Annotated in this window: 91 protein-coding genes, 1 rRNA gene, 1 pseudogene and 1 riboswitch; of the genes and pseudogenes, 67 read left to right on the top strand and 26 right to left on the bottom strand. The window is 73.3% G+C overall.

Annotated elements, in window-relative coordinates; genetic code table 11:
* The first annotated feature begins 62 nt into the window (after window positions 1–62).
* A 5S ribosomal RNA gene (rrf, locus tag A8711_RS09705) occupies window positions 63–179 on the top strand.
* Between the two features lie 349 nt (window positions 180–528).
* On the opposite strand, the gene A8711_RS09700 is transcribed toward rrf, so the two are convergent.
* On the bottom strand, window positions 529–1,206 hold the full coding sequence (locus A8711_RS09700) for a hypothetical protein (protein WP_043331013.1): 678 nt from the start codon (window positions 1,204–1,206) through the stop codon (window positions 529–531).
* 69 nt (window positions 1,207–1,275) lie between these two features.
* On the opposite strand from A8711_RS09700, the gene A8711_RS09695 reads away from it, so the two are divergent.
* From A8711_RS09695 to A8711_RS09685, 3 genes are all read left to right on the top strand, one after another.
* Entirely contained in the window at window positions 1,276–3,894 is a 2,619-nt protein-coding gene (locus tag A8711_RS09695) for a valine--tRNA ligase (RefSeq protein WP_064448732.1), read from the top strand.
* Between the two features lie 77 nt (window positions 3,895–3,971).
* Window positions 3,972–5,243 (top strand): folylpolyglutamate synthase/dihydrofolate synthase family protein, encoded by a 1,272-nt coding sequence (locus A8711_RS09690; protein WP_222949356.1) that lies wholly within the window; start codon window positions 3,972–3,974, stop codon window positions 5,241–5,243.
* Complete coding sequence (locus A8711_RS09685) at window positions 5,240–5,668, top strand: DUF4233 domain-containing protein (protein ID WP_064448730.1); 429 nt, start codon at window positions 5,240–5,242, stop codon at window positions 5,666–5,668. The genes A8711_RS09690 and A8711_RS09685 overlap by 4 nt, the downstream gene beginning before the upstream one ends.
* Window positions 5,669–5,755: 87 nt before the next feature.
* Here A8711_RS09685 and A8711_RS09680 read toward each other — a convergent pair whose 3' ends face one another.
* A complete protein-coding gene (locus tag A8711_RS09680; protein WP_069087998.1) occupies window positions 5,756–7,087 on the bottom strand; it encodes a VOC family protein in 1,332 nt (443 codons plus the stop codon).
* Between the two features lie 144 nt (window positions 7,088–7,231).
* Between A8711_RS09680 and ndk the strand changes: the two genes are divergently transcribed.
* Window positions 7,232–7,657 (top strand): nucleoside-diphosphate kinase, encoded by a 426-nt coding sequence (gene ndk, locus A8711_RS09675; RefSeq protein WP_069087997.1) that lies wholly within the window; start codon window positions 7,232–7,234, stop codon window positions 7,655–7,657.
* Between the two features lie 60 nt (window positions 7,658–7,717).
* Here the strand turns inward: ndk and A8711_RS09670 are convergent, their stop codons facing one another.
* The gene (locus A8711_RS09670; RefSeq protein WP_043328964.1) at window positions 7,718–8,158 is read right to left on the bottom strand and encodes a carboxymuconolactone decarboxylase family protein; all 441 of its coding nucleotides are present in this window, start codon (window positions 8,156–8,158) and stop codon (window positions 7,718–7,720) included.
* Window positions 8,159–8,351: 193 nt separating this feature from the next.
* Here A8711_RS09670 and A8711_RS09665 point away from each other — a divergent pair, with 193 nt between their 5' ends.
* The 3 genes from A8711_RS09665 to A8711_RS09655 all read left to right on the top strand — a co-directional run bounded on the left by A8711_RS09665 (window position 8,352) and on the right by A8711_RS09655 (window position 14,219).
* The gene (locus A8711_RS09665; protein ID WP_069087996.1) at window positions 8,352–9,911 is read left to right on the top strand and encodes an alkaline phosphatase; all 1,560 of its coding nucleotides are present in this window, start codon (window positions 8,352–8,354) and stop codon (window positions 9,909–9,911) included.
* A 301-nt stretch (window positions 9,912–10,212) separates the two neighbouring features.
* The gene (gene ileS, locus A8711_RS09660; protein WP_069087995.1) at window positions 10,213–13,383 is read left to right on the top strand and encodes an isoleucine--tRNA ligase; all 3,171 of its coding nucleotides are present in this window, start codon (window positions 10,213–10,215) and stop codon (window positions 13,381–13,383) included.
* A 143-nt stretch (window positions 13,384–13,526) separates the two neighbouring features.
* Complete coding sequence (locus A8711_RS09655; RefSeq protein ID WP_069087994.1) at window positions 13,527–14,219, top strand: 1-acyl-sn-glycerol-3-phosphate acyltransferase; 693 nt, start codon at window positions 13,527–13,529, stop codon at window positions 14,217–14,219.
* A 4-nt stretch (window positions 14,220–14,223) separates the two neighbouring features.
* On the opposite strand, the gene A8711_RS32760 is transcribed toward A8711_RS09655, so the two are convergent.
* Window positions 14,224–16,146, bottom strand: coding sequence for a hypothetical protein (locus A8711_RS32760; protein WP_069087993.1), 1,923 nt, complete (start codon window positions 16,144–16,146; stop codon window positions 14,224–14,226).
* A gap of 217 nt (window positions 16,147–16,363) precedes the next feature.
* Between A8711_RS32760 and A8711_RS09645 the strand changes: the two genes are divergently transcribed.
* The 10 genes from A8711_RS09645 to A8711_RS09600 all read left to right on the top strand — a co-directional run bounded on the left by A8711_RS09645 (window position 16,364) and on the right by A8711_RS09600 (window position 29,479).
* Entirely contained in the window at window positions 16,364–18,349 is a 1,986-nt protein-coding gene (locus tag A8711_RS09645) for a TIGR03960 family B12-binding radical SAM protein (RefSeq protein WP_043328969.1), read from the top strand.
* Between the two features lie 167 nt (window positions 18,350–18,516).
* The gene (locus A8711_RS09640; protein WP_030503083.1) at window positions 18,517–18,954 is read left to right on the top strand and encodes a hypothetical protein; all 438 of its coding nucleotides are present in this window, start codon (window positions 18,517–18,519) and stop codon (window positions 18,952–18,954) included.
* 13 nt (window positions 18,955–18,967) lie between these two features.
* Complete coding sequence (locus tag A8711_RS09635) at window positions 18,968–20,455, top strand: hypothetical protein (RefSeq protein ID WP_069087992.1); 1,488 nt, start codon at window positions 18,968–18,970, stop codon at window positions 20,453–20,455.
* 10 nt (window positions 20,456–20,465) lie between these two features.
* Window positions 20,466–21,905 (top strand): type VII secretion-associated serine protease mycosin, encoded by a 1,440-nt coding sequence (gene mycP, locus A8711_RS09630; protein ID WP_069087991.1) that lies wholly within the window; start codon window positions 20,466–20,468, stop codon window positions 21,903–21,905.
* Window positions 21,906–22,272: 367 nt separating this feature from the next.
* Complete coding sequence (locus tag A8711_RS09625; protein ID WP_083296969.1) at window positions 22,273–22,992, top strand: TIGR03936 family radical SAM-associated protein; 720 nt, start codon at window positions 22,273–22,275, stop codon at window positions 22,990–22,992.
* Window positions 22,993–23,122: 130 nt separating this feature from the next.
* The gene (locus tag A8711_RS09620) at window positions 23,123–26,554 is read left to right on the top strand and encodes a ribonuclease E/G (protein WP_069087990.1); all 3,432 of its coding nucleotides are present in this window, start codon (window positions 23,123–23,125) and stop codon (window positions 26,552–26,554) included.
* A gap of 294 nt (window positions 26,555–26,848) precedes the next feature.
* Entirely contained in the window at window positions 26,849–27,163 is a 315-nt protein-coding gene (rplU, locus tag A8711_RS09615) for a 50S ribosomal protein L21 (protein ID WP_018787289.1), read from the top strand.
* 11 nt (window positions 27,164–27,174) lie between these two features.
* Window positions 27,175–27,429 carry a 50S ribosomal protein L27 gene (gene rpmA, locus A8711_RS09610; RefSeq protein WP_013288010.1) on the top strand — a complete coding sequence of 85 codons (255 nt, stop codon included), beginning with the start codon at window positions 27,175–27,177 and terminating at the stop codon, window positions 27,427–27,429.
* An 89-nt stretch (window positions 27,430–27,518) separates the two neighbouring features.
* A complete protein-coding gene (gene obgE / locus A8711_RS09605; protein ID WP_064448721.1) occupies window positions 27,519–28,970 on the top strand; it encodes a GTPase ObgE in 1,452 nt (483 codons plus the stop codon).
* Window positions 28,971–29,029: 59 nt separating this feature from the next.
* Complete coding sequence (locus A8711_RS09600) at window positions 29,030–29,479, top strand: GNAT family N-acetyltransferase (RefSeq protein ID WP_064448720.1); 450 nt, start codon at window positions 29,030–29,032, stop codon at window positions 29,477–29,479.
* Between the two features lie 44 nt (window positions 29,480–29,523).
* Here the strand turns inward: A8711_RS09600 and A8711_RS09595 are convergent, their stop codons facing one another.
* The gene (locus tag A8711_RS09595; RefSeq protein ID WP_197494991.1) at window positions 29,524–29,988 is read right to left on the bottom strand and encodes a DUF4383 domain-containing protein; all 465 of its coding nucleotides are present in this window, start codon (window positions 29,986–29,988) and stop codon (window positions 29,524–29,526) included.
* Window positions 29,989–30,197: 209 nt separating this feature from the next.
* On the opposite strand from A8711_RS09595, the gene A8711_RS09590 reads away from it, so the two are divergent.
* Genes A8711_RS09590 through A8711_RS09580 form a run of 3 tightly spaced genes read left to right on the top strand, consistent with a single transcriptional unit; the run spans window position 30,198 to window position 32,105 of the window.
* A complete protein-coding gene (locus A8711_RS09590; RefSeq protein WP_064448719.1) occupies window positions 30,198–30,983 on the top strand; it encodes a hypothetical protein in 786 nt (261 codons plus the stop codon).
* A 31-nt stretch (window positions 30,984–31,014) separates the two neighbouring features.
* Complete coding sequence (locus tag A8711_RS09585) at window positions 31,015–31,467, top strand: phage holin family protein (RefSeq protein ID WP_064448735.1); 453 nt, start codon at window positions 31,015–31,017, stop codon at window positions 31,465–31,467.
* The gene (locus A8711_RS09580) at window positions 31,464–32,105 is read left to right on the top strand and encodes a DUF3618 domain-containing protein (RefSeq protein WP_064448718.1); all 642 of its coding nucleotides are present in this window, start codon (window positions 31,464–31,466) and stop codon (window positions 32,103–32,105) included. Before A8711_RS09585 ends, A8711_RS09580 begins: the two co-directional genes overlap by 4 nt.
* 16 nt (window positions 32,106–32,121) lie before the next feature.
* Here the strand turns inward: A8711_RS09580 and A8711_RS09575 are convergent, their stop codons facing one another.
* The gene (locus A8711_RS09575) at window positions 32,122–33,243 is read right to left on the bottom strand and encodes a glycosyltransferase family 2 protein (RefSeq protein ID WP_069087989.1); all 1,122 of its coding nucleotides are present in this window, start codon (window positions 33,241–33,243) and stop codon (window positions 32,122–32,124) included.
* Window positions 33,244–33,365: 122 nt separating this feature from the next.
* Between A8711_RS09575 and A8711_RS09570 the strand changes: the two genes are divergently transcribed.
* A complete protein-coding gene (locus tag A8711_RS09570) occupies window positions 33,366–34,004 on the top strand; it encodes a cyclase (protein ID WP_043328977.1) in 639 nt (212 codons plus the stop codon).
* Window positions 34,001–35,179, top strand: coding sequence for a zinc-dependent alcohol dehydrogenase (locus tag A8711_RS09565; protein WP_069087988.1), 1,179 nt, complete (start codon window positions 34,001–34,003; stop codon window positions 35,177–35,179). Before A8711_RS09570 ends, A8711_RS09565 begins: the two co-directional genes overlap by 4 nt.
* 21 nt (window positions 35,180–35,200) lie before the next feature.
* Here A8711_RS09565 and A8711_RS09560 read toward each other — a convergent pair whose 3' ends face one another.
* Window positions 35,201–36,484 carry a cytochrome P450 gene (locus A8711_RS09560; protein ID WP_069087987.1) on the bottom strand — a complete coding sequence of 428 codons (1,284 nt, stop codon included), beginning with the start codon at window positions 36,482–36,484 and terminating at the stop codon, window positions 35,201–35,203.
* Window positions 36,485–36,723: 239 nt separating this feature from the next.
* On the opposite strand from A8711_RS09560, the gene A8711_RS09555 reads away from it, so the two are divergent.
* Window positions 36,724–37,110: a hypothetical protein gene (locus A8711_RS09555; protein ID WP_069087986.1), complete on the top strand. Its 387-nt coding sequence runs from the start codon at window positions 36,724–36,726 to the stop codon at window positions 37,108–37,110.
* Between the two features lie 7 nt (window positions 37,111–37,117).
* On the opposite strand, the gene A8711_RS09550 is transcribed toward A8711_RS09555, so the two are convergent.
* Window positions 37,118–37,336 (bottom strand): DUF397 domain-containing protein, encoded by a 219-nt coding sequence (locus A8711_RS09550; RefSeq protein WP_013287999.1) that lies wholly within the window; start codon window positions 37,334–37,336, stop codon window positions 37,118–37,120.
* 66 nt (window positions 37,337–37,402) lie between these two features.
* On the opposite strand from A8711_RS09550, the gene pepN reads away from it, so the two are divergent.
* The 10 genes from pepN to A8711_RS09500 all read left to right on the top strand — a co-directional run bounded on the left by pepN (window position 37,403) and on the right by A8711_RS09500 (window position 48,415).
* Window positions 37,403–39,919 (top strand): aminopeptidase N, encoded by a 2,517-nt coding sequence (gene pepN / locus A8711_RS09545; protein ID WP_069087985.1) that lies wholly within the window; start codon window positions 37,403–37,405, stop codon window positions 39,917–39,919.
* 89 nt (window positions 39,920–40,008) lie between these two features.
* On the top strand, window positions 40,009–40,605 hold the full coding sequence (nadD, locus tag A8711_RS09540) for a nicotinate-nucleotide adenylyltransferase (RefSeq protein WP_030503098.1): 597 nt from the start codon (window positions 40,009–40,011) through the stop codon (window positions 40,603–40,605).
* Between the two features lie 110 nt (window positions 40,606–40,715).
* Window positions 40,716–41,120 carry a ribosome silencing factor gene (rsfS, locus tag A8711_RS09535; RefSeq protein ID WP_043328985.1) on the top strand — a complete coding sequence of 135 codons (405 nt, stop codon included), beginning with the start codon at window positions 40,716–40,718 and terminating at the stop codon, window positions 41,118–41,120.
* Window positions 41,117–41,746 (top strand): histidine phosphatase family protein, encoded by a 630-nt coding sequence (locus A8711_RS09530; RefSeq protein ID WP_069087984.1) that lies wholly within the window; start codon window positions 41,117–41,119, stop codon window positions 41,744–41,746. The genes rsfS and A8711_RS09530 overlap by 4 nt, the downstream gene beginning before the upstream one ends.
* A 48-nt stretch (window positions 41,747–41,794) precedes the next feature.
* On the top strand, window positions 41,795–42,649 hold the full coding sequence (locus A8711_RS09525) for a DegV family protein (RefSeq protein WP_069088002.1): 855 nt from the start codon (window positions 41,795–41,797) through the stop codon (window positions 42,647–42,649).
* Window positions 42,650–42,658: 9 nt separating this feature from the next.
* Window positions 42,659–43,435 carry an SDR family NAD(P)-dependent oxidoreductase gene (locus A8711_RS09520; RefSeq protein WP_069087983.1) on the top strand — a complete coding sequence of 259 codons (777 nt, stop codon included), beginning with the start codon at window positions 42,659–42,661 and terminating at the stop codon, window positions 43,433–43,435.
* A gap of 126 nt (window positions 43,436–43,561) precedes the next feature.
* Window positions 43,562–44,440: a ComEA family DNA-binding protein gene (locus A8711_RS09515; protein ID WP_069087982.1), complete on the top strand. Its 879-nt coding sequence runs from the start codon at window positions 43,562–43,564 to the stop codon at window positions 44,438–44,440.
* Window positions 44,437–46,851: a ComEC/Rec2 family competence protein gene (locus tag A8711_RS09510; protein ID WP_369830105.1), complete on the top strand. Its 2,415-nt coding sequence runs from the start codon at window positions 44,437–44,439 to the stop codon at window positions 46,849–46,851. Before A8711_RS09515 ends, A8711_RS09510 begins: the two co-directional genes overlap by 4 nt.
* 122 nt (window positions 46,852–46,973) lie before the next feature.
* A complete protein-coding gene (gene holA / locus A8711_RS09505) occupies window positions 46,974–47,954 on the top strand; it encodes a DNA polymerase III subunit delta (protein ID WP_043328991.1) in 981 nt (326 codons plus the stop codon).
* Window positions 47,951–48,415 carry a hypothetical protein gene (locus tag A8711_RS09500; RefSeq protein WP_043328992.1) on the top strand — a complete coding sequence of 155 codons (465 nt, stop codon included), beginning with the start codon at window positions 47,951–47,953 and terminating at the stop codon, window positions 48,413–48,415. Before holA ends, A8711_RS09500 begins: the two co-directional genes overlap by 4 nt.
* Before the next feature lie 173 nt (window positions 48,416–48,588).
* Here A8711_RS09500 and rpsT read toward each other — a convergent pair whose 3' ends face one another.
* Window positions 48,589–48,855, bottom strand: coding sequence for a 30S ribosomal protein S20 (gene rpsT, locus A8711_RS09495; protein ID WP_030503107.1), 267 nt, complete (start codon window positions 48,853–48,855; stop codon window positions 48,589–48,591).
* A gap of 450 nt (window positions 48,856–49,305) precedes the next feature.
* The gene (locus tag A8711_RS09490) at window positions 49,306–50,286 is read right to left on the bottom strand and encodes a phosphotransferase family protein (protein WP_083296968.1); all 981 of its coding nucleotides are present in this window, start codon (window positions 50,284–50,286) and stop codon (window positions 49,306–49,308) included.
* Window positions 50,287–50,380: 94 nt separating this feature from the next.
* Here A8711_RS09490 and A8711_RS09485 point away from each other — a divergent pair, with 94 nt between their 5' ends.
* The 7 genes from A8711_RS09485 (at window position 50,381) to A8711_RS09455 (ending at window position 57,272) form a co-directional block, all read left to right on the top strand.
* Window positions 50,381–50,917: a DUF4240 domain-containing protein gene (locus A8711_RS09485; RefSeq protein ID WP_043328995.1), complete on the top strand. Its 537-nt coding sequence runs from the start codon at window positions 50,381–50,383 to the stop codon at window positions 50,915–50,917.
* 106 nt (window positions 50,918–51,023) lie between these two features.
* Window positions 51,024–52,901, top strand: a complete 1,878-nt coding sequence (gene lepA / locus A8711_RS09480) for a translation elongation factor 4 (RefSeq protein ID WP_069087980.1) — start codon at window positions 51,024–51,026, stop codon at window positions 52,899–52,901.
* A gap of 220 nt (window positions 52,902–53,121) precedes the next feature.
* Complete coding sequence (locus tag A8711_RS09475; protein ID WP_043328996.1) at window positions 53,122–53,409, top strand: GlsB/YeaQ/YmgE family stress response membrane protein; 288 nt, start codon at window positions 53,122–53,124, stop codon at window positions 53,407–53,409.
* A 250-nt stretch (window positions 53,410–53,659) separates the two neighbouring features.
* Window positions 53,660–53,944: a GlsB/YeaQ/YmgE family stress response membrane protein gene (locus A8711_RS09470; protein WP_043328998.1), complete on the top strand. Its 285-nt coding sequence runs from the start codon at window positions 53,660–53,662 to the stop codon at window positions 53,942–53,944.
* Window positions 53,945–54,166: 222 nt separating this feature from the next.
* On the top strand, window positions 54,167–55,459 hold the full coding sequence (locus tag A8711_RS09465) for a sugar ABC transporter substrate-binding protein (protein ID WP_043329000.1): 1,293 nt from the start codon (window positions 54,167–54,169) through the stop codon (window positions 55,457–55,459).
* Complete coding sequence (locus tag A8711_RS09460) at window positions 55,456–56,442, top strand: carbohydrate ABC transporter permease (protein WP_064448693.1); 987 nt, start codon at window positions 55,456–55,458, stop codon at window positions 56,440–56,442. Before A8711_RS09465 ends, A8711_RS09460 begins: the two co-directional genes overlap by 4 nt.
* Window positions 56,439–57,272 (top strand): carbohydrate ABC transporter permease, encoded by an 834-nt coding sequence (locus A8711_RS09455; protein ID WP_069087979.1) that lies wholly within the window; start codon window positions 56,439–56,441, stop codon window positions 57,270–57,272. Before A8711_RS09460 ends, A8711_RS09455 begins: the two co-directional genes overlap by 4 nt.
* A 13-nt stretch (window positions 57,273–57,285) precedes the next feature.
* Here the strand turns inward: A8711_RS09455 and A8711_RS09450 are convergent, their stop codons facing one another.
* Window positions 57,286–58,146 carry a hypothetical protein gene (locus tag A8711_RS09450; protein ID WP_176722778.1) on the bottom strand — a complete coding sequence of 287 codons (861 nt, stop codon included), beginning with the start codon at window positions 58,144–58,146 and terminating at the stop codon, window positions 57,286–57,288.
* A 149-nt stretch (window positions 58,147–58,295) separates the two neighbouring features.
* The gene (locus A8711_RS09445) at window positions 58,296–59,081 is read right to left on the bottom strand and encodes an enoyl-CoA hydratase-related protein (protein WP_043331020.1); all 786 of its coding nucleotides are present in this window, start codon (window positions 59,079–59,081) and stop codon (window positions 58,296–58,298) included.
* A gap of 19 nt (window positions 59,082–59,100) precedes the next feature.
* Between A8711_RS09445 and hemW the strand changes: the two genes are divergently transcribed.
* Window positions 59,101–60,324, top strand: coding sequence for a radical SAM family heme chaperone HemW (gene hemW / locus A8711_RS09440; RefSeq protein ID WP_176722777.1), 1,224 nt, complete (start codon window positions 59,101–59,103; stop codon window positions 60,322–60,324).
* A gap of 39 nt (window positions 60,325–60,363) precedes the next feature.
* Here the strand turns inward: hemW and A8711_RS31415 are convergent, their stop codons facing one another.
* The gene (locus tag A8711_RS31415) at window positions 60,364–61,008 is read right to left on the bottom strand and encodes a DUF4870 domain-containing protein (protein ID WP_082931180.1); all 645 of its coding nucleotides are present in this window, start codon (window positions 61,006–61,008) and stop codon (window positions 60,364–60,366) included.
* 233 nt (window positions 61,009–61,241) lie between these two features.
* Between A8711_RS31415 and hrcA the strand changes: the two genes are divergently transcribed.
* From hrcA to A8711_RS09420, 3 genes are all read left to right on the top strand, one after another.
* Window positions 61,242–62,264 carry a heat-inducible transcriptional repressor HrcA gene (hrcA, locus tag A8711_RS09430; protein ID WP_030503120.1) on the top strand — a complete coding sequence of 341 codons (1,023 nt, stop codon included), beginning with the start codon at window positions 61,242–61,244 and terminating at the stop codon, window positions 62,262–62,264.
* Window positions 62,265–62,337: 73 nt separating this feature from the next.
* Window positions 62,338–63,483: a molecular chaperone DnaJ gene (gene dnaJ / locus A8711_RS09425; RefSeq protein WP_176722776.1), complete on the top strand. Its 1,146-nt coding sequence runs from the start codon at window positions 62,338–62,340 to the stop codon at window positions 63,481–63,483.
* Window position 63,484: 1 nt separating this feature from the next.
* Window positions 63,485–64,219, top strand: a complete 735-nt coding sequence (locus tag A8711_RS09420) for a 16S rRNA (uracil(1498)-N(3))-methyltransferase (protein WP_064448691.1) — start codon at window positions 63,485–63,487, stop codon at window positions 64,217–64,219.
* 15 nt (window positions 64,220–64,234) lie between these two features.
* On the opposite strand, the gene A8711_RS09415 is transcribed toward A8711_RS09420, so the two are convergent.
* Complete coding sequence (locus A8711_RS09415) at window positions 64,235–64,996, bottom strand: SDR family NAD(P)-dependent oxidoreductase (RefSeq protein ID WP_069087978.1); 762 nt, start codon at window positions 64,994–64,996, stop codon at window positions 64,235–64,237.
* A gap of 93 nt (window positions 64,997–65,089) precedes the next feature.
* Between A8711_RS09415 and A8711_RS09410 the strand changes: the two genes are divergently transcribed.
* The 8 genes from A8711_RS09410 (at window position 65,090) to A8711_RS09375 (ending at window position 72,498) form a co-directional block, all read left to right on the top strand.
* Window positions 65,090–65,434, top strand: coding sequence for a histidine triad nucleotide-binding protein (locus A8711_RS09410; RefSeq protein WP_013475524.1), 345 nt, complete (start codon window positions 65,090–65,092; stop codon window positions 65,432–65,434).
* Entirely contained in the window at window positions 65,431–66,807 is a 1,377-nt protein-coding gene (locus tag A8711_RS09405) for a serine hydrolase (RefSeq protein ID WP_069087977.1), read from the top strand. Before A8711_RS09410 ends, A8711_RS09405 begins: the two co-directional genes overlap by 4 nt.
* A 134-nt stretch (window positions 66,808–66,941) precedes the next feature.
* On the top strand, window positions 66,942–68,000 hold the full coding sequence (locus A8711_RS09400) for a PhoH family protein (RefSeq protein ID WP_030503125.1): 1,059 nt from the start codon (window positions 66,942–66,944) through the stop codon (window positions 67,998–68,000).
* 38 nt (window positions 68,001–68,038) lie between these two features.
* Window positions 68,039–68,512: an rRNA maturation RNase YbeY gene (ybeY, locus tag A8711_RS09395; protein WP_030503126.1), complete on the top strand. Its 474-nt coding sequence runs from the start codon at window positions 68,039–68,041 to the stop codon at window positions 68,510–68,512.
* Complete coding sequence (locus A8711_RS09390) at window positions 68,488–69,897, top strand: hemolysin family protein (protein ID WP_176722779.1); 1,410 nt, start codon at window positions 68,488–68,490, stop codon at window positions 69,895–69,897. Before ybeY ends, A8711_RS09390 begins: the two co-directional genes overlap by 25 nt.
* Window positions 69,890–70,276, top strand: a complete 387-nt coding sequence (locus tag A8711_RS09385; protein WP_030503128.1) for a hypothetical protein — start codon at window positions 69,890–69,892, stop codon at window positions 70,274–70,276. Before A8711_RS09390 ends, A8711_RS09385 begins: the two co-directional genes overlap by 8 nt.
* Entirely contained in the window at window positions 70,273–71,169 is an 897-nt protein-coding gene (era, locus tag A8711_RS09380) for a GTPase Era (RefSeq protein ID WP_043329016.1), read from the top strand. Before A8711_RS09385 ends, era begins: the two co-directional genes overlap by 4 nt.
* A 150-nt stretch (window positions 71,170–71,319) precedes the next feature.
* A complete protein-coding gene (locus tag A8711_RS09375; protein ID WP_069087975.1) occupies window positions 71,320–72,498 on the top strand; it encodes an acyltransferase in 1,179 nt (392 codons plus the stop codon).
* A 6-nt stretch (window positions 72,499–72,504) separates the two neighbouring features.
* Here A8711_RS09375 and A8711_RS09370 read toward each other — a convergent pair whose 3' ends face one another.
* Complete coding sequence (locus tag A8711_RS09370; protein ID WP_043331022.1) at window positions 72,505–73,284, bottom strand: DUF4097 family beta strand repeat-containing protein; 780 nt, start codon at window positions 73,282–73,284, stop codon at window positions 72,505–72,507.
* A gap of 102 nt (window positions 73,285–73,386) precedes the next feature.
* Here A8711_RS09370 and recO point away from each other — a divergent pair, with 102 nt between their 5' ends.
* From recO to A8711_RS09350, 4 genes are all read left to right on the top strand, one after another.
* Entirely contained in the window at window positions 73,387–74,259 is an 873-nt protein-coding gene (gene recO, locus A8711_RS09365) for a DNA repair protein RecO (protein WP_043329020.1), read from the top strand.
* Window positions 74,256–75,068, top strand: coding sequence for an isoprenyl transferase (locus A8711_RS09360; RefSeq protein WP_043329022.1), 813 nt, complete (start codon window positions 74,256–74,258; stop codon window positions 75,066–75,068). Before recO ends, A8711_RS09360 begins: the two co-directional genes overlap by 4 nt.
* Before the next feature lie 70 nt (window positions 75,069–75,138).
* The gene (locus A8711_RS09355; protein ID WP_013287960.1) at window positions 75,139–75,324 is read left to right on the top strand and encodes a hypothetical protein; all 186 of its coding nucleotides are present in this window, start codon (window positions 75,139–75,141) and stop codon (window positions 75,322–75,324) included.
* Between the two features lie 121 nt (window positions 75,325–75,445).
* Window positions 75,446–75,670: a thioredoxin reductase gene (locus A8711_RS09350; protein WP_069087974.1), complete on the top strand. Its 225-nt coding sequence runs from the start codon at window positions 75,446–75,448 to the stop codon at window positions 75,668–75,670.
* A 15-nt stretch (window positions 75,671–75,685) separates the two neighbouring features.
* Here A8711_RS09350 and gndA read toward each other — a convergent pair whose 3' ends face one another.
* On the bottom strand, window positions 75,686–77,128 hold the full coding sequence (gndA, locus tag A8711_RS09345) for an NADP-dependent phosphogluconate dehydrogenase (protein ID WP_043331024.1): 1,443 nt from the start codon (window positions 77,126–77,128) through the stop codon (window positions 75,686–75,688).
* A gap of 344 nt (window positions 77,129–77,472) precedes the next feature.
* On the opposite strand from gndA, the gene A8711_RS09340 reads away from it, so the two are divergent.
* Entirely contained in the window at window positions 77,473–77,766 is a 294-nt protein-coding gene (locus tag A8711_RS09340; RefSeq protein ID WP_069087973.1) for a hypothetical protein, read from the top strand.
* 282 nt (window positions 77,767–78,048) lie between these two features.
* Here A8711_RS09340 and A8711_RS09335 read toward each other — a convergent pair whose 3' ends face one another.
* The 3 genes from A8711_RS09335 to A8711_RS09325 all read right to left on the bottom strand — a co-directional run bounded on the left by A8711_RS09335 (window position 78,049) and on the right by A8711_RS09325 (window position 80,963).
* On the bottom strand, window positions 78,049–78,849 hold the full coding sequence (locus A8711_RS09335; protein ID WP_043329026.1) for an energy-coupling factor transporter transmembrane protein EcfT: 801 nt from the start codon (window positions 78,847–78,849) through the stop codon (window positions 78,049–78,051).
* Window positions 78,846–80,264: an ABC transporter ATP-binding protein gene (locus A8711_RS09330; RefSeq protein WP_043329028.1), complete on the bottom strand. Its 1,419-nt coding sequence runs from the start codon at window positions 80,262–80,264 to the stop codon at window positions 78,846–78,848. Before A8711_RS09330 ends, A8711_RS09335 begins: the two co-directional genes overlap by 4 nt.
* Before the next feature lie 108 nt (window positions 80,265–80,372).
* Window positions 80,373–80,963 carry an ECF transporter S component gene (locus A8711_RS09325; RefSeq protein ID WP_069087972.1) on the bottom strand — a complete coding sequence of 197 codons (591 nt, stop codon included), beginning with the start codon at window positions 80,961–80,963 and terminating at the stop codon, window positions 80,373–80,375.
* 75 nt (window positions 80,964–81,038) lie between these two features.
* Window positions 81,039–81,145: riboswitch (TPP riboswitch) on the bottom strand.
* A gap of 76 nt (window positions 81,146–81,221) precedes the next feature.
* Here A8711_RS09325 and A8711_RS09320 point away from each other — a divergent pair.
* From A8711_RS09320 to A8711_RS09305, 4 genes are all read left to right on the top strand, one after another.
* A complete protein-coding gene (locus A8711_RS09320) occupies window positions 81,222–82,058 on the top strand; it encodes an alpha/beta fold hydrolase (protein ID WP_176722775.1) in 837 nt (278 codons plus the stop codon).
* Complete coding sequence (locus tag A8711_RS09315; protein ID WP_030503141.1) at window positions 82,055–82,804, top strand: sugar isomerase domain-containing protein; 750 nt, start codon at window positions 82,055–82,057, stop codon at window positions 82,802–82,804. Before A8711_RS09320 ends, A8711_RS09315 begins: the two co-directional genes overlap by 4 nt.
* A 91-nt stretch (window positions 82,805–82,895) precedes the next feature.
* Window positions 82,896–83,399: a DUF6328 family protein gene (locus A8711_RS09310; protein WP_043329032.1), complete on the top strand. Its 504-nt coding sequence runs from the start codon at window positions 82,896–82,898 to the stop codon at window positions 83,397–83,399.
* Between the two features lie 108 nt (window positions 83,400–83,507).
* Window positions 83,508–85,481 carry an acyl-CoA dehydrogenase family protein gene (locus A8711_RS09305; RefSeq protein ID WP_069087970.1) on the top strand — a complete coding sequence of 658 codons (1,974 nt, stop codon included), beginning with the start codon at window positions 83,508–83,510 and terminating at the stop codon, window positions 85,479–85,481.
* A 396-nt stretch (window positions 85,482–85,877) separates the two neighbouring features.
* On the opposite strand, the gene A8711_RS09300 is transcribed toward A8711_RS09305, so the two are convergent.
* From A8711_RS09300 to A8711_RS09275, 6 genes are all read right to left on the bottom strand, one after another.
* A complete protein-coding gene (locus tag A8711_RS09300) occupies window positions 85,878–86,483 on the bottom strand; it encodes a hypothetical protein (protein WP_069087969.1) in 606 nt (201 codons plus the stop codon).
* 52 nt (window positions 86,484–86,535) lie between these two features.
* Entirely contained in the window at window positions 86,536–86,838 is a 303-nt protein-coding gene (locus A8711_RS09295) for a metalloregulator ArsR/SmtB family transcription factor (protein WP_030503145.1), read from the bottom strand.
* Window positions 86,839–86,881: 43 nt separating this feature from the next.
* A complete protein-coding gene (locus tag A8711_RS09290) occupies window positions 86,882–87,757 on the bottom strand; it encodes a metal ABC transporter permease (RefSeq protein ID WP_043329036.1) in 876 nt (291 codons plus the stop codon).
* Between the two features lies 1 nt (window position 87,758).
* The gene (locus A8711_RS09285) at window positions 87,759–88,523 is read right to left on the bottom strand and encodes a metal ABC transporter ATP-binding protein (protein WP_030503147.1); all 765 of its coding nucleotides are present in this window, start codon (window positions 88,521–88,523) and stop codon (window positions 87,759–87,761) included.
* A complete protein-coding gene (locus A8711_RS09280) occupies window positions 88,520–89,467 on the bottom strand; it encodes a metal ABC transporter substrate-binding protein (protein ID WP_043329040.1) in 948 nt (315 codons plus the stop codon). The genes A8711_RS09285 and A8711_RS09280 overlap by 4 nt, the downstream gene beginning before the upstream one ends.
* An 88-nt stretch (window positions 89,468–89,555) precedes the next feature.
* Window positions 89,556–89,819, bottom strand: a complete 264-nt coding sequence (locus A8711_RS09275; protein ID WP_030503149.1) for a DUF6703 family protein — start codon at window positions 89,817–89,819, stop codon at window positions 89,556–89,558.
* Between the two features lie 27 nt (window positions 89,820–89,846).
* Between A8711_RS09275 and A8711_RS09270 the strand changes: the two genes are divergently transcribed.
* The 5 genes from A8711_RS09270 to dusB all read left to right on the top strand — a co-directional run bounded on the left by A8711_RS09270 (window position 89,847) and on the right by dusB (window position 95,031).
* Window positions 89,847–90,188 carry an antibiotic biosynthesis monooxygenase gene (locus A8711_RS09270; RefSeq protein ID WP_030503150.1) on the top strand — a complete coding sequence of 114 codons (342 nt, stop codon included), beginning with the start codon at window positions 89,847–89,849 and terminating at the stop codon, window positions 90,186–90,188.
* 94 nt (window positions 90,189–90,282) lie between these two features.
* On the top strand, window positions 90,283–90,756 hold the full coding sequence (locus A8711_RS09265) for a hypothetical protein (protein ID WP_069087968.1): 474 nt from the start codon (window positions 90,283–90,285) through the stop codon (window positions 90,754–90,756).
* Window positions 90,757–90,869: 113 nt separating this feature from the next.
* On the top strand, window positions 90,870–92,249 hold the full coding sequence (locus A8711_RS09260) for a glycine--tRNA ligase (RefSeq protein WP_013475540.1): 1,380 nt from the start codon (window positions 90,870–90,872) through the stop codon (window positions 92,247–92,249).
* Between the two features lie 156 nt (window positions 92,250–92,405).
* Window positions 92,406–93,830 (top strand): MFS transporter, encoded by a 1,425-nt coding sequence (locus A8711_RS09255; RefSeq protein ID WP_069087967.1) that lies wholly within the window; start codon window positions 92,406–92,408, stop codon window positions 93,828–93,830.
* Between the two features lie 37 nt (window positions 93,831–93,867).
* Window positions 93,868–95,031: a tRNA dihydrouridine synthase DusB gene (gene dusB / locus A8711_RS09250; RefSeq protein ID WP_069087966.1), complete on the top strand. Its 1,164-nt coding sequence runs from the start codon at window positions 93,868–93,870 to the stop codon at window positions 95,029–95,031.
* Window positions 95,032–95,090: 59 nt separating this feature from the next.
* Here dusB and A8711_RS09245 read toward each other — a convergent pair.
* Window positions 95,091–95,270: pseudogene (locus A8711_RS09245) on the bottom strand (C39 family peptidase); the annotation flags it as partial.

The raw sequence follows: 95,270 nt of genomic DNA, 5'->3' as shown, positions 1-95,270 counted from the left end.
CGTCCACTGTGCAACTCTGAACAAACGATCACCCACAGGGTTGGTTGACATGTTCATAGAGTTACGGCGGTCATGGCGGAGGGGAAACGCCCGGTCACATTCCGAACCCGGAAGCTAAGCCCTCCAGCGCCGATGGTACTGCACTCGGGAGGGTGTGGGAGAGTAGGACACCGCCGGACAAACATTCGATTTCAGGGCCACCCCCGTGAGGGGGTGGCCCTGAAACGCGTCCACCCCGAAAACCGGCCCCCATGCCGGCGCGCGTGAACGGTGGACCACCCACCACTTCCCCGAACCGCCGAACCGGCCACCACTACGCCGTAATGGCGATCCGGGGGGCCGTTACGCCGAGGTGGCGGCAACGGCGTGCCGGGAATGCAGCCACCTCCCCGTAATGGCGAACCGGGCGGCCGTTGCGGGGAGCGGTCACCAGGGCGGGGACAGGCACCCGTCACCACGGCGACGTGACGGGGCGGGTGCCTGTCCCTCGCCGCACTGGCGTGGACGAGTGCCCGCCGAGTTCACGGATCAGCGCGTCTGGACGGACTCTCGGATGTCCCGGAACAGGGCTGCGGCGGCGTCGACCGTCCGGCCCGGGAACATGCCCATCACCACGCTGCCGTGGTCGGCCCACCCGCAGACCGCGAAGTCACCGCCGTCGCCGCTCGTCGTACCGCACTTCATCACGCCACCCAAACGGCCGGCGTCCACCTCGCGCAGGCCCGCGACCCGGCCGGTCTCGTCGGCCATCAGCCCGAACAGGGTGTCCAGGTCGCGTTCGGGCTGCCAGAGCAGCGTGGTGCCGCCGAACAGCAGCACCGAGCGCTTGGCGTCGCCGCGGTCGGAGTAGACGGCACCGTAGCCGCGGTCCAGCTCGATGTCGGCGGCGAGCCCGTCGCGCAGGTAGTCGGCGGTGCTGCGGGCCCGCTCGCTGTCGTCGCGTACCAGCCCGGCGACCTCGGTGGGCTGACCGAGAGTGGTGTCCTTCTGCTGGAGCACCCGCCATCCACCGAGGCCGAGCACGCCGGCGCCGGCCAGGCCGGCCGCCAGCAGGGCGGCGAGGACGATCTTCCGGCGCCGGGAGACGGGCCGGCGTTCGGGCTCCTGCGCGGGGTCGCGGCGGCTCAGCTCGATCGGCTCTTCGGTCAGCTCGACCGGATCGGAACCCCCGTCGACCGGGCGCTCGGTGAGATGCGCGTCGGACATGACCGCCACCGTACGCGAATCACCGGTGGCGCACGTCAGGTCCTCGAAAGCGCTCCGTAGACTTTCAGGGTGACCGAGAGACTGGATGCCCGACGCCCCGACGCCCCGACCCTCGCCGGCCAGTACCAGCCCGGCGAGGTAGAGCAGCGACGGTACGAGCAGTGGGTAGCCGGCGGACACTTCCGGGCGTCGGCGGACAGCGAGAAGCCACCGTTCACCATCGTCATCCCGCCGCCCAACGTCACCGGCTCGCTGCACATGGGCCACGCGTTCGAGCACACGCTCATGGACGCGCTCACCCGGCGCAAGAAGATGCAGGGGTACGAGGCGCTCTGGCTGCCGGGCATGGACCACGCCGGCATCGCCACCCAGAACCTGGTCGAGCGGCAGCTCGCCGGTGAGGGGCTGTCCCGCCACGACCTCGGCCGGGAGAAGTTCGTCGAGCGGGTCTGGCAGTGGAAGGCCGAGTCCGGCGGCGCGATCCTGGGCCAGATGCGCCGGCTCGGYGACGCCGTCGACTGGGACCGCGAGCGTTTCACCATGGACGAGGGCCTGTCCCGGGCCGTGCAGACCATGTTCAAGAAGCTCTTCGACGACGGGCTCATCTACCGGGCCAACCGGATCATCAACTGGTGCCCGCGTTGCCTCACCGCGCTGTCCGACATCGAGGTGGAGCACACCGACGACGAGGGCGAGCTGGTCTCGATCCGCTACGGCGACGAGGTGGTGGTGGCGACCACCCGTGCCGAGACGATGCTCGGTGACACCGCGGTGGCGGTGCACCCGGACGACGAGCGGTACCGGCACCTGATCGGCACCGAGGTGGAGCTTCCGCTCACCGACCGGCGGATCCCGATCGTCGCCGACGAGCACGTCGACCCGAGCTTCGGCACCGGCATGGTCAAGGTGACCCCGGCGCACGACCCGAACGACTTCGAGATCGGCCAGCGGCACGACCTGCCCTCGCTGACGATCATGGACGAGCGCGGGATCATCACCGCGCCCGGCCCGTTCGAGGGCCTGGACCGGTACGAGGCCCGCCCGGCGATCGTCGCGGCGCTGCGCGAGCAGGGCCGGATCGTGGCCGAGAAGCGGCCGTACCTGCACGCGGTGGGGCACTGCTCGCGCTGCAAGACGACTGTCGAGCCGCGGCTGTCGCTGCAGTGGTTCGTCAACACCGGGCCGCTCGCGAAGGCCGCCGGCGACGCGGTGCGCGACGGCCGGGTGGCGATCGAGCCGGCCGAGCTGGCCAAGCGCTACTTCGCCTGGGTCGACAACATGCACGACTGGTGCATTTCCCGCCAGCTGTGGTGGGGTCACCGCATCCCCGTCTGGTACGGCCCGGACGGCGAGATCGTCTGCGTCGGCCCGGACGAGGAACCGCCGTCCGGCGAGGGCTGGCGGCAGGACGAGGACGTGCTGGACACCTGGTTCTCCAGCGGCCTGTGGCCGTTCTCCACGCTCGGCTGGCCCGAGCGCACCCCGGACCTGGCGAAGTTCTACCCGACCAGCGTGCTGGTCACCGGCTACGACATCCTGTTCTTCTGGGTCGCCCGGATGATGATGTTCGGCCTGTACGCGATGGACGGCGTGCAGCCGTTCGACGTGGTGGCGCTGCACGGCATGGTCCGCGACGAGCACGGCAAGAAGATGTCGAAGTCGTTCGGCAACGTGGTCGACCCGCTGGACTGGATCGACCGGTTCGGCGCCGACGCCACCCGGTTCACGCTTGCCCGGGGCGCGAACCCCGGTCAGGACGTGCCGGTCAGCGAGGAGTGGTGCCAGGGCTCCCGCAACTTCTGCAACAAGCTCTGGAACGCCACCCGGTTCGCGCTGCTCAACGGCGCGCACACCGGCGGCCCGCTGCCGGACGCCGCCGAGCTCTCCACCGTCGACAGGTGGATCCTGTCCCGGCTGGCGCACGTCACCGCCGAGGTGGACGAGCAGTTCGAGGCGTACGAGTTCGCGAAGGTCTGCGACCTGCTCTACCACTTCGCGTGGGACGACGTCTGCGACTGGTACGTGGAGCTGAGCAAGCCGGTGCTCGCCGAGGGCGGCCCCGCTGCCGACGCCACCCGGCGGGTGCTCGGGCACGTGCTGGACCAGCTCCTGCGGCTGCTGCACCCGGTCATCCCGTTCGTCACCGACGAGCTGTGGTCCGCGCTCAGCGGCGGCGAGACCGTACTGACGGCGTCCTGGCCGGTCGCCGACCGTACCCTCGTCGACGACGCCGCGGAAGGCGAAGTCGCCACCCTCCAGCGGGTGGTGACCGAGGTCCGGCGGTTCCGGTCGGACCAGGGGCTGCGGCCGACCCAGCGGGTCGCCGCGCGGCTCGACGGCCTGACCGGCGCGGGCATCGCGGCGCACGAGCCGCTGGTGCGCTCGCTGGCCCGGCTCGACGCGCCCGGCGACGACTTCCAGGCCAGCGCCACGCTGGCCATGCCCGGCGCGGTCAGCGTCGCGCTGGACACTCGCGGCTCGATCGACGTGGCCGCCGAGCGCGCCCGGCTCACCAAGGACCGGGCGGCGGCCGAGAAGGAGGCCACCCAGGCGCGGGCGAAGCTGGACAATCCGGCGTTCGTCGGCAAGGCGCCCGAGCCGGTGGTGGCGAAGATCCGCGAACGGCTGGCGGTGGCCGAGGCGGACCTGGTCCGGATCGACGCCGCCCTGGAGGCGCTGCCCTCGTGAGCGACCGCACCGACCGCACCGACCGCAGCGCGTTCGCCGAGGTGGAGGCCGCGCTCAACGCGCGCGGCTTCACCCGGATGCACTTCGAGCTGGAGAAGATCGAAACCCTGCTCGACCTGCTGGGCAGCCCGCAGCGGGCGTACCCGTCGATTCACCTGACCGGCACCAACGGCAAGACCTCGACGGCCCGGATGATCGACTCGCTGCTGCGGGCGTTCGGGCTGCACACCGGCCGCTACACCAGCCCGCACCTGGAGACCGTCCGGGAGCGGATCAGCCTGGACGGCGAGGCGGTGAGCGAGGAGCGGTTCGTGTCCACGTACCGGGAGATCGCGCCGCTGGCCGAGCTGGTCGACCAGCGGTTCGCCGAGCCGCTGACGTACTTCGACATGACCACGGCGCTGGCGTTCGCCACGTTCGCCGACGCCCCGGTCGACGTGGCCGTGGTGGAGGTCGGGCTCGGCGGCGCGGAGGACGCGACGAACGTCATCCAGGCCGGCGTCGCCGTGATCACCCCGATCGGGCTGGACCACACCGAGTGGCTCGGCGACACGATCGAGGACATCGCGCTGCACAAGGCCGGCATCATCCACCCCGGCGCCACGGTGATCGCGGCGGCGCAGGAGGAGGAGGCGGCCCGCCCGATCCTGGAACGCTGCGCCGAGGTCAACGCCACAGTCGCCCGGGAGGGCGCCGAGTTCGGCGTGCTGCGCCGCGCGGTCGCCGTCGGCGGCCAGGTGCTGACCATCCAGGGCCTGGGCGGCGTGTACGAGGAGATCTTCATCCCGCTGCACGGCGCGCACCAGGCGCAGAACGCGGCGGTGGCGCTGGCCGCGGTGGAGGCGTTCCTCGGCGCCGGTGCCCGGCGGCAGCTCGACATCGAGGCGGTCCGGGAGGGCTTCGCCGCGACCAGCTCGCCGGGCCGGCTGGAGCGGGTACGGACCGCGCCGACGGTGCTGCTCGACGGCGCGCACAATCCGCACGGCATGGCCGCCACGGTGGCCGCGCTGCAGGAGGAGTTCGCGTTCAGCAAGCTGGTCGGCGTGCTGGCGGTGCTCGGCGACAAGGACGCGGCGAGCCTGCTGGAACTGCTCGAACCGGTGCTCGACTCGATCGTGGTGGCGGAGAACAGCTCGCCCCGGGCGATGCCGGTGGACGAGCTGGCCGCGCTGGCGCGGGAGATCTTCGGGCCGGAGCGGGTGCAGGTGACCCGGGAGATGCCCGACGCGATCGAGGCGGCGGTGGCGGAGGCCGAGTCCGACGTGCCGGGTGAGCTGGCCGGGGTGGGCGTGCTGGTCACCGGATCGGTGGTGACAGTGGCCGACGCCCGCCGGCTGCTCAAGCGATGACCGGCCCGCAGCAGGGTCCGGGCCCTGAACCGGCGGCCGGCGACACGCCGGAGGACCAGGCCGGTCCGGAGCAGGCGGGCGGCGAGCGGCGGTCCGGGCTCCGGAACCCGGACAAGGCGGTACGTGGACTGGGCGCCGGCACGATGGCGCTGGAGGCGCTGGTGCTGCTGCTGGCCATCCAGCCGATCCGGGTGGTCGGCGGTGACCTGAGCGGCGCGGCGATCGGCGCGATCGTGGCGCTGGCGGTCGCCTGCGTGGTGCTGGCCGGCCTGATGCGCCGACCGTGGGCGTGGCACGCCGGCACCGTGCTTCAGGGTCTGCTGCTGCTCTCCGGGCTGCTGCACTGGTCGCTGTTCGCGCTCGGTGTGATGTTCGCGCTGGTGTGGGCGTACGCGCTGCACGTGCGGCGGGTCATCCTCGGCTGAGCGCCGTCGCGCGCGGCGCGGTGCCGCGCGGTGTTGTGTTAAGAAGGGCCCCTTCCTCTACCTGAGGCGTTAAGAAGGGGCCCTTCCTTACACCTCGGCGAGGGTGCGCCACTGGGTCAGGGCGACGCCGTGACCGTCGGGGTCGCGGAAGGCCGCCGCCCACACCTCCAGCTTGGTGCCCCGGTTGACCACGCGCGGCGCGTACGTGAACCGGACGCCCGATTCGCGCAGCCGCTCGTACGCGCCCTGGATGTCGTCCACCTCGAGGTTGACGTGCACCAGCCGGCGGCTGATCGGGGCGGCGCCGGTGACCCGGCGCAGCACCAGCCGGGTCGGCCCGGAGGCGAGCACGGCGTTGCCCTCGCCCCGGTCCAGCTCGTCGAAGCCGAGTTCGCGGTAGAAGTCGAGGGACCGGTCCAGGTCGGTGACGAGCAGGGTGATGCCGACGCCACTGATCGGGCTGCCCAGCCCGTCTGGCTCGGCCGCGTCCGCCGGGCCGGACGAGGCGGACGGGCCGAAGATGGCCTCGTCCAGTTCCTCGGCGGTGGGCGGGGTGTCGGAGCGCCGGGGCGCGTCCGCCGGGTCGTCCAGCGGCACGTCGATCGGGTCGGGCACGGTCTCGACGGGAATGGTGTCGGCCGCCTCGGCGCGCGTGCTGTCGGGTGCCGGGGCGCCGATCGGCTCCTCGGCCGGGACGCGGGGTGCCGGGGCGCGGCGGGGGAGCGGGCCGGCGGCTGCCGGTTCGACGAGCTGCCCCTCCAGCACCATCCGGCCGCTGGGGCTCTGGTGCAGCACCACCGGCTCGCGCTCCTCGGCCCGGGGCGGCACGTCGTCCAGGTACTCCTCCGGCGCGGGCGGGTAGTCGTCGCGGAAGTCGTCCTCGGGCGCGCGCCCGGCCCACGGCGGCGCCTCCTGCGCGATCAGCGGCTCGTCCAGCGGGTCCGGGGTGTCGTACTCGGGCGGCAGGTCGGCCACCGCGGCGGCGGTCTCCGCGTGGGTGGGCACCTCGTCCCAGAGGACGCGCACGTGCCGCTGGTCGTCCAGCGCCACCCGGACCGGCAGCGCCTGGCCGAGCGAGGGCCACTTGGCGACCGGCACCCGCGGCTCGATGATCTTCTTGGACCGGGGCGGCAATCCGGGCGCGTCGATCACCAGTTGCAGCTCGCAGCGGCCGAACGCGTACTGGGTGGGTGGTTCGGAGGCGCTGTGCACGTGCCCCAGCCCGATCACCCAGGTGCGACCGCCGCCGCGTACCGTGGCCAGCGCGATCGCCAGCACCAGCAGCGCGACGCCGAGCGCCACGATGGCCCAGCTGGTCATGCCCAGCCCGAACACCGTCACGAAGGTGGCGACGGTGCCCAGCACCGTGCCGATCAGTTTGCGTACCGGCGCGATCGTGCGGTTCCCGCCATTCGCCACAGTGGACCTCCCAGGGGTTCCAGGGCCAGGCTAGGCCGCCACGGCGGGCCAGGGAAGACGCAGCCGCCGCGCCGGCGCCGGGACCGGGTCGCTACGCTGACCGTACCCAGCCGACCCCGTTTGAGTGCGCAGGAGGAAACCAGCGTGTCCAGCAGCAGCCCGGACGAGCGGACGCTCGTACTGATCAAGCCCGACGCGGTGCGCCGCGGTCTGGTGGGCGAGATCCTGTCCCGTTTCGAGCGCAAGGGCCTGCGGATCGACGCGATGGTGACCCGGACCATGGACGGCGACTTCGCCGACCAGCACTACGCCGAGCACGTCGACAAGCCCTTCTACCCGCCGCTGAAGACGTTCATGACCAGCGGCCCGCTCGTGGCGCTGGTGCTCTCCGGCGACCAGGTGATCGAGGTGGTGCGCGCCATGATCGGCAGCACCGACGGCCGCAAGGCCGCCGCCGGCACGATCCGGGGCGACCTGTCGCTGTCGAACCGGGAGAACCTGGTGCACGCCTCCGACTCGGCGGACAGCGCCAAGCGCGAGATCGCGCTCTGGTTCCCCGAGCTGGCCTGACCGACGCGCCGACGGCCCCGGCCCGCTCCTGGCGGGACCGGGGCCGTCGTGTGTCAGCGATCAGACCTGCGCCGGCGGCTGCGTCCGGCAGGTCACCGCGACCCGGTTCCACACGTTGATGGTGGCGATCGCCACCACCAGGTCGGCCAGTTCCTTCTCCGACCACACCTTCGCCGCGCCGTCCCAGACGTCGTCCGGCACGCCGTGCTCGCCGAGCCGGGTCACCGCGTCGGTGAGGGCCAGCGCGGCCCGCTCCCGCTCGTCGAAGAACGGCGCCTCCCGCCACGCCGCGACCGCGAACAGCCGGCGGCTGTCCTCCCCGGCCCCCAGCGCCTCCCGGCTGTGCATGTCCACGCAGAACGCACAGCCGTTGAGCATCGACGCCCGCAGCTTCACCAGCTCCAGCACGGTGTGGTCCACGTTCGTCCGGACGTACTTCTCCAGGCCCAGCACGGCCTGGTACGCCTCCGGCGCCACCGCCGCCATGTCCATCCGGCTCATCGCCGCCTCCTCGTTGGTTGGGGTACGCGCACAGGACGGGGCACGGCGGGCGCGGCGTGACGCGCCTGCGGTGTGACGGTGGTCATGGCCGGGCCGACAACAATCGTTGACGTTCCGGTCACCTCGACCGGAGTTCCCGGCCACCTGCGGCCGGTAGACCGGGCTGGCGACACTGCCGAGACCGGGAGAACCCATGACGCACATCGATCGACGTGCCCTGCTCCGCGCCGGCCTGGTCGCCGGCGCCGGAGTCGCCGGCGGCGCGCTGCTCGGCGCGCCCGGCGCGCCCGCCGCACCCGGCCTGCGGCCCGGCGGCCGGCCGCTGCTCACCCACGGCGTGCAGAGCGGCGACGTGACCGCCGACTCGGCGCTGGTCTGGACCCGCGCGGACCGGCCCGGCCGGATGCTGGTCGAGGTGAGCCGCCGGCCGGACCTGCGCGGCGCCCGCCTGGTGCGCGGCCCGGTGGTCGACCCCACCGGAGACCTCACCGGCAAGGTCCGCCTGCGCGGCCTGCCCGCGGGCCAGCGGCTGCACTACCGGGTACGGGTGGAGAGCCTGGACCGGCACGGCCTGTGCAGCGAGCCGCTGACCGGCTCGTTCGCCACCGCCCCCGGGCGGCAGCAGCGGCGTGACGTGCGGTTCGTGTGGACCGGCGACATCGTCGGGCAGGGCTGGGGGATCAGCCCCGACTTCGACGGGCTGGCGATCTTCCGGGCCATGCGGGAGCGCCGCCCGGACTTCTTCCTGTGCAGCGGCGACACCGTGTACGCCGACGGCCCGCTGACCGAGAGCGTGGTGTTGCCGGACGGGCGCACCTGGCGCAACCTGGTGACGCCGGAGAAGAGCAAGGTGGCCGAGACACTCGCCGAGTACCGGGGGCAGTTCGCGTACAACCTGCTCGACGAGCACCTGCGGGCGTTCGCCGCCGAGGTGCCGCAGATCAACCAGTGGGACGACCACGAGGTGGTGAACAACTGGTACCCGGGGGAGATCCTGACCGACGAGCGGTACGGCGAGAAGCGGGTGGACGTGCTCGCCGCCCGGGCCCGGCAGGCGTTCCACGAGTGGCTGCCGGTGCCGGCCGGCGGGCCGATGTACCGCAAGCTGTCGTACGGGCCGCTGCTGGACGTGTTCGTGCTGGACATGCGCACCTACAAGGACCCGAACGACGGCAACACGTACGCCGACCGCAACCGGGGACTGCTCGGCAGGGCGCAGCGGGAGTGGCTGATCCGGGAGCTGCGCGCGTCCCGGGCCACCTGGAAGGTGATCGCCAACGACCTGCCGATCGGCGTGGTGGTGCCGGACGGGGCAGACGCCCAGGAGGGCGTGGCGCAGGGCGACCACGGCGCGCCGGCCGGCCGGGAGCTGGAGTTCGCCGAGGTGCTGCGCGCCTCGCACCGGGCCGGGGTGACCGGACTGGTGTTCCTCACCGCCGACGTGCACTACACCGCCGCCCACCACTACGACCCGGCCCGTGCGGCGGTGCGGGACTTCAGCCCGTTCTGGGAGTTCGTCTCCGGCCCGGCGCACGCGGGCGCATTCGGCCCGAACGCGCTGGACGGCACGTTCGGCCCGAAGGCGGTGTTCGTGCACGCCCCGCCGCGCGCCAACACCTCCCCGGCCGAGGGCTTCCAGCACTTCGGCGAGGTCACGATCGACGGCCCGTCGGCGGCCCTGACGGTCCACCTGCGGGACCGCTCCGGCGCCTCGCTCTGGACCACCACCCTCCCGGCCCCGTCGCGCCGCTGACACCTCGCCGGGCAGTGGAATACCCGGCGGCGCGGCACGGCGGGCAGGGGGTCGAGTACGCTTGAACGCACAGGCGACGACCCGGCCATCACCGGTGAGCCTCCGGAGGAACAGCCGGGTGACCGGCCCAGTAGAACCGGACGGGACGGCCCGTCACAGCCGGCCAACGAGCGGGCGGTCGCACCTCGGCCGCCAAGCGGGGTGGTACCGCGGGCCACGCCCGGGACGCCGGTCACGGCGTACCGGATCCGGCTCGTCCTCGCAGAGCACAGACGAGTGAGCTGCTGAGGAGCGACAGGCGATGGCCTATCCGTTGCACGACCCGTCCGGCGCCGGTGTCCCGGCGAGCCCGGACCTGCCCGCGGTCGAGCGCCGGGTCCTGGAGCACTGGACGGCCGACAAGACCTTCGAGGCGTCCGTCGAGGCCCGCGACGCCGGCCGCGACGGCGAGAACGAGTACGTCTTCTACGACGGCCCCCCGTTCGCCAACGGCCTGCCGCACTACGGCCACCTGTTCACCGGCTACGTCAAGGACGTGGTGCCGCGCTACCAGACCATGCGCGGCCGGCGCGTCGAGCGCCGGTTCGGCTGGGACTGCCACGGCCTGCCCGCCGAGGTGGTGGCCGAGAAGCAGCTCGGCATCACCACCAAGGCGGAGATCCTCGACCTCGGCGTGGCCCGGTTCAACGACGCCTGCCGCACCTCCGTGCTGGAGTTCACGCACGACTGGGAGCGGTACGTCACCCGGCAGGCCCGCTGGGTCGACTTCGCCAACGACTACAAGACGCTCGACCTGGACTACATGGAAAGCGTCATGTGGGCCTTCAAGACCCTGCACGACAAGGGCCTGGTCTACGAGGGCTTCCGGGTGCTGGCGTACTGCTGGCGGTGCGAGACCCCGCTGTCGAACACCGAGACCCGGATGGACGACGTCTACCGGGACCGGCACGACCCGACGCTGACGGTGTGGTTCGAGCTGGCCGCCGACGACGCCGCCCCCGAGCTGCTGCGCGGGCCGGTGAAGCTGGGCGTGTGGACCACCACGCCGTGGACGCTGCCGTCGAACCTGGCGCTCGCCGTCGGCCCCGACATCGAGTACGCGGTGCTGGAGCACCGGGGTTCCCCCGACAGCGAGCGCAGTGGTGAGCGCTACGTCGTCGGCGCCGCGCGCCTCGGCGCGTACGCCAAGGAGCTGGAGGGGTACGAGCAGGTCGGCACGGTGTACGGCCGGGACCTGGTCGGGCGTCGCTACACGCCGCTGTTCGACTTCCTGGTCGAGCCGGCCGGGGAGAACGCCTACCAGGTGCTCGCCGCGGACTTCGTCACCACCGAGGACGGCACCGGGATCGTCCACCTCGCCCCCGCGTTCGGTGAGGACGACCAGAACGTCTGCAACGCCGCCGGCATCCCCACCGTCGTGACCGTGGACGACCACACCCGGTTCACCGCGCTGGTGCCGCCATACCAGGGCGAGCAGGTCTTCGACGTGAACAAGCCGGTGATCCGGGAACTCAAGGAGCGGGGGGTGGTGCTGCGGCAGGACACCTACACCCACTCCTACCCGCACTGCTGGCGCTGCGACACCCCGCTGGTCTACAAGGCGGTGTCGTCCTGGTTCGTCGCGGTGACGAAGTTCAAGGACCGGATGGTCGAGCTGAACCAGCAGATCAACTGGACGCCCGGGCACATCAAGGACGGCTCGTTCGGCAAGTGGCTGGCCAACGCCCGCGACTGGTCGATCAGCCGGAACCGGTTCTGGGGCTCGCCGATCCCGGTGTGGCGCTCCGACGACCCGAACTACCCGCGGGTGGACGTGTACGGGTCGCTGGCCGACATCGAGCGTGACTTCGGCGTACGCCTGACCGACCTGCACCGGCCGGCGGTGGACGACCTGGTCCGTCCCAACCCGGACGACCCGACGGGCAAGTCGATGATGCGCCGGGTGCCGGAGGTGCTGGACTGCTGGTTCGAGTCCGGCTCGATGCCGTTCGCCCAGGTGCACTACCCGTTCTCCAACCGCGAGTGGTTCGAGCACCACTACCCGGGTGACTTCATCGTCGAGTACATCGGGCAGACCCGCGGCTGGTTCTACACCATGCACGTGCTGGCCACCGCGCTGTTCGACAGGCCGGCGTTCCGCAACTGCATCAGCCACGGCATCCTGCTCGGCTCGGACGGCCGCAAGATGTCCAAGAGCCTGCGCAACTACCCGGACGTCTACCACGTCTTCGACTCCTACGGGTCGGACGCGATGCGGTGGATGCTGATGTCCTCGCCGGTGCTGCGCGGCGGCGACATGGCGGTCACCGAGTCGCTGATCCGGGACGCGGTGCGCCAGGTGCTGCTGCCGCTGTGGAACGTCTGGTACTTCTTCTCGCTCTACGCCAACGCCGACGGCTACACCGCGCGTCGCCGTACCGACTCCACGCACGTGCTCGACCGGTACGTGCTGGCGAAGACGAACGAGCTGGTGGCGACCGTCGGCGCGCAGATGGACGCGTACGACATCTCCGGCGCGTGCGCCACCGTGCGGTCCTACCTGGACGCGCTGACCAACTGGTACGTGCGCCGGTCCCGGGACCGGTTCTGGGCCGGCGACGCTGACGCGTTCGACACGCTCTCGACGGTGCTGGAGACGCTGTGCCGGGTGGTCTCGCCGCTGGCGCCGCTGACCGCCGAGGAGATCTGGCGCGGGCTGACCGGCGAGCGGTCGGTGCACCTGACCGACTGGCCGCGGGCGGACGAGTTCCCGGCCGACCACGAGCTGGTCTCCGCGATGGACAACGTGCGGTCGGTCGCCTCGGCGGCGCTGTCCCTGCGCAAGGCCAAGGGCCTGCGGGTACGGCTGCCGCTGGCGAAGCTGACAGTGGCCTCGCCCGTCGCCGCCCAGCTGCGGCCCTTCGCCGACCTGGTCGCCGACGAGGTCAACGTGAAGGAGGTAGTGCTCACCGACGAGGTGTCCGCGTACTGCCAGCAGGTCCTCACCGTGGTGCCGCGGGCGCTCGGCCCGCGCGTCGGCAAGGCCGTCCAGCAGGTGATCAAGGCGGTCAAGGCGGGGGAGTGGGAGCTGCGCGACGGCGCCCCGGTCGCCGCCGGGGTCACGCTCGCCGAGGGCGAGTACGAGCTGCGCCTGGTCGCCGCCGACGCCGAGCACTCCGCGCCGCTACCAGGCGGTGAGGGCGTGGTCGTGCTGGACACCGAGGTCACGCCGGAGCTGGCCGCCGAAGGGCTGGCCCGGGACGTGGTCCGGGTCGTGCAACAGGCCCGCCGCGACGCCGACCTGGACGTCTCGGACCGGATCACGGTGGCCGTCTCCGCCTCCGAGGACGTACGCGCGGCGGTCGCCGCGTACACCGAGTTCGTGGCCCGGGAGGTGCTGGCCGACAGCATCGACTTCGCCGAGGGTCTCGACGGCTTCGCCGGCGAGGCCGGCGACGGCGAGCGGGTCACAGTGACGGTCCGGAAGGTCTGAGCCGGACCGGGTGCCCTCCCCCGCCCCCGTGGTGGGGGAGGGCCCAGCCCCAGCGAGTGGACTGCGGGCCACCCGCTCGGTGACGGACGGCCGCGTCGGCTACCGTGACAGCGCCTGTTTCACGTACGACCGCCGGAGGACCCGTGCCCCTGCTCTACACCATCGGCAAGCTCACCGTGGCGCCCGCGCTCCGGTTGGCCTTCCGTCCGCACGTGGAGGGTTTGGAGCACATCCCGGCGACCGGCGGCGCGATCTTCGCCAGCAACCACCTCTCCGTCGCCGACGAGCTGCTGCTCGGCACCGTGGTGCCCCGCCACCTGGCGTTCTGGGCCAAGTCGGAGTACTTCAAGGGCACCGGCCTCAAGGGCGGCTTCTCCAAGTTCGTGCTCACCGGGCTGGGCGCGATCCCGGTCGAGCGGGCCGGCGGGCGGGCCGCGCTCACCGCGTTCGACGCGGCGATCCCGGTGCTCAAGGCCGGTGACCTGGTCGCCGTCTACCCGGAGGGCACCCGTTCGCCGGACGGGCGGCTCTACCGCGGGCGTACCGGCACGGTCCGGCTGGCCATCGCCGCCGGCGTGCCGATCATCCCGGTCGGCGTGACCGGCACCGACAAGGCCCAGCCGATCGGTACGCGGATCCCGCGACCGGGCCGGGCCAAGATCACCATCAAGTTCGGCAAGCCGCTGGACTTCACCGGCCGTCCCGACGACCGCACGTCGCTGCGCGCGATGACCGACGAGATGATGGCCGAGATCCAGAAGCTCAGCGGCCAGGAGTACGTCCCGCGCTACGCGCCGAAGCGCGCCGACCAGGCCGCCGGTGAGCAGACCGCCTGAGCGGTCAGGACTTCGGCACCACCACGCGCTGACGCAGATCGTTCAGTAGCCGCCCGCTGTCGTCCACGGACAACCGGGTGAACACGCCTGTGGTCAGACTGCCGTGGTCGGCCGAGGCGCAGACCACCACCGAGTCGCCGTCCGCCCGGCCGACCGCGCAACGCGCGTACCGGCCCCGGACGCCGGTCTCCACGTTCACCGACTCCTTCAGGCCGTACTCCCCGGCGAGGCGGTCGATCTCCGCCTTGGCGTCCGACTCCGGGCTGAACCGCAGGCCGGTGCTGCCGAACAACGTCACCCGCTTGCCGTCGCTCGTCGTGTAGATACCGGCGAACGTGTCCTCGGCGAGCAGGTTCGACTCGCGTACCCGGCTCTTCAGCTCCTCGGCGGCGGCCTGGCTGCGCTCGTCCTGGCGCAGCCGCATCGAGTCGATCTGGTCCGGGAGGCTGGCGCGGGCCGGGTACTGGCTGGAGATCGGCTGGAACCACCACAGCGGCAGGCCGCAGCAACACGCGACGCTGAGCAGCAGCACCCAGGGCCAGCGACGCCGTCGGCGGGTCCGCTTGGGCGGCTGCTGCCAGCCCGGCGGCGGCGCGACCGGCGGCCCGGCCTTGCCCCGGCGCTGCTTCGGCGGCCGCGCCGGCTTGGCCGGGGCGGGAGCCGCCGGTGGTGGCAGGGGACGGGCGGCCGGCGCGGCGGGGTACTGCGGCGCGTGCGGCGGCGACACCGGCCGGGCCGGGTGATGCGGCGGCGGTGAGACCGGCCGGGCGGCCGGTGCGGCGGGGTGTGCCGGGTGGTGCGGCGGCGTGGAGACCCGCGCGGCGGGCGGCTGCGGGTGGGGCGGCTGCGGCGGCGCCGGGTGGGCCGGGTGGGGGTTCGGCGTCGACCAGGGCGCGGTGTACGGCAGCGTCGGCGTCAGGGGCGGCAGCTCCGGCGCGTGCAGCTCCCAGCCGGCGGTGTCCACCCCCTCCCACGGGTCGACCGGCGTGGCGTGCTCGGGCGAGTCCAACGGCGGCACCGGCGTGGGCTCGGCGGACGCGCCCCAGCGGGGCCGGCTCGGCGGCGGTGGCGGGACGGCGGCGGAGCCGCTCCAGCGGGGCGCCTCGACGCGGGTGGCGTTCGGTGCGTTCCCAGTCGGGTTCGGGGCGTTGTCCACCCGGGTGGGGTCCGGCGTGGTGGCCGAGGGTGGCTGCGGCGCGGCGTCGATCCGGGTCGGGTCCGGCGTGGTGGTGGCCGCGGGCGGCTGCGGGGCCGCGTCGATCCGGGTCGGGTCCGGCTGGCGGCCCGTGCGGGGAGTGGGGGCGGGTGTGGTCCGGCCCGGCACCGGGGCCGACCCGCGGGCCCGTGGGACCGGCACCTGCGGGACGGTGTCGGTCCCCCCGGCGGCTGTCGCGGTGTTGTCGGCCGGTGTTCCGGCGGTCTCGGCGGGTGTTTCGGCGTCGGTTGCCGGGGCGTCAGCGCTGTCGGCGGGCGTCTCGGTGCCGGCGGCGAGGGCCTCAGCGCTGTCCGTGGCCGTCTCGGTCGCGGCGGACTGGACCTTGTCGGTGGGTGTCTCGGTTCCGGTGGGCTGGACCTTGGCGGTGGGCGTCTCGGTCTCGATGGGCTGGACCTTCTCGGTGGGCTTCTCGGTTCCGGTGGGCTCGACCCTGTCCGTGGGCGTCGCGGGCGCGGTGGCGTCGACCTCGTTCGTGGGCGTCTCGGCCTCGGTGGTCCCCGGCTGCGGGGCCGCGTCGTGCGAAGGCGCGGCGGTGTCCGGCGTGGTGGACGGCCGGCCCTCGGGTGCGGCGGCTCCCGGCGCGGCGGACGGCGACGCCGGAGCGGCGGCGCCGGTGGCGTCCTCGGTGTCGACGGCGGTGGCCGGCTCGATGACGGTCGGCTCCTCGGCCCCGTCGGCCGGCCGGCCCGCCCCCGGCTGCGGCTGCGGCATCGCGGCTATCTCCTCTCGCGCCCGTTGCGAGGTTAGTACCGCCCCGCCACCCAGGACTAATCCCGCCCGCTCACCGGCCCCACTCCGGTGATCAAGGAGTTCGTGTCCGGTGGGAGCGCGGGACAGCCCGCAAACTCCTTGATCAACGCGGCGGACACGGGCGCGGGTGTGGCGGCTGGGGACGGCGGGGCGGGGGCACCGCGTACGCTTGGGCATCATGAGTGCCCCGTCCACCACCCCGCGTCCCGCCGCCGCCAACTCGGTCTGGCCTCGGCTGGAGCCGTTGCTGCCGCAGGTGACCAAGCCCATCCAGTACGTGGGTGGAGAGCTGGGCGCGGTGGTCAAGGACTGGGACGCCGCCACCGTCCGGTGGGCGCTGATGTATCCGGACGCGTACGAGGTGGGCCTGCCCAACCAGGGCGTGCAGATCCTGTACGAGGTGCTCAACGAGCTGCCCGACGTGCTGGCCGAGCGGACGTACGCGGTCTGGCCGGACCTGGAGAAGCTGATGCGCGCCCACGGCGTGCCGCAGTTCACCGTCGACGCCCACCGCCCGGTGCGTGACTTCGACGTGTTCGGCGTCTCGTTCTCCACCGAGCTGGGCTACACCAACCTGCTCACCGCGATCGACCTGGCCGGCATCCCGCTGCTCGCGGCCGACCGCACCGACGCCGACCCGGTGATCGTGGCCGGCGGGCACGCCGCGTTCAACCCGGAGCCGATCGCCGACTTCGTCGACGCCGCGGTGCTCGGCGACGGCGAGGAGGCGGTGCTGGAGATCACCGCCATCGTGCGGGAGTGGAAGGCCGAGGGCTCCCCGGGCGGCCGGGACGAGCTGCTGCTGCGGCTGGCCCGGACCGAGAGCGTCTACGTGCCGCGCTTCTACGACGTCGACTACCTGCCCGACGGCCGCATCCAGCGGGTCGTGCCGAACCGCCCGGACGTGCCGTTCCGGGTGCACAAGCGCACGACGATGGACCTGGACGCCTGGCCGTACCCGAAGAAGCCCCTGGTCCCGCTCGCCGAGACGGTCCACGAGCGGTACGCGGTGGAGATCTTCCGGGGCTGCACCCGGGGCTGCCGGTTCTGCCAGGCCGGCATGATCACCCGTCCGGTGCGGGAGCGCTCGATCACCACCGTCGGCCAGATGGTCAAGGAAGGGCTGGAGTTCTCCGGCTTCCACGAGGTCGGCCTGCTGTCGCTGTCGTCGGCCGACCACTCGGAGATCGGCGACATGTGCTCCGGCCTGGCCGAGCAGTACGCCGGCACGAACGTCTCGCTGTCGCTGCCCTCGACCCGGGTGGACGCGTTCAACATCGACCTGGCCCAGGAACTGTCCCGCAACGGGCGGCGGACCGGTCTGACGTTCGCCCCGGAGGGCGGGTCGGAGCGGATCCGCAAGGTGATCAACAAGATGGTGTCGAAGGAAGACCTCATCCGCACCGTGGTCACCGCGTACTCCAACGGCTGGCGGCAGGTGAAGCTCTACTTCATGTGCGGCCTGCCCACCGAGACCGACGAGGACGTCCTGGAGATCGCCGACATGGCGCACGAGGTGATCCGGGCCGGCCGCGCCGCGACCGGGTCCAAGGACATCCGCTGCACGGTCTCCATCGGCGGTTTCGTGCCCAAGCCGCACACCCCGTTCCAGTGGGCCTCGATGGAGCGGCCGGAGGTCATCGACGGCCGGCTCAAGCTGCTCAAGCAGGCGATCAACAGCGACCGGTCGCTGGGCCGGGCGATCGGCTTCCGCTACCACGACGGCGAGCCGTCGCTGATCGAGGGCCTGCTGTCCCGGGGCGACCGCCGGGTCGGCGCGGTGATCCGCAAGGTCTGGGAGAACGGCGGCCGGTTCGACGGCTGGAGCGAGCACTTCTCGTACCAGCGCTGGGTGGACGCCGCCGCCGAGGTGCTGCCGGCGTACGGCGTGGACCTCGACTGGTACACCACCCGCGAGCGCGAGGAGCTGGAGGTCCTGCCCTGGGACCACCTCGACTCCGGCCTGGACAAGGACTGGCTCTGGCAGGACTGGCAGGACTCGCTGTCGGAGTACGAGCAGGACGACTGCCGCTGGACGCCCTGCTTCGACTGCGGCGTGTGCCCGTCCATGGACACCGAGATCCAGATCGGCCCGACCGGCCGCAAGCTGCTGCCGCTCACCCCGGTCAATGGACTGAAGCTGCCCGCCGCCGCCCAGGGCTGAGGCACGGACCGTACCGGAGCGCGGGAACCCGACCGGGTTCCCGCGCTCCGTCGTCCTTCCGGGCGACCGCGCGCGTGCGCGGGGTGGGGCTGCCCCGACTGGTGCATCCTCGATACGCTGCGTCCGTAATGGACCGGCCAGGGCCGGTAGCGGGGAGGACAGCAGGCATGGGCATCAATCCGCCGGATACCGGCGATCTGCACGTCAGCGTCGAGGACCTGGACGCCGCGGCGGAGTACGTCGAGCGCCTCAAGCAGTACGTCGACGACACCATCGGCTACGAGATGGAACGCATCAAGGAGCGGATGAAGGGCGACAGCGGCAACGCGCAGACGGTGCCCAACGGCACCCCGTTCGGCGCGTACGAGGACGCCCGGATGCAGTGGGCGGCGCTGACCAGGTCCACGGCCAGCATGGAGGCCCACCTCAAGGCCATCTCCATGAAGCTGGCCGGCCTGAAGCAGGGCACGCAGGACATCGCCAAGGCGTTCCGCGACGCCGAGGCCCGCAACGCCGCGAACGGCAAGGACATCGAGCGGCTGCTGGAGACCGCGGCCCCGCCGCCGGACGCCGGGCAGCAGCCCACCTACCCGTACACGGCCTGAGGGGGAGACGGTCATGGCAGGAGGCACCTGGGAGCGCTGCGTCCGTGAGGTGACGCTCTCGGCGGATCCGGAGACCGTGGGTTCGGTCGGCGCGGGCTGGCGCAACCTGTCCACCGCGCTCGGCCATCTGCGTGACTCGCTGGTCGGCCGCTCGTTCGTCGGCCCGATCGCGCCCGGCCAGGAGCGCCCGCACACCGGCGGTCTCCCCGGGCTGCTCGCCGGCTGGCAGGGCAGCGGCGGCGACGCGTACCGCGAGCACCTGGGCGAGATCGGCAAAGAGATCGAGGAGCTCATTACGCACGCCAGCAACGTCAGTGGCGCGCTGTCGCGGATCGAGGGCGACATCCGTACGGCGGTGGCGAGCATCCCGATCCCGCTGATGGACAACTTCGGCTGGAACGAGTGGAGCCTGCCCGGCGGCACCGAGCTGGACGACGCGCGCGACGGCGAGAGCCAGTCCGGCTTCCTCGCCGCCCTGCGCAGCGACTACCAGTCCAACCAGGCGCTCTACGCCGACGGCGCGTTCCGCGACAAGGCCGACGACCTCGAAGCCACCATGAAGATCGACGGCAACGCCAACGACCAGAAGCGCGGCGGCTGGTGGGACACCAAGTCCCACCTGGACAACTGGTACCGCGACAACCAGCAGGCGGCCAACAAGGCGATGTCGCCGCTGCCGGCCGCGGTCGAGGCCGAGCGTCCCAAGCTGGTCGTACCCCAGCCCGACGGGCGGCTCGACGACGGCTACCGCGCGGATCCCCGCGTACCCCCGTCGGGAGTGCCCGGCGGTGGGCTGCCCGGCGGCGGCGGTGGCGGCGGTGCCGGTGGTGGCGGCGGCGGGATGCCCTCGCTGGGCAGCACCGGCATCGGCGGCGGCGGTGGCGGTGTCGGCGGTGGCGGCTCGTTCACGCCCCCGCCGACCACCGGCGTGCCCGATTTCGGTGGCAGCGGCCCCGGCGGCGGCTCGTACACCCCGCCCGGCACCGGCCTGCCCGGCGCCGGCGCCCCGGGTTCCGGCAGTCCCGAATACGGCACCGGCCTGGCCGGCGCGGGTGGGCCGGGCACGATCACCCCGGGCGGTCCGGGCAGCACCCTCGGCGGTGGCGGCGCCGGACTGAGCACCGGCGCCGGCTTCGGTGGCGGTGGCGGTGGTGCCGGGCTGGGTTCGGCGGGCGGCATCGGCGGCGGTGGCCTCGGCGCGGCCGGTGGCATGGGCGTGGGTGCGCTGCCCGGCATGGTCGGCGGCGGCAACGGCAAGGTGCCCCCGCTGACCAGCGCGGCCGGCGCGCTGCGGGCGGCGGCGGGCGCGGGGCCGGGAGGCGCGGGCGCGGCCGGCGCGCGTGGTGGCCTGGCCGGCGCGGGCATGATGGGCGGCGGGATGATGGGCGGCCACGGCGGCGCCGGGCATGGCGGCGGCGGTGGCGACCACTCGTCGTGGTTGACTGAGGACGACGATCCGTGGGGCGCCGGTGACGGTGCGTCCCCGGGCATCCTGCGATGAGGACGGACGGATGACGGTGCACGTCGGCGCGTTCCGGCCGGTGGTGGCCGCGCTGGCGGCCGGGCTGATGGTGCTGGGGGCCGCGCAGCCCGCCGTCGGCGCTCCCCGCCGGGCCGAGCAGTGGTACCTCGACGAGCTGCGGATCGACCGGGCACACCAGATCTCCACCGGGCGTGGTGTCGTGGTCGGAGTGGTCGACAGCGGCGCCGACGCCGGCCACCCGGATCTGCGCGGCCGGCTCCTGGCCGGGCGCAGCACGTTCGACTCCGGCGACGGCCGGCGCGACCCGGACGGCCACGGCACCCACATGGCCGGGATCATCGCGGCGAACGGGACCGGGGTGGTCGGCGTCGCGCCGGACGCCCGGATCCTGCCCATCCGCACGCCGTCCGGCGACAAGGGCGCCGACGCGGGCAACTCCGCGACCGGCATCCGGATGGCGGTGGACGGCGGCGCGAGGGTGCTCAACCTGTCCTACGGGCACGCCGGCGCCGTCGACGAGGGCGAAGAGGCGGCGATCCGGTACGCGCTGGAACGCGACGTGGTCGTGGTGGCCGCCGCCGGCAACGTCCGCAAGCTCGGCCCGGACATCGCCTCACCCGCGAAGATCCCCGGCGTGATCGCGGTGACCGGCACGACCCGGGGCGGCGGCTTCTGGCCCGGCTCGGCCCAGGGCCCGGAGGCGGTGGTCGCCGCTCCGGGGGACGAGGTCTACAACATCGGACCCGACCGGGGGTACGGCTGGGGCGACGGCACGTCCGACTCCACGGCCATCGTCGCCGGTGTGGCGGCGCTGATCAGGTCGAAGTTCCCCCGGCTCTCCGCACCCGACGTGATCAACCGGATCATCCGTACCGCCCGGGACGCCGGCCCGCCCGGCCGCGACCCGCAGTTCGGCTTCGGCCGGATCGACCCGGTGGCGGCGCTCACCGCCGACGTGCCGTCGGTGTCGGCGAACCCGCTGCTCGGCGCCGCTCCGGCCAGCGCGTCCGCGCCACCGGCCGCGGCCGAGGACGAAGACTTCGACGTGACCGACTACGGCGACCGGGGCGGCCCCACCGACCAGCAGGTCATGGTGGTCGGCATCGGCATCGCCGTGGCGCTGGTGGTGCTGTTGGCGCTCGTGGTGTTCCTGATCTGGAACCGCCGCCGGCACCGGCGCGAGCTGGCGCGCGCCGCCGACATCCCGGACGAGGCGCTCGACCGGATGACCGAGCAGGGCCCGCCGGTCCCGGCCGGCCATCCCGCCGGCTACGGCCCGCCGCCCGGCTACGGCCCACCCGGCGGCCCTTCGTCGCCCGGCGCCTACGCCCGCCCGGGCAGGTCACCGCACCCTGGCGCCCCGTCCCAGCCGGACGGATACCCGCCCAAGGGCACCCACCCCCAGCCCGGCCCCGGCGCCTACCCACCCCCGGCCCAGCCCACCCCGCCCCACGACAACCGCTCCTGACTCCGCCCAACCTCTCCCGGCCCTCCGGCCCACCCCGTCGATCATGAGGTTGGCGGCGATGTCGATCTCCAGTTCCGCCGCCAACTTCATGATCGCCGGCCCTTGTCGGCCCGGCCCGGCAGGCCGGGTGGGGTGATCAAGGGGTTTGGGGTCTCGGGGGCGTGGGAGCTGGACGTGAACTCCTTGATCACGGCGGGGGCGGGCGGGGGTTTGGGGCGGTTTGGGGTGGGTGGGGTGGCCCCGGGTGTGGGGCACCGTGGGTGCTGCGCCAGGATGGGACCGATACGCAGGCACAGCCGAGGAGCTCACGATCGCCAGAAAGCCTCAACCCGAGGGCGGCCAGGCCCCCGTCGTCCAGCGGGTCCGTATCCGGTACGCCAAGCGGGGACCGCTGCGTTTCACCTCGCACCGGGACTTCGCCCGGGCCTTCGAGCGCGCGCTGCGCCGGGCCGGCGTGCCGATCGCCTTCTCCCAGGGCTTCACCCCACACCCCAAGATCTCGTACGCCTCGGCGGCGCCCACAGGTGTGGCCAGCGAGGCGGAGTACCTGGAGATCGGGCTGCGTGAGCCGGTCGACCCGGCGCGGCTGCGCGAGGCCCTCGACGCCGCGCTCTCGCCCGGACTCGACGTGCTCGACGCGGTGGAGGCCACCGGCGGCAGCCTCGCCGACCGGATCGAGGCGTCGTACTGGCGGATCGAGCTGCCCGAGGTCGACCCGAAGGTGCTGGCGGGGGCCGTGGCGGCCTTCACCGCCGCCGAGGAGGTCCTGGTCGAGCGGATGACCAAGCAGGGGCGGCGTACGTTCGACGCCCGTGCGGCAGTGGTGTCCATCGATGTGGTGTCTCCGTCTGAGACGCCTTCCGAAGCGGCGGCCGTACCGTGTGCGATACTCGAACTGGTCGTGCGGCAGGTCACCCCGTCCGTTCGGCCCGATGACGTCCTGTCCGGCCTCCGCGCGGTGGCCGCCCTGGAGCCGCCGGTCACCCCGAAGGTGATTCGGCTGGCGCAGGGCACGCTGACCGCGCAGGGCGAGATCGTCGATCCGTTGGAAGCGGATCGCGACGGGGCAACCATCGGAGAGCGCTGACCGTCGGTCAACGCTCTGGCAGGCAGACTTCGGCGGTCGCGCGTTTGCGCGCCCGGCGGAAACACCTTTGCGGCAACCCTGCGTGGCAGCGCTCACCCGCGCCCGGGGCAGCCAGAACTGGAGAACGTCCATGCTCGAGAACGAGCCCGAGGGCGGCGAACGGACCGGCGCAGAGCCGACCGGGACGCCCGCCGACAACGCCGCCACCGCCTCCGGCAGCGCCGCGAGCGCGGCCTCCGCCGGCGCCCAGGGTGCCGCCTCCGGCAGCGCCGACGACAGCACCGCCCAGGGCGTCGCCAGTGCGGAAGGCGCCACCGCTGAAGGCGTCGCCGCCCTGGAGGGCGTCGCCGAGACCAAGCCGCCGGCCCGTAAGCGGGCCAGCCGTCGCAAGGCCGCCCCGCTGAACCAGCCGGAGCAGACCGACGCGCCGGTCGAGGCGTCCACCGCGGCGACCGGCAGCGGCGAGTCGCCGCAGGCCGAGGTGCTCGCACCGATCGCCGGAGAGTTGGACACCGCGCCCAAGACCACCCGGCGGCGTCGTAAGGCCACCCCGGCGAAGGCGGTCGAGGAGCCGGTGGCCGCGGCAGGTGTGGAGGCCGCCTCGGAGGAGGTCGTGCCGCCGGTCAAGGTGACCCGGACCCGTCGTCGCAAGGCCACGCCGCCGGCTGCCGAGACCGTCGCGCCGGACGAGACCGCCGCCGGCGGGCAGACGGCCACGGACGGGGTGATCGACGGGCCGGTCTCCGCGCCCGGGGGCGACCTGATCGCCGAGGGCCGCGCCGACATCGACGGTGCCGAGGCCACCGCGCCGGGCCAGGCCGGCGTCGCGGAGAGCACGGTTACCGCCGGGCGGTCCCGCACCCGCCGCCGCGCCGCCACCGCCGACAAGGCCGCCTCCGGGGACACGGCCACCGCCACCGGCGACAAGGCCGCCACCGGCGACCGGACCACCGCCACCGGGGATGCTGCCACCACCGGCGGGAGCGGGGCCACCGTCGGTGACAAGGCGATCGCCGGCATCGGCGAGGACGTCGAGGACGAGGACGCCGAGGCCGGGACCGTCGAGGACGCGAGCGCCGCGGGTGCGCGTACCCACGAGGTCGACCTGGCCCGCAGCGGCGGCCCCGCGGACGCGACGGGCGTCGTGTCGACGGGCGCCGCCGTGCCGCGCGTGGACGAGGAGCCGGCCGAGCCGACGCCGCCCACCACCCGGCGGCGTCGTGCCGCGCTCTCCGCGCCGACCGTCCTGTTCATGGCGCCGCAGCCCGACGAGGCGCCCGCCGTCCAGGTCACGTACCCGGCGGCGGAGGAGCCGATCGAGGAAGCGGTCGAGACCGGCCGGCGCCGCCGTCGCGCCCGCCGGGAGGTCGAGCCGGCCGAGGCCGAGGCCGAGCCGGAGGTCGTCGAGGAGGAGCCGGCCGCCGAGGCCGAGGAGTCCGCCGAGATCGACGAGGACGACGAGACGGCGGCCGGCCGGCGGCGGCGTCGCCGGGGTCGCCGGGGCCGGGGCCGGGGCAAGGGTGGCGCCGACGAGGCCGACGACGAGGACGTCGAGGAGCCCGCCGCGGCCGAGACCGCCGAGGACGAGACCGAGGAGTCCGCCGAGGACGAGGAGCCCGACGGCGAGGGGATGACCCGCCGCCGTCGCCGCCGTCGCCGCCGCGGCGCGGGGGAGGCGGACACCGCCGCCGAGGACGGCGTGCCCACCGTCGTCAAGATCCGTGAGCCGCGCAAGCCGGTCGACGAGGTGCAGGGCGTCTCCGGCTCGACCCGGCTGGAGGCCAAGCGGCAGCGCCGCCGGGACGGCCGCGAGCAGCGGCGTACCCGGCCGCCGATCCTGAGCGAGTCGGAGTTCCTGGCCCGCCGTGAGGCGGTCGACCGGGTGATGGTGGTCCGCCAGCGCGGCGACCGCACCCAGATCGCCGTGCTCGAGGACGGCGTGCTGGTCGAGCACTACGTGACCCGCAACTCGTCCGCCACCATGGCCGGCAACGTCTACCTGGGCAAGGTCCAGAACGTGCTGCCGAGCATGGAGGCCGCCTTCGTCGACATCGGGCGCGGGCGCAACGCGGTGCTGTACGCCGGCGAGGTCAACTGGGACGCCACCGGCCTGGAGGGCCGGGCGCGCTCGATCGAGCAGGCGCTGCGCTCCGGCGACTCGGTGCTCGTGCAGGTGACCAAGGACCCGATCGGGCACAAGGGCGCGCGGCTGACCAGTCACATCGCGCTCTCCGGCCGGCACCTGGTCTACGTGCCGAACGGCAACGCCTCCGGCATCAGCCGCAAGCTGCCCGACACCGAGCGCAAGCGGCTGCGGGACGCGCTGAAGAAGCTGGTGCCGGACGGCGCCGGGGTGATCGTCCGGACCGCGGCCGAGGGCGCCAGCGAGGACGAGCTGGCGCGTGACGTCAAGCGGCTGCAGGCGCAGTGGGAGGACATCCAGGCCAAGGCGACCGAGGGCGGCGCCCCGGTGCTGCTCTACGAGGAGCCGGACCTGGTCATCCGCGTGGTCCGGGACCTCTTCAACGAGGACTTCCGCGAGCTGGTCATCGAGGGCGAGTCCGCGTACGACCTGGTCGAGTCGTACCTGTCGCACGTCTCGCCGGACCTGGTGGCGCGGCTGCGCCGGCACGCCGGGGTGGCGGACGTGTTCGCCGAGTACCGGATCGACGAGCAGATCCTCAAGGGGCTGGACCGGAAGGTCTTCCTCCCCTCCGGCGGCTCGCTGGTGATCGACCGCACCGAGGCGATGACCGTCATCGACGTCAACACCGGCAAGTACACCGGCTCCGGCGGCAACCTGGAGGAGACGGTCACCCGCAACAACCTGGAGGCGGCCGAGGAGATCGTGCGTCAGCTGCGGCTGCGCGACCTCGGCGGCATCGTGGTGATCGACTTCATCGACATGGTGCTGGAGTCGAACCGGGAGCTGGTGCTGCGCCGGCTCACCGAGTGCCTGGGCCGGGACCGCACCAAGCACCAGGTCACCGAGATCACCTCGCTCGGCCTGGTGCAGATGACCCGTAAGCGCATCGGCGCGGGCCTGCTGGAGGCGTTCAGCGAGACCTGCGAGTGCTGCAAGGGCCGGGGCGTGATCATTCACACCGAGCCGGTGCCGGAGAAGCCGCGCGGCGGCGCGGGCGAGAAGGTCAAGGCGGTCGCCTCGGCGGTCGCCGCGCCGGCCGAGGAGAAGAGCGGCCGACGCCGGGGCCGCAAGGCCGCCGCGGAGAAGCCGGCCGTGGAGGCCGTACCGGAGCAACCGGCCGCGCAGCCGCAGGCCGCCACCGAGCCGCCCGCTGCGGTCGCGCCGCCGGAGCGGACCGTCGCCGAGGTGGTCGAGACCGACGACGACTACTACGACACCCAGGGCTACGACCTGTCCCGGTTCGAGACGGACACGCCCGCCGCCCCGGCGGTTGCGGACAGCCAGGAGGGCGACTCGGCCCGGCTGGCCGCCGCCGACGACCCGGACGCGATCGGTGACGGCGACAGCGACGACGACAGCGGCGCCCCGCGCCGGCGGACCCGCCGTGGCGGCGCCCGGCGGCGTACCCGGCCGTAGGGCACTGACCTGCGCGAACAGGGCCCCCGATCCACGCCTGGCGTGTGGCGCGGGGGCCCTGTCGTGCCGGTGGGCCGCGCGGAAGAGCCGCCTACCGGCAGCCCGGTTTGGGGAGCGGGCCGGGTATGGCGTAGGCTTGCCTGCGGCGCACTTTGGTGTGCCGAGTTCCCGCGTGCCCGCGCCGCCGGTGTCACGGCTCCCGGCGAGACGCCGTGGGAACGACCGCCGACGGTGTGACAACCGGCAGCGGTGGAACAGACGCCAGCAGCCTCAACGACAGGGAGTCCGCCTCCGATGTACGCGATCGTCAAGACCGGCGGCAAGCAGTACAAGGTCGCCGAGGGCGACGTGATCGAGGTCGAGAAGCTCGCCGGTGCCCCCGGCGACGCGGTGAAGCTCACCGCGGTGCTCCTCGTCGACGGTGACGACCTGGTGACCGACGCGGCGAAGCTCGCCAAGGTCGCGGTGTCCGGCGAGATCGCCGCGCACACCAAGGGCCCGAAGATCCGGATCCACAAGTTCAAGAACAAGACCGGCTACCACAAGCGCCAGGGTCACCGCCAGCCGCTGACCCAGGTCAAGGTGACCGGCATCTCCAGCGGGAAGTAGGTCGTCCTCCAATGGCTCACAAAAAGGGTGCGTCCAGCTCGCGTAACGGCCGTGACTCCGCGGCCCAGCGGCTCGGCGTGAAGCGCTTCGGTGGTCAGGTCGTCAGCGCGGGTGAGATCCTCATCCGTCAGCGTGGCACCAAGTTCCACCCCGGTGACCTGGTCGGCCGTGGCGGCGACGACACGCTGTTCGCGCTGGCCGCCGGCTCGGTTCAGTTCGGCACCAAGCGCGGTCGCAAGACCGTCAGCATCGTGCCGCAGCAGTAGTTTTCTGGCCAAGCGGGCCGCGGACCTCTGGTCCCGGCCCGCTTCGCCTTTTCACGCGCGGGGCGGACCCCGCTGGAAGGATTGGCGTCGTGACGACGTTCGTTGACCGGGTCGTCCTGCACATGCAGGCTGGCGACGGCGGGCACGGCTGTGTCTCGATCCACCGGGAGAAGTTCAAGCCGTTCGGCGGGCCGGACGGCGGCAACGGCGGCCACGGCGGCAGCGTGTCCCTGGTGGTCGACGCGCAGGTCACCACGCTGCTCGACTTCCACTTCCGGCCCCACCTGAAGGCCGAGAACGGCAAGGGCGGGGCCGGCTCGAACCGGGACGGCGCGAACGGCCGCGACCTGGTCATCAAGGTGCCCAACGGCACCGTGGTGCAGAGCCTCGACGGCGAGGTCCTGGCCGACATGGTCGGCGTGGGCACCACGTTCGAGGCGGCCCGGGGCGGCCGGGGCGGACGCGGCAACGCCTCGCTGGCGAACGCCCGCCGCAAGGCGCCCGGCTTCGCCGAGCTGGGTGAGCCCGGCGACCGGCTGGACGTGGTGCTGGAGCTCAAGAGCGTCGCCGACGTGGGCCTGGTCGGCTTCCCGTCGGCCGGCAAGTCGTCGCTGATCTCGGTGATCTCCGCGGCCAAGCCGAAGATCGCCGACTACCCGTTCACCACGCTGGTGCCGAACCTGGGCGTGGTCCGGGTGGACAACCACACCTTCACCGTCGCCGACGTACCGGGCCTGATCCCGGGCGCGGCCAGCGGCAAGGGCCTGGGCCTGGAGTTCCTCCGCCACGTCGAGCGCTGCGCCGTGCTGGTGCACGTGGTCGACACCGCGACGCTGGAGCCCGGCCGCGACCCGCTCGCCGACATCGACGCCATCGAGTCGGAGCTGTCCCAGTACGGCGGGCTCGCCGACCGGCCCCGGCTGGTCGCGCTCAACAAGGTCGACGTGCCCGACGGCAAGGACCTCGCCGACATCGTCCGCCCCGACCTGGAGGCCCGTGGCCTGCGCGTCTTCGACGTCTCCACCGCCACCCGCGAGGGCCTGCGCGAGCTGACGTACGCGATGGCGGAGCTGGTCGAGCAGGGCCGCCAGGCCGCCCCGCCGGCCGAGCCGACCCGGATCGTGATCCGCCCGAAGGCGGTCGACGACGCCGGCTTCACCATCGAGGCCGAGCCGGACGGCTCGTACACGGTGCGCGGCAGCCGGCCGGAGCGCTGGGTGAAGCAGACCAACTTCGACAACGACGAGGCGGTGGGTTACCTGGCCGACCGGCTGGCCCGCCTCGGCGTCGAGGAGAAGCTCGCCAAGGCCGGCGCGCAGGCCGGTGACCTGGTGCGCATCGGCGAACGGGAGTTCGACTGGCAACCGACGCTCTACGCCGGTGTCGACTTCGTACCCGGTAACCGGGGCACCGACGTGCGGCTGGAGGAGAAGTCGAACCGTCCGTCGGCGTCCGACCGGCTGGCGGCCCGCAAGGCCCGCCGGGTGCGCCCGGAGGACGAGGTCGAGGCCGCGCCGGCGGCGGAAGCGGACGTCGAGTAGCCGTCTGCGGGACGGTGGCGGGAAACCTGCGCGAAATCCGGCGGATCTAGCGTACGGGCATGTTGATCGAGTCCCGTCCCGCCACCGACCCGGAGATCGCCGCGCTCGTCGTCGCCCAGCAGCGTGAGCTGCGCGACGCGGACGGCGGGCTGGACGGGCAGGTGACGGTCGTGCACACCGACATCCACTACCTGGCCGCCGTGGTGGGCGGCCGGGCGGTCGGCTGCGGTGGGCTCCAGGCGCTCGACGCCGACACCGGTGAGCTGAAGCGGATGTACGTGCGACCGGCGTTCCGGGGGCGGGGCATCGCCCGGCAGTTGCTCGTCGCGCTGGAGGAACTGGCGTTCCGGGCGGGGCACCGCACGGTGTGCCTGGAGACGGGCACCTACCTGCCGGCCGCGATCTCGCTCTACCGGTCCAGCGGCTACGAGCCGATCCCGGTGTACGGCGAGTACGTGGACAACCCGTACAGCGTCTGCTTCGCCAAGCGGCTGCCGGTGGCGGCCTGACGCTCGAACACCATCGCCGGACCTCTCGGCCCGCTCGCGCCTGCTCAAGGGCGGTCGAACGGGGCCTCCACCCGGGTGCCGGTGCCGAGGTTGTTGTTGAGCAGCAGGCCGGCCGCGAGCATGCCGAAACCGAGGAACAGGTGCAGCCAGTTGTCGGCGTCATTCACCGGCACGAAGTTCGCCGAGGCATCCCGGTCGATGGCGAAGCCGTACAGCCACAGCACCAGGTAGAGCGCGCCGCCGCCGGCGAGGAACACCCGCGCCCCGGCCAGCCGCCGCGCCATGACCAGACCGACCAGGCCGAACAGCAGGTGCACCAGGTTGTGCAGCACCGACACCTGGAACACCCCGAGCAGCTTCGCCTCGGAGTGGTGCCCGGCGAACGTCATCTCGCCGTAGTGCGTGGTGATGCCGGGTACGAAACCGAGCACGCCGATCAGCGCGAAGACGGCTGCCGCCGCGAGGGCGACCTTCTGCACCGTAGGCCGGGCGGGCGCGTGTTCGCGCACGTCACGTGCCATCCCTGTCACCCCCGTGGACTCGCCGCCGCCCGGGCGGGCAGGCATTCCATTCTCTGACCGGAGCGGGTCGCTCCCGCAGAGAAATCACGAATCAGGCATGGACCGGTCGACCGGGGGTAGGGCGATTGTCATGCGGAAACAAATCCGCGTACCCCCCGAGAACACCCGCTGGGAAACACACGAGCGGAAGGGACATCATGACTCAGGATCTTTCCCCGACTTCTGCCACGTACCAGTCGACGAACGGCGGCGGCGTGCGTGACCAGGCCCGCCAGGTGGGTTCCGACGCCGCGAGCGCCGGTGGCGCCGTGGCGCAGACCGCCAAGGAGCAGGGTCGGGAGGTGGTGGGCGAGGCCAAGCGACAGGCCCGCGACCTTTACGGCGAGACCCGCAGCCAGGTCACCGCCCAGGCCGGTCAGCAGCAGCAGCGCGCCGCCAGCGGCCTGCGGTCGCTCGCCGACGAGATGCGCACCATGGCGCAGCAGGGTGGCGGCTCCGGCCCGGTCACCGAGCTGGCCCACCAGGCGGCCGAGCGGGTGCACGGCGTGGCCGGCTGGCTGGAGCAGCGCGAGCCGGGCGACCTGCTCAACGAGGTGAAGAACTACGCCCGTCGCAACCCCGGCACGTTCCTCGTCGGCGCCGCGCTGCTCGGCGTGGTCGCCGGGCGGCTCACCCGCAACATCACCGCGCTCGGCGACGACAACAGCGGCGCGCGGCCGGCGTACGACCCGGACCGCACGGCCGTCATCCCGACCGCGCGTGAGGTGCCGGACCAGGTGCCGCCGGGCGGCTACCTCGACCCGACGCCGGGCAGCTACGCCGAGCCGGACCCGGGCTACTCCGCGCCGGGCGCGACCTACCCGACCGGCGGCGCCCCGAACACCTGGGCCGACCCGGCGGGTGGCACCGGTCAGCCGCTGCCGCCGCCGGAGCGCACCGACCCGCTGCCGGGCGTCCCGTCCACCGGCGCTCCCCGCCCGTGACCGGCCGTACCGGCAGAAGGGAGGCGACGGCATGACCGTACCCACGCAGGACCCCGGCTATCAGGCGGCGGGCGCCCCGCCCCACGCCGACGAGGTGCGCGGCAGCTCGCTCGGCGACCTGATGCGCCAGGTCACCACGGACCTGTCCACGCTGATGCGGCAGGAGGTCGAACTGGCGAAGGCGGAGATCCGCCAGGAGGGCAAGAAGGCGGGCAAGGCCGCCGGCCTGTTCGGCGGCGCCGGTTTCGGCGGCTACATGGTGGCGCTCTTCGTCTCGATCGCGATCTGGCAGTTCCTCGACAACGTCATGGACTCCGGGCTGGCCGCGCTGATCGTGGCCGTCGTCTGGGCCGCTGTCGCGGCGGTCCTGTACTCGATGGGCAAGAAGAACGCCGAGCGGATCCGCGGCCTGAAGCAGACGAACGACAGCGTGCAGCGCATCCCCGACGCGCTCAAGCCGCACCCGGAGGGAGTCATCCGATGAGCACCGATCCAGAGCAGATCCGCCGCGAGATCGAAGCCACCCGCAACAACCTCAGCTCGGACGTGGACGCCCTGGCGTACAAGGTCAGCCCGGGCCGCATCGTCGACGACCGCAAGCAGCGCGTACGTAGCGCGCTGACGAACGTGAAGGACAAGGTGATGGGAACCGCATCGGACCTCGGCCACGGCACCGGCCACGCCGCCCACTCGGTGGGCGACCACGCCTCCTCGATGGCCTCCACGGTGGGCGACAAGGCGCACTCGGCCGCCGCCAGGGTGGGCGACGCCGCCCACCGGGCGCCGCAGGTGGTGCGGCGCAAGTCCGAGGGCAACCCGATCGCCGCCGGCGTGATCGCCTTCGGCGTCGGCATGCTGGTCTCCTCGCTGATCCCCGCCACCCGCCGCGAGCAGCAGGTCGCCGCGCAGGTCAAGGAGAAGGCCGCCGAGCACGGCGGCGTGGTCAAGGAGAAGCTGGGCGAGGTCGCCGGTGAGCTGAAGGAGGAGCTGCGCGAGCCCGCGCAGCACGCCGCCGAGTCGGTGAAGGCCACCGCGCAGGACGCCGCGTACGCGGTCAAGGACGACGGCCGCGCCGCCGCGCAGGACGTGCGGCACAGCGCCGAGCAGGCGCGGTCCTCCTGAAGGCCCGCGCTCTCGGTTAGGAAGGGCCCCTTCTTATCGCCTCGCGATAAGAAGGGGCCCTTCCTTTCACCTCAGCTGGCATCGACCCGGTCTGCACCCAGAGCACCAGCTCGTCCGGGCGGTGCCGGGTCGTCCGTCGCCGCAGCGCACGTGTGGAGTTGGCCGCCACCCGCAGCCGGGCGCCCGCGTAGGGCACCCCGCCGCGCAGCCGCCGGCCCACCGCGAGCCACGCGCACAGCCCGCGTTCCAGCGCCCAGAGCGGCGCGGCCAGGCTGGTGTGCGCCGGGAACACCGCCGCGCCGCCGGCCCGTCGCCGGCCCAGCTCCGCCACCGCGACAGTCGCCAGCCCGGCCCGCAGCAGCAGCCCGGGCCGGCGGGTGGCGAGCGCGGCCGCCGTCGCGGGCAGCACCGCCAGCGCGGCGAGCAGCCACGCCGGCCGGGCCGTCTCGTCGTACGCCTGGCGGACGCGCTGCCCGAGGAAGTGCGCCGCGGAGGGCGGGAGCCGCCGCACGTACAGCCACGCCGGGGTGGCGGTGCTGCCGCCGTACGCGCGCACGGTCCGGACCAGCTCCAGGTTCTCGAAGAGCACGTCCGGGTCGTAGCCGCCCATCGCCAGGAACGTGCCCCGCCGCACCCCGAGCGTGCCGGGCCAGTCCCCGCCGAACGCGCGGGCGAGCAGCGTCCGGCCGGTGTCCCACCAGGCGTGCCACGGCAGCGGGTCGAAGTGGTTCTGCGGGCGGACCAGGTCGACCCCGTCCAGCAGCTGGTGCACGGCGCGCAGGGCCGGCAGGTCGTGCCGGATGTCGTCGTCGGCGATCACCACGTGCTCGTGCCGGGCCAGCGCGACGCCGGTGAGCACGCCGAGCACCTTGCCGTTGCGTCCGCGCAGCGCCGGGTCCGGCGGCACGTGCCGCACCAGCCCGTCCCAGGCGGCGGCGTGCCGGGCGAACAGCTGCGGCGGCGAGGCGTCGACCACCACCACGTCGACCCAGCGGCTCAGCTCCCGCAGGTACCCGGTCAGCTCGTCCAGGCCGCCGTCGTCGTGGGCGCGCAGCGGCAGGACGTACGCCATCGGCAGCCGGACCGGCGCGGACGCGGCGCCCTCGTCGCGCGGCTGCGCGGCGGTCGGTCGGGTCATGTCGTCTCCCCTCGTGCCGGGTGACGCGACTTGCCCGGAATGCGGCTGCTGAAACCGTTTCGGGCGGGCTGTGTCGGGTAGCGCACCCGGATACGGGACGGTCCGAGTCGGGAGGAGACGTGATGCCCAGCAACGCGACGAGATGGGCGCTGGCCGGCGCCGCCGCGGTGACCGCGCTCGGAGTCACCCGGACGGTCGCCCGGCGACGGCACCGGCACCAGCCCGACCGCGAGGACGGCTGGTACGTGGTGCGCCGCGGCATCACCGTGGACCGGCCGGTCGACGCGGTGATCGGGTTCTGGACCGACCGGGAACGGCTCGATCGAGGGCTGGCCGAGTGGGCCACGCTGGAGCAGCTCGACGCGAACCGGTGGCGCTGCGTGGCGGCCGACCCGGCCGGCGGCGGCACCGAGTGGCGGGCCGAGATCACCGTCGACGGCCCCGGCCGGTTGAGCTGGCGGGTCACCGACGGGCCGGTGGCCCAGCGCGGCCGGGTCGAGCTGGTGACCGCGCCGCAGGATCGGGGCACCGAGATCCGGGCCGAGCTGCGCTGGCGCTCCGGGCCGATCCGGCGCGCGGTCGGGCTGGTCGGTGGCACCGACCCGGACCTGGGGCTGCGCACCGCGCTGCGCCGGATCAAGTCGCTGATCGAGACCGGGCACGTGCTGGACACCCGGCACGACCCGTCCGGGCGCAGCCCGCGTCAGGAGCGGGCGACGGACAAGGTACGCGAGAAGCTGATGGTGGGAGGACGGCCGTGAGGGCGTTGTGCTGGGAGGGCGTAGGGAAGCTGGCCGTACGGGACGTGCCGGAGCCGACCATCAGGTCCGGCGGCGACATCATCGTCAAGGTGCGCGCGAGCAGCGTCTGCGGCTCCGACCTGCATCTGATCAACGGCTACCTGCCGGCGATGCGCGAGGGGGACATCCTCGGCCACGAGTTCATGGGTGAGGTGGTCGAGACCGGCCCCGACGTGCGGCGCATCTCCGTCGGTGACCGGGTGGTGGTCGGCTCGGTGGTGGCCTGCGGCTCGTGCTGGTACTGCCGCACCGAGCAGTTCTCGCTCTGCGACAACTCCAACCCGCAGCCGGTCTTCACCGAGAAGCTGTGGGGCCACTCGCCGGCCGGCATCCTCGGCTACTCGCACGCGGCCGGCGGCTACTCCGGCAGCCACGCCGAGTACATCCGGGTGCCGTTCGGCGACGTCGGCGCGTTCACCGTGCCGGACGGGGTGCCGGACGACTCGGTCGTGTTCGCCTCCGACGCCATGCCGACCGGCTGGATGGCCGCCGACTTCTGCAACCTCAAGGGCGGCGAGGTGGTGGCCGTCTGGGGCGCCGGCGGCGTCGGCCAGATGGCGGCCCGGTCCGCGCAGATCCTCGGCGCCGAGCGGGTGGTGGTCATCGACCGGCTGCCGGAACGGCTCGCCACCGCGTCGCAGCGCCTCGGCGTCGAGACGATCAACTACGCCGAGACCGACGTGCTGGAGGCGCTGCGGGAGATGACCGCCGGGCGCGGCCCGGACGCCTGCATCGAGGCCGTCGGCATGGAGTCGCACGACGTCGGCCCGGCGTACGCGTACGACAAGGCAAAGCAGACGGTACGCGCGCAGACCGACCGCCCCACCTCGGTCCGGCAGGCGATCATGGCGGCTCGCAAGGGCGGCACGGTGAGCATCGTCGGCGTGTACGGCGGCCTGGTGGACAAGTTCCCGCTCGGCGCGGCCATGAACAAGGCCCTGGTGCTGCGGATGGGGCAGATGCACGCCCAGCGCTACATCCCGATGCTGCTGGACCGGGTCGCGGCCGGCGAGATCGACCCCGGCTACCTGGCCACCCACCCGATGTCGCTGGAGCAGGGCGCCCGGGGTTACGAGATATTCGAGAAGAAGGAGGACGGCTGCCTGCGTACGGTGCTGCACCCGCAGGCCGCCTGACCGCGACCGGGGGCGTCCGCTTCAGCGCAGCGGGCGCACCCCGTCGGCCCGATGTGCCCCGTCGACCGGGCGTACGCCGTCGAGCACCAGCCCGCTGGGCGGCAACGCCGGCATGGCGCCCAGGTCGAGCGCCAGGTCCTGCGGCGGTACGCGGTAGTCCATCGCGCCGGTCAGGTTCGTCACGGCCCGCTTCATCAGCTCGATGGTGATCCACTCACCGGCGCAGCGGTGGCCGGTGAAGTGGTCGCCGCCGCCCTGCGGGATCAGGCCGAACGGGTCGTCGCGCCAGCCGGTGAAGCGCTCGGGGCGGAACTGCTCCGGCTCCGGCCAGGTGCCGGGGTGGTGGTTGGTGCCGTACAGGTCGAGCAGCACCCGCCGGCCCTGCGGGAACGTGTACCCCCGCCACTGGAACGAGCGGCGCACCCGGGCCGCGGCGACCGGGAAGAACGGGTAGTAGCGGCGTACCTCCTGCACGAACCGCTCGGTCGCGGCGTCGTCGCCGGGTAGCCGGTCCCGCCAGTGCGGGTGGTCGTGCAGGGCCAGCGCGGCGAAGACCACGTACCGGTCCACCGCGACGGTGGGGCGCAGTACGTTGAGCAGTTCCACGGCGGCGATCCGGCGGGGCAGCGGCAGTCCCCGCTCGTCCCGGTGCCCGGCCACGACCGCCAGCGCGCTGCCCTCCGGGGCGGGCACCGCGCCCGCGCGTACCCGTTCGATCAGGTCGCCGGCCCATCGTTGCGCGCGGTAGCGGCCGAGCCGGCCGCGCCAGTGCCGGGGGCCCAGCGCGGCCGGCGCCTCGATCATCGCGTGCATCTCGGCGGTGCGGCGCGGCACATCGGCCTCGGCCAGTGGCACCCCGGCCCAGGCCCAGACCGTACGGGTCAGGATCTCGCCCACCTCGTCGTAGAGCACCACCGGGCCGTTGCGGGCCCAGACCGGGATCCGGGCCTGCCACTGTTCGTCGAAGATCTCCCCGAGGCGGCGGATCGCGGCCGACGTCATGATCGACATGAACATCGCCTTGCGGACCCGGTGCGCCTGCCCGTCCAGGCCCTGCACGCCGCCGACACCGGTGAGCGTGCGCTGCCCGCGCATCGGCATGGCGCCCCGCCGCACGAACCGCTCCTCGTCGTAGAACAGCTCGGCGGCCTCCCGGCCGCGCAGGCAGATCGTCGGCTCCAGCAGCAGCCGGGTCTGGAACACGTCGGTGCCGAGGCGGTCGCAGCGGGAGCCGACGAAGCGGTAGCCCTCCCGGATGAAGGCGAGCGTGCTGTCCGGGCTCCGGTCGCTCGGCATGGTGCTCATGTCGGCTGCTCCTGACGCGGTTCGGCGGCGCTGCCTACCTACCCCGGGCGACGCCGCCGAACCCTTCATCTCAGCAGCTCGGGCCGCACGCGGGAGGGGCCAGCCGGTCGGGCGGACGCTGGCCCCTCCCCGGCGGCGGAAAAGCTGGTTCCCTCGAGGCACGCGGACCGGCGGCTACCGGTCCGGCGCCCGCCGGCGTGGTGTCCGGCGAGGGTCACCGGCGACGGGGGAGGGCACTGATGCGTGACGACAGCGCGGCGCGGCGGCACCGCGAGGCGTGGGCCGGGCTGCGCGGGGACGGCCGCGACGGTCCGCTGATCGGCGGGCCCCGGCGCGCCGGGGCCCGCCCACCGCGGTACTTCACCGTGCACCTGGACTTCGCCGCCACCGATCCCGCCGTCGCGCGGGAGCAGGCGGTGGCGTACGCCGAAGCGCTCGGCCTGCTCCGCCCGGAGCTGGCGCTCGGCGCGGCGGCCCTGTCCCCGGCGGACGCCTGGCACCGGGCCGAGCGGCTGTTCTGCGACGCGGTCGGGCCCGACGGCGAGCGCTGCGCCGACGTGGCCGGGCACCCGGGCTTCCACCACGCGCCCGGTCCGGGCGGCCTCGGCTGGGGCGACGGTGACTGAGGTGCGCTCAGTCCAGGTCGAACTCGCCGTCCTGGGCGCCGGCGACGAACGCGTCCCACTCGGCCTGGGTGAAGACCAGCACGGGCCCGTCCGGCTCGGCGGAGTTGCGCATACCGATCAGGTCGTCGACGAATGCCACCTCGACCGCTCCCTCGGAGGTGTCGCCCTCTGCCCGCTGCCAAACCGCCCGGGAGAGGTCGAAATCGCCCTTGGGGTGCTGACCCATCGCTGCTCCTCCATCGCCATGCGTAACGAGGCGGCCCGAGCGGACCACATCGGGCAGGATAAGCGGATGCCGAGCCTCACCCGTGCAGAGGCGACCGCGCGCCGCGCGTCGATCACCGTCGAGTCCTACGATGTGGACCTCGACCTGACCGGCGACGCCGAGCGGTTCCGCTCCGCCGTCACCATCCGGTTCCGGGCCACCCCCGGCGCCGAGACCTTCGTCGACGTCAAACCGCGCCGACTCCTCGCCGCCCGCCTCAACGACAGCGACCTCGACCCGGCCCTGCTGGCGGACGGCCGGCTGCCGCTGACCGGCCTGGCCGCCGACAACACGCTCACCGTCGAGGCCGAGATGGCCTACTCCAACACCGGCGAAGGGCTGCACCGGTTCGTCGACCCGGCCGACGGCGAGACCTACCTGTATGCGCTGTCCTTCCTGGACGAGGGGCCGCGCCTCTTCGCCGCGTTCGACCAGCCCGACCTGAAGGCGCCGGTGACGCTGACCGTCACCGCGCCACCGGAGTGGACGGTGGCCGCCAACGGGCCGCTCGCCGACCGGCCCGCACCGGGGCGCTGGGAGTTCGCCACCACCGAGCCGCTGGCCACCTACTTCGTCTCGCTGATCGCCGGGCCCTGGCACGTGCTGCGCGCCGAGCACGACGGCATCCCGCTCGGCCTCTACTGCCGGCGTTCGCTCGCCGCCCACCTGGACGCCGACGCCGACGAGATCCTCACAGTCACCCGGCAGTGCTTCGACCGCTTCCACGAGCTGTTCGCCGAGCGCTATCCGTTCGGCAAGTACGACCAGGCGTTCGTGCCCGAGTTCAACGCCGGCGCGATGGAGAACCCGGGCCTGGTCACGATCCGCGACGACTACGTCTTCCGCTCGGCGGTGACCGACACCCAGCGGGAGCTGCGCGCCACCACGATCGCCCACGAGATGGCACACATGTGGTTCGGCGACCTGGTCACCATGAGCTGGTGGGACGACCTGTGGCTCAACGAGTCCTTCGCCGAATACCTGGGCACCCGGGTCACCGCCGAGGCGACCCGGTTCGACCGGGCGTGGACCACGTTCGCCAGCCGTCGCAAGGCGTGGGGCTACACCGCCGACCAGCGCCCCTCCACCCATCCGGTGGCGCCGGAGGAGGTGGCAGACGCCGCCCGGGCGCTGCTGAACTTCGACGGCATCTCGTACGCCAAGGGCGCCAGCGTGCTGCGCCAGCTCGTCGCCTGGCTCGGTGACGAGGCGTTCCTGGCCGGGCTGAACGCGCACTTCGCCGCGCACCGCTTCGGCAACGCGACACTCGCCGACCTGCTGGCCGCCCTGGGTACGGCGAGCGGCCGCGACCTGGCCGGCTGGGCGGAACGCTGGCTGCGCCGCGCGCAGGTGAACACGCTGCGGGTCGACACCGCCGTGGACGCCGACGGGCGGTGGACCGACGTGGCGATCGTGCAGACCGCCCCGGCGAGCCACCCGGTGCTGCGGCCGCACCGTATCGGCGTGGCCCACCACACCGCCGACGGCCCGGCGTACCGGTTCGACGTCGACCTCGACCCCGACGCCGACGGCGGCCGGACGCCGCTGCCCGAGCTGGTCGGACGGCCCGCCACCGGGCTCGTGCTGCCGAACGCCGGTGACCTGACGTTCGCCAAGATCCGCCTCGACCCGGCCTCGGCGGACGCGGTGCCGCTGCTGCTGCCGGGGCTCGACGATCCGCTGGCCCGGGCGCTGCTCTGGGGCGAGGCGCTGGACGCGGTCACCGACGGGGAACGGCCGGCCGGCGCGCTGGCCGCGCTGATCGCGGCGGCGCTGCCCGCCGAGACCGAGGTGACGATCGTCGAGGACGTGCTGCTGCTCAGTCGCCGGCTGATCGACCGCTACCTCGACCCGCTCGGCCGGGACGCGGCGTTGCTGCGGGTGGCGACCGCCTGCGCGGCGTTGCTCGACTCGGCCCCCGCGGGCGGTTCCCTGCAACTGGCGGCGGCGCGGGGCCTGATCGCCGCCACCACCGACACCGCGATGCTCGCCGGCTGGCTGGCCGGTAAGCACGTGCCGTCGGGGCTGGCCGTGGACACCGACCTGCGCTGGGCGGTGCTGCGCCGGCTGGTGGTGCTCGGCGCGGCCGGTACGCCGCAGATCGACGCCGAGGCCGACGCCGACCGCAGCGCCACCGGCGCCGAGCAGGCCGCCGCGTGCCGGGCCGCGCTGCCCGACGCCGACGCGAAGCGGGCCGCCTGGGAGATCGTCACCCGCAGCACCGAGCTGTCCAACCGCCTGGTCGAGGCGACCGCCGAGGGCTTCTGGCAGCCCGAGCAGGCCGAGCTGACCGCCGGGTACGTGCAGCGCTACTTCACCGACATGCCGGCGGCGGCGCGTCTGCGTACCGCGTGGGTGGCCGACGCGGTCACGGTGGCCGCCTACCCCCGCTACGCCGTGGCGCAGCCCACCCGGGAGATGGCCGCGGCGCTGCTGGCCCGCGACGACCTGACGCCGGGCCTGCGGCGGTGGGTGACCGACCTGGACGACGACATGCGCCGGGCGCTCGTGGCCCGGACGGCGGTGGCCGCCGCGTCGGCCTGAGCTGGGAGCGCGCCGGGTGGGGGACCGCCCGGCGCGCTCGACGGCGGACCCCGCCCGGGGCCGTCGGGCGGGCGGCCTACGATCGCTGGGTGGAGGAAGACATCCGGCGGGTCGGCATCATGGGCGGCACGTTCGACCCGATCCACCACGGGCACCTGGTGGCGGCGAGCGAGGTGGCCGACCGGTTCGGTCTGGACGAGGTGGTCTTCGTGCCCACCGGACAGCCGTGGCAGAAGGCGGAGGAAGCGGTCACCCCGGCCGAGGACCGTTATCTGATGACGGTGATCGCCACCGCCTCCAACCCGCGCTTCCAGGTGAGCCGGGTCGACATCGACCGCGGCGGCCCCACCTACACCGTCGACACGCTGCGCGACCTGCACGCCGAGTACGGCGCGAAGGCGCAGCTGTTCTTCATCACCGGCGCGGACGCGCTGGAGCGCATCCTCTCCTGGAAGGATCTGGACGAGGCGCTCGAACTGGCCCACTTCATCGGCGTGACCCGGCCCGGCTTCGAACTGACCGACAAGCACCTGCCGGCCGACTCGGTGAGCCTCGTGCAGGTGCCCGCGATGGCGATCTCCTCGACCGACTGCCGTGCGCGGGTCGCCCGGGGCGAACCGGTGTGGTACCTGGTGCCCGACGGTGTGGTGCAGTACATCGCGAAACGGCGTCTCTATCAGCGGTGATTCCGCGCTTTATGTCCGCGTTTATGCCTGAAATCGACCAGAACTGACAAGTCGCCGCACCGCCGGGTGTGAGAGGCTTGGAGGGTCGCACGGTTGATCGAAGGAGAACGGTGACAGTTTCCGAGCGCGCGCACGAGCTGGCGATGGCCGCCGCCCAGGCCGCGGCCGACAAGAAGGCACAGGACATCGTCATCATCGACGTGGGCGACCAGCTCGCGATCACCGACGCGTTCCTGCTGGCCGCCGCTCCGAACGAGCGTCAGGTGCTCGCCATCGTCGACGCCATCGAGGAGCGCCTGCTGGAGCTGCCGGAGAAGGCCAAGCCGGTGCGCCGCGAAGGCGAGCGCGGCGGCCGCTGGGTGCTGCTCGACTACGTCGACATCGTGGTCCACGTCCAGCACACCGAGGAGCGCGAGTTCTACGCGCTCGACCGGCTCTGGAAGGACTGCCCGCAGATCCCGTTCACCGATCGCGACCTGGCCGACTCGGCCGCCGGCAGCGCCACCGCCGAATGACCCGACTGATCATCTGGCGGCACGGCAACACCGACTGGAACGCCGCGAGCCGCGTCCAGGGCCAGACCGACGTGCCCCTCAACGACCTCGGCCGCGAGCAGGCCCACGCCGCCGCCCCGGTACTCGCCGCGCTGCGCCCCGACGCGATCGTCGCCAGCGACCTGCGCCGGGCCGCCGACACCGCCGCCGCGCTCGCGGCGCTGACCGGGCTGCCGGTCCGCACCGACGTGCGGCTGCGGGAACGGCACTTCGGCCAGTGGCAGGGCCTCACCCTGACCGAGGTGGCCGAGCGGTTCCCCGACGAGTACGCCCGCTGGCGGGCCGGCGACCCGGACCCGGGCGCCGGCCTCGAACCCCTGGGTGACCTGGGTGCCCGGCTCGGCGCCGGGTTCCAGGACGCGGCCGACCTCGCCGTCGGCGGCACGGTCGTGGTGACCACCCACGGCGGCGGCGCCCGGCAGGGCGTCGGGCATCTGCTCGGCTGGGACCACACGGTGCTGCGCAGCCTCGGCTCGCTGGCGAACTGCCACTGGACCGAACTGCGCCACAACGGCGTCCGGGGCTGGCACCTGCGGGCACACAACGTCGGTCTGGTCACCCGGGCGGCGCTCACCGACGCGGTCTGACACCTCCGGCCCCGGCGCGTCACAGCGCCATCGGCTAGCGTGCCGGTCATGCCCGTCGCGGTCGTCACCGACTCCACCGCCTACCTGCCCTCCGACCTGGCCCGCGCACGCGGGCTCACCGTCGTCCCGCTCACAGTCGTCCTCAACGGCGCGGAAGGGCTGGAGGGCGTCGAGACCTCCCCGGCCGACGCCACCCGCGCGCTGAGCGGCCGGCGGGTCTCGGTGAGCACGTCCCGGCCCGCGCCCGAACAGTTCGCGCAGGTCTACCGCACGCTGCTCGCCGAGGGCGCCGACGGCGTGGTGTCGGTGCACCTGTCCGCCGAGCTGTCCGGCACCGTCGAGGCCGCCCGGCTCGCCGCCGCCGAGATCGGCGACGACCGCGTCACCGTCGTCGACAGCCGATCCACAGGCATGGGCCTCGGCTTCCCGGCGCTCGCCGCCGCCGCGGCCGCCGCGGCGGGCGCCGACCTGACCGGGGTACGCGACGCGGCGCTGGACGCGGTCGCCCGCACCACCATCTACTTCTACGTCGACACGCTGGAGTTCCTGCGCCGGGGCGGCCGGATCAACGCGGCCGAGGCGCTGCTCGGCACCGCGCTCTCGGTAAAGCCGATCATGCACATGCCTGATGGCGCGATCGTGGTGAAGGACAAGGTCCGTACCGCCAGCCGGGGAGTCGCGCGGCTGGTCGACCTCGCCGTCGAGGCGGCAGACGACGCCCAGGTCGACGTCGCGGTGCACCACCTCGCCGCGCCGCAGCGGGCCGAGCAGTTGCTGACGGCGCTGACCGAGCGGCTGGGCGACCGGCTGCACGACACGTACGTCACCGAGGCCGGAGCGGTGGTCGCCGCCCACGCCGGGCCGGGGCTGGCGTGCGTGGTGGTCCACCGTCGTACACCCTAGGGTGGCCGGATGAACCTCCGGTCGTATGTCGTCACCGGCGGCGGGCGCGGCGTCGGACGCGCCATCGTCGAACGGCTGGCCACCGACGGCGGCATCGTGGTCGTGGTCGAACGGGACACGAGCGCACTGGACTGGCTGGCCCGGCATCCGCTCGCCGACCGGCTGCACGCCGTGACCGGGGACGCCGGCGACGAGGCGGTCACCGGCCGGGCCGCCGACCGCGCCGAGGCGTACGCGCCGCTGGCCGGCTGGGTCAACAACGCCGCTGTCTTCCGCGACGCCGACCTGCACCGCGCGCCCGCGAGCGAGGTGGTCGACCTGATCACGCTCAACCTGCGGCCCGCCGTGGCCGGGGCCGGCACCGCCGTACGCCGGTTCCTGGCCGCCCGGACCGGCGGCGCGATCGTCAACGTCTCGTCCCACCAGGCCCGCCGGGCGGTGCCGGGCGCGCTGCCGTACGCCACCGCCAAGGCCGCGCTGGAAGGGCTGACCCGGGCGCTCGCCGTCGACTACGGCCGCCACGGGATCCGCGCCAACGCGGTGGCGCTCGGCTCCGTCCACACCGAACGGCACGCCGCCTACCTGGCCGGACTCGACCCGGCCGAGGTCGCGCACGTCGACGCGGAGATGGCCCGGCTGCACCCGCTCGGCCGGATCGGGCGTACCGACGAGGTGGCCGAGGTGGTCGCGTTCCTGCTCTCCGACCGCGCCTCGTTCGTCAACGGCGCGGTCGTGCCGGTCGACGGGGGACGGGCCGCGCTCGGCCTGGACCCGGAGGCGCGCTGACCGTAGTTTTCGGCCACCTAGCACGGCCAGGGCTTGATCGGGTGTGTGTCCACAGTCCCTTGGTTGTCCACAGGTGAGCGTTCATCGGCCGATGCGGGACGAGCTGTCTCCGTAGCGTCCCGAGCCGTGCCAGACGACGAGGAGACGACGGTACGGCGGCGGCTCGCCCGGCTGTTCGGGCCTGGGCCCGGCGAGGCCGAGCCGGGTCTCGGGCTGCGTCCCGGCTTCCCGGAGCGCGACGGCGGGCGGGAACCCTCGTCCGGGGCGAACCCCTGGTCCGCCGAGCCGGACGCCGACGACGGCCCGTCCCACGATGCTCCGGTGGCCGCGCGCGGCCTGGCGTCCCGGCTGCCCGGACCCGGTGCGTTCGATCCCGGCCGCCGGGGTGTGCGGGCGCTCGCGGCGGTGGCGGCAGTGGTGGTCGTGGTGGCCGCCGTCTGGGCCTGGCGTTCGCGTCCGAGCACCGAACCCGTGCCGCCGGTGACGGCATCCTCCGAGGCGCCTGTGGGCGCGGCGACCGAGGCGGTCACCGGGGTGCCCGCGTCAGCCGGCGCACCGGGTCAGGTGGTCGTCGCGGTGGCCGGGAAGGTCCGCCGCCCCGGCCTGGTCCGGCTGCCGGCCGGCGCCCGGCTGGCCGACGCCGTCGAGGCAGCAGGCGGCGCGCTGCCCGGCGTCGACGTCGCGCTGCTCAACCCCGCCCGCAAGGTCACCGACGGTGAACTGATCCTGGTCGGTGTGACCGCCCCACCGGGACCGGGCGGGCCCGCCGCGGCGGGCGCAGGCGGTGCGCCGGGCGGACCTGCGGCGCCGGCCGGACCGGTCAACCTGAACACCGCGACGCTTGCCCAGCTCGACGCGCTGCCCGGCGTCGGCCCGGTGCTCGCCCAGCGGATCCTCGACCACCGCGACCAGCACGGCGGCTTCCGGTCCGTGTCCGACCTGCGGCAGGTCGACGGCATCGGCGACGCCCGGTACGAGCAGCTCAAGGAACTGGTGACGGTGTGACCGGCCGGCGTGCCGCTGCCTCGCCCGTCCTCGACGGTGACCCTGCGCCTGTCCGCGACGTGCCCGACCTGCGGCTGGCCGGGTTGGCGGTGGCCGCGTGGCTCGCCGCGCTGGCCGGGCTGCACCTCACCGTCCGCGCGACCGTGTGGACGGCCGCCGTCGCCGCCGCGCTCGCCCCCCTGGCGGCCCTGCGCTGCTGCGGCGTGCTCGGCCGACCGGGGGAACCGACCCGCCGCTACGGCTGGATCGTGGTCGCCGTGCTGCTCGGCGTGGTCTGCGGGGCCGCCGCCACCGGCGCCCGGCTCGCGATCCGCGACGCCACGGCGGTACGCGCTCTGGTCACCGAAGGCGCAGTGGTCACCGCCGACCTGGTGCTGCGCGACGATCCCCGCCCGGTACGCGGTGCCCCCGGCCGGCCACCGATGCTCCTGGTCCGCGTCGACCTGGTCCGCCTCACCGGAGGCGACGGCGCGCGGGTCACCGGCCCGGTACGCGCCCTGGTGCTGGCCACCGACCCGGCCTGGCGGCCGCTGCTGCCGGGTCAGCGGGTCACCACCCAGGGGCGGCTGTCCGCCCCGCGCGGCGGTGACCTGACCGCCGCCGTGCTCTCCGCCGCCGATCCGCCCACGCTGCGCGGCAGCGCGTCCTGGCCGCAACGGGCGGCCGGGGTGCTGCGATCAGGGCTCCAGCGCGCCTGTGCGCCGCTGCCGGACGCGCCGGGCGGGCTGCTGCCCGGCCTCGTGGTGGGGGACACCAGCCGGCTGCTGCCCGAGGTGGAGGAGGACTTCCGGGCCACCGGGATGACGCACCTCAACGCGGTGTCCGGCTCCAACGTGGCGATAGTGGTCGGCGCGGTGCTGCTGCTGGCCCGCTGGGCGCGCGCCGGTCCGCGTACCGCCGCCACGCTGTGTGTGCTCGCCCTGGTCGGGTTCGTCATCCTGGTACGGCCCTCGCCGAGCGTGGTGCGCGCCGCCGCGATGGGTGCGATCGGGCTCGCCGCGCTGGCCGCCGGGCGGTCCCGGTCGGCGCTGCCCGCGCTCGCCGCGGCGGTCACCGGGCTGATCCTGTACGACCCGGACCTCGCGGGCGACCCGGGGTTCGCGTTGTCGGTCTGCGCCACCGGGGGACTGCTGCTGCTCGCGCCGGGATGGCGGGACGCGCTGCGCCGCCGGGGCGTACCGCCCGGGCTGGCCGAGGCGCTCGCCGTGCCGGCCGCCGCGCAGCTCGCCTGCGGCCCGGTGATCGCCGGACTGTCCGCGACGGTGAGCCTGGTGGCGGTGCCGGCGAACCTGTTGGCGGTGCCGGCCGTCGCGCCCGCCACTGTGCTCGGTGTGCTGGCGGCGGTGCTGTCGCCGGTGTGGCCGGGCGGCGCGGAGTTCCTGGCCTGGCTGGCGAGTTGGCCGGCGCGCTGGCTGGTGGCGGTGGCCGCGCACGGGGCGGACCTGCCGGCCGGGAACCTGCCCTGGGTGGGCGGGGTGGCCGGGGCCCTGCTGCTGGCGGGGGTGAGCGTGGCGCTGCTGCTCGCCTTCCGCCGACGCCGGGCGCGGCGGCTGGTCGCGGTCGTGGTGATGGCGGTGGTGCTCGGCGCGGCGCCGGTCCGGTTGCTTGCCTCCGGCTGGCCGCCGCGCGGCTGGGTGGTGGTGGCGTGCGCGGTGGGGCAGGGGGACGCCGTGGTGCTGCCGGTGGCGGCCGGCCGGGCCGTGGTGGTCGACGCCGGACCGGACCCGTCCGGCGTGGACGCCTGCCTGCGCCGCCTGCGCGTACGTGAGGTGTCGCTGCTGGTGGTCAGTCACTTCCACGTCGACCACGTCGGCGGCGTGGCCGGGGTGTTCCGGGGCCGGCGGGTGGGCGCGGTGGTGGGTCCGTCCTGGTCCGAGCCGCCCTACGGCGCCGCCCAGGTACGCGAGGCGGCCCGCCGGGCCGGTGCGCCGCTCGCCGCCGCGCAGGCGGGCTGGCGGTGGCGGGCCGGAGCGGTGGACCTGGTCGCGGTCGGGCCGCCGTACCCGCTGCGGGGCAGCCGGTCCGACCCGAACAACAACTCACTCGTCCTGACCGCCACCGTGGCCGGGGTACGGGTCCTGCTCGCCGGTGACGCCGAGACGGAGGAGCAGCGGGCGATGCTGGAGACGATGCCGGCCGCCGCGATCCGGGCCGACGTGCTGAAGGTGGCCCACCACGGCTCGGCGTACCAGGATCCGCAGTTCCTCGCCGCGGTGCGCCCGGCGGTGGCGCTGGTGTGCGTGGGCGTCGACAACGACTACGGGCATCCCAACGCCGGGCTGCTGGACCGGCTGGCCCGGGGCGGCGCGCGGGTGCTGCGTACCGACACCGGCGGTGACCTGGCCGCCGTGCGCGTCGGCGCCGGCCTCGCCGTGGTGACGCGCGGCCCCGATCCGGTACGACAGCGGTGAGGTGGCGAATCTTGTTGCGATAGATGGTGGATCAAGGCAAATGTCTGGATTTGCGCTGAGTGCGGGCTGTGCCGTCACAGTCCTCGATGACCAGGTCCGATCGGGTCGGAGGGCGTGCGAGTATGGGCGACGTGACCCCCGCCGACCTGCCTCCTATTGTGCTCGTCCTCGGCGACGAGGAGCTGCTCGCCACGCGAGCGGTGACCGAAGCCGTCGCCCGGGCCCGCGAGGTGGACCCCGACGTGGACGTGCGGGAATACCAGGCCGGCACGCTCACCGTCGGCGAGATCGCCGAGATGCTCAGCCCGTCGCTGTTCGGCGGCCGCCGGGTGCTGGTGCTCCGCTCCGGTCAGGACGCCCGCAAGGACCTGTCCACCGCGCTACTGGCGTACGCGAAGAACCCCGACCCGGACGTGCAGCTCGTCGTGCTGCACCTGGGCGGGGCCAAGGGCAAGGCGTTCGCCGACGGGCTTCGGGCGGCCGGTGCCACTGTGGTGCCGGCGATGAAGCTCAAGGGCGACCGGGAACGGGCCGCCTTCGTGCGGGACGAGATCCGTCGCAACGGGGGCAAGTGCACGCCGGACGCGGCCGACGCCCTGGTCGCGGCAGTCGGCAACGACATGCGTGAGCTGGCCGCCGCCTGCTCGCAGCTGCTCGCCGACACGGACGGGCGGATCAGCGCGGACACGGTGGCCCGCTACTACCGGGGGCGGGCCGAGGTGACCGGCTTCACGGTGGCCGACGCGACGATGGTCGGCGACGTGCCCGGCGCGCTGGAGGCGCTGCGCTGGGCGCTGCACGTCGGCGTCGATCCGGTGCCGATCGCCGACGCGCTGGCCGACGGCGTACGAACCGTGGCCCGGGTCGCCGCCGCCGGGCGGGGAAGCCCGTTCCAGCTGGCCAAGACGCTGGGCATGCCGGCCTGGAAGATCGAGAAGGCTCAGGTGCGGGCCCGGGGCTGGACGCCGGAGGGCCTGGTCGAGGCGATGCGGGTGGCCGCCGAGTGCAACGCGGCGGTCAAGGGCGGCGCCGACGACCGGGCGTACGCGCTGGAGCGAGCCGTGTTCTCGGTGGCCGCGGCCCGGCAGGGCGGCGCCCGGTGACCCGATCGTGGTCGACTGTGGCCACGGACGAGGAACGGTACCGCCCGCTCTACGCCCGGGTGCTGGGCCTGCGCTTCGTCAACCCGGGCGGGGTGCTCTGCTTCCTGTTCTTCGAGGGCGCGATGGCGCTCGCCGTGCTGCTCGCGCTCGCCGAACTGGTGAGCTGGTGGGCGGTGCTGGTGCTGCCGGTCGCGGTGGCCGCGATGGTCAAGCTCAACGACGTGGTCGCCGAGATGGTCGTCCGCACCGCGGCGCTGGTGCCCGAGCAGGAGCGGGACCGCTTCCGGCGGCAGATGGAGCCGGTGGTCGGCCGGGCCCGGGTGCCCGCGAGCGCCCGCGCGCTGCCGAGCGGCGCGGTCCGGAGCGTCCGGTCGTTGCCGGGCGGCACGCCAGCCGACTCCCGGGGCGTCCGCTACCACCACCCGCAACGCGCGACGTTCGACCGCCCGACCGAGCGCTAGCAGCGCCTCTTCCCCCGCGCCGCGCCCTGCGCCTTCGCGCGGAGATCTTGGTACGGAACCGCCCCTCAGGGGGCCGTTTCGTACCAAGATCTGCGGCGTGATCGGAGTGGGACAGCCGGAAGCCCCGTGGGCTCGATGGCCCCGGGGCTTCCGGTCGGGATCTGCGGTGCCGGTCAGGCAGAGAACGAGGCGACGCGCTTGGCGATCGCCGACTTCCGGTTGGCCGCCTGGTTGGCGTGGATGACACCCTTGCTGGCAGCCTTGTCCAGCTTCCGGGTGGCCTCACGCATCAGCACGGTGGCCTTCTCGGCGTCGCCCGCCTCGGCAGCCTCGTGGAACTTCCGGATGGCGGTCTTCAGCGACGACTTGACCGACTTGTTACGCAGCCGGCGCTTCTCGTTCTGCCGGTTGCGCTTGATCTGGGACTTGATGTTCGCCACGCGACAGCCTCGTCTTGATAGCTCGGGTTGGTCTGCTTTCGCGCACGACGAGCATGCGTCATCGCCGCGCGAAAAGCCAGGCTACCAGGTCGGTCCCCGACGAGCCAAAACGCCTCCGGCCGGGGCCCACCTGCCACCGTCACCAGCATGCCGTCGCACCCAGCGATCACACCAGTCCGATCGGCGTTTCCAGGCTGGTCGAGCGGCGCGCCACTTCGGGGAAGTGGCGGGGCCAGGGCCGGTGTGATGTGGCCATTTCCCCGTGCTGGTGTGGATCAAGGGCGAGGGCCGGTGGACGGGCGCGCCAGTTCGGGGAGGTGGCGGGGTCAGGGGCGGTGTGATGCCGCTACTTCCCCGTGCTGGTGTGGATCAAGGGGGGAGAGGGCCGGTTCGGTGGGATGCGGCCACTTCGCCGAACCGGGTGGATCACGGGGGAGGGGCGGGGTGGGGTCAGGACCAGCCTCGCCGCTCGGCCAGCCAGCTGAGCGCCTGCTCGCCGCTCCAGCGCTGGTGGGCGCGCAGGTGCGGGGACGCCGTCGACGGTTCGGCGGCGGCCCCGGTCAGGTAGTAGCCGGCCAGCGCGGCCAGCGTCACGTCCAGCGCATCAGCGGGCGCCCCTGCCACCGCCGGGTGACCGGCGAACGCGGCGTCCGCGTCCAGGCCACTGGCGTACGCGGTGAGCAGCAGCCCGGCCAGGTCGAACCAGGCCGGCCCGTGACAGAGCCACGGCCAGTCGCACAGCCAGGCGCGCCCGCCGGAGTCGATCAGGAGGTTGTCCACCCGCAGGTCGCCGTGGGCCAGCCCGGGGGCCGCGTCGGCGTACCCGGGCAGGCGCGACTCCAGCGCCACCAGCTCGGCCAGCGGGGCGCCGGCGGCCTGCTCGGGCAGCGGCTCGCGCCCGGCGGCCACCTCGCCCCACCAGAGGATGTCGTCGCGGGCCAGGTCCGCGAGCCGGGGGAGCGGGAGCGCGGCCAGCTGCGCAGGCGGGTCGGCGAGGGCGGCGGCCACCTCGGCGTACGTGGCGAGAGCGGCGTCCAGCTCGGCCGGCGCCCAGGGCAGCGCGGGGGTGTACCCGTCGATCGCGTCGAGCGCCAGCGCGTACCAGCCGGACTCGGTGAGCGCCCAGCGCGGCCGGGGCACCGGCAGGCCGGCCGGGAGCCGGGCCAGGATCGCCGCCTCGTGGGCGTACCAGTCGACCAGGTGCCGTTGCCCGTGCAGCGCCGCCGCCTTGACGAACACGCGCTCACCGTCTGGGCCGGTCAGCACGGCGGCGAATCCGCTGGTGAACCCGCCGGCGGCCACCCGTACCGCCGCCGGTGGGCCGCCGAGCCGGGCGGCCAGCGCGTTCCGCAGCCCGGCCGGCAGGTCGGCCCAGCCCGGCCGCACGGCCGTCGACCCGTACGCGACGGGCGGGAGTGAGATCGCACGCACCGCACCATGCTGCCGCACGCGGGCCGAACCGCCCCGCCGCACCGGCGGCGCGCGGCGAACCGGCGCGTCGGAGGGCTCTGCCAGACTGCCTGCCATGAGGACCGACGAGTTCTGGCAGCTGATCGACGACGCCCGCGCCGGGGCCGGGGGAGAGCCCGACGCGGTCGCCGCCCGGGCGGTCGCGCTGCTGGCCGAGCGCGACCCGGAGGAGATCGTCGGGTACGCCCACCACCAGCGGCGGGTGCTCGCCGCCTCCTACCGGGTGGATCTCTGGGGCGCGGCGTACCTGATCAACGGCGGCGCCTCGGACGACGGCTTCGAGTATTTCCGGGGCTGGCTGATGACCCAGGGCCGGGCGGTGTTCGCCAAGGCGGTCGGCGACCCGGACTCGCTCGCCGAGTTGCCGCAGGTGCGGGCGGCGGCGCTCAGCGGCGAGGAGTTCGAGTGCGAGGACATGCTGGCGGTGCCGTGGGACGCGTACCGGAAGGCCACCGCGACCGACCTGCCGGCCGAGCGTGACCCGGTGCCGGTGCCCGACCTGAACGACTTCTGGGACTTCGACGACGAGGAGGAGGCCCGGCGTCGGCTGCCGAGACTGGCCACCCTCTTCGTGGAGCCACCCGTGGAATAGCAGTGGAGTAAAGGGGGAGTCCGGGCGCTCCCGGGGCGACGTGGGACCATGGAGGGGGCCGGCGGCGCGCCGGCCCGCTCACGTCAGCCGACCAGAACGGACCGCTGTGCCACCGACGCTCGATCCCGGCGCGAACGCTCCTGGTGCCACCGACCCGGCGCGCATCCGGAACTTCTGCATCATCGCCCACATCGACCACGGGAAGTCGACCCTGGCCGACCGGATGTTGCAGCTCACCGGTGTGGTCGACCCACGGCAGATGCGCGCGCAGTACCTGGACCGGATGGACATTGAGCGCGAGCGCGGCATCACCATCAAGAGCCAGGCCGTGCGGATGCCGTGGACGATCCGCGAGGGCGACCGGGCCGGTGAGACGGCCGTGCTCAACATGATCGACACTCCGGGCCACGTGGACTTCACCTACGAGGTGTCCCGTTCGCTGGCTGCCTGCGAGGGCGCGATCCTGCTCGTCGACGCCGCGCAGGGCATCGAGGCGCAGACGCTCGCCAACCTCTACCTGGCGCTCGAGAACGACCTGCACATCATCCCGGTGCTCAACAAGATCGACCTGCCGGCCGCCCAGCCGGAGAAGTACGCCGAGGAGCTGGCGCACCTGATCGGCGGCGATCCGGCGGACTGCATCAAGGTCTCCGGCAAGACCGGCGAGGGCGTGCCGTACCTGCTGGACGAGATCGTCCGGCAGTTCGTGCCGCCGGTGGGTGACGCCGAGGCCCCGGCCCGCGCGATGATCTTCGACTCGGTGTACGACGTCTACCGGGGCGTGGTCACGTACGTCCGGGTGATCGACGGCCGGATCTCGGCCCGGGACCGGATCAAGATGATGTCCACCGGCGCGGTCCACGAGCTGCTGGAGATCGGTGTCATCTCGCCGGAGATGGTCAAGGCCGACGCGCTCGGCGTCGGCGAGGTGGGCTACCTGATCACCGGCGTGAAGGACGTGCGCCAGTCCCGGGTCGGTGACACGGTCACCATCAACAACAACCCGGCCAAGGAGGCGCTCGGCGGTTACAAGGACCCGAAGCCGATGGTCTACTCGGGGCTCTACCCGATCGACGGCTCGGACTACCCGAACCTGCGCGAGGCGCTGGACAAGCTCAAGCTCAACGACGCCGCGCTGGTCTACGAGCCGGAGACCTCCGGAGCGCTGGGCTTCGGCTTCCGCTGCGGCTTCCTCGGCCTGCTGCACCTGGAGATCATCCGGGAGCGGCTGGAGCGGGAGTTCAACCTCGACCTGATCTCCACCGCCCCGAACGTGGTCTACCGGGCCATCCAGGAGGACGGCGAGGAGATCGTGGTCACCAACCCGAGCGAGTACCCGACCGGCAAGATCGCCGAGGTGTACGAGCCGACGGTGCGGGCGACGGTGCTGACCCCGAACGACTACGTCGGCGCGGTGATGGAGCTGTGTCAGGGCCGCCGGGGCAGCCTGCTCGGCATGGACTACCTCTCCGCCGACCGGGTGGAGCTGCGCTACACGCTGCCGCTGGCCGAGATCATCTTCGACTTCTTCGACCAGCTCAAGAGCCGTACCAAGGGTTACGCCTCACTGGACTACGAGCCCTCCGGCGAGCAGGCGTCGGACCTGGTGAAGGTGGACATCCTGCTGCACGGCGAGCCGGTCGACGCGTTCAGCGCGATCGTGCACAAGGACAAGGCGTACACGTACGGCACGACGATCGCGGCGAAGCTGCGTTCGCTGATCCCGCGCCAGCAGTTCGAGGTGCCGATCCAGGCGGCGATCGGCAGCCGGGTGATCGCCCGGGAGACCATCCGCGCGATCCGCAAGGACGTGCTCGCCAAGTGCTACGGCGGTGACATCAGCCGCAAGCGCAAGCTGCTGGAGAAGCAGAAGGAGGGCAAGAAGCGGATGAAGATGGTGGGCCGGGTGGAGGTCCCCCAGGAGGCGTTCATCGCGGCGCTCTCGTCCGACTCCGGTGACGGCAAGCCCGCCGGCAAGAAGTAGCGGTCCGGCTCCGCGCAGCGGCCGGCGTCCCCTCGCAGGGGCGCCGGCCGTTCGCGTACCCAGGAGATTTTCAGCCTCTGGCAGCGCTCCCACCTGCGGGTTCGCGTCAGTCGGGAGGGTGGCGGTCGATACGGCCGGTTTCGGTTTTCGATGCGTCGGGCACTTAGCGGTCACGACAGCAACCGCACAGAACGTGCGAAATCGCTTTAGGAGGACGACCGTGGAGTTCACCGTCTGGGGCATCATCACCGCGCTGGTCGTGGGTCTGATCGTCGGCGCGCTGGGCCGGCTGGTCGTGCCGGGCCGGCAGAACATGCCGATCTGGCTGCACATGGTGATCGGCGTCGGCGCGGCGCTGCTGGGCACCGTCCTGGCCCGCGCGCTCGGCATCGCCACGCAGACCGCCGGCATCGACTGGGCCGAGCTGGCCGTGCAGGTCGTGCTCGCCGCCATCGGTGTGGCCCTGGTGGCCGGCGTCGGCCGCCGCAGCAGCGTCTCGCGTTACTGATCGCATCACGCGCCTCGACGGGTGCCCGGCCGCATCGGCCGGGCACCCGTCGGCGTATTCGGCGCATTGAACCCCGTCGGTGTGCCGGGCCCGCCCGCCGCGCCCGGTTTCGGGGAGAAGCAGCAGGTCAGGGTACGTCTGAACAATTCGTCATCGGAGTCGGTTTGGATTTCCGGGCGGTCGGGAACTTAGCGATCACGACAGTAACCACACAAAAACGTGTGACCGGATCTTAAGGAGGAGGGCGACCATGGAGCTCACCGTTTGGGGCATCATCACGGCGCTGGTCGTTGGTCTGATCGTCGGCGCGCTGGGCCGGCTGGTCGTGCCGGGCCGGCAGAACATGCCCATGTGGCTGCACATGCTGATCGGCGTCGGCGCCGCGCTTCTGGGCACGCTCGTCGCCCGGGCCTCCGGCTTCGCCGAGACCGCCGGCATCGACTGGCGCGAGCTGATGCTGCAGGTGCTGTTCGCCGCGATCGGCGTGGCCCTGGTGGCCGGTGTCGGCCGTCGCCGCGGCGTCTCGCGCTACTGACCCCGCACCACGCGCCTCGACGGGCGCCCGGCCTCACCGGCCGGGCGCCCGTCGGCGTTCGTGGGCTCTGAACTGCCCGGACGGCATCGATGTCGGCCGGGCCCCGGCTGCGATACGGTCGCCTGTGCCCTCCGTCACGAACACCCCCTGTTGTAAAGGAAATTTTCCTACTAAGGTGCGGCGGAGAAGGTTAGTGCCAAACGGCCCTGAGGGAGATATGGCGTGAACAGGTGGAAGCGGCTGGCTCCGGTCACCGCCATCGTGGCGTCGGCCGCGTTGGTGCTGACCGCGTGCGGTGGCTCCGGCGACGACGACAAGGCCGCCGACAACAGCAAGCTCACTGTGTGGATGATGGGTGAGGGCGGCGACGCCCAGACCGCGTTCCTCGACAGCGTCGAGGCGGAGTTCAAGAAGAAGCACCCCGAGACCGACGTGGTGGTGCAGTACATCCCCTGGCTCGAGGCGCCGAAGAAGTTCCAGGCCGCGCTCGCCGGTGGCGAGGGCCCGGACGTCACCGAGCTGGGCAACACCGAGACCCAGGGCTGGGCCGCTCAGGAGGCCCTGGCCGACGTCTCGGACAAGTTCAACGCCTGGTCCGAGGGCAAGGACATCCTGCCCGACCTGGTCAAGAACGCTCAGCTCGACGGCAAGCAGTACGGCGTGCCGTGGTACGCCGGCGTGCGCGCCGTCTACTACCGCACCGACTGGTTCGCCGAGGCCGGCGTGAAGCCGCCGACGACCTGGGACGAGATGGTCGCCGCCGCGAAGGCGGTGCAGGCCAAGAAGCCCGGCACCTACGGCATCGCCCTGCCCGGCAACTCCGAGCTGCCGTTCTACTCCTTCCTCTGGAGTGCCGGCGCGGAGATCGCCACCAAGGAGGGGGACAGCTGGAAGTCCGGCTACAACACCCCCGAGGCGCAGAAGGCGGTCAAGTTCTGGACCGACCTGGTGACAGTGCACAAGGTCGCCCCGCCGGCCGCCGCCGGGTGGAACGAGGTCGACGCCCGTACCCAGTTCGCCACCGGCAAGGCCGCGATGGCGTTCGCCGGTAGCTGGCAGGGCGGCGCGATGAAGAAGGACAACCCGGACATCGAGAAGGTCTGGGGCACGTTCCCGATCCCCGGTCCGGACGGCAAGGCCGCCCCGGCGTTCGCCGGTGGCTCCGACATCGCCATCTGGAAGGACAGCGAGCGGGCGGCGCTGGCCTGGGACTACATGACCGTGCTGCTGAGCAAGCAGAAGGACAAGGAGTTCGCCAGCAGCCTCGGGTTCTTCCCGGTCTACCAGGACCTGGTCAGCAGCGGTGACTACGCCAACGACAAGGTGATGGCCGCGTTCGCCACGGCCATCCAGAACACCAAGCTGACCCCGCTCACCCCGAAGTGGGTCGAGGTCAGCCGGACCAAGACGGTGACCCAGGCGATGAACAGCTCGGTCATCAAGGGCCAGAAGACGGTCGAGAAGGCCACCGCCGACGCGGCCACCGAGATCGAAAGCATCCTCAACGCCAAGTGACCACGCTGACCGAGGCCACCGGCGAGGCCGCCGCGCGGGAGACCCCCGCGCGGCGGCGCCGTCGCCGGGTGGACCACCTTCCGTACCTTCTGCTCCTGCCCTGCCTGGCGATCATCGCCGTGCTGCTGCTCTGGCCGCTCGGCCAGGTCGTGTGGATGTCCTTCCACAAGCTGGACAGCGTCCGGCAGCTGCGCGGCGACCGCGAGTGGCCGTGGATCGGCCTGGCCAACTACGCGCAGATCCTCGGCGACCCGTTCTTCCGTACGGTGCTGCGCAACACGGTGCTGTTCGCGGTCGCCAACGTGGCGCTCACGATGGTCCTCGGCACGCTGGTCGGGCTGCTGCTCAACCGCCTGGGCAAGAAGATGGCCACGTTCGTGGCGAGCTGCGTGATGCTCGCCTGGGCCACCCCGGCGCTGACCGGCACGATCGTCTGGAAGTGGATCTTCGACGACACGAGCGGCCTGGTCACGTGGCTGTTCAACAAGCTTCCCGACGGGCTGTCCACGGCGCTGTTCGGGCGCAGCGACTGGACCGGGTACGGCTGGTTCAACGACCCGCTGCTGTTCTTCGCCATCCTGACGCTCGTGGTGGTCTGGCACTCGTTCCCGTTCATCGCGGTGAGCGTGCTGGCCGGGCTCAAGAGCGTGCCGACGGAGTTGCAGGAGGCGGCCCGGGTCGACGGCGCCGGCCCGTGGAAGGTGTTCTGGAAGGTGACGTTCCCGATCCTGCGGCCGGTCTTCGGCATCCTCGTGGTGCTCTCCACGATCTGGGACTTCAAGGTCTTCACCCAGCAGTTCGTGCTGGCCGGCGGCACCCAGGACCGGTCGACGTTCATGCTGTCGATCTACTCGTACGCGGAGGCGTTCTCACCGCCGCCGAAGTACGGCCTCGGCTCCGCCATCGCCGTGATCCTCACCGTGATCCTGCTCGTGGTGACCGCCCTGTACGTCCGCATGGTGCTGCGGCAGGAGGACGAATGATGAAGAAGATCGCCCTCAACGGCGCGGGCCTGCTGGTCGCGCTCTTCGCCGCGTTCCCGGTCTACTGGATGTTGGCGACGTCGCTGAAGCCCAACCGGGAGATCTTCTCGTCCACGCCCCGGCCGGTGCCGGCCGAGCCGACGCTGGAGCACTACCGGGAGATCCTCACCGGCAACCTGATCCCGGGCGTGACGTTCACCGACTTCTTCCTCAACAGCGTGCTCGTCGCGGGGGCCACGGTGCTGCTGAGCGGGCTGGTCGCCCTGCTCGCCGCGACAGCCGTGGCCCGGTTCCGGTTCAAGCTGCGCACCACGTTCCTGATCATGCTGCTGGTGGTGCAGATGATCCCGCTGGAGGCGCTGGTCATCCCGCTGTTCCTGATGATCCAGCGGCTCGGTCTCTACAACACGCTGCCCAGCCTGATCCTCACGTACCTCGGCTTCTCGCTGCCGTTCGCGGTCTGGATGCTGCGCGGCTTCGTCGCCGCGGTGCCGAAGGAACTGGAGGAGGCCGCCGCCATCGACGGCGCCAGCCGGGCCCAGACGTTCCGCAAGGTGCTGTTCCCGCTGGTCGCGCCCGGCCTGGTCGCCACCAGCATCTTCTCGTTCATCACCGCCTGGAACGAGCTGATCTTCGCGCTGACCTTCATCAACGACCAGCAGAAGTACACGCTGCCGGTGGCGATGACGTTCTTCTTCGGCCGCGACGACACCGCCTGGGGCTCGGTGATGGCCGCGTCCACGCTGTTCACCCTGCCGGTGATCGTCTTCTTCCTGCTGGTGCAGCGCCGGATGGTCTCCGGCCTGGTCGCGGGAGCTGTGAAGGGCTGAGGGCGGCGGCCGGTCAGGCCGCGGCGAACACCTCGGCGCGTACCTCGGTGGCCGGGTCGCCCTTCACCCGGGCCCAGGAGCCCTGCTCGGCGGTCCACTCCAGGTTGCCGAAGCGGACCTTCTTCACGCCGTGGTCGTCGGCGTGCGAGACCAGCCAGTGCGCGTACCGCCAGCCGTTGCGGTCGTCGCCCGCCGGCACGGTGAGCGCGGTCAGGTCCGTCGCCGTGGCCAGCCGGGGCAGCCCCCAGTCCAGCGACAGGCTCTCCAGCACGGCGCTGGCGGCGGCCGGCCCGCGCATCGTCGGCGGCGAACTCACCGTGCAGGCCACCGCGCCGGTCGCGTGGCCGAGCAACGCGCGGGTCAGGACCTCCGACTCGTCGGCCCACTTCTCGTACGCCTCGGGGAAGGCCGACCGCTGCACCCGCTGGGCGGCGTCGGTGACCCGCATCCGCTCCCAGCCCTTGACCTTCTTCAGCGCGGCGTAGAACTTGTTCGCCGCGTACCGCGGGTCCTGGACCTGCTCCGGGGTGCCCCAGCCCTGGCTCGGGCGCTGCTGGAACAGGCCGAGCGAGTCGCGGTCGCCGTGCGCGATGTTGCGCAGGTGCGACTCCTGGTACGCGGTCGCCAGCGCCACCACCACCGCCCGCTCGGGCATCCGGCGCTGCATGCCGATGGCCGCGATGGTCGCCGCGTTCGCCATCTGGTCGGCGCCGAGCACCACCTCGCCGTCGGCCTGCACCGTGCAGGTCCGGCTGGCCAGGGGGAGCCGCAGGTGCTCGCCGAACTGCTTGGTCACGGCATAGACCGCGAGCAGCGCCAGTACGCACACCGCAACACCAGATGCCACGATCGCCGCTCGCGTCCGCACCCGCACCCCCTGTCCCGACAGTCCGCCAAGCGTACGTCGGCCCCGCGCCGCCGCGTCTCGGCCGAGTGGCCGTCCCGCCACCACGTGACCGGCGCCGTGCCGCCGGGCGGGGCCCGCCACCACCGAAGGTGACCAGCCGGGCCCCGCCGCGTACCTCAGTCTCCGGCGGGCACCCAGGCGGCGGGACGCTTCTCCCGGAACGCCATGACGCCCTCACGCCCTTCGTCGGAGAGGAAGTACCCGGTGGACAGCGCCGCCAACTCGGCGATCTCGGCCCGCAGGTCCGTCGCGGCGGGCCGGCGCAGCAGCTCCTTCGCCCCGGCCAGCGCCCCCGGCGCGCCCCTGACCAGCGAGGCGCAGTAGCGCTCGACGGCGGCGTCCAGCTCGCCGGCCGGCACCGCGGCGGTGACCAGGCCGACCTCGGCGGCGCGGCGGCCGTCGAACGTGTCGCCGGTCAGGTACAGCTCGGCGGCGGCCCGCTGGTCCAGCCGGGGCAGCACGGTCGCCGAGATCACCGCCGGGATCACCCCGATCCGCACCTCGGTGAACGCGAACGTCGCCTCCTGCGCGCAGACCGCCAGGTCGGCGGCGGCGATCAGGCCCAGCCCACCGGCCCGGGCCGGCCCGGCGACCTTCGCGACCACCGGCTTCGGGCACTCCCGCACCGCCACCAGCACGTCGCCGAGCATCCCGGCGGGCACCGTGCCACTGGCGTACGCGGCGGCGGTCTCCTTCAGGTCGGCGCCGGAGCAGAAGACCGGGCCGGTGTGGTCGAGCACGATCGCGCGTACCGCGTCGTCGGCGACCGCGTCGGCCAGCCCGGCCAGCAGCTGGGTCATCAGGGGCGTGGAGAGCGCGTTGCGGTTGTGCGGGCTGTCCAGGGTGAGGGTGGTCACCCCACGGGCCGTGGCGACTCGCACGAGAGCGTCCGGAGAGGTCATGCCGGGCACACTAGTGGCCATGCCCGGCGTCCTTCCAGAAGGCGAACCCGTCCCGCGCGACGGATCGCTGCCCGCCACCGCCCGTCGCGCCGTCGGCGCGCGCGGCTTCGGCGTGTACGTCCACGTGCCGTTCTGCGCCAGCCGGTGCGGTTACTGCGACTTCAACACGTACACCGCCTCCGAGCTGGGCGGCGGGGCGAGCCGGGAGACGTACGCCGACTCGGTGCTGGCCGAGCTGGCGCTGGCCGCCCGGGTGCTGGGCGACTCGCCGCCGCAGCGGGTCGACACCGTCTTCGTCGGCGGCGGCACGCCGACCCTGCTGCCCGCCGACGACCTGGCCCGGATCCTCGACGGCATCGACCGCGTCTGGGGGCTGGCCGCCGACGCGGAGGTGACCACCGAGGCCAACCCGGAGTCGGTGACCCCGGAGTCGCTCAAGACGCTGCGGGCGGCCGGCTACACCCGGATCTCGCTGGGCATGCAGTCCGCCGCGCCCGGGGTGCTCGCGGTGCTGGACCGGCGGCACAGCGCGGGCCGGGCCACCGCCGCCGCGCTGGAGGCGCGCGACGCCGGGTTCGAGCACGTGAACCTGGACCTGATCTACGGCACGCCGGGCGAGACGGCAGACGACTTCGCTGCCTCGCTGGCCCAGGTGGTCGACGCCGGGGTGGACCACGTCAGCGCGTACGCCCTGATCGTGGAGGACGGCACCCGGCTGGCCGCGCGGATGCGCCGGGGCGAGCTGCCGTACCCCTCCGACGACGTGGCGGCGGACCGCTACCTGGCCGCGGAGGCGGCGCTCGGCGCGGCCGGCTTCTCCTGGTACGAGGTGTCGAACTGGGCCCGCTCGGCGGCGGCGGCGTGCCGGCACAACCTGCTCTACTGGACCGGCGCCGACTGGTGGGGCCTGGGCCCGGGGGCGCACAGCCACGTCGGCGGCGTGCGCTGGTGGAACGTCAAGCACCCGAGCGCGTACGCGGCGCGGCTGGCCGAGGGCGCCTCGCCGGCACTGGCCCGGGAGGTGCTCAGCGCGGACGAGCAGCACATGGAGGACGTGATGCTGCGGGTGCGGCTCGCCTCCGGGCTGCCGCTGGACGTGCTGGACGAGCCCGGCCGGGCGGGCGCCGAGCGGGCCCGGGACGCCGGGCTGCTCGACGCCGGGGCGTACGCGCGGGGGCTTGTGGTGCTGACGCTGCGCGGACGGCTGCTGGCCGACGCGGTGGTACGCGACCTGCTGCCGTGACCGGCGCCGGCCGGCCGCCCCCTCGGCCGGCCGGCGGTGTCACTTCACGAAGTTGTAGGTCATCGGGTAGCGGTAGAGCACACCCTCGTTGGCCTTGACCCCGCCGATGATCCCGAAGATCAGCGGCACCAGCCAGACCAGCATCGGGACGAAGAACAGGATCCCGCAGGTGATGACCGTGATCACCCAGGCGAGGACGCTGGCGATGGTCCAGGTGATCTGGAAGTTCAGCGCCGCGACCGCGTGGGCGCGTACGGTCGGCGACTGCTGGCCGCGGGTCATCATCGCGATCAGCGGGGCGACCCAGCCGAGCAGACCGCCACCGATGATGACGCCCGCGGCGCCACCGAAGTGCGCCACCAGGGCCCAGGTCTTCTCGTCGTTGTTGGCGTACCCGGCCGGGCCGTAGCCGCCACCGCCGGGATAGCCGCCACCGGCGCCGTAGCCCGGCGCGCCGGCCGGCGGGGGGTAACCACCAGGGGGCGGGTAGCCGCCCGGCGGAGGCTGGGCACCGGGGGGCGGGTAGCCGCCCGGGGGCGGATAGTCACCGGGCGGGGGATACCCGCCCGCGCCCGGCGCGCCGGACAGTGGAGCGGTGGGCGGCTCGCCGGAGCCGTAGGGCGCCGACGGGTCGGGCTGGGGGCCGGAGTCCCCTGCTCCGGGAGGGCGAGGAGGTTCAGTCATGGAGGTCACGGTAGGGCCAGCGGGCAAGTCGCACCAGGGCGACACAGACCGAGCGTGACCGGCTGTTCGGCCCTGGCGTGCCGCGCGGTGTGGTGGGCCGCACCGCAGGTCCGTCAGGCGATCATCGCGTCGGTGGGGGTGCCGACGTAGACTGGCACTCGCTACAGTCGAGTGCCAGCCGCCCGGCGGATGCCGCGTGCCGGCCCGGCCGAGGTGTGTCAGGAGGTGGGGACATGGGTCTCGACGACCGCAAACTCGCCGTGCTGCGCGCGATCGTCGAGGACTACGTCGCCACGCAGGAGCCGGTGGGCAGCAAGGCCCTGGTCGAGCGGCACCAGCTCGGCGTCTCCCCGGCGACGGTGCGCAACGACATGGCGGTGCTGGAGGAGGAGGGCTACATCCGGCAGCCGCACACCAGCGCCGGCCGGGTGCCCACCGACCGCGGCTACCGCCTCTTCGTGGACCGGCTCTCCCGGGTCAAGCCGCTCAGCCCCGCCGAGCGCCGCGCCATCGAGCGCTTCCTGGTCGGCGCGGTCGACCTGGACGACGTGGTGCACCGCACGGTCCGGCTGCTCGCCCAGCTCACCCGGCAGGTCGCCGTGGTGCAGTACCCGAGCCTGGCCCGGTCCAAGGTGCGTCACCTGGAACTCGTGCCGATCTCCACCACCCGGCTGATGGTCGTCATGATCGCCGACACCGGCCGGGTCGAGCAGCGACTCGTCGAGCTGCCCGCCCCGGTTCCCGCCGACGACGTGACCGACCTGCGCCGGCTGGTGAACGAGAAGCTCGTCGGCAGCCAGCTCTCCGAGACGCCGCCGCTGGTGCAGGCCCTGGTGGACGAGTCCGCGCCGCACCTGCGCCCGGCCATGACCACGCTGTCCACGGTGCTGCTGGAGACGCTCGTGGAACGGCACGAGGAGCGCCTCGCGCTGGCCGGCCAGGCCAACCTCACCCGGGGCGGCCTGCTCGACTTCCAGGGCTCGCTGCGGCCGATCCTGGAGGCGCTCGAAGAAGAGGTAGTGCTGCTCAAACTGATCGGCGAGACCGAGCCGAGCACCACCCGCGTGCTGATCGGCGACGAGAACGAGTTCGACAACCTGCGGGCCGCCTCGGTGGTCAGCACCGGCTACGGACCGGGCAGCACCATCGTCGGTGGGCTCGGCGTGCTCGGGCCGACCCGGATGGACTACCCCGGCAATATCGCCATGGTGAGGGCCGTGGCACGCTACGTGGGCGAACTGCTGGCCCAGAACTGACCAGTCAGGGCCGACGGCCGGTTGCGGCCGACGACCGGAGCGACGCGAGACGAACATGAGGACACCTAACGCAGTGGCCAGGGACTACTACGGCATTCTCGGCGTGAGCCGGGAAGCCTCCGACGACGAGATCAAGCGCGCCTACCGCAAGCTGGCGCGGCAGTACCACCCGGACGTCAATCCGGACCCGGAGGCCCAGGAGAAGTTCAAGGACATCAACGCCGCGTACGAGGTCCTCTCGGACGACCGGAAACGGCAGATCGTCGACCTCGGCGGCGACCCGCTCGCCCCCGGCGGCGGTGGCATGGGCGGCCCGGGCGGGCCCGGCGGCGCCGGTCCGTTCGTCGGTTTCCAGGACATCATGGACGCGTTCTTCGGCGGCGCGGCGGGCGGCAGCCGGGGACCCCGGCCGCGCACCCGGCCCGGCGCGGACGCGATCCTGCGCCTGGAACTGGACCTCAACGAGACCGCGTTCGGCGTCGAGGCGCCGATCACCGTCGACACCGCGGTGCTCTGCACCACCTGCTCCGGCGCCGGCACCGCAGCCGGCACCCACCTGGCCACCTGCGAGGCGTGCGCCGGCCGGGGCGAGGTGCAGTCGGTGCAGCGCACGTTCCTCGGCCAGGTGGTCTCCGCCCGGCCGTGCACCGTCTGCCAGGGCTACGGCACCACCATCCCGCATGCCTGCCCGACCTGCGCCGGTGAGGGCCGGGTGCGTACCCGCCGCTCGCTGACCGTCAAGATCCCGGCCGGCGTCGAGGACGGCATGCGGATCCGCCTGGCCCAGCAGGGCGAGGTCGGCCCGGGCGGCGGCACCGCCGGCGACCTCTACGTGGAGATCCACGAGCGGCCGCACGACGTCTACTCCCGCAAGGGCGACGACCTGCACTGCCGGGTGACGGTGCCGATGACCGCCGCCGCGCTCGGCACCCGGCTGACCATCAAGACGCTGGACAGCGAGGAGACCGTCGACGTCAAGCCCGGCACCCAGCCCGGCAGCACGCTGCGGCTGCGCGCCCGGGGCGTACCGCACCTGCGCGGCACCGGCCGGGGTGACCTCTACGTGCACCTGGACGTGCGTACCCCGACCAAGCTCGACGCCGACCAGGAGCGGATGCTGCGCGACTTCGCCAAGACCCGCGGCGAGGAGGTCGCCGAGCTGACCAAGCAGGGCGGCTTCTTCTCCCGGATGCGCGACGCCTTCAACGGGCACGCCTGAGGTGTCCGCCCCGCTGTTCCTGGTCGAGGCGCTGCCCACCGGTGACACGCTGACGCTGGACGGCCCGGAGGGCCACCACGCGGCCACCGTGCAGCGGCTGCGGGCCGGCGAGGAGCTGCTGCTCGCCGACGGCCGGGGCGGCACCGCCGCCGCGGTGGTCACCGCCGTCGGCCGGGGCACGCTCGACCTGCGCGTCACCAGCCGGGGGTACGCGGACGCGCCCGTCCCGCGGCTCGTCGTGGTGCAGGGCATCGCCAAGGGCGACCGGGGTGAACTCGCCGTGCAGGCGATGACCGAGGTCGGGGTGGACGAGATCGTGCCGTGGGCGGCGTCCCGCTCGGTGGCGCAGTGGCGCGGCGACCGGGGCGTACGGGCCCGGCAGAAGTGGGTGGCCACCGCCCGGGAGGCGGCCAAGCAGGCCCGCCGCCCGTGGCTGCCGGTGGTGGCCGGCGCCCCGGACGAGTCCACCGCCACGGTGGCCCGCCGGATCGCCGGCGCGGCCGCCGCGTTCGTGCTGCACGAGGGCGCGCAGGACCGGCTGACCACAGTCGACCTGCCGACGGCCGGGGAGATCGTCCTGGTGGTCGGCCCGGAGGGCGGCATCGCCGACCACGAGCTGGCCACGTTCGCCGAGGCGGGCGCCCGCACGGTCCGCCTGGGCCCGTCGGTGCTGCGTACGTCCACAGCAGGCGTGGCCGCCCTGACAGTCCTGGCCACCCGCCTGACCCACTGGTAGCGGGGAGGGGGTGGGTCAGGAGCGGAGGTAGGAAGCGCCGTTCAGGTCGATGATCGTTCCTGAGGCCCACTCGGCCTCGGGGCTCGCCAGCCAGTGCACCGCCGCCGCGATCTCCTCCGGACGCGCCACCCGGTGGAACGGGGACTGCGCGCGTACCGCCTCGCCCCGCTCTGCCTTCAGGTGCTCGTTGGTCATGTCCGTCTCGACGAAGCCGGGCGCCACGCAGGCCACCCCGATGCCGTACGGCGCCAGGGCCACCGCCAGCGACTGGGCCATCGCGTTCATCCCGGCCTTGCTGGCGCCGTACGCCGGGTTGGCCGGCTCGCCCCGGAACGCGCCCCGGGACGAGACGTTGACGATCCGGCCCCCACTGTCGCGCATGTGCTGCGCGGCGCACCAGGCCGCGTTCGCCGCGCCGACCAGGTTGGTGTCGAGCACCTCCCGCCACCGCGCCCGCCACTGCTCGTAGCTGCTCTCGAAGACCGGGTGCGGGGGATCGGCCGGCCCGAACACGCCCGCGTTGTTCACCAGCACGTCGAGACCGCCGAGCCGCTGGGCCGCCTCGTCCACCATGGCGCGTACCGCGTCGGGGTCGGCCAGGTCGGCGCGTACCACCACGTGCCCGTCGCCGGGCAGCTCGGCGCGCAGCCGCTCCGCCAGCTCGGCGGAGTCCCGGTGGTGGATCGCCACCCGGTCCCCACCTGCGGCGAACGCTCGCGCCACCGCCCGCCCGATGCCCCGCGAGGCCCCCGTCACCAGCACCGCCCGTCCCGCCATGGCGGCCATCCTGCCGCACCGGCCCGGGGTGTTAAGAAGGGCCCCTTCCCATGCCGGAGGCGTTAAGCGGGGGCCCCTCCTTACACTGCTGCGATGGACTGCCTCTTCTGCCGGATCGTCGCCGGGGAGATTCCCGCCACCATCGTCCGCGAGACCGCCACCACCCTGGCCTTCCGGGACATCGACCCGAAGGCGCCCACGCACGTGCTGGTGATCCCGAAGGAGCACTACGCCGACGTGGCCACGCTGGCCCAGGGCGCGCCCGAACTGGCCGGGGAGGTGCTCCAGACCGCCGCCGTGGTGGCCGAGGAGGAGGGCCTGACCGTGGACGGGTTCCGGCTGATGTTCAACACCGGCCCGTACGGCGGCCAGGAGGTCTTCCACGTGCACGCCCACCTGCTCGGCGGCGCGCCGCTCGGCCCGATGCTCTGCCGATGACCGACGTGTCCGACCGGCTCGGCCGGATGGTGCGCCAGGCGCAGGCCACCGGGCGGATCCCGGCGGTGTCGGCCGCCCTGCACCGCGCCGACCGGCCGCTCTGGACCTGCGCCGTGGGCGACACCGGCAACGACACCCCGCTGGGGCCGGAGACGGTGTTCCGGATCGGCTCGGTCACCAAGACGTTCACCGCGGTACTCGTCATGCAGTGCCGCGACGAGGGCCTGCTCGACCTGGACGACCCGGTCGGGCGGCACCTCGACCTGCCGGCGCACGGCGAGCTGACCGTACGCCGGCTGCTGTCGCACACCGCCGGCCTGCAACGCGAGCCCCACGGCGACGTGTGGGACAGCCTGCGCGCCCCGGCCGTGGAGGAGCTGCTGGCCGATCTGGCCCGGGTCGAGCGGGTGCTGCCCACCGGGCGGCGCTTCCACTACTCCAACCTCGGCATGGCCCTCCTGGGCGAGATGGTGGCCCGGCTGCGCGGCGGGACCTGGGCCGAGGTGCTGGCCGACCGGGTCCTCGTCCCGCTCGGGCTGACCGCCACCGGCCCGGCCCCGACCGAGCGTGCCGCGACCGGGTTCCTGGTCGACGCGTACTCCGACGAGGCCCACCCGGAGCCACCGGCCGACTTCGGCGCGGTGGCCCCCGCAGCCCAGCTCTGGAGCACCGCGCCGGACATGGCCCGCTGGGCCGCCTTCCTGGCCGACCCGGCGGCGCTCGACCCGGACGGCGCGGTGCTCGCCGCGGCCACCGTCGAGGAGATGCGCTGGCCGCTCACCACCACCGACGAGTCGGTCTGGACGGCCGGCTTCGGCCTCGGGCTGATCCTGGTGCCGCAGCCCGAGCGGGTGACCCACGTGGGGCACGACGGCGCGATGCCCGGATTCCTCGCCGCCGTCTACGGGCGGCGCGGCGGGCAGGGCACCGCCGGGGCGATGGGCGCCGCGGTGCTCGGCTCGTCCGGCGCCGGCGTGGAGGTGTTCGACCTGGCGCACCGGCTGCTCGCCGCCGCCGCCGAGCACGACCCGGCGGAGATCGAGCCGTGGCGTCCCGGCCCGCCCGCGCCGGCGCACCTGCGCGGCATGCTGGGCCGCTGGTGGGGCGAGGGTTTCGAGTACGTCTTCTCCTGGCACGACGGGACGCTGCGGGCCCGGGGCGCGGACGACCCGGCCGGGAAGCCGCCGGCGGTGTTCGCGCCGCTGCCGGACCGGCCGGACGTGTTCCGCACGGTCTCCGGCCGCGAGGTGGGGGAGCTGCTGCGGCTCACGCGCGACGAGCACGGCGTGGTGGTCCGGATGCACTGGGCGACCTACCGCTTCACCCGCCGCCAGGAGACCTTCGACGGGTACGACTTCCGCGCCGGTGACTGATCGCCGAGCGCCGGAAATGGGCGCGGTGTGCGCGGTGCCGACCCGATACGATGGGAGGTAACCGTACGCCGCGCCAGCAGGGCCCGGCACAGAGAAGCGGAGAGCAGGTGGCGCAGGGCCCGACGGCCCGACCTATGACCGGCACCCCACCTCCCGGCACGCCGCGCGTGCAGACCAGGATCACGGTCGGAGACCAGAAGATCATGGTGAACCTGCTCGGCGCGGGCGACGAGATCCTGCGACTCGTCGAGCGTTCGGTCAACAGCGACGTCCACGTGCGCGGCAACGAGATCACCATCACCGGCGCGCCCGCCGACAACGCCCTCGCCGAGCGTCTCTTCAGTGAGCTGCTCGAACTGATCGAGAAAGGCGAGACCCTGACCACAGACGCGGTACGGCGTACCGTCGGCATGCTCGAGCAGGGCGGCGCCGAGCGGCCCGCCGAGGTTCTGACGCTCAACATCCTCTCCCGGCGCGGCCGCACCATCCGTCCCAAGACGCTCGGGCAGAAGAAGTACGTCGACGCGATCGACGCGCACACCATCGTCTTCGGGATCGGCCCGGCCGGTACCGGCAAGACCTACCTCGCGATGGCGAAGGCAGTGCAGGCGCTGCAGGCCAAGCAGGTCAACCGGATCATCCTGACCCGCCCGGCGGTCGAGGCGGGGGAACGGCTGGGCTTCCTGCCCGGCACCCTGAACGAGAAGATCGACCCCTACCTGCGCCCGCTCTACGACGCGCTGCACGACATGCTCGACCCGGAGACCATCCCGAAGCTGATGGCCGCCGGCACGATCGAGGTCGCGCCGCTGGCATACATGAGGGGCCGCACGCTTAATGACGCGTTCATCATCCTGGACGAGGCGCAGAACACCACGCCCGAGCAGATGAAGATGTTCCTCACCCGGCTCGGCTTCGGCTCCAAGATCGTCGTCACCGGTGACGTCACCCAGGTGGACCTTCCCGGCGGGACGACCAGCGGCCTGCGCGTGGTCCGGGAGATCCTGAACAACGTCGAGGACGTGCACTTCGCCCAGCTCTCCAGCTCCGACGTGGTCCGCCACAAGCTGGTGGGTGAGATCGTCGACGCGTACGCCCGCTGGGACGCCGAGCGGGAGAACCAGCAGGCCCAGAGCGTGCACGCCGTACCCGGGCGGACCGCCCAGGGCGGCCGGGCCGGCCGGCGCCGCTGACCACCGGCGCAAGCCGTCACACCATCAGAGGAAGACAGTTGTCCATCGAGATCGCCAACGAGTCGGGTGTCGAGGTCGACACCGACGCCGTGCTCGCCGTCGCGCGGCACGCCCTCGACGAGATGGGGGTCAACCCCCTCGCCGAGCTGTCCGTGCTGCTCGTCGACATCGAGTACATGTCGGAGCTGAACCACCGCTGGATGGGCGGCGACGGCCCGACCGACGTGCTCGCCTTCCCCATGGACGAGGGCAGCGTCGACCACGGCCCGGGCGAGAGCGCCCCGGCCGGCGGTGAGCCGGCCCTGCTCGGCGACATCGTGCTCTGTCCGGAGGTGGCGGCCAAGCAGGCCGCCGTGGCCGGGCACTCGGCGGCCGACGAGCTGCACCTGCTCACCGTGCACGGCGTGCTGCACCTGCTCGGCTACGACCACGCCGAGCCCGAGGAGGAGCGGGAGATGTTCGGTCTCCAGGCCCGGCTGCTGGCCAGCTGGCGGTCGACCCGGTCGCGGTGATGGACACCTTGGCGGCGGTCCGCGCGCCCGCCGGCCTGCCCGATCTTCAACTCCTGGTCTTCGCCGCCGGGCTGGTGGTCCTCGCCGGCCTGATCGCGATGACCGAGGCGGCGCTCGCAGCGGTCTCCCCGGCCCGCGCCGCGGAGCTGACCCGGGACGGGGCGCGCGGCGGGCGGGCCCTGCAGGTGGTCGCCGGTGACGTGGTCCGCCATCTGAACCTGCTGCTCCTGCTGCGGCTGCTGGCCGAGCTGACCGCCACCACGCTGGTCGCGCTGGTGGCTGTGGACACGTTCGGCGCGGGCTGGCGGGCGGCGCTGGTGACCGCCGGCGCGATGACGGTGGTGAGCTTCGTGGTGGTCGGGGTCGGGCCGCGYACGATCGGCCGCCAGCACGCGTACGCGGTCGGCCGGGCGGTCGCGCCGCTGGTGCGCTGGCTGGGCCGCGCGCTCAACCCGCTGGCGTCGCTGCTGATCCTGATCGGCAACGCGGTCACCCCGGGCAAGGGCTTCCGCGAGGGGCCGTTCGCGACCCAGGTGGAGCTGCGGGAGCTGGTCGACCTGGCCGAGCAGCGCGGCGTGGTGGAGCACGGCGAGCGCCAGATGATCCACTCGGTCTTCGCGCTCGGCGACACCATCGCGCGCGAGGTGATGGTGCCGCGTACCGAGATGGTGTGGATCGAGGAGCGCAAGACGCTCGCCCAGGCGCTGGCGTTGTTCCTGCGCTCCGGGTTCAGCCGCATCCCGGTGATCGGCGAGAACGTCGACGACGTGCTCGGCGTGCTCTACCTCAAGGACCTGATCCGGCGGGTGCAGGGCGACCAGGGCGCCCGGCAGATGCCGGTGGCCGAGCTGATGCGCCCGGCCACGTTCGTGCCGGAGTCCAAGCCGGTGGACGACCTGCTCTCGGAGATGCAGGCGGCCCGCAACCACCTGGTCATCGTGGTCGACGAGTACGGCGGCACCGGTGGGCTGGTCACCATCGAGGACATCCTGGAGGAGATCGTCGGGGAGATCACCGACGAGTACGATGTCGAGCGCCCGCCGGTCGAGCATCTGCCGGACGGGGCCGTGCGGGTGACCGCGCGGCTGCCGGTGGAGAATCTGGGCGAGCTGTTCGACACCGAGCTGCCCACCGACGAGGTGGAGACGGTCGGTGGCCTGCTGGCGCAGGCGCTCGGCCGGGTGCCCATCCCGGGCGCCGAGGCCGAGGTGGCCGGCCTGCGGCTGATGGCCGAGGGCACCACCGGCCGGCGCAACCGGATCGACACGGTTCTGGTGAGCCGCGTCGACCGGGGCGACGCGCCGGAGGGCGCGAACCGAAACGACCCGCCCGATTCCCGTGGCGACAACAACCGTTCCGAGGAGAGGCAATCCGCCGATGCCTGAAACACCCGCCGTGCCCGCCGCCCTGCCCACCCCGGCTGATCCGGCCGAGCTGAGCGCCGAGGACGCCAAGCTCGTCGTGCTGGCCCGGGGCGCGCGGGGCCGGGTGGCGGCAGTGGAGGGCGCCGCGGTCCGCGACCAGGACGGCCGGACGTACGCGGCGGCGAGCGTGGCGCTGCCGTCGTTGACGCTCACCGCGCTCCAGCTGGCTGTCGCTTCGGCGGTGGCGGCGGGCGCGAGCCGGCTGGAGGCCGCTGTGGTGGTGACCGAGGCGTCGACGCTGGACGGGGCGGGGCACGCGGCGGTGCGTGACCTGTCCGCCGACGCGCCGATCCACGTGGCCGCGCCGGACGGCGCCGTGCTCGGCACGGTGGTCGAGTGACCACGCCTGAGGCGCGTCCCTACCGGGCCGGTTTCGCCTGTTTCGTCGGGCGGCCGAACGCCGGCAAGTCGACGCTCACGAACGCGATCGTCGGCACCAAGATCGCGATCACCTCGAACAAGCCGCAGACCACCCGGCACATCATCCGGGCGGTGCTGCACCGGCCGGACTCGCAGCTCGTGCTTGTCGACACCCCGGGCCTGCACCGCCCCCGCACGCTGCTGGGGGAGCGCCTCAACGACCTGGTCCGGGAGACGTGGAGCGAGGTCGACGTGATCGGCCTGTGCGTGCCGGCGAACGAGCCGGTCGGCCGGGGCGACCGTTTCATCACCGGCGAGCTGGCGAGCCTGAAGGCCACCGTGCTGGCGGTGGTGACGAAGACCGACCTGGTGGACAAGAAGCGGCTGGCCGAGCAGTTGCTCGCGGTCAGCGAGCTGGGCGAGTTCGCCGCCGTGGTGCCGGTCAGTGCCGTCTCCGGGCACCAGGTCGACACGCTCGTCGACGTGATGACCGGCTACCTGCCGGAGTCTCCGCAGCTCTACCCGGACGACATGCTCACCGACGACCCGGAGCAGGTCCTGGTGGCGGAGCTGGTCCGCGAGGCGGCGCTGGAGGGCGTACGCGACGAGCTGCCGCACTCCATCGCGGTGGTGGTCGAGGAGATGATCCCGGAGGGCAACCTCACCAAGATCTACGCCGACGTGTACGTCGAGCGGTCGAGCCAGAAGGCCATCGTCATCGGCCACCGGGGCAGCCGCCTCAAGCACGTCGGCACCACCGCCCGGCGGCAGATCGAGGAGCTGCTGGGCACCCGGGTCTACCTCGACCTGCACGTACGGGTGGCGAAGGACTGGCAGCGCGACCCGAAGCAGCTGCGCAAGCTCGGCTTCTGAGCCCTCGGCCGGGCGTGCTCGGCGACGGGTGATCAGGATCAGTCAGGCCTATGGGACATCTCACTTTTCATAGGCGTCTGTGGTTGTTTCGAGGTGTCCGGGAGCAGGGTAGGGACCATTGTCTCTGCCCCCGGACCCCGCCGCGAGCTGATGCGAAACCGCTATCTGGACCTGCTGCGCTTCCTGGCCATCCTCCGAGTCGTCACGTACCACGTCACCGGCTACGCCACGCTCACGCTGGTGTTCCCGGCGATGTCGGTGATGTTCGCCCTGGCCGGGTCGCTGATGGCCGCGTCGCTGGACCGCAGCGGGGTGGGCGCGGTCGGGCGGCGGCTGCGCCRGCTGCTGCCGTCGCTGTGGGTGGTCGCCGCCGTCTTCGTGCCGGCCATGCTGCTCACCGGGCTGGCGTTCGGCCCGAAGGTGCTGCTCTGGCTGTTCCCGATCAGTGACCCGCCGGCCAACTACTGGGGCGGGCTGGCGCTCAGCCCGATCTGGTACCTGCGGGACTACCTGTGGTTCGTGCTCGCCTCACCGTTCGTGCTGTGGCTGTTCCGCCGGGCGCCGCTGCCCACGCTGGCCGCGCCGTACCTGCTCCTGGTCGCGATCGAGGCCGGCATCCTGGCGAACCCGCCGACGGTGCTGCGCGAGTTCGGCCTCTACTTCGGCGCCTGGCTGCTCGGCTTCGCCCACCACGACGGGCTGCTGCGCCGGATGCGCAACCGGGTGCTGCTGCCGGTGGCCGCCGTCGTCGGCGCGGCCGGCCTGGCCTGGATCTTCACCCATCCCGGCCCGCGCGGGTACGACATCAACGACATCCCGCTCGGAAACGCGCTCTGGTCGGCCGCGTTCATCCTGGTCGCGATCGGCCGCGCGCCGGCCGGGGTGACCTGGGTCGACCGCGTGCCGGCGCTCGGCCGCGCGGTGACGGTGGTGAACCGGCGCGCGCTGACCATCTACCTCTGGCACATGCCGTTCGTGGTGGCGCTCACCCCGCTCGTCGGCCTGGTCGGCTGGTCGCCACGCGACCCGGTCGGCCTGTGGCTGCGGGTGGGGCTGGTCTTCGCGCTGGTCGGCGTGGTGACGCTGATGGTCGGCTGGGTCGAGGACGTGGCCGCCCGGCGTACCCCGGAACTGCTTCCCGGCAGGCCGCGGCGGACCGTGGCGGAGCGGGCGGCGGCCGCCCCGGCCAGCCCGGCTCCCGCCGGCGCCCAGGACGGGCTGGTGGGCGCCGGCGCCCGGATCCCGTCGCCGCGCCGCGCGGTGGACCGGGCGGACGACCCGCCGCCGGGCGCGGGCGGCCACCGGCGGGACGCCCCGGCCGCCGACTGACCGCGCTCAGCGGCTGGTGACCGTCACGTTCCCGCTGGTGGCGGAGACGTCCAGCAGCACTGACGCGCCCGGGTCGTCGGTCACCGTCACGTCGGTGTCCCCGGATCTCGCCTCGGCCCGCACCCGGTAGCGGCCGGCCGGCACGGCCAGGTCCACGTCCCCGCTGGTGGCGTGCAGCCGGGCCGGAGCGGGCTGGTCCAGTTCCACGACGACGTTGCCGGAGGTGGTCTCGGCGTCGACCGCGGAGGCGAGGCGCCGGGCCTCGATGTCGCCGGAACGGGCCCGCAACCGCACCGGGCGGGCCGCCTCGACCACCCGGATGTTGCCGGACGTGGACGACGCGCGGACCTCTCCGGTGGCGCCCCGGATGGTCAGGTCGCCGGAGCTGAGCGTGAACTCCACCGCCCCGATCTCGGTCAGGTCGACGTTGCCCGAGGCGGTCCCGCCCTTCACCGCCACGCCGGGCGGCGCGGTCACCTCCCAGGAGATGCTGCACCGGTGACCGCAGTCGGTGGGCAGCACGAGTTCGTCGCCCTTGATCTCGTACCGGCTGGTCGGCTCGTCGCCCTGGTAGCGGACGACGCGCTTGATCCGTACCTGGTCGGCCGGGCCGTTGGCCCGGACCACGACGTCCCCGGAGCCGTCTTCCGTCACGGTGATCCGGGTGATCTTCGCCTGCTCGGTGTGGTCGTAGTCGAGCCGGCGGAACGAGAGGGTGTCACACCCGGAGAGAACGATGAGCGTGGCGGCAGCGGTCGCGGCCACCGCGGTACGGAGCGAAGCCATGGCCAGCACACTAGGTCCGGCCCGGCGCCCGGCACATCGGGGATCGCCCGCCGGTCCACCCCGAGCCGACCCTGAGATCGCACCCGGAGGGAGAATGGCCTGATGGCCGGGTACCGCCGACAGCTCTACCGCGACGACGCGGTGGTGTTGCGTGTGCAGAAGCTGGGCGAGTCCGACCGGATCATCACGCTGTTCACCCGCCGGCACGGCCGGTTGCGCGCGGTGGCCCGGGGCGTGCGGCGCACCACGAGCCGGTTCGGCGCCCGGCTGGAGCCGTTCGGGCACGTCGACCTCCAGCTCGCCGGTGACCCCAAGGGCAACCAGGGCAGCTCGCTGCACACCGTCAGCCAGGTCGAGGCGATCGAGCTGTACGGCAAACGGTTCCTCGGCGACTACCCCCGCTACACGGCCGCCAGCGCGATCGCCGAGACCGCCGAGCGGCTCACCCCGGTCGAGCGCGAACCGTCGCTGCGGCTGTTCCAGCTCACCCTCGGCGCGATGAAGTCGTTGGCCCGCGGCGAGCACGCCACCACGCTGGTGCTCGACGCGTACCTGCTGCGCGGCATGGCGTTCGCCGGCTGGGCGCCGGCGCTCGCCGCCTGCGCGGTCTGCGGCGAGCCGGGCCGGCACCGCGCGTTCTCCGTACCGGCCGGCGGCGCCGTCTGCCCGGACTGCCGGCCCCCCGGCGCCGCCCACCCCGCGCCCGCCACGCTGGAGCTGATGTCCGCGCTGACCTCCGGCGACTGGGGGTACGCCGACGCGGCCGAGACCGGCGTACGCCGGGAGTGCAGCGGGCTGGTCGCGGCGCACCTCCAGTGGCATCTGGAACGCGCGCTACGCTCGCTGCCGCTGGTCGACCGGGGCGCCCCGGCGGCCGGCGCGGTCCCGTCGCCCGGCGGCGCGGGACCGGATGTGGCCCCGCCGCGCTCCGGCGCCGGGCCCGTCGCCGGTGTGAACAGGGAGATGACCGAGTGATCCGATCGACGAGGGCGACCCGCCGCGAGCCGGTCCCGCCGACCCCGCACCCCTCCGGGGCCCGTCCGCCGGCGCTGCCGCCCGCCGCGGTGCCCCGGCACGTCGCCATCGTGATGGACGGCAACGGCCGCTGGGCCAAGGAGCGCGGCCTACCCCGCACCAAGGGGCACGAGCAGGGCGAGCACAGCCTCTTCGACACCGTCGAGGGCGCGATCGAGATGGGCATCCCCTACCTGTCGGCGTACGCGTTCTCCACCGAGAACTGGCGGCGCTCGCCCGACGAGGTCCGCTTCCTGATGGGCTTCAACCGCGACGTCATCCGTCGCCGCCGCGACCAGCTCGTCGACCTGGGCGTACGGGTGGTCTGGTCGGGCCGCGCGGGCCGGCTGTGGAAGAGCGTCATCTCCGAGCTGCAGACCGCCGAGGAGATGTCGCGCGGCAACTCGACGCTGACGCTGCAGTTCTGCGTCAACTACGGCGGCCAGGCGGAGATCGCCGACGCCGCCGCCGGGATCGCCCGCGACGTCGCCGCCGGCAAGCTGGACCCGGCCAAGGTGAACGAGAAGACTGTCGCGCGGTACCTCTACCACCCCGAGGTGCCCGAGGTCGACCTGTTCCTGCGCCCCTCCGGCGAGCAGCGCATCTCCAACTTCCTGCTCTGGCAGACCGCGTACGCCGAACTGGTCTACCTGGACACGCTCTGGCCCGACTTCGACCGCCGCCACCTCTGGTACGCCTGCGAGCTGTACGCCCAGCGCGACCGCCGCTTCGGCGGCGCCCTGCCCAACCCGGTCGCCCCGGGCGCCTGAGGGGGCAGGCTTACCGGCGCGCCGCTCTGGGTACCGATACCTCCAGACAGCAAACGCGGAGGTGAACCACATGATTCAGAAGCGGATCGCGCAGTGGGCGGTCATGGCGGTCGCCGTGCCGCTGGCGGCGGCCGGCGCGCGCCGGCTCAGCCACACCCTGGAGGCCCGTCGCGGCCCGTCCGGGGTGAGCCGTCTGCTGACCAAGGGCGCCGACCTGATCCGGCCGCAGAAGGCCAGGCGTCGCCGGTTCTTCTGACCTGCGACGTCGGCCCGACCGGTACGCCCCGCATCCGGCTTTCCCGCCGGGCGCGGGGCGTTGCGCTCTACGATCGGCGCAGGGCGCGCCGCCGGGTGCGCGCCCGCCACGGGGGTGGAGGATGCGCGATCTCCGGTACGAGATGACTGCTTCCCTGGCCGCCGCCGACCTGGTGGAACCGGACCGCCGGGACGCGGTCGCCGGGCTGTGCGCCGAGCTGGCCGAGCGGTGGTGCGCCGAACTGGGGCACACCCCGGCGGTCCGCTCCGGCGAGATCGGCGAACTGGCGGCCGGCGAGCCGGCGGCCGGCTGGGCGCCCGACCCGCACGCCCAGCGGGCCTGGTGAGGTGCCCGGCCGGGCTCACGCCTCCACTTCGGAGCGGTCGCCCGCCCAGAGCGTGTGGAACGAGCCGTCCCGGTCCACCCGGTGGTAGGTGTGCGCGCCGAAGTTGTCCCGCAGCCCCTGGATCAGCGCGGCCGGCAGCCGCTGCGCCCGCAGCGCGTCGAAGTAGGCCAGCGACGACCCGAAGGCCGGTGCCGGCACGCCCGCCCGGGCCGCGTCGGCCACCACCCGTCGCCAGGCCGGTACGCCGGCGCTGACCCGCTCGGCGAACCACGGCGCGACGAGCAGCGTCGCCAGGTCCGGCTCCGCGTCGTACGCCTCGCGGATGCGGTCCAGGAAACCGGCCCGGATGATGCAGCCACCCCGCCAGATGGTGGCCGTGCCGCCGAGGTCGATGTTCCAGTCGTATTCCCGGCTGCCGGCGCGGATGTGGTCGAAGCCCTGCGCGTACGCGACGATCTTGCTGGCCAGCAGCGCGCGGCGCACGTCCTCGACGAACGTCTCCCGGTCGTCCACCTGCCACTTCTCGCCCGCGTCGGCGAACACCCGGCGGGCGGCCTCGCGCTGGCCGGCGTGCCCGGACAGCGACCGGGCGAACGTGGCCTCGGCGATGCCGGTGATCGGAATGCCCAGGTCGAGCGCGCTCTGCACGGTCCAGCGGCCGGTGCCCTTCTGCTCGGCCTGGTCGAGCACCACGTCCACGAACGCCTGACCGGTTGCCGCGTCGGTGTGGCCGAGCACGTCGGCGGTGATCTCGATGAGGAACGACCCCAGCTCGCCGCCGTTCCACTCCCGGAAGATCTCCGCGATCTCCGCCGGGCTCGCCGACAGACCGGCCCGCAACAGGTCGTACGCCTCGGCGATGAGCTGCATGTCGGCGTACTCGATGCCGTTGTGCACCATCTTCACGAAGTGGCCCGCGCCGTCCGGCCCGACGTGCCGGCAGCAGGGCTCGCCGTCCACGTGCGCGGCGATCTTGGAGAAGATCGGCCCCAGCTTCTGGTACGACTCGGCCGACCCGCCGGGCATGATGCTCGGACCGAGCAGCGCGCCCTCCTCGCCGCCGGACACGCCGGTACCGACGAAGTGCAGCCCGTGCGCGCGCAGCGCCTCCTCCCGGCGGCGGGTGTCGGCGAAGTGCGCGTTGCCGCAGTCGACGACGATGTCGCCCTCCTCCAGCAGCGGGACCAGCTCGTCGATCACCGCGTCGGTCGGGGCGCCGGCCTTCACCATCACGATCACCGCGCGGGGCCGCTCCAGCGAGCCGACGAAGTCCGCGAGCGACTCCGACGGCACGAACGTGCCCTCGTCGCCGTGCTCCGCGACCAGGCTGCGGGTACGTTCCGGCGACCGGTTGTGCACCGCCACGGCGAAGCCGTTGCGGGCCAGGTTCCGGGCCAGGTTGCGGCCCATCACCGCCAGACCGGTGACCCCGATCTGCGCCGTCGCCTGCTCTGCCATGCGTACCGCCACCTCTCGTCCGTACTGCCGTGCTGCGACCGTATCGCGGCCGTCGAGGATGTGGGCCACGGTGTCCACAGGGTGTGACCGGTGGGTGGCCGTACGTCCCTCGGCTTAATTCGGCTGCGGGACTCGCCGGTGGCGCGATAGCGTTGCCGCATGCGTATGTGACGCCCCACCTCCGAGCCCGGTCCACCGCCGCGAGTGCCGTGGACCCGTCCTGCTCCGGGCGTCCGCATCCTTCCCCGCCACCGTCGGTCGCGGTGTCTGTCGTGATCGGAATGCGCCGGAGCCCTCGCTCGGCGCGTCCCGGTCGGCGCGCCCGCACGACAGGAGGCCCGCGAATGCCCGCGAAGCGCAATCCGAAGAAGTCCCGCAAACAGTCCTCGCCGCAGGTGACCGCGCCGGCGCTCGACGCGCTCACCGCGCCGCCCGCAGTGGTGCTCCCGACGGAGCCGGTGGCGTCCGCCGTGTCCCTGGACGCGGCGCCGCATTCGGCGTCACCGGAGACTCCGGTCCTGCTCAGCGCGCCCGCGACGCCGCCCCGATCCGGCCCACCGGCAGGGCGGCAGGCCCGGGTCACCGGGCGCAGCCAGCGCGCCGGCCAGACCCGCTTCTACGCGTTCCGCCGGAGCTGACCGGCAGGCCGGTTCCCGTCGCCCGCTGCCCGGGCAGGCCCCTCATCCGGGTCCTTGCCCGGGCAGCGTTTCTCCTTCCCGCCGCTCGCCCCCACCGCCGGTGTCCCTAGAGATCTAGGAAGATTTCGGCCCCTATAGGGACCATTTCCTACCAAGATCTTCCCCGACGCCGGTCGATCATGAAGTTGGCGGCGACAAAACGGGCAACCCGTGCCGTCAACTTCATGATCAATGGGGCGAGGCGGGGCGGGGCGAGGGCGAGGCGGGGCGGGGCGAGGGGGGTCAGCCGATCAGGGGGCGGAAGGTGCCCAGGGCGATGCTTGTCGCCAGAGCGGCGGCGGCCAGGAGGGCCGCTCCCACGACCAGCAGCGTGTCCGCGCCGGTGAAGCGCTGCGGGCGGGCCACGGTGCGCGGCGTACCCGCGTCGAAGCCCCGGGCGTCCATCGCGACGGCGAGCCGTGTACCGCGCCGGATCGCGCCCACCAACAGCGTGAACGCGGTCGACCCGAACAGCCGCAGCTTCGCCACCGGATTGCGGCCGGCGTCCACGCCACGGGCCCGCCGGGCCATGCTGATCATCCGCCACTCCTGCTCCAGCAGCGGCACCATCCGGAACGCGGCCAGCGCGCCGATGGCGAACCGGGCGGGCGCCTTCGCGTTCTGGATCAGCGCGTCGGCCAGGTCGGTCGGGTCGGTGGTGGCGAACACGACGATGCCGGGCAGCGCCACCGCGAGCATCCGCAGCACCAGGCCCAGCGCCGTGACGAGCACCCCTTCGGTGACCAGGACCGGCCCGGCCTGGAGCAGCACCGGGCCGGAACGGTCGGCCGCGAAGAGCACAAGCGTGACCAGGATGCCGACGGCACCGGCGAGCAGCGGCCAGGCGCGGCGGGCCAGCACCCGGTAGCGGACGCCGAACAGCGGCAGCACCGCGAGTTCGACGGCGATGGCGACGGCCGGGGCCACCGGATCGAGCGTCGCCACCAGGATCAGCGTGAACACCATCGCGGCGGCCAGCTTCGCCACCGGGTTGCGCCGGGCCAGCGGAGCGCCCGGCGCGGCGACCGGTTCGACGTTGATCACGAGGACGCCCCCAGGGTGAGCGTCCGGTCGGCCAGCGCGGCAACGAAGTCCTCGTCGTGGGTCACCGCCACCACGCCGTGCCCGGCGTCGCGCAGCTCGGCGAGCAGGTCGATCAGTTCCAGCCACGTGCGCCGGTCCTGGCCGAACGTGGGCTCGTCGCAGATCAGCAGGCGGGGCGCGGTGGCCAGGGCCGTCGCCACGCTCAGCCGCCGCGCCTCGCCACCCGAGAGGGTGTACGGGTTGGCGCCGGCCAGCCGGTCCAGCCGCAGCCGCTCCAGCAGGGCGTCCACTGTGGCGCTGACCGCTGCCTGGGGCTGCCCGGTGCGGCGCGGGCCGAGCGCCAGCTCGTCGCGGACGGTGGCGGTGACGAACTGGTGTTCCGGGTCCTGGAACACCGAGCCGATCCGGCGTACCAGCGCGGGCGCCCGCCAGCGGTACGGGGAAGTGCGCGCGTCCCGCCCGGCCAGTTCCGCCGACGCGGTGACGCCGCCCGTGCCGGGTTTCAGCAGGCCGCCCAGGAGCAGCGCCAGCGTGGACTTGCCGGCCCCGTTGGGGCCGAGGACGGCGAGCGCCTCGCCGGCGCGTACCCGAAGATCGGTGGGGTCGAGCCGCGGCGTCAGGCCGAGCCGCTCCGCGGTGAGCAGCACGTCGCCGGGCGGCGTGGTGGCGTGCCGGGGTGGCGTGACGTGGCCGGGTACCCAGACCCCGGCGGCGGCCAGCGCGTCGCCGTGCGCGGCGAAGACCGCAGCGGGCGGCCCGTCGGCGCGCACCCCGCCGCCCGGTTCCAGCACCACCACGCGGTCGACCAGCGGCAGCGCCTCGGTGACCCGGTGCTCCACCAGGACCATCGTGGTGTCCGTGTCGAGCGCGTCCGCGACGGCCCGGCGGATCAGCGCGGCGCCGGCCGGGTCGAGGTTGGCGGTGGGCTCGTCGAGCAGCAGCAGTCCGGGGCGCAGCGCGAGCGTGCCGGCCAGGGCGAGCCGCTGCTGCTCGCCGCCGCTGAGCGCGGCGGTCGGCCGGTCCCGGTCGTACGGGAAGCCGACCCGGCGCAGCGCCTCGTCGACGCGGGGCCAGATCTCCCCGGCGGGTACGCCACGGTTCTCCAGCCCGAACGCCACGTCGTCGCCGGAGCGGGCCATGACGAGCTGGGTCTGCGGATCCTGGAACAGGATGCCGACGCGCTCGCGGGCCTTGCGCGGGTCCAGCCCGTCGATCTCGACGGTGCCCTCCTGCTCGCCGGAGTCCTCCGGCAGCAGCCCGGCCAGCGCCGCCAGCAGCGTGCTCTTACCGGCGCCGGAGGGTCCGAGCAGCAGCACCCGCTCGCCGCTCTCCACCCGAAGATCCACCCCGCGCAGAGCCCAGCGTTTCCGTCCCCCGTGCCGCCACCCGAACCCCCGCAGCACCACCCCGCTCACCGCCCGCCCACCCCCTCTCCCGGCCCAGCCTGCGTGATCAAGGAGTTCGCGTCCGGAAAACCGTGCCCGGCGGACGCAAACTCCTTGATCACCGGGGCGGGGCGAGCCTCAGACCAGGGCGCGGTCGCGGCCGGCGGGGAAGCGGTCCAGGACGCCGGTGTTCGCCAGCGCGCGGGTGAGGGCCACCGCACCCAGGCCGGCCACCAGCAGACAGCTGAGCACGCCGAACGCGATGTAGGGCAGCCGGAACGTCGTCCAGCTCGTGCCGGGGTACCAGTAGAGAGCGTCGAACAGCGTGGCGAAGAGGCCGCCGCACGCGCCGGCGAGCGCCGCCGTGAGCGGCCGGTGGAGGCGGTACCGGGTGGCCGCGAAGACCGCCTCGACGCCCAGGCCCTGCACCGCGCCCTGGAGGATCGCCATCGCACCGTAGGGGGAGCCGAGCAGCACCGAGACGGCCGAGGCGACGGTCTCGGTGAGCAGCGCCGCTCCCGGCTTGCGGACGATGAGCGCGCTCAGCACGGCCGGGATGAGCCAGACGCCGTACATGACCGACTGGAGCGGGGCGAAGAAGGCGAACGGCCCGTCGCTGCCCTTCCAGAGGATGTTCCAGAGCTGGAACACGACGCCGAAGGTGACGGCGATGACCGAGGCGACGACGATGTCGACGGTACGCCAGCGGTTGCTGTCGTTGTGGTTCACGGTTGGCTCCCAGTTCGTCGAGGTGAACCAGGAGAAGACGCACGCCGCGCCCGGTGGTCACCGGACGGCGACGCGGCTGGAGGTCGACCGAACTCCCTGCGCTGGCATTACCCAGATCAGGTTCGAGGGTCTGCGGGCACCGGCCCGCACTCTCAGCGCTGTGCGCTCCCCTGTCGGATGTGAAGTTGTCTCGTCGCAGACGCTAGCACCGACCACGGGCCCCGGCCCAGCAGGGCGAGTGTCGGTATGGTGGCGATCATGCTGGTGGATGCGCGGGGACTGACGTTCGAGGTACGCGCCGGTGGCCCCGAGGGCGGTGACCCGGTCCTGCTGCTGCACGGCTTCCCGCAGCACTCCGGCGAGTGGGACGCGGTGACGCCCGCGCTGCACGCCGCCGGGCTGCGCACGTACGCGCTCGATCAGCGCGGCTACTCGCCCGGCGCGCGGCCGGCGGACGTCGGGGCGTACCGGATTCCGGAGCTGGTGGCCGACGCGGCGGCGGTGCTGGACTCCCTCGGGGTGACCCGCGCCCACGTGGTCGGCCACGACTGGGGCGCGATCGTGGCGTGGGGTCTGGCGGCGGCGCACCCGGAGCGGGTGCGGACGCTGACCGCGGTGTCGGTGCCGCACCCGGCCGCGATGGGGCACGCGCTCGCCACCGACCCGCGGCAGAAGGTCAAGTCCGCGTACATAGCGTTGTTCCGTAAGCCCGGTACGGCGGAAAAGGTGCTGCTGGCGTGGAACGGTGCCACGCTGCGCAAGCTGCTCAGCGGCGTGGGCGACGCCGGCGCGGTGGCCCGGTACGCCGAGCCGATGCGCGAGCCGGGGGCGTTGACGGCGGCGCTGAACTGGTACCGGGCGATGACCGGGGCGGACATGAAGGCGGTCGCCCCGGTCGGGGTGCCCACCACGTTCGTCTGGAGCGACAAGGACGTGGCGATCGGCCGGACGGCCGCGCAGGCGTGCGCCGCGCACGTCACAGGTGACTACCGATTCGTGACGCTGCCCGGCGTCAGCCACTGGATCCCGGACGAGGCGCCCGGCCGGCTGGCCGAGGCGATCCTCGCCCGGTGCGCAGGAACGGAGGAGGCATGACGGTGAGCGCCGAGGCGTACCTGGCGGTGGTGACCGAGACGATCGGCCGGGTCGCCGCCGAACAGCGGCGCAACGTGGCCGACGCGGCCGACCTGATCGCGGCGGCGCTGCGCGCCGATGGTGTGGTGCACGCGTTCGGCACCGGGCACTCCGAGGCGCTGGCCATGGAGATCGCCGGTCGGGCCGGCGGGCTGGTGCCCACGAACCGGATCGCGTTGCGTGACCTGGTGCTGGTCGGCGGCGACCCGGCCGACGTGCTCGGCCCGAAGCTGGAACGCGACCCGGCGGTGGCGCACCGCCTCTACGAGCTGGCGCCGATCCGGCCGCAGGACGTGTTCGTGCTCGCCTCGAACTCGGGCGTGAACGGGGCGATGGTCGAGTTCGCGTCCATCGTGAAGGAACGCGGGCACGGGCTGGTGGCGATCACGTCGGCGCAGCACTCGGCCCGGATGACGTCGCGGCACCCGTCCGGCCGCAAGCTCGCCGACTTCGCCGACGTGGTGCTGGACAACGGCGCCCCGTACGGCGACGCCACGCTGCCGCTGCCGGGCGGCGGCGCGGTGGGCGCGGTCTCGTCGATCACCGCGGCGCTGCTGGCCCAGCAGATCGTCGCCGAGGTGGTGGCCCGGCTGGTCGCGGCGGGGGAGCGTCCGCCGGTCTACCTGTCCGCGAACATCACCGGCGGCGACGAGCACAACGCCGAGCTGGAGGCACGGTACGCGGGGCGGATCCGCCGCGGTTCCTGAACCGGTTTCGTGATCATCCGTACGGGGCACAGGCGGTCCTGCCGGTGGGCGTTCACCCGCCGGCCGTGCCGTCTCCCGGGGAGGTCCGCGAGTGTCGAAGGAATCCGAGAAGCAGCGCTGGCAGCGCAACTTCGCCGATCTGTTGCAGGAGCTGCGCGTCGCGCAGACCGGCGTGCAGATCCTGTTCGCCTTCCTGCTGACGCTGCCGTTCAGCGCCGGGTTCGACCGGACCACCGAGTTCCAGCGTGACGTCTACATCCTGGCGCTGCTGACCGCCGCCGCCTCCGCCGCGATGATCATTTCTCCGGTGGCGTTCCACCGGGCGCTGTTCCGCCAGGGACGCAAGCCGGAACTGGTCCGCTTCGCCCACCGGATGGCCACCGGCGGCCTGTTCTTCATGCTGATCGCGATGGTCAGCTCGGTCCTGCTGGTCTCCGACTTCGTGCTGGACCGGCCGATCGCGTTCCTGCTCAGCGCGCTCACCGGCCTCTGGTTCCTGATCTTCTGGGCGATCCTGCCGTTCAGCCGCCGCAACTGGGGCGACGACGACATCGACGACGAGGACGACGACCCGCAGACGCTCACCGGCGGCTGACCGTCCGCCAAATCGGACGTGCACGCGGCGCTACCCCTGGGTAACACCCGGGGGTAGCGTCGTTTTCGTCGAGCGCGTCGACGCAGCCGGACCGACGAGGAGGCAGCCGTGACCACGACACAGAACAGCCGGCCCGAGTCCCCCGACGGCGCGGGGCCGCTGCCCGGAGAGGCGGGCCAGGTCACCGAGAAGGAGGCCCGCCAGGTCGCCGAGGCGGCCCGCGAGTCGGCCTGGGACCGGCCCAGCTTCGGCAAGGAACTTTTCCTCGGCCGGTTCCGGCTCGACCTGATCGACCCGTGGCCCCGCCCCGACCCGGCCGAGGTGGCCCGTGCCGACGAGTTCCTCGGCTCGCTGCGGGCGTACCTGGGGTCCGAGGTGGACGGTGAGGCGATCGAGCGGGACGCGCGCATCCCCGACGAGGTGTTCCACGGACTGGCCGGGCTGGGCGCGTTCGGCATGAAGATCGACCGGAAGTACGGCGGACTGGGGCTGAGCAACCTGCACTACTGCCGGGCGCTGATGCTCGTCGGCTCGGTGAACCCGGCGGTCAGCGCGCTGCTCTCCGCGCACCAGTCGATCGGCGTGCCGCAGCCGCTGAAGATGTTCGGCACACCCGAGCAGAAGGACCGGTTCCTGCCCCGGCTAGCCGCCGGTGAGGTCTCCGCGTTCCTGCTCACCGAGCCGGACGTCGGCTCCGACCCGGCCCGGCTCGCCACCACCGCCGAGCCGACGGCGGACGGCACCGGCTACCGGCTCAACGGGGTGAAACTCTGGGCCACCAACGGCACGCTCGCCACCCTGCTCGTGGTGATGGCCCGGGTGCCGGCCGGCGAGGGGCGGCGCGGCGGCATCACCGCGTTCGTGGTGGAGGGCGACAGCGACGGCATCACCGTCGAGCGGCGCAACTCCTTCGTCGGGCTGCGCGGCCTGGAGAACAGCCTCACCCGCTTCCACGACGTGTTCGTGCCGGCCGAGAACGTGATCGGCGGCGAGGGCAAGGGCCTGAAGATCGCGCTGACCACGTTGAACACCGGCCGTCTCTCGCTGCCGGCCATGTGCGTGGGCGCCGGGAAGTGGGCGCTGAACGTGGCCCGGGAGTGGGCGGCGGACCGGGTCCAGTGGGGCCGACCGGTGGCCGAGCACGAGGCGGTGGCGAAGAAACTGTCGTTCATCGCCGCCACCACGTACGGCATGGAGTCCATGCTCGACCTGTCCTGCATGCTCGCCGACGACGACCGCAACGACATCCGGATCGAGGCGGCGCTGGTCAAGCTCTACGCCAGCGAGATGGCGTGGCGGATCGCCGACGAGCTGATCCAGATCCGCGGCGGACGCGGGTACGAGACGGCCGACTCGCTCGCCGCCCGGGGCGAACGGCCCGCCGCCGTCGAGCAGCTCCTGCGTGACCTGCGGATCAACCGGATCTTCGAGGGCTCCACCGAGATCATGCACCTGCTTATCGCCCGCGAGGCGGTCGACGCGCACCTGTCGGTGGCGGGCGACATCATCGACCCGGACGCCGGGCTGGGCCGCAAGGCGAAGGCAGGCGCGCGGGCCGGCGCCTTCTACGCGAAGTGGCTGCCCACGCTCGCTGTCGGCAAGGGGCAGACGCCCGGGGCGTACCAGGAGTTCGGGCCGCTGGCCGGGCACCTGCGCCACGTCGAGCGGACCTCCCGCAAGCTGGCCCGGTCGACGTTCTACGCGATGTCCCGGTGGCAGGGGAAGATGGAGCGTAAGCAGGCGTTCCTCGGCCGGGTGGTGGACATCGGCGCGGAGCTGTTCGCGATGAGCGCGGTCTGCGTCCGGGCCTACGCCGAGCGGGACGCGCACCCGGAGAACGTCGAGCTGGCCGACCTGTTCTGCCGTCAGGCGCGGCTGCGCGTCGACGAGCTGTTCACCGGCCTGTGGTCGAACACCGACTCGGTCGACGTGGCCGCCGCCAAGCGGATCGTCGCCGGCCGGTACGCCTCGCTGGAGGACGGCGTCCTCACGCCGCCCGCCGACCTGCCGTGGGTGGCGCGCTGGGAACCGGGGCCGTCCACCGCCGAGGACGTGCGCCGCCGCATCCCGCCGGCCCGCTGACCAACCGCTACGCCTCGGCGCGCCCGCGCGGCGGTCGTCGTCCGCCGGTGCGGTGCCGGGTTCCGGCGTGCTGCGCCTGCGGACGGCGTCGTCCGTCGGCCCACGTGGAGTCCGGCGACTGCCCGGCCGCGCAGGAACTTCGGCCGCGCCCCACCGGTCTCCGTTCCCGAACCGGGGGAGCGAGCTGGTGTCGCGGCGTGGCCCGGGCCCGTGGCCGTGGTGCCGGACCTGCGGCGTGCCGTCGGACCGGCGGTCCTCAGGCGGGGCCAGCGACCCGTTACGCGGTGTCACGTGGTGCCAGAGGAAGGACTCTGTTTTGGCGTTATGCCTCTCATAAATATGACTCAGAGGCATAACGCCGAGAAGTGCATCAGCCGGGAGCCGGGAGCCGGGACGTCAGCGGCCGCCGCGCAGCCCCAGCCCGCGCAGCTCCAGCGCGGCGAGCGCGTCGACAGCCGCGTCGTCGCCGCGCCGCCACGCCTCGGCGACGTCCGGCGCGATCCGGTTCAGCTTCGACAGCGGCTGACCGGCCAGCGCGCGCAGCGCCAGCAGGTCCCGGCCGGCCGGCGCGCCGGCCAGGGCCTTCGCCGCGCCGGCCCGGCGCATCCAGCGCACCCGCAGCGGCAACCAGCCGAACAGCACCAGGCCGAGCGGAAACACCAGCACCGCGATGGTCAGCCCGAGCGCCAGCTGCCCGACCATCTCCTGCTGGTCGCGGCCGGCCTCGGCGACCGCGCGGGCGGCGTCGGCGGCCCGGGTGAACGGCGCGGTCAGCTCGTCGCCGACCAGCGGCACGCGGCCGACCTTGCCGCCGGCGTCGGCCAGGTTGTCGGCGAGGCCACCGCCGGCCCCCTCCAGCTTCTGCCCGGGTACGGCGAGCTTCTCGACCACGTCGTGCAGCCACAGCGCGAAGCGGATCGCCGCGTACACCCAGACCACCACGAGCAGGTCGGTGAGGAACTGGCGGGCGGCGGTGGGAAAGCGGTCGGCGTAAATCTTCACGCCGGACAGCCTGCCACGGCTCGGCCCTGCCGGCACGAGACAGTTTCGCGCCTCAGGAGGGCCCTTCACCGGCGTGGCTGACCGCGTCCGCCACGATGTGCGCGACGTGGTCGTCCACCAGGGCGTACGCGATCTCCCGGCCGCGCCGCGACCCGCGTACCACCCCGGCGCCGCGCAGCACCCGCAGGTGCTGGGAGACCAGCGGCTGTGGCGCGCCGAGCTTCTCGACCAGCTCGTGCACGCAGCGCTCGCCCTCGGCCAGCTCGCTGACGATCGCGAGCCGGATCGGGGCCGAGAGCGCGCGCAGCAGGTCACCCGCGCCCTCGAAGGCGTCGTACCCGTTCGTGCCGGTCACCCTGTAACGGTAACCAATCCCAGCTGCGTCAGCCGGTAGGGCCTCATCCGAGCAGCACCTCGTGCTCGGCGGGCTCGACCGGCGGCGCGGCCCGGTCGCTCCCGCTCCGGCGTCGCAGCGCCCGCACACCGGCCGCGCCGAGCGCGACCAGCAGGAACGAGCCGATCGCCACCAGCACCACCGACGCGCCGGGCGCGGTGTCAGCGGTGGCCGCCACCCAGACGCCGGCGCCGGCGGCGAACAGCCCCAGGGCCATGGCCGCCGCCATGGTGGACCGGAAGCCCCGGGTCACCTGCTGCGCGGTGGCCACCGGCACCACCATCAGCGCGCTGATCAGCAGCACCCCGACCGCCCGCATGGCGATGGTCACCGTGATCGCGGTGCCGACCGCGATGATCAGGTTCAGCGCGCGTACCGGCAGGCCGGAGACGCGCGCGTACTCCTCGTCGTGGCAGACCGCGAACAGCGCCGGGCGCAGCACCAGCATGGTCACCAGCAGCGCCGCGCCGAGCACGCCGATGGTGACCAGGTCGCCCTGCGAGGTGGTGGTCAGCGACCCGAACAGGTACGCGTTGAGCGCCCCGCTGCTGGCGTCGGAGAGCCCGACCAGCACCACGCCACCGGCGATGCCGCCGTAGAACAGCAGCGCCAGCGCCAGGTCGCCGGAGGTGCGCCCGTACGCGCGGACCAGCTCGATGACGATCGCGCCGAGCGTCGCGGCGATCACCGCCACCAGCACGGGGGAGCGGTTGAGCAGCAGGCCCGCGCCGACGCCGGTGAGCGCCACGTGCCCGATCCCGTCGCCGATCAGGGCCAGCCGCCGCTGCACCAGGTAGATGCCGAGCGCGGGCGCGGCCAGCCCGATGATCAGCGCGCCGACCAGGGCGCGGAGCATGAAGTCGTACTGGAAGAGGTCCATCTCAGATGCCTGTCCAGAGCCGGGCGGGCTCCTCGTCGCAGTGCGGGTGCACGTGCTCGTGGTCGGGGTCGGCGTGGTGGCCGGCGGGTTCCGGCACGGCGCCGTCGTGGGCGATGCCGCCCTGGTGCACCACCACGGCCCGGCTGATCAGCGGGCGCAGCGGGCCCAGCTCGTGCGCGACGAGCAGCACCGTGCCGCCGCCGTCGCGGAACGAGCGCAGCGCCCCGGCGAACGCCTCCTGGCTGGCCGCGTCCACCCCGGCGGTCGGCTCGTCGAGCACCAGCAGCTCCGGCCCGCCGGCGAGCGCGCGGGCGATCAGGGTGCGCTGCTGCTGGCCGCCGGAGAGCGTGGACACCGGGTCGCCGGCCCGGTCGGCGAGCCCGACGGCGTCCAGCGCCGCCGCCACCGCCTCCCGGTCCGCCCGTCCGGCGGGCCGCAGCACGCCGCGGCGGGCCAGCCGCCCGGACGCCACCACCTCGCGTACGGTGGCGGGCACTCCGCTGCCCGCGCCGAGCCGCTGCGGCACGTACCCGATTCGGTGCCACTGCCGGAAGCGGCGCTGCGGCGTGCCGAACAGGGCGACCGACCCGGCGCCGACCGGCACCAGGCCGAGCGCGGCGCGCACGAGCGTCGACTTGCCGGAGCCGTTGGCGCCGAGCACGGCGACCACCTCGCCGGCGGTCACTGTCAACGAGACGTCACGCAGCACCGGGCGGCCGTCGTAGCCGACTGTGGCGTGCGCGATCTCGATCACGGGTGGGGTCATGAACAGTCCAGAGCGGTTCGCAGGGTCTGCAGGTTGGTACGCATCGCGGAGAGGTAGTCGCCGTCGGCGGGCGGGCCCTCCAGCGGGTCCAGCACCGCCGTCTTCGCGCCCACCTCACGCGCGATCGTCTCGGCGACCTTCGGGCTGACCAGCGTCTCGAAGAAGATCGTGCCGGCCTGGTGCTCGCGGGCCTCCTCGGCGACCTCGGCGAGGCGCTGCGGCGACGGCTCGGACTCCGGGGTGAGCCCGCTGATGCCGATCTGCTCCAGCTGGTAGCGCTCGGTGAGGTAGCCGAACGCGGTGTGGCTGGTGACGATCTCCCGGCGCTTGCAGGTGCGCAGGCCGTCGGCGTACTCGGTGTCCAGCTTCGTCAGCTCGGCGCGCAGCGCGCCCGCGCGGGCGGTGTAGTCGGCGGCGTGCTCCGGGTCGGCCTTGCCGAGGCGCTCGGCGAGCTTGTCGCCGATGGTGGCCAGCCGGGTCGGGTCGAGCCAGACGTGCGGGTCCTTGCCGCCGCCCTCCCCGGAGTGCCCGGCCTCGCCCTCGTGGTCGTGGTCGTGGCCACCGGCGGCGGCGTCGCGCAGCGGCGTCACGCCCGCCACGTCGAACGCGCGGTCGCCGCCGTTCTGCTCCACCGCCTCGTCCACCGCCGGCTGGAAGCCGCTGAGGTAGACGACCACGTCGGCGTCGACGACCTGGCCGACCTGCCGTGGGTTGAGTTCCAGGTCGTGCGGCTCCGCGCCGGGCTTGGTCAGGTTGCTGACCGAGACCGTGTCGCCGCCGATCCGCTCGGACAGGAACTGCAGCGGGTAGAACGCGGCCACCACGCCGACCTTGCCCGGCTCGCTCGCGGCGCCGGTGCCGTCCGCGCAGGCGGTCAGGCCGGCGGCGGCGAGCAGGGCGGTTGCGGTGGCGGTCAGGACACGGCGGGGTGCGCGAACGGTCATGGGCTCAACTGTCCGCGACAACGAAAACTATTGTCAAAAACGCATGATTGCATGTCAGCGCAGGTCAGCTCGGCTCTGCTTCCGTACGTCAGCCGACCATGAGCTTCGCCAGCGCCACCGCGATCAACAGGGTGAGCATCACCAGCCGGAACATCCGGGTCGCCGGCGCCTGCACCGGCCAGGTGACCGACATCAGCCACACCAGGCCGCCGGCCAGCGCCAGCAGCAGGACGCCGCCCGCCGGGCCGGGCGCGAAGAGGCCGACCAGCATCAGGGCCAGTACGGCGAGGAACACCGCCGTCGGGTTGAGCCGTGCCAACCGGGACAGCACGGGACTCTGCGTACGCTGCATGCCACAAACTCTACGAGGAGGAACGCCGTGCTGGTCACCAACCGGTTCGTGGTGGAAGCCGAAACGGTGGACGAGTTCACCCGGGAGGCGCACGCCGCGCTGGCCGCGCTCGCCGCCCGCCCCGGCTACCTGCGCGGTGAGCTGCTGCGGGCGCTCGACGACCCGGACCACTGGTGCCTGCTCACCGAGTGGGAGTCGGTCGGGGCGTACCGGCGGGCGCTCGGCGGGTTCGACGTCAAGGTCACCGCCGTGCCGCTGCTCGCCCGATCGGTGGACGAACCGTCGGCGTACGAGACGCTCGCCAGCGCCGCCCCCGAGGGTGAGATCGTCGTCGTCGCCAGCGATCGGGCCGCAGGTCCTTACCGGTGAGTGCCGGGGCACTACCCTGGCGCGTATGACCGCTCCCGGACCGGCCGCACCACCCCCGTCGTCAGTTCCGCCCGCGCCGCCGGCGGACCCCGGGGTGCCCGCGCCGCCGCAGGGGCCCGGCGCCGCGCCGCCGTTCGTCGCCCCGCCCACCGAGGGCGGGCGGACCCGGCTCTGGCTCGGACTCGGCGCGGGCGCGCTCGCCGTGCTGATCTGCTGCGGCGGAGGCGGCGCGGCGGTGGTCGGCCTGGCCGTGAGTAACGCCCAGGCGATCGGCGAGCAGGGCCGGGCCGTCACCAGCGACTACTACCAGGCACTGGTCGTCCGGGAGTGGTCCAAGGCGTACGACACGCTCTGCGACGACCTCCGCCGACGCGAACCGCGGCCCGAGTTCGTGCGGCGCGTCGCCACCGAGCCGCAGATCTCCGGCTACCGGGTCGGCGAGGTCGACATCACCACGCTCACCGTCCCGGTGGACGTCACGCTGGCCGGCGGTCGGCGGGAGGCGCAGACCGTGACGCTGGCGCCGGACCAGCAGACGGGCGGCGTGGAGGTCTGCGGGGTGAGCTGACCGGCCCCCGGTATTCTGCTGGGCTCGGGACGAACGCGGTCGTACCGTTGTCCCGAACAGCCCGGTTTTATCCATCTCAACCGCGCCGACCGCCAGCCGGCGTAGGAGGAAACATGCCAGCCGACCGTATCGACGCCGTCACCAGCCTCGCCAAGCGCCGGGGCTTCGTCTTTCCCTCCAGCGAGATCTACGGGGGCACCCGGTCGGCGTGGGACTACGGTCCGCTCGGCGTCGAGCTGAAGGAGAACGTCCGCCGGCAGTGGTGGCGGACCATGGTGCAGCAGCGCGACGACGTCGTCGGCCTCGACTCGGCGGTCATCCTGGCCCGCAAGGTCTGGGAGGCCAGCGGCCACATCGCCGAGTTCGTCGACCCGCTCACCGAGTGCCAGTCCTGCCACAAGCGGTTCCGGGCCGACCACCTGGAAGAGGCGTACGAGGCCAAGCACGGCAAGCCGCTGACCTCGCTGACGGAGCTGAACTGCCCCAACTGCGGCAACAAGGGCACCTTCACCGAGCCGAAGATGTTCAACGGCCTGATGAAGACCTACCTGGGCCCGGTGGAGAGCGACGAGGGCATGCACTACCTGCGCCCGGAGACCGCCCAGGGCATCTTCGTCAACTACAAGAACGTCGAGACGGTCGCCCGCAAGAAGCCGCCGTTCGGCATCGCGCAGACCGGCAAGTCGTTCCGCAACGAGATCACCCCCGGCAACTTCATCTTCCGGACCCGCGAGTTCGAGCAGATGGAGATGGAGTTCTTCGTCGAGCCCGGCACCGACGAGCAGTGGCACGAGTACTGGCTCTCCGAGCGCTGGAACTGGTACCTCGACCTCGGCCTGTCCGAGGAGAACCTGCGCTTCTACGAGCACCCCAAGGAGAAGCTCTCCCACTACTCGAAGCGCACCGTCGACATCGAGTACCGGTTCCGGTTCGGCGGCAGCGAGTTCGCCGAGCTGGAGGGCATCGCCAACCGCACCGACTTCGACCTGTCCACGCACAGCAAGCACTCCGGCGTCGACCTGTCGTACTTCGACCAGGGCAAGGGCGAGCGCTGGATGCCGTACGTGATCGAGCCGGCCGCCGGCCTCACCCGCGCGGTGCTGGCGTTCCTGCTCGAGGCGTACGACGAGGACGAGGCGCCGAACACCAAGGGCGGCGTGGACAAGCGCACCGTCATGCGCTTCGACCCGCGGCTGGCCCCGGTCAAGGTCGCCGTGCTGCCGCTGTCGCGTAACGAGGCGCTGTCGCCGAAGGCCAAGCAGCTCGCCACCGACCTGCGCAAGCGCTGGGTGGTCGAGTTCGACGACTCGCAGGCGATCGGCCGCCGCTACCGCCGGCAGGACGAGATCGGTACGCCGTTCTGCGTCACCGTCGACTTCGACACGCTCGACGACAACGCCGTGACGGTCCGGAACCGGGACACCATGGCCCAGGAGCGCGTCTCGCTGGACCAGGTCGAGCGCTACCTGATCGAGCGCCTCCCCGGCTGCTGACGTATCACCGAGAAGGGCGCCGTCGCCGACGGCGCCCTTCTCCGTGTCCGCCCGGGCCGGACGACACGTCGACGTGTCTGAATCCCGCGAGCCCGTTGGCGTTAGCCGGCGGGAGCGCCGGGTAGCAGATCCCTCACCGGCAGCGGAGGGGGCGAGATGCGGCACGCGACCACCGAACCGTCCGCGACCCCGGCGCCCGCGGTGGTGGCGCATCGGTGGCCCACCGCACTGGTCCTGGCCAGCGCCATGTTCCTGGTGCTGTTCGACAGCCTGGCGGTGGCCACAGCGCTGCCGCGCATCGGTGACGAGTTCCGCCTCGGCCCGGGCCGCCTCCAATGGGTCGTGACGTTGTACTCGCTGAGCATCGGCGGCCTGCTGCTGCTCGGGGGCCGGCTGTGCGACCTGTGGGGACGACGCCGGCTGATCGTCGTCAGCCTCGCGCTGGCCACTCTCGGCTCGGCCCTGGCCGGGCTGGCGACCGCGTTGGCCCCGCTGCTGCTCGGCCGGGTGTTGCAGGGCGCCGGCGCGGCCCTCGCCATCCCGGCGACGCTGGCGTCGGCGGCGACGTACTTCCCCGACGAGCCGTGGCGCAGCCGGGTGTTCGCGGTGGTCGCCGCCACCGCGAACACGGCAGGTCTGGCCGGGGCGATCGTCGGCGGCCTGATCACGTCGCACCTGGGCTGGCGCTGGGTCTTCCTGGCCACCGTGCCGGTCGGACTCGCGGCGATGGTGGCGGCCCGGCTGCTGCTGCCGGCGAGCCGGCCCGAACCGGGCGGCCGGCAGCGGCTGGACCTCGCCGGGGCGGTCCTCGCCACCGGCATGCTGCTCGCGCTGCTCTTCGGCGCCAACCGGATCGCCGAGTCGGGTTCGGACCCGGTCGGGCTCGGCGCTGTCGCCGCCTCCGTGGTGCTGCTGTTCCTGCTGGTGCGCGTCGAGCGGCGGGTGGCCGACCCACTGGTCCGGCCGGCCCTGCTCCGGTCGCGCCCGCTGGTCGCCGGTTGCCTCGCCTTCGCCGCCCACTCGGCCGCGTACGCGGTGGTGGTGGTCGTGGGCAGTCTCTACCTCCAGGAGGTCCACGGCCTGTCCCCGGCGGGCGCCGGGCTGGTGCTGGCCCCGGTGCTGCTCGGCGCGCTGGTCAGCGCCGCTCCGGCGGGCGCGCTGATCCGCAGGTTCGGCGCGCGCCGGGTCGTGGCTGTCGCCCTGGGCCTGTGCGCGGTCACGCTCGCGTTGGTGGCGGTCAACGCGGGCGGTCCGCTGCCGGTCCTGGTGACGATTCTGGTCGTGTGGGGCCTCAGCGCCGGCCCGATCTACGTCGGGCTGACCCGGGTGTGTGTCGGCGACGCCCCGCCGGGCGACCAGGGAACGGCCTCGGCGGTGTTCGAGTCGACCACCCACGTGGCCGGGGCGATCTCCGTGGCGGTCTTCCTCACGCTGCTCGCCGCCGGGGTCGGCTACGGCGTCGTGCAGTTCGTCGGCGCCGTAGCGGGTGGGCTGGGCGTCCTCGCGCTGCTGCTGATCATGCCGGCGGGGCAGCCCGAGACCGCGCCGTCGCCCGCGCCGCAGCGGGTGGCGGCCCGGTAGGCGTCGATACCCGAGAACGCCTCCCTACACTGGTCAGGTGACTGCCCCGACGCTGCCCGCGCTGACCATCGGCCCCCACGAGGTGTGGCCGCCGGTGGTGCTCGCGCCGATGGCCGGGATCACCAACGTCGGCTTCCGCCGGCTCTGCCGCGAGCAGGGAGGCGGCATCTACGTCTGCGAGATGATCACCACCCGGGCGCTCGTCGAGCGGAACCCGAAGACGCTCCGCATGATCGCCTTCGGCGCCGAGGAGCAACCCCGCAGCCTCCAGCTCTACGGCACCGACCCGGAGATCACCGCCGCCGCCGTGCGGATCGTGGTCGAGCGCGACCTGGCCGACCACATCGACCTCAACTTCGGCTGCCCCGTGCCCAAGGTCACCCGGCGTGGCGGCGGCTCGGCCCTGCCGTGGCGCCGCCGGCTGTTCGCCCGGCTGGTCAGGGCCGCGGTGGACGCCGCGTCACCGGCCGGGGTACCGGTCACCGTCAAGATGCGCAAGGGCATCGACGACGACCACCTGACGTACGTCGAGGCGGGGCTGGCGGCCCAGGACGCGGGCGTCGCGGCGGTCGCCCTGCACGGGCGTACGGCCGCGCAGCGCTACTCCGGCACCGCCGACTGGGACGCGATCGCCACGCTCAAGTCGGCGCTCGACGTGCCGGTGCTCGGCAACGGTGACATCTGGGAGGCCGACGACGCGCTGCGGATGGTCGCGCACACCGGCGTGGACGGCGTGGTGATCGGGCGCGGCTGCCTGGGCCGGCCGTGGCTGTTCGCCGACCTGGAGGCCGCGTTCAACGGCAGCCCCGAGCGGCGGCTGCCCTCGCTCGGCGAGGTGGCGGTGACCATGCGCCGGCACGCCGAGCTGCTGGTGGAGCAGTTCGTGGCCGGTGCCCGCAACCCGGCCCGGGGCGAGCGGGACGGCTGCACCGACTTCCGCAAGCACGTCGCCTGGTACCTGAAGGGCTTCCCGATCGGCAGCGAGCTGCGCCGCTCGCTCGCCATGATCGAGAGCTTGGCGCAGCTCGACGACCTGCTCGGCAAGCTCGACCCGGCCGTACCGTTCCCGGTGGAGAACCTCGGCCAGCCGCGCGGCCGCACCAACTCCCCGGGCAAGGTCTTCCTGCCCGACGGGTGGCTGGCCAGCCGCGACGACGACACCCCGCCGGACGGCGCCGAGCTGGACGACTCCGGCGGCTGACAACCCGGGTACGCCGAAGGGCCCGACCCCGTGGTGGAGGTCGGGCCCTTCGTCATCGGTCAGGAGCTGTAGCCGCGGCTGGCGATCCAGCGGGCGAGCTCGTCCACGTCCATCCGGTAGGAGGCCTGGTTGGGGTTGGCCGAGTCGGCGATCGTCACGACCTTCCCGCCGTCGCGGTAGCCCACCACGCTGATGTAGTGGCCACCCTCGAAGGAGTGGGCGTTGCCGTCGGTGTCGGT

The sequence above is a fragment of the Micromonospora sp. II genome (genome assembly GCF_001709195.1).
GTDB classification, from domain to species: domain Bacteria; phylum Actinomycetota; class Actinomycetes; order Mycobacteriales; family Micromonosporaceae; genus Micromonospora; species Micromonospora chalcea.
The sequence above is the reverse complement of the archived record's forward strand: the minus strand, read 5'-3'. Positions and strand labels throughout refer to the sequence as shown.

What these genes read in the sequence shown, in the direction of transcription:
- A8711_RS09700 (WP_043331013.1), bottom strand. Translation starts at nt 1,206, where the DNA reads ATGTCCGACGCGCATCTCACCGAGCGCCCGGTCGACGGGGGTTCCGAT.
- A8711_RS09690 (WP_222949356.1), top strand. Translation starts at nt 3,972, where the DNA reads ATGCACTTCGAGCTGGAGAAGATCGAAACCCTGCTCGACCTGCTGGGC.
- A8711_RS09685 (WP_064448730.1), top strand. Translation starts at nt 5,240, where the DNA reads ATGACCGGCCCGCAGCAGGGTCCGGGCCCTGAACCGGCGGCCGGCGAC.
- A8711_RS09670 (WP_043328964.1), bottom strand. Translation starts at nt 8,158, where the DNA reads ATGAGCCGGATGGACATGGCGGCGGTGGCGCCGGAGGCGTACCAGGCC.
- A8711_RS09665 (WP_069087996.1), top strand. Translation starts at nt 8,352, where the DNA reads ATGACGCACATCGATCGACGTGCCCTGCTCCGCGCCGGCCTGGTCGCC.
- ileS (WP_069087995.1), top strand. Translation starts at nt 10,213, where the DNA reads ATGGCCTATCCGTTGCACGACCCGTCCGGCGCCGGTGTCCCGGCGAGC.
- A8711_RS32760 (WP_069087993.1), bottom strand. Translation starts at nt 16,146, where the DNA reads ATGCCGCAGCCGCAGCCGGGGGCGGGCCGGCCGGCCGACGGGGCCGAG.
- A8711_RS09645 (WP_043328969.1), top strand. Translation starts at nt 16,364, where the DNA reads ATGAGTGCCCCGTCCACCACCCCGCGTCCCGCCGCCGCCAACTCGGTC.
- A8711_RS09640 (WP_030503083.1), top strand. Translation starts at nt 18,517, where the DNA reads ATGGGCATCAATCCGCCGGATACCGGCGATCTGCACGTCAGCGTCGAG.
- A8711_RS09635 (WP_069087992.1), top strand. Translation starts at nt 18,968, where the DNA reads ATGGCAGGAGGCACCTGGGAGCGCTGCGTCCGTGAGGTGACGCTCTCG.
- mycP (WP_069087991.1), top strand. Translation starts at nt 20,466, where the DNA reads ATGACGGTGCACGTCGGCGCGTTCCGGCCGGTGGTGGCCGCGCTGGCG.
- A8711_RS09620 (WP_069087990.1), top strand. Translation starts at nt 23,123, where the DNA reads ATGCTCGAGAACGAGCCCGAGGGCGGCGAACGGACCGGCGCAGAGCCG.
- rplU (WP_018787289.1), top strand. Translation starts at nt 26,849, where the DNA reads ATGTACGCGATCGTCAAGACCGGCGGCAAGCAGTACAAGGTCGCCGAG.
- rpmA (WP_013288010.1), top strand. Translation starts at nt 27,175, where the DNA reads ATGGCTCACAAAAAGGGTGCGTCCAGCTCGCGTAACGGCCGTGACTCC.
- A8711_RS09600 (WP_064448720.1), top strand. Translation starts at nt 29,030, where the DNA reads ATGTTGATCGAGTCCCGTCCCGCCACCGACCCGGAGATCGCCGCGCTC.
- A8711_RS09590 (WP_064448719.1), top strand. Translation starts at nt 30,198, where the DNA reads ATGACTCAGGATCTTTCCCCGACTTCTGCCACGTACCAGTCGACGAAC.
- A8711_RS09585 (WP_064448735.1), top strand. Translation starts at nt 31,015, where the DNA reads ATGACCGTACCCACGCAGGACCCCGGCTATCAGGCGGCGGGCGCCCCG.
- A8711_RS09580 (WP_064448718.1), top strand. Translation starts at nt 31,464, where the DNA reads ATGAGCACCGATCCAGAGCAGATCCGCCGCGAGATCGAAGCCACCCGC.
- A8711_RS09575 (WP_069087989.1), bottom strand. Translation starts at nt 33,243, where the DNA reads ATGACCCGACCGACCGCCGCGCAGCCGCGCGACGAGGGCGCCGCGTCC.
- A8711_RS09570 (WP_043328977.1), top strand. Translation starts at nt 33,366, where the DNA reads ATGCCCAGCAACGCGACGAGATGGGCGCTGGCCGGCGCCGCCGCGGTG.
- A8711_RS09560 (WP_069087987.1), bottom strand. Translation starts at nt 36,484, where the DNA reads ATGAGCACCATGCCGAGCGACCGGAGCCCGGACAGCACGCTCGCCTTC.
- A8711_RS09555 (WP_069087986.1), top strand. Translation starts at nt 36,724, where the DNA reads ATGCGTGACGACAGCGCGGCGCGGCGGCACCGCGAGGCGTGGGCCGGG.
- A8711_RS09550 (WP_013287999.1), bottom strand. Translation starts at nt 37,336, where the DNA reads ATGGGTCAGCACCCCAAGGGCGATTTCGACCTCTCCCGGGCGGTTTGG.
- pepN (WP_069087985.1), top strand. Translation starts at nt 37,403, where the DNA reads ATGCCGAGCCTCACCCGTGCAGAGGCGACCGCGCGCCGCGCGTCGATC.
- A8711_RS09530 (WP_069087984.1), top strand. Translation starts at nt 41,117, where the DNA reads ATGACCCGACTGATCATCTGGCGGCACGGCAACACCGACTGGAACGCC.
- A8711_RS09525 (WP_069088002.1), top strand. Translation starts at nt 41,795, where the DNA reads ATGCCCGTCGCGGTCGTCACCGACTCCACCGCCTACCTGCCCTCCGAC.
- A8711_RS09520 (WP_069087983.1), top strand. Translation starts at nt 42,659, where the DNA reads ATGAACCTCCGGTCGTATGTCGTCACCGGCGGCGGGCGCGGCGTCGGA.
- holA (WP_043328991.1), top strand. Translation starts at nt 46,974, where the DNA reads ATGGGCGACGTGACCCCCGCCGACCTGCCTCCTATTGTGCTCGTCCTC.
- A8711_RS09485 (WP_043328995.1), top strand. Translation starts at nt 50,381, where the DNA reads ATGAGGACCGACGAGTTCTGGCAGCTGATCGACGACGCCCGCGCCGGG.
- A8711_RS09470 (WP_043328998.1), top strand. Translation starts at nt 53,660, where the DNA reads ATGGAGCTCACCGTTTGGGGCATCATCACGGCGCTGGTCGTTGGTCTG.
- A8711_RS09455 (WP_069087979.1), top strand. Translation starts at nt 56,439, where the DNA reads ATGATGAAGAAGATCGCCCTCAACGGCGCGGGCCTGCTGGTCGCGCTC.
- A8711_RS09445 (WP_043331020.1), bottom strand. Translation starts at nt 59,081, where the DNA reads ATGACCTCTCCGGACGCTCTCGTGCGAGTCGCCACGGCCCGTGGGGTG.
- hemW (WP_176722777.1), top strand. Translation starts at nt 59,101, where the DNA reads ATGCCCGGCGTCCTTCCAGAAGGCGAACCCGTCCCGCGCGACGGATCG.
- A8711_RS31415 (WP_082931180.1), bottom strand. Translation starts at nt 61,008, where the DNA reads ATGACTGAACCTCCTCGCCCTCCCGGAGCAGGGGACTCCGGCCCCCAG.
- hrcA (WP_030503120.1), top strand. Translation starts at nt 61,242, where the DNA reads ATGGGTCTCGACGACCGCAAACTCGCCGTGCTGCGCGCGATCGTCGAG.
- A8711_RS09415 (WP_069087978.1), bottom strand. Translation starts at nt 64,996, where the DNA reads ATGGCGGGACGGGCGGTGCTGGTGACGGGGGCCTCGCGGGGCATCGGG.
- A8711_RS09410 (WP_013475524.1), top strand. Translation starts at nt 65,090, where the DNA reads ATGGACTGCCTCTTCTGCCGGATCGTCGCCGGGGAGATTCCCGCCACC.
- A8711_RS09405 (WP_069087977.1), top strand. Translation starts at nt 65,431, where the DNA reads ATGACCGACGTGTCCGACCGGCTCGGCCGGATGGTGCGCCAGGCGCAG.
- A8711_RS09400 (WP_030503125.1), top strand. Translation starts at nt 66,942, where the DNA reads ATGACCGGCACCCCACCTCCCGGCACGCCGCGCGTGCAGACCAGGATC.
- A8711_RS09385 (WP_030503128.1), top strand. Translation starts at nt 69,890, where the DNA reads ATGCCTGAAACACCCGCCGTGCCCGCCGCCCTGCCCACCCCGGCTGAT.
- A8711_RS09370 (WP_043331022.1), bottom strand. Translation starts at nt 73,284, where the DNA reads ATGGCTTCGCTCCGTACCGCGGTGGCCGCGACCGCTGCCGCCACGCTC.
- recO (WP_043329020.1), top strand. Translation starts at nt 73,387, where the DNA reads ATGGCCGGGTACCGCCGACAGCTCTACCGCGACGACGCGGTGGTGTTG.
- A8711_RS09355 (WP_013287960.1), top strand. Translation starts at nt 75,139, where the DNA reads ATGATTCAGAAGCGGATCGCGCAGTGGGCGGTCATGGCGGTCGCCGTG.
- A8711_RS09350 (WP_069087974.1), top strand. Translation starts at nt 75,446, where the DNA reads ATGCGCGATCTCCGGTACGAGATGACTGCTTCCCTGGCCGCCGCCGAC.
- gndA (WP_043331024.1), bottom strand. Translation starts at nt 77,128, where the DNA reads ATGGCAGAGCAGGCGACGGCGCAGATCGGGGTCACCGGTCTGGCGGTG.
- A8711_RS09340 (WP_069087973.1), top strand. Translation starts at nt 77,473, where the DNA reads ATGCCCGCGAAGCGCAATCCGAAGAAGTCCCGCAAACAGTCCTCGCCG.
- A8711_RS09320 (WP_176722775.1), top strand. Translation starts at nt 81,222, where the DNA reads ATGCTGGTGGATGCGCGGGGACTGACGTTCGAGGTACGCGCCGGTGGC.
- A8711_RS09315 (WP_030503141.1), top strand. Translation starts at nt 82,055, where the DNA reads ATGACGGTGAGCGCCGAGGCGTACCTGGCGGTGGTGACCGAGACGATC.
- A8711_RS09290 (WP_043329036.1), bottom strand. Translation starts at nt 87,757, where the DNA reads ATGGACCTCTTCCAGTACGACTTCATGCTCCGCGCCCTGGTCGGCGCG.
- A8711_RS09285 (WP_030503147.1), bottom strand. Translation starts at nt 88,523, where the DNA reads ATGACCCCACCCGTGATCGAGATCGCGCACGCCACAGTCGGCTACGAC.
- A8711_RS09280 (WP_043329040.1), bottom strand. Translation starts at nt 89,467, where the DNA reads ATGACCGTTCGCGCACCCCGCCGTGTCCTGACCGCCACCGCAACCGCC.
- A8711_RS09275 (WP_030503149.1), bottom strand. Translation starts at nt 89,819, where the DNA reads ATGCAGCGTACGCAGAGTCCCGTGCTGTCCCGGTTGGCACGGCTCAAC.
- A8711_RS09260 (WP_013475540.1), top strand. Translation starts at nt 90,870, where the DNA reads ATGCCAGCCGACCGTATCGACGCCGTCACCAGCCTCGCCAAGCGCCGG.
- A8711_RS09255 (WP_069087967.1), top strand. Translation starts at nt 92,406, where the DNA reads ATGCGGCACGCGACCACCGAACCGTCCGCGACCCCGGCGCCCGCGGTG.